Source organism: Alphaproteobacteria bacterium, from assembly GCA_019635875.1.
Taxonomy (GTDB): domain Bacteria; phylum Pseudomonadota; class Alphaproteobacteria; order Reyranellales; family Reyranellaceae; genus JAFAZJ01.
On the sequence record JAHBYP010000001.1, the window covers coordinates 1000887 to 1113060 of the forward strand.

General features: G+C 68.8%; 108 protein-coding genes and 1 other RNA gene (2 of these 109 only partly in view). 72 read left to right on the forward strand and 37 right to left on the reverse strand.

Features of this window, described 5'->3' with window-relative positions:
- Positions 1 to 231 carry the 5' portion of a nucleotidyltransferase domain-containing protein gene (locus KF889_05035; protein ID MBX3498788.1) on the reverse strand. The gene continues 84 nt to the left of window position 1, outside the view, so the window shows 231 of its 315 coding nt (coding positions 1–231); its start codon is at positions 229 to 231; the stop codon falls past the left edge of the window.
- A gap of 96 nt (positions 232 to 327) precedes the next feature.
- Positions 328 to 1842 (reverse strand): UbiD family decarboxylase, encoded by a 1515-nt coding sequence (locus KF889_05040; GenBank protein ID MBX3498789.1) that lies wholly within the window; start codon positions 1840 to 1842, stop codon positions 328 to 330.
- A 145-nt stretch (positions 1843 to 1987) separates the two neighbouring features.
- Here KF889_05040 and KF889_05045 point away from each other — a divergent pair, with 145 nt between their 5' ends.
- The 4 genes from KF889_05045 to KF889_05060 all read left to right on the forward strand — a co-directional run bounded on the left by KF889_05045 (position 1988) and on the right by KF889_05060 (position 4314).
- Positions 1988 to 2299 (forward strand): ferritin, encoded by a 312-nt coding sequence (locus tag KF889_05045; GenBank protein ID MBX3498790.1) that lies wholly within the window; start codon positions 1988 to 1990, stop codon positions 2297 to 2299.
- Positions 2300 to 2343: 44 nt separating this feature from the next.
- On the forward strand, positions 2344 to 3084 hold the full coding sequence (locus tag KF889_05050) for a hypothetical protein (protein MBX3498791.1): 741 nt from the start codon (positions 2344 to 2346) through the stop codon (positions 3082 to 3084).
- A 103-nt stretch (positions 3085 to 3187) separates the two neighbouring features.
- Positions 3188 to 3592 carry a DUF4170 domain-containing protein gene (locus KF889_05055; protein MBX3498792.1) on the forward strand — a complete coding sequence of 135 codons (405 nt, stop codon included), beginning with the start codon at positions 3188 to 3190 and terminating at the stop codon, positions 3590 to 3592.
- Positions 3589 to 4314: a hypothetical protein gene (locus KF889_05060; GenBank protein ID MBX3498793.1), complete on the forward strand. Its 726-nt coding sequence runs from the start codon at positions 3589 to 3591 to the stop codon at positions 4312 to 4314. Before KF889_05055 ends, KF889_05060 begins: the two co-directional genes overlap by 4 nt.
- A 117-nt stretch (positions 4315 to 4431) precedes the next feature.
- Here the strand turns inward: KF889_05060 and KF889_05065 are convergent, their stop codons facing one another.
- Genes KF889_05065 through KF889_05075 form a run of 3 tightly spaced genes read right to left on the reverse strand, consistent with a single transcriptional unit; the run spans position 4432 to position 6077 of the window.
- Positions 4432 to 5175, reverse strand: coding sequence for a hypothetical protein (locus tag KF889_05065; protein MBX3498794.1), 744 nt, complete (start codon positions 5173 to 5175; stop codon positions 4432 to 4434).
- Positions 5175 to 5630 (reverse strand): Hsp70 family protein, encoded by a 456-nt coding sequence (locus tag KF889_05070; GenBank protein ID MBX3498795.1) that lies wholly within the window; start codon positions 5628 to 5630, stop codon positions 5175 to 5177. The genes KF889_05065 and KF889_05070 overlap by 1 nt, the downstream gene beginning before the upstream one ends.
- A gap of 9 nt (positions 5631 to 5639) precedes the next feature.
- Positions 5640 to 6077: a CreA family protein gene (locus KF889_05075; protein ID MBX3498796.1), complete on the reverse strand. Its 438-nt coding sequence runs from the start codon at positions 6075 to 6077 to the stop codon at positions 5640 to 5642.
- Between the two features lie 121 nt (positions 6078 to 6198).
- On the opposite strand from KF889_05075, the gene KF889_05080 reads away from it, so the two are divergent.
- On the forward strand, positions 6199 to 6624 hold the full coding sequence (locus tag KF889_05080; GenBank protein ID MBX3498797.1) for a hypothetical protein: 426 nt from the start codon (positions 6199 to 6201) through the stop codon (positions 6622 to 6624).
- A gap of 95 nt (positions 6625 to 6719) precedes the next feature.
- Here KF889_05080 and KF889_05085 read toward each other — a convergent pair whose 3' ends face one another.
- The 4 genes from KF889_05085 to ubiA all read right to left on the reverse strand — a co-directional run bounded on the left by KF889_05085 (position 6720) and on the right by ubiA (position 9774).
- Complete coding sequence (locus KF889_05085; protein ID MBX3498798.1) at positions 6720 to 7241, reverse strand: superoxide dismutase family protein; 522 nt, start codon at positions 7239 to 7241, stop codon at positions 6720 to 6722.
- Between the two features lie 107 nt (positions 7242 to 7348).
- Positions 7349 to 8089 (reverse strand): hypothetical protein, encoded by a 741-nt coding sequence (locus KF889_05090; GenBank protein MBX3498799.1) that lies wholly within the window; start codon positions 8087 to 8089, stop codon positions 7349 to 7351.
- Positions 8090 to 8185: 96 nt separating this feature from the next.
- Positions 8186 to 8851 (reverse strand): methyltransferase, encoded by a 666-nt coding sequence (locus KF889_05095; protein ID MBX3498800.1) that lies wholly within the window; start codon positions 8849 to 8851, stop codon positions 8186 to 8188.
- Positions 8851 to 9774 carry a 4-hydroxybenzoate octaprenyltransferase gene (ubiA, locus tag KF889_05100; GenBank protein ID MBX3498801.1) on the reverse strand — a complete coding sequence of 308 codons (924 nt, stop codon included), beginning with the start codon at positions 9772 to 9774 and terminating at the stop codon, positions 8851 to 8853. The genes KF889_05095 and ubiA overlap by 1 nt, the downstream gene beginning before the upstream one ends.
- A gap of 80 nt (positions 9775 to 9854) precedes the next feature.
- Here ubiA and KF889_05105 point away from each other — a divergent pair, with 80 nt between their 5' ends.
- From KF889_05105 to KF889_05125, 5 genes are all read left to right on the forward strand, one after another.
- A complete protein-coding gene (locus KF889_05105) occupies positions 9855 to 10658 on the forward strand; it encodes a 16S rRNA (uracil(1498)-N(3))-methyltransferase (GenBank protein MBX3498802.1) in 804 nt (267 codons plus the stop codon).
- A 98-nt stretch (positions 10659 to 10756) separates the two neighbouring features.
- Entirely contained in the window at positions 10757 to 12118 is a 1362-nt protein-coding gene (locus tag KF889_05110) for a glutamate--cysteine ligase (protein ID MBX3498803.1), read from the forward strand.
- Positions 12119 to 12143: 25 nt separating this feature from the next.
- Positions 12144 to 13118 carry an FkbM family methyltransferase gene (locus KF889_05115; protein ID MBX3498804.1) on the forward strand — a complete coding sequence of 325 codons (975 nt, stop codon included), beginning with the start codon at positions 12144 to 12146 and terminating at the stop codon, positions 13116 to 13118.
- 7 nt (positions 13119 to 13125) lie between these two features.
- Positions 13126 to 13809: a hypothetical protein gene (locus KF889_05120; protein MBX3498805.1), complete on the forward strand. Its 684-nt coding sequence runs from the start codon at positions 13126 to 13128 to the stop codon at positions 13807 to 13809.
- 20 nt (positions 13810 to 13829) lie between these two features.
- Positions 13830 to 14687: a hypothetical protein gene (locus KF889_05125; GenBank protein ID MBX3498806.1), complete on the forward strand. Its 858-nt coding sequence runs from the start codon at positions 13830 to 13832 to the stop codon at positions 14685 to 14687.
- 3 nt (positions 14688 to 14690) lie between these two features.
- Here the strand turns inward: KF889_05125 and tldD are convergent, their stop codons facing one another.
- Entirely contained in the window at positions 14691 to 16124 is a 1434-nt protein-coding gene (tldD, locus tag KF889_05130; GenBank protein MBX3498807.1) for a metalloprotease TldD, read from the reverse strand.
- Between the two features lie 226 nt (positions 16125 to 16350).
- Here tldD and coxB point away from each other — a divergent pair, with 226 nt between their 5' ends.
- The 8 genes from coxB to KF889_05170 all read left to right on the forward strand — a co-directional run bounded on the left by coxB (position 16351) and on the right by KF889_05170 (position 22798).
- The gene (gene coxB / locus KF889_05135; protein ID MBX3498808.1) at positions 16351 to 17241 is read left to right on the forward strand and encodes a cytochrome c oxidase subunit II; all 891 of its coding nucleotides are present in this window, start codon (positions 16351 to 16353) and stop codon (positions 17239 to 17241) included.
- A gap of 43 nt (positions 17242 to 17284) precedes the next feature.
- Entirely contained in the window at positions 17285 to 18934 is a 1650-nt protein-coding gene (gene ctaD, locus KF889_05140; protein MBX3498809.1) for a cytochrome c oxidase subunit I, read from the forward strand.
- A 47-nt stretch (positions 18935 to 18981) separates the two neighbouring features.
- Positions 18982 to 19905, forward strand: coding sequence for a heme o synthase (locus tag KF889_05145; GenBank protein ID MBX3498810.1), 924 nt, complete (start codon positions 18982 to 18984; stop codon positions 19903 to 19905).
- Between the two features lie 10 nt (positions 19906 to 19915).
- Positions 19916 to 20095 carry a hypothetical protein gene (locus KF889_05150; GenBank protein MBX3498811.1) on the forward strand — a complete coding sequence of 60 codons (180 nt, stop codon included), beginning with the start codon at positions 19916 to 19918 and terminating at the stop codon, positions 20093 to 20095.
- A 44-nt stretch (positions 20096 to 20139) separates the two neighbouring features.
- Positions 20140 to 20694, forward strand: coding sequence for a cytochrome c oxidase assembly protein (locus tag KF889_05155; protein MBX3498812.1), 555 nt, complete (start codon positions 20140 to 20142; stop codon positions 20692 to 20694).
- A 1-nt stretch (position 20695) separates the two neighbouring features.
- Positions 20696 to 21568, forward strand: a complete 873-nt coding sequence (locus KF889_05160; GenBank protein MBX3498813.1) for a cytochrome c oxidase subunit 3 — start codon at positions 20696 to 20698, stop codon at positions 21566 to 21568.
- Positions 21569 to 21665: 97 nt separating this feature from the next.
- A complete protein-coding gene (locus KF889_05165; GenBank protein MBX3498814.1) occupies positions 21666 to 22040 on the forward strand; it encodes a DUF983 domain-containing protein in 375 nt (124 codons plus the stop codon).
- A complete protein-coding gene (locus tag KF889_05170; protein MBX3498815.1) occupies positions 22037 to 22798 on the forward strand; it encodes an SURF1 family protein in 762 nt (253 codons plus the stop codon). The genes KF889_05165 and KF889_05170 overlap by 4 nt, the downstream gene beginning before the upstream one ends.
- 40 nt (positions 22799 to 22838) lie before the next feature.
- On the opposite strand, the gene KF889_05175 is transcribed toward KF889_05170, so the two are convergent.
- The 5 genes from KF889_05175 to KF889_05195 are packed head-to-tail and all read right to left on the reverse strand — an operon-like array spanning position 22839 to position 28217.
- Complete coding sequence (locus KF889_05175) at positions 22839 to 23801, reverse strand: ATP-binding cassette domain-containing protein (GenBank protein MBX3498816.1); 963 nt, start codon at positions 23799 to 23801, stop codon at positions 22839 to 22841.
- Positions 23798 to 24769: an ABC transporter ATP-binding protein gene (locus tag KF889_05180; protein MBX3498817.1), complete on the reverse strand. Its 972-nt coding sequence runs from the start codon at positions 24767 to 24769 to the stop codon at positions 23798 to 23800. Before KF889_05180 ends, KF889_05175 begins: the two co-directional genes overlap by 4 nt.
- 5 nt (positions 24770 to 24774) lie before the next feature.
- Positions 24775 to 25704, reverse strand: coding sequence for an ABC transporter permease (locus tag KF889_05185; GenBank protein MBX3498818.1), 930 nt, complete (start codon positions 25702 to 25704; stop codon positions 24775 to 24777).
- Positions 25697 to 26650: an ABC transporter permease gene (locus KF889_05190; GenBank protein MBX3498819.1), complete on the reverse strand. Its 954-nt coding sequence runs from the start codon at positions 26648 to 26650 to the stop codon at positions 25697 to 25699. The genes KF889_05185 and KF889_05190 overlap by 8 nt, the downstream gene beginning before the upstream one ends.
- Before the next feature lie 31 nt (positions 26651 to 26681).
- A complete protein-coding gene (locus tag KF889_05195) occupies positions 26682 to 28217 on the reverse strand; it encodes a hypothetical protein (GenBank protein ID MBX3498820.1) in 1536 nt (511 codons plus the stop codon).
- A 189-nt stretch (positions 28218 to 28406) separates the two neighbouring features.
- Between KF889_05195 and KF889_05200 the strand changes: the two genes are divergently transcribed.
- The 9 genes from KF889_05200 (at position 28407) to KF889_05240 (ending at position 38158) form a co-directional block, all read left to right on the forward strand.
- Positions 28407 to 29906: a carboxypeptidase M32 gene (locus tag KF889_05200; protein MBX3498821.1), complete on the forward strand. Its 1500-nt coding sequence runs from the start codon at positions 28407 to 28409 to the stop codon at positions 29904 to 29906.
- A gap of 37 nt (positions 29907 to 29943) precedes the next feature.
- Positions 29944 to 30288, forward strand: coding sequence for a hypothetical protein (locus tag KF889_05205; protein MBX3498822.1), 345 nt, complete (start codon positions 29944 to 29946; stop codon positions 30286 to 30288).
- A 107-nt stretch (positions 30289 to 30395) separates the two neighbouring features.
- Positions 30396 to 30653 carry a DUF1272 domain-containing protein gene (locus KF889_05210; protein MBX3498823.1) on the forward strand — a complete coding sequence of 86 codons (258 nt, stop codon included), beginning with the start codon at positions 30396 to 30398 and terminating at the stop codon, positions 30651 to 30653.
- A complete protein-coding gene (locus tag KF889_05215) occupies positions 30622 to 31260 on the forward strand; it encodes a class I SAM-dependent methyltransferase (protein MBX3498824.1) in 639 nt (212 codons plus the stop codon). The genes KF889_05210 and KF889_05215 overlap by 32 nt, the downstream gene beginning before the upstream one ends.
- A 53-nt stretch (positions 31261 to 31313) precedes the next feature.
- A complete protein-coding gene (locus tag KF889_05220; GenBank protein ID MBX3498825.1) occupies positions 31314 to 32726 on the forward strand; it encodes a threonine synthase in 1413 nt (470 codons plus the stop codon).
- Complete coding sequence (locus tag KF889_05225) at positions 32723 to 33985, forward strand: insulinase family protein (protein MBX3498826.1); 1263 nt, start codon at positions 32723 to 32725, stop codon at positions 33983 to 33985. The genes KF889_05220 and KF889_05225 overlap by 4 nt, the downstream gene beginning before the upstream one ends.
- Before the next feature lie 72 nt (positions 33986 to 34057).
- Positions 34058 to 34663, forward strand: a complete 606-nt coding sequence (locus tag KF889_05230) for a GNAT family N-acetyltransferase (protein MBX3498827.1) — start codon at positions 34058 to 34060, stop codon at positions 34661 to 34663.
- A 479-nt stretch (positions 34664 to 35142) separates the two neighbouring features.
- Entirely contained in the window at positions 35143 to 36906 is a 1764-nt protein-coding gene (locus tag KF889_05235; GenBank protein MBX3498828.1) for a twitch domain-containing radical SAM protein, read from the forward strand.
- Positions 36907 to 37033: 127 nt separating this feature from the next.
- A complete protein-coding gene (locus KF889_05240; protein MBX3498829.1) occupies positions 37034 to 38158 on the forward strand; it encodes a hypothetical protein in 1125 nt (374 codons plus the stop codon).
- Between the two features lie 14 nt (positions 38159 to 38172).
- On the opposite strand, the gene KF889_05245 is transcribed toward KF889_05240, so the two are convergent.
- The 5 genes from KF889_05245 to uvrB form a co-directional block, all read right to left on the reverse strand.
- Complete coding sequence (locus KF889_05245; GenBank protein ID MBX3498830.1) at positions 38173 to 39114, reverse strand: glycosyltransferase family 2 protein; 942 nt, start codon at positions 39112 to 39114, stop codon at positions 38173 to 38175.
- A gap of 114 nt (positions 39115 to 39228) precedes the next feature.
- Positions 39229 to 39510: a hypothetical protein gene (locus KF889_05250; GenBank protein ID MBX3498831.1), complete on the reverse strand. Its 282-nt coding sequence runs from the start codon at positions 39508 to 39510 to the stop codon at positions 39229 to 39231.
- Between the two features lie 194 nt (positions 39511 to 39704).
- Positions 39705 to 40904, reverse strand: coding sequence for an MFS transporter (locus KF889_05255; GenBank protein MBX3498832.1), 1200 nt, complete (start codon positions 40902 to 40904; stop codon positions 39705 to 39707).
- 387 nt (positions 40905 to 41291) lie between these two features.
- Positions 41292 to 42515 (reverse strand): MFS transporter, encoded by a 1224-nt coding sequence (locus KF889_05260; protein ID MBX3498833.1) that lies wholly within the window; start codon positions 42513 to 42515, stop codon positions 41292 to 41294.
- Complete coding sequence (gene uvrB, locus KF889_05265; GenBank protein MBX3498834.1) at positions 42515 to 44686, reverse strand: excinuclease ABC subunit UvrB; 2172 nt, start codon at positions 44684 to 44686, stop codon at positions 42515 to 42517. Before uvrB ends, KF889_05260 begins: the two co-directional genes overlap by 1 nt.
- Positions 44687 to 44813: 127 nt before the next feature.
- Between uvrB and KF889_05270 the strand changes: the two genes are divergently transcribed.
- From KF889_05270 to KF889_05305, 8 genes are all read left to right on the forward strand, one after another.
- The gene (locus KF889_05270) at positions 44814 to 45962 is read left to right on the forward strand and encodes a PspA/IM30 family protein (GenBank protein MBX3498835.1); all 1149 of its coding nucleotides are present in this window, start codon (positions 44814 to 44816) and stop codon (positions 45960 to 45962) included.
- Positions 45963 to 45980: 18 nt separating this feature from the next.
- Positions 45981 to 46676: a DUF1449 family protein gene (locus KF889_05275; GenBank protein ID MBX3498836.1), complete on the forward strand. Its 696-nt coding sequence runs from the start codon at positions 45981 to 45983 to the stop codon at positions 46674 to 46676.
- Positions 46677 to 46695: 19 nt separating this feature from the next.
- Positions 46696 to 48417 (forward strand): flotillin family protein, encoded by a 1722-nt coding sequence (locus KF889_05280; protein MBX3498837.1) that lies wholly within the window; start codon positions 46696 to 46698, stop codon positions 48415 to 48417.
- 95 nt (positions 48418 to 48512) lie between these two features.
- Positions 48513 to 48914, forward strand: coding sequence for an SRPBCC family protein (locus KF889_05285; GenBank protein ID MBX3498838.1), 402 nt, complete (start codon positions 48513 to 48515; stop codon positions 48912 to 48914).
- Positions 48911 to 49468 (forward strand): putative glycolipid-binding domain-containing protein, encoded by a 558-nt coding sequence (locus tag KF889_05290; protein ID MBX3498839.1) that lies wholly within the window; start codon positions 48911 to 48913, stop codon positions 49466 to 49468. Before KF889_05285 ends, KF889_05290 begins: the two co-directional genes overlap by 4 nt.
- Positions 49469 to 49599: 131 nt before the next feature.
- A complete protein-coding gene (locus tag KF889_05295; GenBank protein ID MBX3498840.1) occupies positions 49600 to 50331 on the forward strand; it encodes a sulfite exporter TauE/SafE family protein in 732 nt (243 codons plus the stop codon).
- Positions 50332 to 50463: 132 nt separating this feature from the next.
- Positions 50464 to 51204, forward strand: coding sequence for a glucose 1-dehydrogenase (locus KF889_05300; GenBank protein ID MBX3498841.1), 741 nt, complete (start codon positions 50464 to 50466; stop codon positions 51202 to 51204).
- Positions 51205 to 51230: 26 nt separating this feature from the next.
- Positions 51231 to 52067: an enoyl-CoA hydratase gene (locus KF889_05305; GenBank protein MBX3498842.1), complete on the forward strand. Its 837-nt coding sequence runs from the start codon at positions 51231 to 51233 to the stop codon at positions 52065 to 52067.
- 26 nt (positions 52068 to 52093) lie between these two features.
- Here KF889_05305 and KF889_05310 read toward each other — a convergent pair whose 3' ends face one another.
- Positions 52094 to 53260 (reverse strand): carboxylate-amine ligase, encoded by a 1167-nt coding sequence (locus KF889_05310; protein MBX3498843.1) that lies wholly within the window; start codon positions 53258 to 53260, stop codon positions 52094 to 52096.
- A 173-nt stretch (positions 53261 to 53433) separates the two neighbouring features.
- Here KF889_05310 and KF889_05315 point away from each other — a divergent pair, with 173 nt between their 5' ends.
- The 4 genes from KF889_05315 to rnpB all read left to right on the forward strand — a co-directional run bounded on the left by KF889_05315 (position 53434) and on the right by rnpB (position 56418).
- Positions 53434 to 54174, forward strand: coding sequence for a TerB family tellurite resistance protein (locus KF889_05315; protein MBX3498844.1), 741 nt, complete (start codon positions 53434 to 53436; stop codon positions 54172 to 54174).
- The gene (locus KF889_05320) at positions 54171 to 55244 is read left to right on the forward strand and encodes an acyltransferase (protein ID MBX3498845.1); all 1074 of its coding nucleotides are present in this window, start codon (positions 54171 to 54173) and stop codon (positions 55242 to 55244) included. The genes KF889_05315 and KF889_05320 overlap by 4 nt, the downstream gene beginning before the upstream one ends.
- A 9-nt stretch (positions 55245 to 55253) precedes the next feature.
- Entirely contained in the window at positions 55254 to 55997 is a 744-nt protein-coding gene (locus KF889_05325; protein ID MBX3498846.1) for an N-acetylmuramoyl-L-alanine amidase, read from the forward strand.
- Positions 55998 to 56007: 10 nt separating this feature from the next.
- An RNA gene (gene rnpB, locus KF889_05330) (RNase P RNA component class A) lies at positions 56008 to 56418 on the forward strand.
- Between the two features lie 10 nt (positions 56419 to 56428).
- On the opposite strand, the gene KF889_05335 is transcribed toward rnpB, so the two are convergent.
- The 3 genes from KF889_05335 to KF889_05345 are packed head-to-tail and all read right to left on the reverse strand — an operon-like array spanning position 56429 to position 58847.
- Entirely contained in the window at positions 56429 to 57631 is a 1203-nt protein-coding gene (locus tag KF889_05335; protein MBX3498847.1) for a hypothetical protein, read from the reverse strand.
- Positions 57632 to 57656: 25 nt separating this feature from the next.
- Complete coding sequence (locus KF889_05340; protein ID MBX3498848.1) at positions 57657 to 58610, reverse strand: VOC family protein; 954 nt, start codon at positions 58608 to 58610, stop codon at positions 57657 to 57659.
- Positions 58611 to 58625: 15 nt separating this feature from the next.
- Entirely contained in the window at positions 58626 to 58847 is a 222-nt protein-coding gene (locus KF889_05345) for a hypothetical protein (protein MBX3498849.1), read from the reverse strand.
- Here KF889_05345 and KF889_05350 point away from each other — a divergent pair.
- From KF889_05350 to KF889_05450, 21 genes are all read left to right on the forward strand, one after another.
- Positions 58840 to 59070: a hypothetical protein gene (locus KF889_05350; GenBank protein ID MBX3498850.1), complete on the forward strand. Its 231-nt coding sequence runs from the start codon at positions 58840 to 58842 to the stop codon at positions 59068 to 59070. The genes KF889_05345 and KF889_05350 overlap by 8 nt on opposite strands.
- A gap of 573 nt (positions 59071 to 59643) precedes the next feature.
- A complete protein-coding gene (locus tag KF889_05355; protein MBX3498851.1) occupies positions 59644 to 60147 on the forward strand; it encodes a hypothetical protein in 504 nt (167 codons plus the stop codon).
- Positions 60147 to 61100 (forward strand): 16S rRNA (cytosine(1402)-N(4))-methyltransferase RsmH, encoded by a 954-nt coding sequence (rsmH, locus tag KF889_05360; GenBank protein MBX3498852.1) that lies wholly within the window; start codon positions 60147 to 60149, stop codon positions 61098 to 61100. The genes KF889_05355 and rsmH overlap by 1 nt, the downstream gene beginning before the upstream one ends.
- On the forward strand, positions 61097 to 61621 hold the full coding sequence (locus KF889_05365) for a hypothetical protein (protein ID MBX3498853.1): 525 nt from the start codon (positions 61097 to 61099) through the stop codon (positions 61619 to 61621). Before rsmH ends, KF889_05365 begins: the two co-directional genes overlap by 4 nt.
- Positions 61618 to 63465: a penicillin-binding protein 2 gene (locus KF889_05370; protein ID MBX3498854.1), complete on the forward strand. Its 1848-nt coding sequence runs from the start codon at positions 61618 to 61620 to the stop codon at positions 63463 to 63465. Before KF889_05365 ends, KF889_05370 begins: the two co-directional genes overlap by 4 nt.
- Before the next feature lie 25 nt (positions 63466 to 63490).
- The gene (locus KF889_05375) at positions 63491 to 64948 is read left to right on the forward strand and encodes a UDP-N-acetylmuramoyl-L-alanyl-D-glutamate--2,6-diaminopimelate ligase (GenBank protein MBX3498855.1); all 1458 of its coding nucleotides are present in this window, start codon (positions 63491 to 63493) and stop codon (positions 64946 to 64948) included.
- A complete protein-coding gene (gene murF / locus KF889_05380; GenBank protein ID MBX3498856.1) occupies positions 64945 to 66381 on the forward strand; it encodes a UDP-N-acetylmuramoyl-tripeptide--D-alanyl-D-alanine ligase in 1437 nt (478 codons plus the stop codon). Before KF889_05375 ends, murF begins: the two co-directional genes overlap by 4 nt.
- Positions 66382 to 66387: 6 nt before the next feature.
- Positions 66388 to 67479: a phospho-N-acetylmuramoyl-pentapeptide-transferase gene (mraY, locus tag KF889_05385; protein MBX3498857.1), complete on the forward strand. Its 1092-nt coding sequence runs from the start codon at positions 66388 to 66390 to the stop codon at positions 67477 to 67479.
- A gap of 7 nt (positions 67480 to 67486) precedes the next feature.
- A complete protein-coding gene (locus KF889_05390; GenBank protein ID MBX3498858.1) occupies positions 67487 to 68875 on the forward strand; it encodes a UDP-N-acetylmuramoyl-L-alanine--D-glutamate ligase in 1389 nt (462 codons plus the stop codon).
- Positions 68872 to 69999, forward strand: coding sequence for a cell division protein FtsW (locus KF889_05395; protein MBX3498859.1), 1128 nt, complete (start codon positions 68872 to 68874; stop codon positions 69997 to 69999). The genes KF889_05390 and KF889_05395 overlap by 4 nt, the downstream gene beginning before the upstream one ends.
- A complete protein-coding gene (gene murG / locus KF889_05400) occupies positions 69996 to 71102 on the forward strand; it encodes an undecaprenyldiphospho-muramoylpentapeptide beta-N-acetylglucosaminyltransferase (protein MBX3498860.1) in 1107 nt (368 codons plus the stop codon). The genes KF889_05395 and murG overlap by 4 nt, the downstream gene beginning before the upstream one ends.
- A complete protein-coding gene (locus KF889_05405) occupies positions 71099 to 72559 on the forward strand; it encodes a UDP-N-acetylmuramate--L-alanine ligase (GenBank protein MBX3498861.1) in 1461 nt (486 codons plus the stop codon). Before murG ends, KF889_05405 begins: the two co-directional genes overlap by 4 nt.
- Positions 72556 to 73503: a UDP-N-acetylmuramate dehydrogenase gene (gene murB / locus KF889_05410; GenBank protein MBX3498862.1), complete on the forward strand. Its 948-nt coding sequence runs from the start codon at positions 72556 to 72558 to the stop codon at positions 73501 to 73503. Before KF889_05405 ends, murB begins: the two co-directional genes overlap by 4 nt.
- Positions 73500 to 74432, forward strand: coding sequence for a D-alanine--D-alanine ligase (locus tag KF889_05415; GenBank protein ID MBX3498863.1), 933 nt, complete (start codon positions 73500 to 73502; stop codon positions 74430 to 74432). Before murB ends, KF889_05415 begins: the two co-directional genes overlap by 4 nt.
- Positions 74420 to 75505 (forward strand): FtsQ-type POTRA domain-containing protein, encoded by a 1086-nt coding sequence (locus tag KF889_05420; protein ID MBX3498864.1) that lies wholly within the window; start codon positions 74420 to 74422, stop codon positions 75503 to 75505. Before KF889_05415 ends, KF889_05420 begins: the two co-directional genes overlap by 13 nt.
- A gap of 12 nt (positions 75506 to 75517) precedes the next feature.
- Positions 75518 to 76756: a cell division protein FtsA gene (gene ftsA, locus KF889_05425; protein ID MBX3498865.1), complete on the forward strand. Its 1239-nt coding sequence runs from the start codon at positions 75518 to 75520 to the stop codon at positions 76754 to 76756.
- Positions 76757 to 76892: 136 nt separating this feature from the next.
- Complete coding sequence (ftsZ, locus tag KF889_05430; protein ID MBX3498866.1) at positions 76893 to 78578, forward strand: cell division protein FtsZ; 1686 nt, start codon at positions 76893 to 76895, stop codon at positions 78576 to 78578.
- 170 nt (positions 78579 to 78748) lie between these two features.
- Entirely contained in the window at positions 78749 to 79579 is an 831-nt protein-coding gene (locus KF889_05435; GenBank protein ID MBX3498867.1) for an outer membrane protein assembly factor BamD, read from the forward strand.
- Positions 79579 to 81261, forward strand: coding sequence for a DNA repair protein RecN (gene recN / locus KF889_05440; GenBank protein MBX3498868.1), 1683 nt, complete (start codon positions 79579 to 79581; stop codon positions 81259 to 81261). The genes KF889_05435 and recN overlap by 1 nt, the downstream gene beginning before the upstream one ends.
- A 17-nt stretch (positions 81262 to 81278) precedes the next feature.
- Entirely contained in the window at positions 81279 to 83432 is a 2154-nt protein-coding gene (ligA, locus tag KF889_05445; protein ID MBX3498869.1) for an NAD-dependent DNA ligase LigA, read from the forward strand.
- 238 nt (positions 83433 to 83670) lie between these two features.
- Positions 83671 to 84498 carry a sterol desaturase family protein gene (locus KF889_05450; GenBank protein MBX3498870.1) on the forward strand — a complete coding sequence of 276 codons (828 nt, stop codon included), beginning with the start codon at positions 83671 to 83673 and terminating at the stop codon, positions 84496 to 84498.
- A gap of 55 nt (positions 84499 to 84553) precedes the next feature.
- Here the strand turns inward: KF889_05450 and KF889_05455 are convergent, their stop codons facing one another.
- A complete protein-coding gene (locus tag KF889_05455) occupies positions 84554 to 85528 on the reverse strand; it encodes a 2-hydroxyacid dehydrogenase (GenBank protein MBX3498871.1) in 975 nt (324 codons plus the stop codon).
- 124 nt (positions 85529 to 85652) lie between these two features.
- Positions 85653 to 87692, reverse strand: a complete 2040-nt coding sequence (locus KF889_05460) for an aminopeptidase P family protein (GenBank protein MBX3498872.1) — start codon at positions 87690 to 87692, stop codon at positions 85653 to 85655.
- A gap of 278 nt (positions 87693 to 87970) precedes the next feature.
- Between KF889_05460 and KF889_05465 the strand changes: the two genes are divergently transcribed.
- On the forward strand, positions 87971 to 88360 hold the full coding sequence (locus KF889_05465; protein ID MBX3498873.1) for a DUF1127 domain-containing protein: 390 nt from the start codon (positions 87971 to 87973) through the stop codon (positions 88358 to 88360).
- A gap of 97 nt (positions 88361 to 88457) precedes the next feature.
- Here the strand turns inward: KF889_05465 and KF889_05470 are convergent, their stop codons facing one another.
- The gene (locus tag KF889_05470; protein MBX3498874.1) at positions 88458 to 89366 is read right to left on the reverse strand and encodes a 50S ribosomal protein L11 methyltransferase; all 909 of its coding nucleotides are present in this window, start codon (positions 89364 to 89366) and stop codon (positions 88458 to 88460) included.
- A 213-nt stretch (positions 89367 to 89579) separates the two neighbouring features.
- Here KF889_05470 and KF889_05475 point away from each other — a divergent pair, with 213 nt between their 5' ends.
- On the forward strand, positions 89580 to 90059 hold the full coding sequence (locus KF889_05475) for a DUF1353 domain-containing protein (protein MBX3498875.1): 480 nt from the start codon (positions 89580 to 89582) through the stop codon (positions 90057 to 90059).
- A gap of 146 nt (positions 90060 to 90205) precedes the next feature.
- On the opposite strand, the gene KF889_05480 is transcribed toward KF889_05475, so the two are convergent.
- On the reverse strand, positions 90206 to 92620 hold the full coding sequence (locus tag KF889_05480) for a UvrD-helicase domain-containing protein (GenBank protein ID MBX3498876.1): 2415 nt from the start codon (positions 92618 to 92620) through the stop codon (positions 90206 to 90208).
- Between the two features lie 103 nt (positions 92621 to 92723).
- Here KF889_05480 and KF889_05485 point away from each other — a divergent pair, with 103 nt between their 5' ends.
- On the forward strand, positions 92724 to 93509 hold the full coding sequence (locus KF889_05485; protein MBX3498877.1) for a DUF1311 domain-containing protein: 786 nt from the start codon (positions 92724 to 92726) through the stop codon (positions 93507 to 93509).
- On the opposite strand, the gene KF889_05490 is transcribed toward KF889_05485, so the two are convergent.
- Together KF889_05490 and KF889_05495 are read right to left on the reverse strand one after the other, a co-directional pair.
- Complete coding sequence (locus tag KF889_05490; protein MBX3498878.1) at positions 93506 to 95089, reverse strand: GH3 auxin-responsive promoter family protein; 1584 nt, start codon at positions 95087 to 95089, stop codon at positions 93506 to 93508. The two genes, KF889_05485 and KF889_05490, sit on opposite strands and share 4 nt — an antisense overlap.
- Before the next feature lie 13 nt (positions 95090 to 95102).
- On the reverse strand, positions 95103 to 97385 hold the full coding sequence (locus tag KF889_05495; GenBank protein ID MBX3498879.1) for a penicillin acylase family protein: 2283 nt from the start codon (positions 97383 to 97385) through the stop codon (positions 95103 to 95105).
- Between the two features lie 170 nt (positions 97386 to 97555).
- Here KF889_05495 and KF889_05500 point away from each other — a divergent pair, with 170 nt between their 5' ends.
- The 5 genes from KF889_05500 (at position 97556) to KF889_05520 (ending at position 102640) form a co-directional block, all read left to right on the forward strand.
- Positions 97556 to 98593, forward strand: a complete 1038-nt coding sequence (locus tag KF889_05500; GenBank protein ID MBX3498880.1) for a serine protease — start codon at positions 97556 to 97558, stop codon at positions 98591 to 98593.
- A 21-nt stretch (positions 98594 to 98614) separates the two neighbouring features.
- On the forward strand, positions 98615 to 99652 hold the full coding sequence (locus KF889_05505) for a serine protease (protein ID MBX3498881.1): 1038 nt from the start codon (positions 98615 to 98617) through the stop codon (positions 99650 to 99652).
- Positions 99653 to 99700: 48 nt separating this feature from the next.
- Complete coding sequence (locus KF889_05510; GenBank protein ID MBX3498882.1) at positions 99701 to 100657, forward strand: MBL fold metallo-hydrolase; 957 nt, start codon at positions 99701 to 99703, stop codon at positions 100655 to 100657.
- Positions 100658 to 100778: 121 nt separating this feature from the next.
- On the forward strand, positions 100779 to 102443 hold the full coding sequence (locus KF889_05515) for an FAD-dependent oxidoreductase (GenBank protein MBX3498883.1): 1665 nt from the start codon (positions 100779 to 100781) through the stop codon (positions 102441 to 102443).
- On the forward strand, positions 102440 to 102640 hold the full coding sequence (locus tag KF889_05520) for a DUF2783 domain-containing protein (GenBank protein MBX3498884.1): 201 nt from the start codon (positions 102440 to 102442) through the stop codon (positions 102638 to 102640). Before KF889_05515 ends, KF889_05520 begins: the two co-directional genes overlap by 4 nt.
- Here the strand turns inward: KF889_05520 and KF889_05525 are convergent.
- Genes KF889_05525 through KF889_05545 form a run of 5 tightly spaced genes read right to left on the reverse strand, consistent with a single transcriptional unit; the run spans position 102630 to position 106592 of the window.
- Positions 102630 to 103421 carry an AAC(3) family N-acetyltransferase gene (locus KF889_05525; GenBank protein ID MBX3498885.1) on the reverse strand — a complete coding sequence of 264 codons (792 nt, stop codon included), beginning with the start codon at positions 103419 to 103421 and terminating at the stop codon, positions 102630 to 102632. The two genes, KF889_05520 and KF889_05525, sit on opposite strands and share 11 nt — an antisense overlap.
- On the reverse strand, positions 103421 to 103957 hold the full coding sequence (locus KF889_05530) for a thioesterase family protein (protein ID MBX3498886.1): 537 nt from the start codon (positions 103955 to 103957) through the stop codon (positions 103421 to 103423). Before KF889_05530 ends, KF889_05525 begins: the two co-directional genes overlap by 1 nt.
- Before the next feature lie 8 nt (positions 103958 to 103965).
- Complete coding sequence (locus tag KF889_05535) at positions 103966 to 104481, reverse strand: thioesterase family protein (protein MBX3498887.1); 516 nt, start codon at positions 104479 to 104481, stop codon at positions 103966 to 103968.
- Between the two features lie 34 nt (positions 104482 to 104515).
- On the reverse strand, positions 104516 to 105229 hold the full coding sequence (locus KF889_05540) for an alpha/beta hydrolase (GenBank protein ID MBX3498888.1): 714 nt from the start codon (positions 105227 to 105229) through the stop codon (positions 104516 to 104518).
- Between the two features lie 10 nt (positions 105230 to 105239).
- Positions 105240 to 106592 (reverse strand): MmgE/PrpD family protein, encoded by a 1353-nt coding sequence (locus KF889_05545; GenBank protein MBX3498889.1) that lies wholly within the window; start codon positions 106590 to 106592, stop codon positions 105240 to 105242.
- A gap of 136 nt (positions 106593 to 106728) precedes the next feature.
- Between KF889_05545 and KF889_05550 the strand changes: the two genes are divergently transcribed.
- The 4 genes from KF889_05550 (at position 106729) to KF889_05565 (ending at position 110879) form a co-directional block, all read left to right on the forward strand.
- Entirely contained in the window at positions 106729 to 107595 is an 867-nt protein-coding gene (locus tag KF889_05550) for a hypothetical protein (protein MBX3498890.1), read from the forward strand.
- A gap of 212 nt (positions 107596 to 107807) precedes the next feature.
- Complete coding sequence (locus tag KF889_05555) at positions 107808 to 108833, forward strand: NADP-dependent oxidoreductase (GenBank protein ID MBX3498891.1); 1026 nt, start codon at positions 107808 to 107810, stop codon at positions 108831 to 108833.
- 118 nt (positions 108834 to 108951) lie between these two features.
- Positions 108952 to 109776, forward strand: a complete 825-nt coding sequence (locus KF889_05560) for an NUDIX hydrolase (GenBank protein ID MBX3498892.1) — start codon at positions 108952 to 108954, stop codon at positions 109774 to 109776.
- 158 nt (positions 109777 to 109934) lie between these two features.
- Positions 109935 to 110879, forward strand: a complete 945-nt coding sequence (locus KF889_05565; protein ID MBX3498893.1) for an AEC family transporter — start codon at positions 109935 to 109937, stop codon at positions 110877 to 110879.
- 119 nt (positions 110880 to 110998) lie between these two features.
- On the opposite strand, the gene KF889_05570 is transcribed toward KF889_05565, so the two are convergent.
- Together KF889_05570 and KF889_05575 are read right to left on the reverse strand one after the other, a co-directional pair.
- Entirely contained in the window at positions 110999 to 111226 is a 228-nt protein-coding gene (locus KF889_05570; protein ID MBX3498894.1) for a hypothetical protein, read from the reverse strand.
- Positions 111227 to 111237: 11 nt separating this feature from the next.
- Positions 111238 to 112174, reverse strand: partial view of an aromatic ring-hydroxylating dioxygenase subunit alpha gene (locus KF889_05575; protein ID MBX3498895.1) — the 3' portion only. The gene runs 440 nt beyond the window's last position; the window shows 937 of its 1377 coding nt (coding positions 441–1377); its start codon lies off the right edge, out of view; it ends in the stop codon at positions 111238 to 111240.

Genomic DNA, 112174 nt, shown 5'->3' on the forward strand with positions numbered 1-112174 from the left:
AACCAGCAGGCCGACCTCGGCAGTCATGTCGAAGCTGATCAGGCCCAGCTTGCGCCAATCATTCGGCGTTGGCCTGTCGTGGACGAACACGGCGATGTCCCAGTCCGAGTCCGCACGCGCATCGCCCCGGGCGCGAGAGCCGAACAGCACGACGTGCGCGATCCGTCCCGGCAGTGCCGCTTCGGCGCGTCGCTTGAACTCGCGGACGATTGAAAGATCGGGGCTAAGCATAACTCAGTCTACCATAGTCCCTAGCATGCTGATCGGCGAGTTCGACGGCAGAGGCAGTTGCCCGATGCGCCCGTAGCCGAATCTCAAGTATTGAGCCTAGGGAGTTAGATTCAGCGTCTCCCAAAGATTGTCTATCCGTCTGATTGTGGACTCCTCCATCGCGATCTTGGTGCCCCATTCGCGGTTGGTCTCGCCCGGCCATTTGTTGGTGGCGTCGAGGCCGATCTTCGACCCGAGCCCCGACACCGGGCTGGCGAAATCGAGATAGTCGATCGGCGTACTCTCGACCGTGGTGATGTCGCGTGCCGGATCCATGCGGGTGCTGATCGCCCACATCACGTCCTTCCAGTCGCGCGCGTCGATGTCGTCGTCCACGACGATCACCCACTTGGTATACATGAACTGCCGGAGATAGCTCCAGGTGCCCATCATCACGCGCTTGGCGTGGCCGGCGTAGGCCTTCTTCATCGAGACGACGGCGATGCGATAGGAGCAGCCCTCGGGCGGCAGCCAGAAATCGACGATCTCCGGGAATTGCTGGCGCAGCAGCGGGATGAAGACCTCGTTGAGCGCCTCGCCCAGCACCGAGGGCTCGTCGGGCGGCCGGCCGGTGAAGGTCGAGAGATAGATCGGGTCGCGCCGCATGGTCATGGCGCTGATGGTGAAGACCGGGAACTGCTCGACGCTGTTGTAGTAGCCGGTGTGGTCGCCGTAGGGCCCCTCGTCGCGATAGTCGTCGAGGCTGACATGGCCCTCGATCACGATCTCCGCTTCCGACGGCACCTTCAGCGGCACGGTCTTGCAGTTGACCAGGTCGACCTTGCGCCCGCGCAGCAGGCCGGCGAACTGGTACTCCGACAGCGTGTCGGGCACCGGCGTCACGGCGGCGAGGATGGTGCCGGGGTCGGCGCCGATCACCACCGCCGCCGGCAGGGGCTCGCGCTTGCCCGCCTTCTGCCAGCGCTGATGGTGCTGCGCGCCGCCGCGATGCTTGAGCCAGCGCATCAGAGTCTGGTTACGGTTCAGCACTTGCATGCGATAGATGCCGAGGTTGAAGCTGTCCTGGCGGTCGCCCTTCGGGTTCGGGCCCTGCGTCACCACCAGCGGCCAGGTGATCAAGGGCGCCGGCTCGCCCGGCCAGCAGGTCTGCACCGGCAGGCGTGAGAGGTCGATGTCGTCGCCCTTGAGCACGATGTCCTGGCACGGCGCGCTGCCGCCCAGGATGCCTTCACCGATGGTGCGCGGCTTCATCGCCATCACGGTGCGCAGGAGCGGCAGCATGTCGAGCGCCTCGCGCCAGCCGCCCGGCGGCTCGGGCTGGCGCAGGAAGGCCAAGGTCTCGCCGACCTCGCGCAATTGGTGCGGCTCGCGATCCATGCCCCAGGCGACGCGCTCGACCGTGCCGAAGAGGTTGACGAGGACCGGCATGTCGTAGCGCGAGCCGTCGTCGCGCACGGCGTTCTCGAACAGCACCGCCGGGCCCTTGCGCGCCAGCAGGCGGCGATGGATCTCGGTCATCTCCAGCTTCGGCGACACCGGCGCCTTGACGCGCACCAGCCGGCCCTCGCGCTCGAGGCGGGCGATGAAGTCGCGAAGCGAGGCGTAGGGCATGGTCGGGTCCGGCCGCTGTGTCGGGCTCGTTATAGCCGAGTGGTTTGCCGAGGGCTCAGGGAACCTCACACCGCCCCGGCGGTTCTAACCCATCGGCGAGGCGGGTTCTCCGCCGTCGCCCCGACCCGGCCACGGACGGAATCCCATGTCGAGCGAGGACCTGCACGCGCCGCGCGAGCGGCTGAGCCCCAAGACCCTGGCGATGCACCAGGCGATCGTGTCGCTGATGGAGGAGCTCGAGGCCGCCGACTGGTATCGCCAACGCGCCGACGACTGCGACGATGCGGCGCTGAAGGCCATTCTGCTGCACAACATGCGCGAGGAGATCGAGCACGCGGCCATGGCGCTGGAGTGGCTGCGCCGCAACGACGCCGACTTCGACAGGCAGCTCAGGACCTACCTGTTTTCCGAGGGCGACATCACCCGGATCGAAGAGAAGGACGAGAAGAGGGGGTAATCACGGTGGTATAGTGCCCCGGCGCCACGTCACGGGGATTGTCTATGCCGGTCCTGCTCGGCCTCATGTACGCGCTGAACATCGCCTGCATCGTCCATTCGATCCGCTCCGGACGGGCCAACTACTGGATCTACATCCTCGTGCTGGTGCCGGGCGTCGGCTCGCTCTGCTACCTCTTCATGGAGCTCCTGCCCTCGGCCCGCGGCACGCGCACGGGACGGACGGTGGAAGTCGGCCTGCGCCGTGCCATGGATCCCGATCGGGCGCTGCGCGAGCGCCAACTCGAATGGGATCGCACCGGGACGGCCAAGGCCGGCATGGAGCTGGCCGAGGAACAGGCGGCGCGCGGCAACCACGCGGCGGCGCGTCTGCTCTACGCGCAGATCATGACCGGGATGTACGAGTTCGATCCGGCGATGCTGATCGGTCGCGCCCGGGCGGAGTTCGCGGCCGGCGACTTCGCCGCGGCGCGCCGCTCGCTCGAGCTGGTGCAGCAGCACAATCCCGGCCATGTATCGCGCACGGGCCATCTGCTGTACGCCCGCGCGCTCGAGGCGCTGGGCGAGATCGGCAAGGCGACCGAGGAATACGAGGCGCTGGTGCCGATCTACCCGGGCCCCGAGGCCAAGGCGCGTTTCGCGTTGATGCTGGAGGCCAACGGCCAGGCGAGCCGTGCGCGGACGCTGTTCGCCGAGCTGGTGCGCACGCAGGACCAGTGGCGGCAGAGCCTGCTGCCGGAGGACCGCGAGTGGTTCGACCTGGCGCGGCGCAAGGTGGGCCAGTAGCTGTCATCCCGAGCGCAGCGAGGAATCCATGGCCGGCCTGGATCACTCGCTGCGCTCGGGATGACAGCGAGGCTATGTTGCGGTTCCGGACTAGGACGAGGGCATGAAACGCTACTGGGTCGTCGGCGGCGAGTACGTCGATACGAGCTTCACCACGCTGGCGCCGGGCAAGCGCGAGGAGCGGCTCGGTCCCTTCGACAGCTACAACGAGGCGCTGAAGGCATGGTCGGGCCGCGCCTGGTCGACCGTCGACAGCGCCCAGACGCGCTACGTGCTGCTGACCGAGGATGTCGGCACCCAGGCCGAGACGCTCTACTGGGTGGTCGGCGGCGAGTTCGCCGACACGTCCTTCAGCAAGCCCGCGGCGGGCAAGCGGCTAGAGCGCATCGGCCCGTTCCGGACGCGGCAGGAGGCGCACAAGGTGTGGCAGGGCAAGGCCTGGTCGACCGTCGACGACGCGCTCTGCCAGTACCGCATCGAGATCGAGACGCACGTCGAGGACGATTGAAAGCCCCGGCCGAGTTCGAGGACCTGCTAACGCGCGAGGGACGGCGCGTGCTGGCCGGCACGCATGCGCTTGTCGGTGCGCTCGCCGATCCGCGAACGCGCTTCCTGTCGATCGACGGACTGATCGATCGCAGCAAGGCAGCGCGACTGCGCACGCTCCTGGACCGGACGCTGACGCCTGCGCTGCAGCGCATCGACCGGCCGATCCCGCCCGACACGATCTGGAGGATGCGCGAGGACTACGCCGAGATGCTGCCGAAGGCGACGCGCGCCTCGACCGTGTATTTCGATCGGGATGACGAGCCCGGCGTGCGCGTCGCGCGGCGCATCGGCCTGGACGCGCTGCTGCGCTCCGGCAGTTTCCGCGCCTTTGCCCAGGCTCTGGCCGGCCGCGCGCTGGCGACGAAATTCGGCCGGCAGGTGCTGTGCTACGGCCCCGGCGACTATGCCGGTCCGCACAACGATCATCACCCCGGCAACGCCCGGGCACGATCGGGCTACATCGACCTGCATCTGTCGCTGTCGAGTCCGGCGGTCGCGCATCAATGGCTGGTCCACGCCAGATCGGGGCATCTCAGCGAGATCGTGCCGGTGCACGGCGCGGCCACGCTGACGGCCTATCGCCTGCCGTTCTGGCACTACACCACGCCGCTGGTCGCGAAGCCGGGCCAGGGTGCGAAGGCGCGCCGCTGGGTGCTGCTCGGCACGTTCCTGTTCAGGTGATCCAGGGATGATCGCTTTAACCTGCAATCCCGAGCGCAGCGAGGGGTCCAGGGAAGCTGCCTGAATTCCTCGCTGCGCTCGGGATGACAGGGCGGTGCCGAATTCGGGCTCGTCGCTCTAGTCGTACTCGTTGATGATCGTCTGGAGCTGCTTCGTGTCGACCGAGCGGCGCGTGTCGAAGGTCTGGCCCTTGCTGTCCCTGCCGATCGCGATCAGCGCAATATCGGCCCGGCCCATGCTGTCGATATCGAGGATCGCCTGGCGCGCCGCCTCGATGATGCGCACCGTGGCGTCGTCAGTCTCGCAATCCCCTGGCGGCATGTCCTCGAACACCTGGTCCTCGAGCCATGCCGCCAGCGTGCGTACGCGCGGCGCGTCGCGGCGCCATTCGGTCATCTCGAGCACGTCGTAGTCGCTCAGATGAGCAACGGCACGCTCGAGCTGGGGAATATCGACCTCGCGCCGGAAGTCGCGCGAGCCGGCGGCGTCGACGACGAGTGCGGGCAGATCGACCACGCCACGCCCCTGCGCGAGAATCACCGGCATGACGGCGCGCGCGGCGTCGGCGATGCGTCGTGCCGGCCCGGGCGCTTCGACAGCGACGCCGATCTCCTCCGACGCCTCCGCTTCCAGCCAGTCGGCGAAGTGCTGGAGGGGTTCCTCCACGCCTTCCGCCTTGAGCATGTCGCCGGCGCTCAGATCGTAGGTCGTGTCGGGCTGCGCCGCCGCCGCCGTCCGCGCGGCGGACGACGACAGAGCCTGCCGCGGCGCGTCGATGACGATGCCGCGGCGCCGGTTCAGCAATGAGAACACCGCAACCGCCGACACGACCACGACGCCGGCGATGAGCCAGACCTCCATCATGCCCTCCAGTGGCGCGCGGCCTCGACGAGCGTGGCGCCGTCAACGGTGAGGTCGATATGCCGGGGCCCCTCACGGTCGGCGGCGATGTAGGGCAGGGTGATGCGGGCGCGACCCTGTTCCTGCAGCTCCGGCCAGGCCTTGCCGGCGGCCTCGGCGATGCGCGTGACGGCCATGCGGTCGGCGGCGAGATCGATGCCGGTGTCCTTCGTGGCGCGTCGGATCAGCCATTCCGCGAGCGCGCCAATCTGCGCGTTGCGCGTGGTGTCGGCGGCGTAGCGGCCGGCGCTCACGCCCTCAGGCGCCATGTCCCAGCGCTTCTCGCCGCCGGGCGGCGCAGGTGCCTTGGGCGGCGCCGCCGCCACAACCTCGTTCCTGGGCCGGCGCAGGGCACGCAAAGCCATGGCGGCGGCGACGACAACGACAGCGGCGAGGATGAGCCAGATCAGTCCCATCCGCCCAGTCTACAACGGGCGGTTCACCGGCACGACACTGATCGAGTTGCGCGGCTGGCCGTCGACCACCTTGTCGGTATAGGTCAGGTAGACCAGCACGTTGCGCTTGGCGTCGTAGAACCGCACGACCTGGGTGCGCTTGAAGATCAGCGAGGCGCTGGCGCTGAAGACCTCGCGGCCGTTCTTCAGCTTCTTGACCTTCTCGAGGTCGATGGCACCGACCTGACGGCAGGCGATCGAGGCTTCGCCGGGATCCTCGGCAAGGCCCAGCGCCCCCTTTATGCCGCCGAGCTCGGCGCGCGAGAGGTAGCAGGCGACGCCCGGCACCTCGGGATCGTCGAACACCTCGACCTTGATCCTGTCGTTGGGCCCGACCCATTTGAAGCGATAGCTGGCGGCGCCGATGTCCTCGGCGGCGACGTCCAGCGCGACCGACCCGAACGCCATTCCGGCGAGGGCGGCAGCGAGGCGGACGAGGCGGCGATTCATGACGGACTCCCTGTGGGCGCGCGGACTGGGCGCTGTCAGGATATGTGCGCGGTGCTCAGTGGCGGCAAGGGAGGCGCGCATGCGCGGGATGGTCGGGGCGATGCTGGCCGGCTGGCTCTGCCTGGTGGATGGCGCCGTGGCCCAGGAGCCGCGTTTCGACGTCGCCGCCGAGCAATGCCGGCCCTACCGCAAGGGAGTGATCGACCGGCAATGGCAGGTCAGCGCGCCGCGCTCGCAGCAGCGCATCGGCCAGACGATGACGCTGGGGCTGCGCGACAAGCACGGCGAGGCCGCGCAGCGGGTCGTCGTGCGTGCCCGTATCGTCGGCGCCGCCACCCGTCTCGACTCGAAGCCGGTCGCCGTCGTCGCCGACAATTTCGCCGACGTCGAGTTTCCGCGCGATTTCCCGCCGACACAGCCGCTGCCGCCGGGGGCCTACACGGTCTTGTGGCTGCTGGCCGAGACCGGCGGCTTCCTCGCCTGCGACGGCTTCGTCGTTCGGTAGAGGAAGATGCTTCCTCTGTCATCCCGAGCGCCGCGAGGGATGACAGCATTGATCCTTTCTGGGACCGCCGGCGGTCCCAGAAAGACGGCCGTGGCCTATTCGGTGATGATCCCGCAGACGATCCGGTCTCCGGCGTTGCCGGCGGGATCGCTCTTGTGGTCGTCGGGACCGGCGTGGATCACGATCGCCGAGCCGTCGGCGTCGAACACGGAGTTCGGCCGGCCTTTGACCAGCGAGATCGCCGTGTTCAGGACATCCACGGTCAGTTCACCATTGGCGGGAATGTGAAGGTTCGGCATGTCGCCGGCGTGGGCGCCGTCGGCGGCCGCGAGACCATGCTTCTTGCCGCCGGGATTGAAGTGGCCGCCCGCCGAGGTGAAGGGCGGTTCGCACTTGCCGACGGCATGGATGTGGAAGGCGCGTTCGCCCGGCGGCAGGCCCTTCACCGACAGCCTGATCAGCACGCCGTTGCCGGTCTGCGCGAGATTGACGGTGCCGACTTCCTTTCCGGCGGCATCCTTGAGCGTCGCCTTGGCGACCTGCGCCGCAGCGGGGAGCGCGAGACATGCCGGGGCGAGTAGCGCTGCGGTGGCGAGCGCCAAGCGAACAACTCTCATGGAATCTCCCTGCGCCAGTGTTGAAGCGGCAATCGCCGCCCACCATTGCCCGAGGCGCCGGCCGGATCAAGCCGCGCGACGTGGCGACGGCGCAATGACGCGCGCGCTCAAACGGGCTTAAGGCCTTCCTTGGGAACTTCGCCGCCGGCCTCTTTCACGGCGGCGCGGTAGTGCGCCTCGCTGTCGAAGGGCTCGTACTTCGGGTAGTCGCGCGGCGCGCGCTTCGCCGGCTCGCCGGTCGAGGGATCCAGGAACATCGGCTTGCCGTCGCGGCCGATCACCGGGATGACGCGGCCCCAGCGGCTGAAGACGCGGCGCATCGAGGCCGAGAAATCGACATAAGTGTCGAACTCGAGCTGGTCCTTGGCGAAGATCGCCTCGAAGGTCGCCATGAACTCGTCGACGAAGGGCTTCTCGACCAGGCCCATGTTCGAGATCATCCAGCAACGATCCTCGAACACCCAGTAGACGCTCAGCCCGATGAACTCCTTCTGCCGCGTGAAATAGGGGAAGAACGGGAAGGCGCGGCACGCCAACGTGCGGTTGTGGCGCTCGCAGAAGGCCGCGCCCTTGCACTCAACGGCGCAGGCGCCGTTGTGCAGGTCGGCGACGATCTGGCGCGTAGCGGCGTCGTAGGGCTTGAAGCGGTGCCACAGATCGGTGCGGGTCTTGAGGAAGGCGAACTCGCTCTTCTCGACCACTGGCACGGCCATCTGCGTCGAGCAGCAATAGGGCGAGCCGTTGTTGAGCGGCGAGCATTTCTTGCCGCAGTCGAATCGCGATACCGGCGCCTCGAAGCCCTCGTAGAGCTTGGCGAAATCCTCGGGCTTCAGCTTCGGTGACGGCATGCGGCTCTGGATGTGTTGGGCGGAACGCGGCTCGCTTGTAGCGCTTCCGATTGTTAAGAACCAGTTACGGATTTATTGCCCATGCGGTGCGAATGGTCATGGAAGCACGCGCCACACCATAGTTTCGCGCAGACCCCGGTTCTCGAGCTGCAGCGAGGTGGGGATATCATAGCGTGCCAGCTCCTCGAGCCGGTCGGCCGTGAAATAGTTTCGGCCAGGATCGCCCAACAGCACCAGCCGGCCCTTGGACGCGTGGCCGCGCAGCCAGTCCATGGCCCGCGCCGTCATCTCGCGCTCGTAGCAGACGTCGCCGGCAATCACGATCTCGGCCTCGGGCAACCCTGAAGGTCCCTGCAGCCAGTCGCTGTCGCTGGTCTCGATGCCGAGCGCGTTGGCTTCGGCGTTCAGCCGCATGGCGGCGATCGCCACTGGATCGATCTCGTTGGCGACGACGCGCGCCGCGCCGCAGCGTGCGGCGGCCAGGCTGGCCACGCCGCAGCCGGCGGCGAAATCGATCACGTGCCTGCCCTGCACCATCCCCGGATGGTCAAGCAGATAGCGTGCCATGGCCTGCCCGCCGGGCCAGCAGAACGCCCAGTAGGGCGGATCGACGTTCTGCTTCTCCAGCCAGTCCTCGGTGGCCTGCCAGATCGGCAGGTACTCCGCCGCCAGCCACAGCCTCAGCTCCGGCACCATCGCCGGCGTGCCGAGCGCGGTGTAGGTGCGGATGAAGGCGGCGGGATCCCCGGGCGCGCGCGCCATCAGAAGCGTGCCGCGAGAATGCCGATCAGCAGGATCCAGCCCAGCCAGCGATTGGACCGGAACTTGTGCAGGCAGTCGGCGGGATCGTGCGGCTTCACCGTGCCGACCTGCCAGGCGAGGTGCGCGGCCACGCCGGCCAGGCCAAGCCAGTACGGCCAGTCGATCCCGGCCAGCCAGCCGGCGATGCCGAAGCAGGTCACGGTGACGGCGGCGAACAGGGTCAGCCAGGCTTGCGGCGCATCCTGGAAGCGGCGCGCGGTGGAGCGCACGCCGACGATGGCGTCGTCGCGCTGGTCCTGCATGGCGTAGATCGTGTCGTAGACCAGCGTCCAGGCGATGCCGCCGGCATAGAGCGCCAGCGCCGCCGGCGAGACGCGCGCATTGGCCACCACGTCGCCCATCAGCGCGCCCCAGTTGAAGGCGAGACCCAGCACGACCTGCGGCCACGAGGTCACGCGCTTCATCAGCGGATAGATGGCGATGACCAGCAGCGAGGCAAGGCCGACGACGATGGCGTTGAGGTTGAACGAGGCGAGCACGGCGGCGCCGATGGCCGCCTGCAGCACCAGCCAGGCGAGCGCCTGCTTCGGCGTGGCCTCGCCGGCGGGCAGCGGCCTGTCGCGCGTGCGCTCGACCTGGGCGTCGATGTCGCGGTCGAGCAGGTCGTTCCAGGTGCAGCCGGCGCCGCGCATGGCGATGGCGCCGATCAGGAACAGCGCCATCCAGGTCGCCCAGGCGAGGATCTGCTCGCGCGTCTGCAGCGGCGCGAACAGGCTGATCGACCACCAGCAGGGTGCCAGCAGCAATCGCCAGCCGATCGGCCGGTCCCAGCGTGCCAGCCTGCCGTAGGGCCGTGCCCAGGCCGGCAGCAGGCGCAGGGTCCAGTGCTGTGGCCTGATGTCGGTGAAGCCGCCGGCGGTCATGTCGCCATCATGGTGAGCGGCAGTGCTATGCTCAATCGTTCAAACCCGGTGAAGCCCGTGATGCGTCGTTCGGTCCCGAGATGACTCCGCGCCTGTATGTCGAAGACGACCTCGCCCAGGGCGCGAATGTCGCGCTCGACGGCCCGCGCGCGCACTACCTGCGCGACGTGCTGCGGCTGGCCGTCGGATCCGACGTGGTGCTGTTCAACGGCCGCGACGGCGAGTGGCTGGCTGAAGTCACGGCGATGACCCGGCGATCGCTCGATCTCGGCATCGTGATGCAGACGGGCCGCCAGGTCGCCGGGCCGGATCTGTGGCTGTGCTTCGCGCCGGTGAAGAAGGCGCGCATCGACTTCATCGCCGAGAAGGCGACCGAGCTCGGCGTCTCGGCGCTGGTGCCGGTGGTCACGCGGCGCACCCATGTCGGGCGTGTCAACGTCGAGCGGCTGCGCGCCAACGCCGTCGAGGCGGCCGAGCAGACCGAGCGGCTGACCATACCCGAGGTGCGCGCGCCGGTGACGCTGGAGCGGCTGCTGCGGGGCTGGCCGGCTGGGCGGCGGCTGCTGGTCGCCGACGAGACCGGCGGCGGCCGGCCGATCCTCGATGCCTTGCGCGACGCGCAGCCGGGACCCTGGGCGGTGCTGATCGGCCCCGAAGGCGGCTTCACGCGCGAGGAACTCGATCGCGTCGCGGCCCTGCCCGGCGTGCTGCCGGTCGGGCTGGGCCCGCGCATCCTGCGCGCCGACACCGCCGCGCTCGCCGCGCTCGCCTGCCTGCAGGCGGCGATCGGCGACTGGCGCGACTCCACCCCCAGGCGTTACCCGGACTATGAGGCGAGCCTCGAACGAGGAAACCTTATGCGAGGCAGCGGCGAGCAAGGTTGAGCGCGGCCTCAGGGCTTGCTAGCTACGTCGTCGACCACGACAACACCAACACGTCGGCAGGCGCGACCAAACGCGACGCCGGCAGGGGGAAGCACCTTATGTCGGCACCGCCCAGTGGCGGAGGCGCGCCCATCACGGACCGCCGCCAGCTCGTCGAGTATTTCGAGTCCGGCTGCAAGCCCGCCGAGCGCTGGCGCGCCGGCACCGAGCACGAGAAATTCGGTTTCGTGCGCGCCACCCGCGCACCGCTGCGTTACGAAGGCGGCGTCAAGGCGATGCTCGACGGCCTGGCCGACCGCTTCGGCTGGGAGCGCGCGCTGGAGAACGGCAAGGTCATCGCGCTCACCCGCGGCGCCGCCAACATCACGCTCGAGCCGGGCGGCCAGCTCGAGCTGAGCGGCGCGCCGCTCGCCACCGTGCACGAATGCGCCGCCGAGACCGACAACCATCTCGACGAGGTCCGGGCGGTCGCCGGGCCGCTCGGCGCCGGCTTCACCGGGCAGGGCTTCACGCCGACCTGGCGGCGCGAGGATTTCGACTGGATGCCCAAGGGCCGCTACAAGATCATGCGGTCCTACATGCCCAGGAAGGGCACGATGGGCCTCGACATGATGCTGCGCACCTGCACGGTGCAGACCAATGTCGATTACGGCTCGGAAGCCGACATGGTGAAGAAGTTCCGCGTGTCGCTGGCGCTGCAGCCGCTGGCCACCGCGCTGTACGCCAACTCGCCCTTCGTCGAATCGCACGACACCGGCTTCCAGAGCCGGCGCAGCCACGTCTGGACCGACACCGATCCCGACCGCTGCGGCATGCTGCCCTTCGTCTTCGAGGACGGTTTCGGCTTCGAGCGCTACACCGACTACATCCTCGGCGTGCCGATGTATTTCGTCTATCGCGACGGCAGGTACATCGACGTCAGCGGCAAGTCGTTCCGCGATTTCATGGCCGGCCGCCTGCACAACGACGTCGGCGACATCGCCCGCGTCACCGACTGGAGCGATCATGTCACCACCGCCTTCCCCGAGGTCAGGCTGAAGCGCTACCTCGAGATGCGGGGCTGTGACTCAGGCCCGCGCGACATGATCGTGGCGCTGCCGGCGCTGTGGATGGGTCTGCTCTACGACGCCTCGGCGCTCGACGCGGCGTGGGACCTGGTGAAGGGCTGGACCGTCGTCGAGCAGCAGTCTTTGCGCGACCAGTCCCCGCGCGAAGGCCTGAAGACGGTCATGAGCGGCCACACGCTGCTGACGCTCGCGCGCGAGGTGCTGAAGATCGCTGAGTCCGGCCTGAAGGCGCGGGCGAGGCTCGATGCGCAGGGTCGCGACGAGACGATGTACCTCGATCCGCTCAGGCGCATCGCCGACAGCGGCATCACACTGGCCGACGAGAAGCGCACCCGTCTGTCCGAGTCGCTGAAGGGCGACTACGGCGCGCTGTACGAGGCCTATTCCTATTAGCATGCGGCCGCTGCTCGGCGCGGAGATGGCGGGACGAGCCGGCAGCCGCTACAGTCCGCCGACACGGGACAGCGACGGGCCGGGAATGGGTGTCGAGCAGGATGTCGGACTGACGCCGGAAGAAACCTCGTTTGGCGCGCACGCTTCCGCCGCGGCACCGCCATCCGGCGCGCTGCCCTACCGCTCCAGGCGCTGCCGGCACGGCACCTTCATCTACAACACGCGCGACCGCTTCATCGGCCGCAGCCTCGACCTTTACGGCGAGTACGCCGAGCTCGAGCTGCAGCTGCTGCTGCGCCTGATCAAGCCGGGCGACATCGTGGTCGACGCCGGCGCCAGTATCGGCGCGTTCAGCGTGCCGATGGCGCGGCGCGTCGGGCCGGACGGTTGGGTGCTGGCGGCCGAGCCGCAGCGCCTGGTGCACCAGATGCTGTGCGCCAACGTCGCCGTCAACGGCCTGGCCAACGTCGTGGCGCATTGGTGCGGGCTGGGCGCGGCACCGGGCGAGGCCGTCGTGCCGCCGCTCGACCACGGCCAGGAGCACAATTACGGCGGCATCGGCCTGCGCGCCGGCGGCGCCGGCGAGCGCGTGCCCGTGGTGAGTGTCGATTCGCTCGACCTGCCGGGCTGCGCGCTGATCAAGGTCGACGTCGAGGGCATGGAGCTCGACGTGCTGCGCGGCGCGGCCGATACCATTCGCCGTCGTCAGCCGCGGCTCTTCGTCGAGAACAACGGCACCGAGCGCTCGCCGCCGCTGATCGGCTGGCTGCTGGAGCAAGGCTACCGGCTCTATTGGCACGTGACGCCGCTGTTCAATCCGCGCAACTTCGCCAATGCCGCCGAGGATGCCTTTGCCAACCTGAACGCGACCAACATGCTCTGCCTGCCGCCGCGCGACACGTCCGAGGTGCGCGGCCTGCGCGCTGTCAGCGGCCCAGAGGACACCGCGCTCGAATCGCAGCGCCGCCGCCGCGAGGCGGCCGCGGCTGCGCGATCGTAGGCGTACGATGCGGCGCGCGACGTTCCTCTTCCTCGTCATGCTGCTGGCGGCGCCGGGTGCGCGCGCCCAGCTCGACCCGGTGCCGCCGCCGGAGCGTTGGCGCGATTACGACGGCGGCTCGGACAACTTCACCATCCGCGTGCCGGGCATCGTGCAGAAGCGGCCATGGAGCGACGGCGGTTTCCCTGCGGTGCACTACCTGACCGGCAGCGTCGAGGAGGCGTTCAGCGTAACCGTCGTGTTCTATCCTCCCTCGATCCGCGGCAGCGCCGGCGCGCCCCTGATCGCGCAGCGGTTCGCCACCCTGATGCTGGCGCGCACCAGCGCCGACAAGCCGACGCGCAATGAGCCCGATACCTGCGGTGGCGACGCGCCGGGTCACGTGGTCGAAGCGCCGCTGCCCGACGAGCTCGACTATTTCGCGCGCGTCTGCGTCACGGCCGAGACCGTCTACAAGATCGAGGCGGTGGTGAACCGCGAGAAGCTGCCGGCGGTGCTGCCGCACGTGCGCGCCTTCGTCGACTCGTTCCGCACCCGCGCACGCCTGGCGCCGGCCGCGGTCGTTCCGGCACCGCCATCGGCGCCGGCCGCGGCACCGGCGCTGGAACCGCCGAAGCCGGCCGAGCCGCCGCCACCACCGCCCGCGTTGGCGCCGAAGGTGACCGTGCCGATGCCGTCGCTGACCAAATAGCGCGAGACGAGGGAACGACCATGCTGGATCGCTGCGATCGGGTGCAGGTCGCGGTCGCCGACCGCAAGGCGGTGGCCGGGCGCTACCACCGGCTGCTGGGCGCCGAGATCACGCGCGAGGACCGCAGCGCCCATCTTGGCGCGCATCGGCTGGTGCTGGCGGTGGGCGAGAGCGAGATCGAGCTCTGCGAGCCCGACGGCGCCGGCCGCACGCATGATTTCCTGTCGAAGTGGGGCGAGTCGATCATGACCGCCGGCTATTCGACGGTGGACGTCGTCGCGCTGGCGCGCCGCCTCGACGGGCTGGGCGTGTCCCATACCTATGACGGTCCGCAGCTGCATCTTGGACCACCGCACACGCCGGGCTTCCCGATGGTGATCACGCCCAGCACCTATCGCGTGCGCGTCGGCCTGGCCTCGTTCCTCTACGAGACCACCAGCGTGCTGGTCACCGACTGGCGTCAGGCGGCGGCCGCCTTCACCAGCCTGTTCGACCTCGACCCGACGCGCTTCTCGAAGATCGGCTCAAAGCGCTTCGGCTACGAGGGCACGCTGACCCTGTTCGATCCGCCCAACCGGCTTGATCGCATCGAACTGTCGCAGGTCACCGGCCCCGACAGCGCCATGGCGCGCTTCACCAGGCGGCGCGGTGGCGACGGGCTCTACATGGCGTACATCGAGACGCACGACTGGCCGGGCATCCGCGCGCGGCTGCTGGAAAGCGGCGCGAAATGGACGTCGCGCGGCAAGGACGCCGTCAGCGAAGCCGATGGCGGCTGGATCCATCCCCGCGAGCTGGGCGGCCTGCTGCTGGGAGTCTCCCGCACCGGCCAGGCGTGGGAGTGGTCGGGCCGGAAGGACCTGGTCCCGCCGGCCTGAGGCTCAGGTGGCGGTGCCGCCCACGGTCAGGCCGTCGAGCCTGAGCGTCGGCTGGCCGACGCCCACCGGCACGCCCTGGCCGTCCTTGCCGCAGGTGCCGACGCCGAGATCCATCTCCAGGTCGTTGCCGACCATGCCGATCTTCAGGAGCGCCTCGCTGCCCGAGCCGATCAGGGTGGCGCCCTTGACGGGGGCGGCCACCTTGCCGTTCTCGATCAGGTAGGCCTCGGTGCAGCTGAAGACGAACTTGCCGTTGGTGATGTCGACCTGGCCGCCGCCGAAATTCACCGCGTACAGGCCGCGCTTCACCGACGCCATGATCTCCTGCGGATCCCTGTCGCCGGCCAGCATGATGGTGTTGGTCATGCGCGGCATCGGGCTGTGAGCATGGCTCTGGCGCCGTCCGTTTCCGGTGGGCGCCACGCCCATCAACCGCGCGTTCATCCGGTCCTGCATCAGGCCGACCAGCTTGCCGTCCTCGATCAGCACCGTGCGCTGGCTGGGCGTGCCCTCGTCGTCGACGGTGAGCGAGCCGCGCCGGTCGCGCATCGTGCCGTCGTCGACCACGGTGACGCCGGGCGAGGCAATGCGCTGGTTCATCAGATGGGTGAAGACCGAGGTCTTGCGGCGATGGAAGTCGCCCTCCAGGCCGTGCCCGATGGCTTCGTGCCAGAGGATGCCCGACCAGCCCGAACCCAGCACCACGGGCATCTCGCCGGCCGGCGCGTCGACCGACTGGAGGTTGACCAGCGCCTGGCGGATCGCCTCGTCGGTCTGCTTCTTCCAGTACTCGGGCTCGAACAGACCGCTGTAGCCGATGCGCCCGCCCGAGCCGGACGAGCCGCTTTCCATGCGGTCGCCCTTGCCGGCAACCACCGACACGTTGAGCCGCACCATCGGCCGCACGTCGGCGACCTTCCTGCCGTCGGCACGCACGATCTCGATCACCTGCCAGGAGGCGGCGATCGAGGCCGAGACCTGCTTCAGCAGAGGCTCCTTGCCGCGGGCATAGGCGTCGATCTCCTCCAAGAGCTTCACCTTGCGCTCGAAGGCGATGCCGTCGAGCGGGTTGGCGTCGGTGTAGAGGATCGAATTGGTGCCGCGCGGCCCCTCGGCTGCCGTGCCGCCCTTGCCGCTGGCCACGGCGCGCACGGTGGCGGCGGCGCGCTTGAGCGCCTGCTCGTCCAGGGACGAGGCATGGGCATAGCCCACCGTCTCGCCCTTCACGGCGCGCAGGCCGAAGCCCTGGGACACGTCGAACGAGGCGCTTTTCAGCTTGCCGTCGTCCCAGGCCAGCATCTCGCTCTGGGCATACTCAAGAAACAGCTCGCCATCGTCGGTCCCAGCCAGCGCCTCGCGCACGATGCGCTCGGTGCGGCCCTCGTCGAGGCCGGCGCGCTTGAAGAACAGGTCGTTGGCGGTGGCGAGATGGGACATGGGCACTCCGCAGGCTCAGGCCTGAACATAGGTGTTCGGCGGCGCCAAATCCATGCCGGCCCGACGGGCGCCAACCGGCTGACGCTGCGGGGCTTTTCGCCTGCCGGAGTGCGGCAGGCGGACGCATCGCGGCGGTGGGCGAATTGGAGTGACCGGGCTTTACGTCCTCTGCTAGATACCGCCATCATCCGCGTGGATATTGCGGCAAGCGGCAAGGAGTGGGGGCATGGGTTCGAACAGCGGCGCGTCGATCGTGAGCCGCCTGCGGACGCTGGCGGCGGCCGGCTCCGCTCTCGTCGTGTCCTCCGGCATGGCTGCCGCCCAGGATCAGGAATTCGTCGACCTGCCGCACTACGGCCAGATGAACCTCCATCATCCGGTCACCGAGATCATGGACAAGCTGGTCGACCTGCATAACCTGCTGCTGGTGATCATCTCGGTCATCACGGTCTTCGTGCTGGCCCTGCTGGTCTACGTGATGGTGCGCTTCCGCGCCTCGCGCAATCCGGTGCCCTCGCAGGTGACCCACAACACGCTGCTTGAGGTGGCGTGGACGGTGGTGCCGATCATCATCCTGATCATCATCGCGATTCCGTCCTTCAAGCTGCTCTACTTCATGGACCGCACGGAGGAGCCGGGCCTGACCGTCAAGATCACCGGCATGCAGTGGAACTGGAAGTACGAGTATCCCGACCACAAGATCGAGTTCGAGGCCTTCATGGTGAAGGACGCCGACTGGGCCAAGCTGTCGGACGCCGAGAAGGTCAGGCGGCCGCGTCTGCTGGCGGTCGACAACGAGATGGTCGTGCCGGTCAACACCAACGTGCGCTTCTACGTCACCTCGACCGACGTGATGCACTCGTGGGCGGTGCCGGCCTTCGGCGTCAAGCATGACGCCATAATCGGCCGCCTGAACCAGGGCTGGTTCAACGTGCGCAAGGAAGGCCTGTACTACGGCCAGTGCTCGCAGATCTGCGGCAAGGACCACGCCTTCATGCCGATCGCGGTGCGCGTCGTCTCGAAGGCCGAGTTCGACAAGTGGCTGGAGACCAAGAAGCAGGCCGCCATCCCGGCGCCGGGCGGTACCGCCCTCGCTGGCGCCGTGCCGGCGCGCTGACGCTGCCGGCCCACAACAGACGCGTAGACGGAAGGAAGTCGCCATGGCCACCCACGCCGCGCACGGCGCCCCACACGACGCCCATGGGCACCACGACCACACGCCCGGGTTCTTCACGCGCTGGTTCCTGTCGACCAACCACAAGGACATCGGCACGCTCTACCTGGTGTTCGCGGTCTTCGCCGGCCTGATCGGCGGCGCGCTGTCGGTCTACATGCGGCTGGAGCTGATGCAGCCCGGCGTCCAGTTCATGACCAATGCCGACGGCACGCCCAATGGCCAGATGTGGAACAACGTCGTCACGGCGCACGGCCTGATCATGGTGTTCTTCGTCGTCATGCCGGCGCTGATCGGCGGCTTCGGCAACTGGTTCGTGCCGATCATGATCGGCGCGCCCGACATGGCCTTCCCGCGCATGAACAACATCTCGTTCTGGCTGACGGTGGCCGGCTTCATCATGCTGGTCTGCTCGCTTGTCGTCGGCGCCAACCCTGGCGTCGGTACCGGCTGGACGATCTATCCGCCGCTCAGCTCCAAGATCGGCCATCCCGGCCCGTCGATGGACTTCGCGATCTTCTCGCTGCACCTCGCCGGTGCCGCATCGATCCTCGGCGCCGCCAACTTCATCACCACCATCTTCAACATGCGCGCGCCGGGCATGACGCTGCACCGCATGCCGCTGTTCGCCTGGGCGATCCTGGTCACGGCGTTCCTGCTGCTGCTGGCGCTGCCGGTTCTCGCCGGCGCCATCACCATGCTGCTGACCGACCGCAACTTCGGCACCAGCTTCTTCGATCCCGCCGGCGGCGGCGATCCGATGCTGTTCCTGCACCTCTTCTGGTTCTTCGGCCACCCCGAGGTGTACATCATGATCCTGCCGGCCTTCGGGATCGTGAGCCACATCATCTCGACATTCTCGCGCAAGCCGGTGTTCGGCTATCTCGGCATGGCCTACGCCATGGTCGCCATCGGCGTCGTCGGCTTCGTCGTGTGGGCGCACCACATGTACACGGTCGGCATGGACGTCGACACGCGTGCCTATTTCGTGGCCGCGACCATGGTCATTGCGGTGCCGACCGGCGTGAAGATCTTCTCGTGGATCGCCACCATGTGGGGCGGCTCGATCAAGTTCGAGATTCCCTTCCTGTGGGCGGTCGGCCTGATCTTCCTGTTCACCGTGGGCGGCGTCACCGGCGTCGTGCTGGCCAATGCCGGCGTCGACATCGCGCTGCACAACACCTATTACGTCATCGCCCACTTCCACTACGTGCTGTCGCTCGGAGCGGTGTTCGGCATCTTCGCCGGCTACTACTACTGGATCGGCAAGATGTGCGGGAAGCAGTACAACGAGTTCTGGGCGCAGGTGCATTTCTGGGGAACGTTCATCGGCGTGAACCTGACGTTCTTCCCGATGCACTTCTCGGGATTGGCCGGCATGCCGCGCCACTACATCGACTACCCCGATGCCTTCGAGCTGTGGAACTGGGTCTCCTCGATCGGCGCCTTCATCGGCTTCGGCGCGACGCTGATCTGGTTCGTCTCGGCGATCCACACGGTCTTCTTCAGCAAGAACAAGGTCGGCGCCAATTACTGGGGCGAGGGCGCCACGACCCTGGAGTGGACCGTCCCGTCACCGCCCGCCTTCCACACCTTCGACGAGTTGCCGAAGGTCGAACCCGCGGCGCATCACTGAGGCTATCCGGGGGCGCTGCGGCGCCCCCTGAACCGTAACGGCAAACGATGACCGATCTGTCCGCGACCACGCTGCACGACACCGGCGCCACCGCCGCGCGGTCCCCGTCGCGCGTGGCCGACTACGTCGCGCTGCTGAAGCCCAGGGTGATGTCGCTGGTGGTCTTCACCGGCATGGTCGGTCTGTGGCTGGCGCCGGGACACATCAACCCGGTGCTGGGTGCCGTGGCCATCCTGGCGATCGCGCTGGGCGCCGGCGCCTCGGGCGCGATCAACATGTGGTACGACCGCGACATCGATGCAGTCATGACCCGCACGCGCAACCGGCCGATCCCCGCCGGTGCCGTCGCGCCCGACGATGCCCTGGGCTTCGGCGTGCTGCTGTCGATCTTCTCCGTGGCGCTGATGACGGTGGCGACCAACGCCGTCGCCGGCGGAATGCTGGCGCTCACCATCCTGTTCTACGTGTTCGTCTACACGGTGTGGCTGAAGCGGCGCACGCCGCACAACATCGTCATCGGCGGCGCCGCCGGCGCCTTCCCGCCGATGATCGGCTGGGCGGCGGTCAGCGGCGACGTGTCGTGGGCCAGCGTCTCGCTGTTCCTGCTGATCTTCTTCTGGACCCCGCCGCATTTCTGGGCGCTGTCGCTGTACTGCGACGACGACTACCGCCGCGCCCGCGTGCCGATGCTGCCGGTGGTCGCCGGCGTGCGCCACACCAGGCTGCAGATGCTGGCCTATTGCCTGCTGCTCTTGCCGGTCGGCCTGCTGCCGACGCTGACCGGCGCGGTGAGCTGGGGCTACGGGGCCTACTCGCTGGTCGCCGGCGTCGTGTTCGTCGGCCACGCGCTGCGCGTGCTGCGCGCGCCCGAGGGCGACGTGAGCACGGCGCGCTCGATGTTCCGCTATTCGCTGGGCTATCTCTTCCTGCTGTTCGTGGCCATGGTCGCGGACCGGCTGGCCTTCGGTTGAGGGCGGGAGCATGGCGATGGCGGCCCCCGATCCGCGCAAACCCTATCTCAGCGAGCGCCACGTCCAGCAGCGCGGCAAGAACCGCGTCGTGCTCGGCGTGATCATCGGCATCTGCCTGCTGTTCTTCGTCATCACCATCATCAAGTTCGGCGGCGCCGGCGTGCTGCCGGGCAGCGGAGGCTTCAAGTGAGCGCCGCGAACGATCTCGCGCGGCGCAACCGGCGCGTCGGCCTGATGGTCGCGACGGGCGCCGCCGCCATGCTCGGCCTGGCCTTCGCCTCGGTGCCGCTCTACGAGCTGTTCTGCAGGGTCACCGGCTTCGGCGGCACCACCCAGGTGGCGACCTCGGCGCCCGATCGCGTGCTGGAGCGCACGATGCGCGTGCGCTTCGACGCCAGCATGGACGGCAACCTGCCGTGGAAGTTCGAGCCGCTGCAGCGCGAGGTCACGGTGCGGCTGGGCGAGGAGAAGCTGGTCTTCTACCGTGCCACCAACGTCTCGCAACGTCCGATCGTCGGCACCTCGACCTACAACGTGTTGCCCGATATCGCCGGCCAGTGGTTCAACAAGATCCAGTGCTTCTGCTTCACCGAGCAACTGCTGATGCCGGGTCAGAGCATAGAGATGCCGGTGGTGTTCTTCGTCGATCCCGACATGGCGAAGGAACGCCGCTACGACGGCGTCAGCACGATCACCTTGTCCTATACGTTCTTCGAGGCGCGCACCGACAAGGCGCGCGACATCCTGAGCCGGCTACCGGCCGCTGCTGATGTAAAAAGGGGTGGGTAAGATGGCCGCAGAAGCCCAGAAGCATCCGTATCACCTGGTCGATCCCAGCATCTGGCCGCTGGTCGGCACCGTGGGCGGCATCGCGCTGGCGTTCGGCGGCGTCATGTTCATGCATCCGGACATCTTCGGCCAGGGATCCGCCGCCAGCATCAAGGCGCTGGGTGCCTGGAAGATCGCGCCCGGGCTGGCGCTGATCTTCATCACCATGTGGTTCTGGTGGCGCGACGTGATCCGCGAATCGCGCGTCAACCACACGCCTGTTGTGCAACTCGGCCTGCGCTACGGCATGATCCTGTTCATCTGCTCGGAAGTGTTCTTCTTCCTCGCCTTCTTCTGGGCTTTCTTTGACGCCTCGCTGTTCCCCGGCGCCGAGAACATGCCGGGCCGCACCAAGGTCACCGGCGGTATCTGGCCGCCCCAGGGCGTGCTGCCGTTCGACCCGTTCGACCTGCCGCTGATCAACACGCTGATCCTGCTGCTTTCGGGCACCACGGTGACCTGGGCGCACCACGCGATCCTCGAGGGCGACCAGAAGAACGCGGTGCGCGGCCTGCTGCTGACCGTTGTGCTGGGCATTTTCTTCACCGCCGTGCAGGCCTACGAGTACGCCCACGCCGCCTTCGGCTTCCGCGACGGCATCTACTCCTCGACCTTCTACCTGGCGACCGGCTTCCACGGCTTCCATGTGCTGGTCGGCACGATCTTCCTGATCGTCTGCCTGTTCCGGGCGATGGCCAACCATTTCAAGCCCGAGCAGCATTTCGGCTTCGAGGCGGCTGCCTGGTACTGGCACTTCGTCGACGTGGTCTGGCTGTTCCTGTTCTTCGCCATCTACTGGTGGGGACTGGGCAAGGCGATCCCGGCGGCGCACTGACGCGCCGCGCTATCGGCAACGCGACGACGCCGGCCGCGAGGCCGGCGTCGTTTTCATTTCTGCCTTCTCCCTCGGGGGGAAGTGTAGGAGGAACCAGATGTCCGACGACTGGCCACCATTGTCGCCTCTCTCGACCGGCCTTGCCGGGCGCTGCCCGCGCTGCGGCAAGGGCGGCCTGTTCGACGGCGTCCTGAAGATTCGCGATGCCTGTCCCGAATGCGGCCTCGACCTGCGCGGCCACGATGCCGGCGACGGCCCGGCGGTGTTCGTGATCCTCGGCCTGGGCGCGGTGATGATGGGCCTGGTGCTGTGGGTCGAGTTCCGCTTCGAGCCGCCGGTCTGGGTGCATCTCGTGCTGTGGACGCCGCTGGTGATCGCGCTGACCATCCTGCCGCTGCGGCTGATCAAGGGCGTCCTTGTGGCGCAGCAGTACCACCACCGCTCGACGGCGGGCGAGGATGGCCCTACATGAGCCTCATGCGCGATTTCAAGCCGTCCCTTTGGCCCACGATCTTCAGCGTCCCGGCCTTCCTGATCATGCTCGGGCTCGGCGTCTGGCAGCTGCAGCGCATGGAGTGGAAGAACGACCTGATCGCGCGCCTGCAGAGCCGCATGACCATGGCGCCGCTCGATGTGGCCGGGGTCGGCGCCGATCCGAAGGCCGCCGAGTACCGCAAGGTCCGGCTCACCGGCACCTTCCTGCACGACAAGGAACTGCACCTGCTGGCGCGCAGCCTGAACCGCAACGTCGGCCTGCAGATCGTCACCCCGCTGCGCCTGGAGTCGGGCGAGGTCGTGCTGTTCAACCGCGGCTGGATACCGGAGCGCCTGAAGGATCCGGCGCAGCGCGCGGCCGGTCAGGTGCCCGGCGTGGTCACCGTCGAGGGTGTCGTGCGCCTGAGCGAAGCCGGCCTGCAGAGCTGGTTCGTCCCCGAGAACAAGCCCGAGCGCAATGTCTGGCTGACCATGGATGTCGCCACGATGCGGCGAGCCGCGGGTCTCGCCGAGGCGCCGTCCGTGAAGGCCGATGCCTGGTTCGTCGCCGCCGATGCCGCGGCCAACCCCGGCGGCTTCCCGATCGGCGGCCAGACGCGGGTCAACCTGCCTAACGACCACCTGCAGTACTCGATCACCTGGTTCCTGCTGGCGCTGACCCTGGTCGGCGTCTACATCGCCTACCATTGGCGCCGCGGCCGACCCACGCCGCCGCCGGTGCCGGAACGTGGGTGAGAATCGCTGCCTCGTGGCGGCAGCGCGATCGTGTCGCCGCTCAGGCGGTCAGCGGGAAGTGGCACGCCACCTGGTGGCCTGGCGCGATCTCGGTCGGCTCCGGCACCTCGGCGGCGCAGCGGGCCTCGGCCCGCGGACAGCGTGTGCGAAAGCGGCAGCCGCTCGGCGGGGCCATCGGTGAGGGCAGGTCGGAGGCGGTGAGCCTGACCTGCTTGACCGGCTGCGTCGGATCCGGCACCGGAATCGCGCTCAGCAGCGCAGCCGTGTAGGGGTGCGCCGGAGCCCGGTACAGCGCCTCGGACGGCGCCAGCTCGCAGATCCGGCCGAGATACATCACCGCGACCCGGTCGGAGACGTTCTTCACCACAGCCAGATCGTGCGAGATGAACAGCATGGTGAGCCCCATGCGCGCCTTCATCTCGCGCAGGAGGTTGAGGATCTGCGCCTGCACCGAGACATCGAGCGCCGATACCGGCTCGTCGCAGATCAGCAGCGACGGTTCCAGGATCAGCGCCCGGGCGATCGAGATGCGCTGGCATTGCCCGCCGGAGAACTCGTGCGGCCGGCGATCGAGCGCCAGCGCCGGCTCCAGGCCGACCGCCTCGAGCATCGCCGCGACCCGCGGGCCGATCTCCGGTTTTGGCAGCAGGCGGTTCACGCGCAGCGGCGCGGCGACGATGTCGGCGACATCGTGGCGCGGATTGAGCGAGGCGATCGGGTCCTGGAAGATCATCTGCAGCTTGGGCCGCAGGCGGCGCAGCGCCGCTCCCGATTGCCGCGCAAGGTCGGTGCCCTCGAACCACACCTCGCCGCCGGTCGGCGGCGGCAGCTGCATCAGGGCGCGCGCCGCCGACGACTTGCCGCAGCCGGACTCGCCGACCAGTCCCAGCGTCTCGCCGCGAAGGATGTCGAAGCTGATGCCGGAGACGGCATGCACGGTGCGTCCGTCCGGCACGCCGAACTCGACGGTGAGCTCGCGTACGCTGAGCAGCGGCGCGGTCACGACGCAGCCCCGAGCGGGTGCCAGCAGGCGAAGGCATGCCCATCGCCGGTCAGCGCCGGCGCCCGCTGGCGGCAATCGTCGGCGGCGTAGCGGCAGCGCGGAGCGAAACGGCAGCCGGGCGGCGGGTCGATCAGCTCCGGCGGCCGCCCGGCGATGGTCTCGAGCGGCGTGTGCGGCGGATCGGCGAGGCGCGGGATCGAGCGCAGCAGCGCCTCGGTGTAGGGCATGCGGGTGTCGGCGAACAGCGTCGTCGTCGCGGCGCGCTCGACGATGCGCCCGGCATACATCACCGCCACCTCGTCGGTATGGCCGGCGACGACGCCGAGATCGTGGGTGATCAGGATCATGGCCATGTGGCGCTCGCGCTGCTGGCGTGCAAGCAGGTCGAGGATCTCGGCCTGCACGGTCACGTCGAGCGCCGTGGTCGGCTCGTCGGCGATCAGCAGGGCGGGCTCGCAGCTGATGGCGATGGCGATGGCGACGCGCTGGCGCATGCCGCCCGAAAGCTGGTGCGGGTAGTGGTCGACGCGCCGGGCCGGCTCCGGGATGCCCACCGCGGTGCACAGCTCGACGGCGCGATCGCGCGCGGCGCGTCGGGTCAATCCCATGTGCCAGGTCAGCGACTCGACGATCTGCGCGCCGCAGGTCATCACCGGGTTCAGCGACGTCATCGGATCCTGGAAGATCATCGCCATGTGGCGGCCACGCACCTGGCGCAGCTGGCGCTCGGAGAGGCGGCGCAGGTCGCGGCCGTCGAACAGCACGCGGCTGTCGGGCGGCACCTGGGCGTTGGACGGCAGCAGGCTCATGATGGTGCGCGACAGCACCGACTTGCCGCAGCCGCTCTCGCCGACGATGCCCAGGGTCCGTCCGCGCTCGAGCGAGAAGGAGACGCCGTCGACCGCCCGCACCCGGCCGCGTGGCGTATGGAAGTGCGTGTGCAGGTCTTCGACCGCGAGCAGCGGCATGGAACTCACAGCCTGCTCTCGCGGGGATCGATCAGGCTGCGCAAGCGGTCGCCGATCAGGTTGAAGGACAGCACCGTGAGGCACATCGCGGCCGCCGGGATCATGGTGACGTGCGGCGCCTGGTCGAGCAGCTCGCGGCCTTCCTCGATCATCGTGCCCCAGCTCGGCGTCGGCGGCGGCACCGACAGGCCGAGGAAGCTCAGCGTGCCCTCGGCGACGATCAGGACGGCGACCAGAAGCATGGCGAAGACCAGCAGCGGCATCAGCACGTTGGGCACGATCTCGCGCACCAGGATATAGAGGTCGGAGGCGCCCATCGCCTTGGCCGCGAGCACGAACTCCCGGCCCGCCAGGCTGAGCGTATTGGCGCGCGCGACGCGGGCCGAGGCCGGCACGGACAGGAAGCCGAGCGCGAGGATCAGGTTCAAGAGCGACGGGCCGAGGTAGAAGGTGATCGCCAGCAGCAGCACCAGCGCCGGGAAGGCCAGGATGATGTCCATCGCGGCCACCACCGCGCCCTCGACCCGGCCACGATAGTAGCCGGCGAGCACGCCGAGCGCGCCGCCGACCAGCAGGCCGATCAGCGGCGACAGCAGGCCGATCAGCAGCGAGACGCGGGCGCCGTGCACCAGCCTCGAGAGAATGTCGCGGCCGAGATTGTCGGTGCCGAGCAGGTAGCGGAACTCGCTGAACTCGGTTTCGCCGGAGAGCTCGATCTCGCCGACCGTGCCGGGCATCGCCGCCCGGTTGATGAAGTCGATGGTCTCGGGTGCCGGCATCGGCCAGAAGTCCGCGGTCGCCGCGCCGAACGCGACCAGGCCGATCCAGAACACCGGCAACCAGAAGCGCAGTCCGAGGCCCCGGCGGCGTCGACGGCGCACGGCCAGCCCCTCGGCCTCGCCGCTGGCGATCCGGTCGATGGCCGCCTCAACCATCGCGCCCGCCCACCCGGATGCGCGGGTCGAGGAAGCTGTAGGTCAGGTCGACCAGGAAGTTGATCACCACGTAGGCGACGGCGATGAACAGGATGCAGCCCTGGACCACCACGTAGTCGCGGCTGAAGATCCCCGTCAGGAGCAGCCGGCCGATGCCGGGCAGGGCGAAGATCGACTCGATGATCAGCGTGCCGCCGATCAGCGCACCGATCTGCAGGCCGAGAATCGTGATCAGGCTGAACGACGACGGCCGCAGCGCATGGCGCAACAGGATGCGCCAGGCTGGCAGGCCCTTGGCCCGGGCCATGGCGATGAAATCCTCCTGCAGCGTCATGATCATGTCGTTGCGCAGCAGCCGCATCAGCGTCACCCATTCGATCAGCGCGATCGACAGCGCCGGCAGGGCGAAGGTGCGCAGATTGCCCCACAGGCTCTCGGACAGCGGCACGTAGCCGGTCGCCGGCAGCCAGCCGAGCCGCAGCGCGACGGTGAAGATCAGCACCAGCGCCATGACGAAGGGAGGGATCGAGATCATGGCGAAGCCGGCCAGGGTGACGGCGTTGTCGATCCAGCGGTTCTGCCGGTAGGCGCACAGCACGCCGAGCGGCACCGCCAGCGCCACGGCGATCACCTGCGCCAGCACCATCAGCTCGATGGTCACCGGCAGGCGACCGAGGATCGCCTCGCCGACCGGTTCCGAGGTACGCAGCGAGATGCCGAGGTCGCCCTGCGCCAGCGCCGCCAGCCAGTCGCCGTAGCGCACCAGGATCGGCCGATCGAGGCCGAGCTGCTGGCGCACCGCCTCGACCTCGGCCGGGCTCGCCGTGTCGCCGACGATCAGATAGGCGATGTCGCCCGGCAGCAGGGCCACGAGCAGGAAGGTCAATGTCGTCACCGCGGCGACGACAAAGACCAGCCTGAGCAGCTTGCGGCCCAGATAGCGCATGCGCGGGTGCGGCCTCGGCCTGCCGGGGCGGCTATTCGAACCAGGCGAACCGAACGTCCACGATGCCCTGGTACAGCGGCCTCAGTCCCTTGAGGTTCTTCTTGGCGATGGCGTTGTGGGTGCGCCCCGATGCCCACAGGATCGGCGCATCCTGGTTCATCTTGCGCACCACTGCGCACATCGTCGTCTTGCGCGCCTCCGGCGTCGCAGCGGTGCGCATGGCGAGCAGCAGCTTGTCCATCTCCTCGTTCTTGTAGTGCGCCAGGTTGTACGGGCTCTTCGAGTGGAGCAGCGCGAAGAGCTGCGGGCCGATGTCGCCGGCGTCGGCGATGCGCCAGCCGGCCATCTGATAGTCGTTCTTGAACACGGTGCCGACGAAGGCGAGCTGGTCCATCGGCTTCAGCTTGACGGTGATGCCGGCGCGCTTGGCCAGCTGCTGCCACAGCAGGCCGTACTCGCGACCGCGCTGCGTCGCGGTGTGCATCAGCTCGACCTCGATCGGCTTGCCGATCTCGCCGACCAGCTTCCTGGCGTCGGCGAACTTGCCATCGCCGAGATAGCCGGCATCGCACTTGCCTTCGTCGTTGAAGCCGGTCCGGGTGACCACCTGCGTGTTCTGCAGCTGCGATTCGACGTAGTACTTCTGGTCCCACACCATGCTGAGTGCGCGGCGCACGCGCACATCGTCGAGCGGCGGCTTGGAGTTGTTGAGGAAGAGGATGCCGCCGCCCTCGCCGTTGCGGCTGTACACCGTCAGCTTCGGATCGCTCCTCGCCTGGACGATGGAATGGCCACGGTCGGTCCAGGTGACGTCGATCTCGCCGGACTGCAGCGCGGCGAAGCGGGTCTGCTGGTCGGGCAACAGCTTGAAGACGATCTGGTCGAAGTGGACCTTGGCGTCCTTGTTCCAGTAGTTCGGGTTGCGCTCGACGACCACCTTGTCGCCGCCGCGCCACTCCTTGAAGCGGTACGGGCCGGTGCCGACCGGATGGCGATTCATGGTGTCGGCGGCGACCGCCTTGGCTGACGGGACGAAGCAGCACAGGGCGAAGGCCGACAGGCCGTCGCGCATCGGCAGCCAGCGGTGCCTCAGGTTGAGCCGCACGGTGTGGTCGTCGACCTTCACCGCCTCCTTGATCGGTGCAATGAACTGCAGGCCGACATACTTGCTGGCCGGATCGAGGATGCGGTTGTAGTGCGTGACCACGTCGTCGGCGGTGAAGTCGCTGCCGTCGTGGAACTTGACGCCCTTGCGCAACTTGAAGGTGTAGGAGAGGCCGTCTTCCGCCTCGGTCATCGACTCGGCCAGTTCGCCGACCAGCTTGCCGTCGGCGTCATAGGACATCAGCCGGTCGACCATGGTCAGCATGACGGAGGCCGGCGCCTCGCCGAGCACCCGGCCCTTGACCGCGTCGAAGCCGGTCGGCTCCTGCTCGATGCCGACCGTCAGGACCTTGTCGGCCGCCTGGGCCGCTCCGGCCGTCAGCGCCGCCGCACCGGCCAGCAAGGCGCCGATCGTCACCACGCGACCGACTCGCACCACTCGAATCCAAGTGTTCAACATCATGGTCGTCCTCCCTGGTGTCCGCGGTCATGGCCCTGACCGTCGGTCTTGATTGGCGTCGATCATACGGTGCTTGTAGGGTCGACGCAAAGCCGCCACGGGCACTGACACAAAGGTGATGGTCGTTCAGCGACCGCCCCTGGCCCCAGCATCCTGGCCGGCAGGCGTGGTAGCGACTGAACCGGAGTGCCCATGACACCGTCGAATTCCTACACCCAGCTCGAAGCGCGCTTCCGGCGCCTGTCGCTGATCGGCGGGGCGCAGGCGATCCTCGGCTGGGATCGCTCGGTGATGATGCCGACCGGCAGCGCTGAAGACCGCGCCGAGCAATCCGCCGCGCTGGGCGTGATCGCGCACGAGCTGATCTCGGCGCCCGAGGTCGGCGATCTGCTGGCCTCGGCCGAGCAGCGCACGGCCGATCTCGACGCCTGGCAGCTCGCCAACCTGCGCGAGATGCGCCGGCAATGGGTGCACGGCACGGCGCTGACCGCCGATCTCGTCGAGCGGCGCACGCGGGCGATCTCGCGCGCCGAGATGGCGTGGCGCGAGGCCAAGGCCCGGAACGACTACGCCGCGCTGCTGCCGCACCTGCAGGCCGTGCTCGACGTCACGCGCGAGGCGGGGCAGGCGAAGGCGGCCAGGCTCGGCTGCTCGCTCTACGAGGCGCTGCTCGACGAGTACGAGCCCGATGGCCGCACGGCGCGCATCGATGCGCTGTTCGCCGATCTCGAGGCCTTCCTGCCGCCGCTGCTCGGCGAGGTGCTGGAGCGCCAGGCCGCGCGGCCGGCGCCGCTGCCGCTCGAAGGCCCGTTCCCGATCGAGACGCAGCGCGCGCTCGGCCTGGAGATGATGAAGGCGGTGGGCTTCGACTTCGCCCGCGGCCGCCTCGACGTCTCGGCGCATCCCTTCACCGGCGGCACGCCCGACGACGTGCGCATCACCACGCGCTACGACGAGGCCGACTTCGCCCGTGCCCTGATGGGCGTGCTGCACGAGACCGGCCACGCGATGTACGAGGCCGGCCTGCCGGCGCACTGGCGGCACCAGCCGGTGGGCGCCTCGCGCGGCATGGCGATCCACGAATCGCAGTCGCTGCTGCTGGAGATGCAGGCCTGCCGCGGCCGCGCCTTCATCGACTTCGCCGCCCCGCGCATGGCCGCCGCCTTCGGCGGCAAAGGCGCGGCGTGGAGCGCCGACAACATCCATCGGCTCTACACCGTGGTGAAGCCCGGCTTCATCCGCGTGGACGCCGACGAGGTGACGTATCCGCTGCACGTGATCCTGCGCTACCGGCTCGAGCGCGCGATGATCGCCGGCGACCTCAAGCTCGCCGACCTGCCCGGCGCGTGGAACGAGGGCATGGAGAAATCGCTGGGCGTGCGGCCCCCCACCGACACCCTGGGCTGCCTGCAGGACATCCACTGGCCCGACGGCGGCTGGGGCTATTTTCCAACCTACACCATGGGCGCGCTGGCCGCGGCCCAGCTGTTCGCCGCCGCCCGGGCGGCCGATCCCGACATCGAGCCCGGCCTGGCGCGCGGCGACTTCGCGCCGCTCTACCGCTGGCTGCGCGAAACCGTGCACAGCCAGGGCTCGCTGCTGTCGACCGATGCACTGCTGGAACAGGCCACAGGCGCGCCGCTGGGCACGGCGGCGTTCAAGGCGCATCTGAAGACGCGGTATCTGCCTTAGCGGCGTTCACTTCTTTCCCTGAACGCTGCGGTCAGGTTTGGCTTTCAACGTCACCGGCGTGGTCGGCCCGCTCGGCCGCCGCACGACGTTCACCTACGCCAACGGCATCGACCTGCTCGCCGTCAGCCAGATCACCGAGGGCGGCTTCGCCACGGTGCTGGGTCAGTACACCTACAACTACCTGCACCGGCCGCTGACGTACACCGACGCGGCGGGCGGCCGATCCCGACATCGAGCCCGGCCTGGCGCGCGGCGACTTCGCGCCGCTCTATCGCTGGCTGTGCGACCGTGCACAACCAGAGCGCGCTGCTGTCGACCGACGCGCTGCTCGAGCAGGCGACCGGCAGCCCGCTGGGCACAGCGGCATTCAAGACGCATCTGAAGGCGCGGTACCTGCCTTAGTGGCCGAATCCGACACGCGTAGGGGTGGAAATCGCCAGCGCCGTCGGGCTGGGTTACGCTACCGGCATCGACAATCCGGAGACCGCCATGCTCGACCTGCGACCGAATTGCGAGTGCTGCGACAAGGACCTGCCCAACGGCGCGCCCGACGCGCTGATCTGCACCTTCGAGTGCACCTTCTGCGTGGCCTGCGCCGAGGCGCGGCTGGGCGGGCGCTGCCCGAATTGCGGCGGCGACCTGGTGAAGCGGCCGACGCGGCCGGCCGACAGGCTCGGCCGCTTTCCGGCCTCGACCCGGCGGGTGAGGAAGGACCATGCCGGCTGCCTCGACCGTGCCGCCGCCTGAGCGGCCGCGCCGCGTCAGTGGCACCGAAGGCTATGGCGAGACGGCCGCGACGCTCGTCGGGCCATATGAAACCATAGCATTCGAGGACGTGCATGCCGACGTGCTGCACCTGTTTCCGGCCGCGCCGCGCGCCGTGCTCGACATCGGCGCCGGCACCGGCCGGGACGCGGCGGCGCTGGCCAGGCGGGGCTACGACGTCACCGCCGTCGAGCCGACGCCGGAGCTGCGCGACCATGGCAAACCATTGCATGCCGACGTGCCGATCGCCTGGATCGACGACGCGCTACCCGACCTCGACGTCGTGCATGCGCTTCGCCGGCAGTTCGACCTCATCCTGCTGACGGCGGTCTGGATGCACCTCGACCCGGCGCAGCGCCGGCGCGCCATGCCCCGGGTGGCGAGCCTGCTGGCGCCCGGCGGCGTGATGCCGATGCGGCTGCGGCACGGGCCGGTGCCCGCCGGCCGGCGCATGTTCGACGTCTCGATCGAGGAGACCGCCGGGCTGGCCGGGGCCAGCGGGCTCAGCACCATCCATCGCGGCCGGCGCCCGGGCCTGCACGGCGTGCCCGGCGTGCACTGGAGCGTCGTGGTCTTCCGCCGGGATTGACCGCCTTGCCCGCTCCTGCCCCCGCCGTTATGGTCCGCGCCCTCATGTCCGATATCCGTTACATCAGCACGCGCGGCGGCTCGCAGAACATGGCCGAGCGGCTCACCTTCGAGGAGGTGATGCTCTCGGGCCTGGCGCGCGACGGCGGCCTCTATCTGCCCGAGAGCTGGCCGGCCTTCACCGCCGAGGATCTCGCGGCCTATCGCACCATGCCCTATGCCGACATGGCCGCGCGCATCGTCGCGCCCTTCGTCGGCACTGCCTTCTCGGCCGAGGAGCTGCTGCGCCTGTCGCGCGCCGCCTACGCCACCTTCGACCATCCCGAGGTGGTGCCGATCAAGCCGTTGGCGGTCGACAATCTGCACCTGATGGAGCTGTTCCACGGCCCGACGCTCGCCTTCAAGGACGTGGCGCTGCAGCTGCTCGGCCGCATGCTCGAGGAGATCCTGACCCGCTCGGGCAGGCGCGCGCGCATCGTCGGCGCGACCTCGGGCGACACCGGCTCGGCGGCGATCGAGGCGGTACGCGGCAGCCGGCGCGTCGACATCTTCATGCTGCATCCGCAGGGCCGCACCTCGGAGGTGCAGCGCCGGCAGATGACCACGGTGCTGTCGCCCAACGTGCACAACGTGGCGATCGACGGCACCTTCGACGACTGCCAGGATCTCGCCAAGGCCTGCTTCAACGATCTCGCCTTCCGCGACCATCACCGGCTCACGGCGGTGAACTCGATCAACTGGGCGCGGGTGATGGCGCAGATCGTCTACTACACCGCCGCCGCGGCGCGCCTGGGCTCGGCCGAGCGGCCGGTGTCGTTCTGCGTGCCGACGGGCAATTTCGGCAACATCTACGCCGCCTACGCCGCCAAGCAGATGGGTGCGCCGATCGGCCGGCTGATCATAGCAACCAATAGCAACGACATCCTGGCGCGCTTCATCGAGAGCGGCGCGCAGAGCATGGCCGCCGTCGAGGCGACGCTGTCGCCCAGCATGGACATTCAGGTGTCGAGCAATTTCGAGCGCCTGCTGTTCGACCTGTTCGACCGCGACGGCCGCGCGCTGGCCAAGGCGATGGCCGCGTTCCGCGCCACCGGCACGATGCGCGCCAGCGCCGCGCAGCTCCTGCGCGCGCGCGGCATCTTCGACGCCGGCCGCCTCGACGATGCCGGCACCTTGCGCGTCATCGCCGAGGCGCTGCGCGACACCGGCGAGCTGCTCGATCCGCACACCGCGATCGGCTACGCCGTGGCGCGCCAGAAGCGCGGCGATCCGTCCCTGCCGATGGTCGTGCTCGGCACCGCGCATCCCGCGAAGTTCCCCGACGCCGTCGAGAAAGCGGTGGGCAAGCGGCCGGAGCTGCCCGAGCGGCTGGCGGATCTCTACAAGCGTCCCGAACGTTGTACGGTGCTGGGCAACGACCTGCAGGCGCTGCAGCAGCTGATGGACACCACCCCGGTGCCGCGATGAGCGTCCGCCTCACCACGCTCGACAACGGATTGCGTGTCGTGACCGACACCATGGACTCGGTCGAGACCGTGGCGCTGGGCGTGTGGATCGCCGCCGGCGCGCGGCACGAGAGCGGGGAGCGCAACGGGCTGGCGCACATGCTCGAGCACATGGCGTTCAAGGGCACCAGGCGGCGCACCGCGCGCGGCATCGCCGAGGAGATCGAGACCGTCGGCGGCAGCCTCAACGCCTATACCGGCCGCGAGACCACGGCCTATCACGCCACCATCCTCAAGGAGGACGTGGCGCTGGCCGTCGACCTGATCGCCGACATTCTCCTCGATTCGACCTTCGTCGAGGAGGAGATGAGCCGCGAGCGCGGCGTGATCCTGCAGGAGATCGGCCAGGCGCACGACACGCCCGACGACATCATCTTCGATCGCTTCCAGGAGGTCGCGTTCCCCGGCCAGCCGCTCGGCCGGCCGGTGCTCGGAACCGAAAAGACGGTGACGGCGATCTCGCGCGAGGACCTCCTCGCCTGGCTCAGCACGCGCTATCACGGCGGGCGCATGGTGCTGTCGGCCGCCGGCGCGATCGAGCACGAGCGCTTCGTCGAGCTCGCGGCCAAGGCCTTCGCGCGCGTGCCGCGATCGGGCGGCGGCGTCCAGCCCGTGGCTGCGCAGTACATCGGCGGCGACCGCCGGGACGAAGACGAGCTGGAGCAGGTGCACCTGCTGATCGGCACCGAGGGCTTCTCGTATCACGACCCCGACCACCACGCGCTGGCGGTGTTCTCGACCCTGTTCGGCGGCGGCATGTCCTCGCGCCTGTTCCAGCGCATCCGCGAGGAGCGCGGGCTGGTCTACAGCATCTCGTCCTTCACCTCGTCCTATCGCGACGGCGGGCTGTTCGGCATCTACGCCGGCACCGGCGCGGAAAGCCTGGCCGAGCTGGTGCCGATGGTCTGCGCCGAGTTCACCACGATCGCCGATACGGTGCAGGACAGCGAGATCGCCCGTGCCCGCGCCCAGCTCAAGGCCGGCGTGCTGATGGCCCTGGAGTCGACCCATGCCCGCTGCGAGCAGGCGGCGCGGCATCTGTTGACCTATGACCGGGTGATTCCCGCGGCCGAGACCGTGGCGCGCATCGAGGCCGTCGACCGTGCCGCCGTGCAGCGGGTCGCCCGTCGGCTGCTGGCCGGCAAGCCCAGCGTCTGCGCTCTCGGGCCGGTCGGCGGGCTGGAGACCTACGACTCGATCACGGCTCGCCTGCGCGCGTAGCGGATCCGGGCCATGGGCAAAGATTGGAAATCGTGTAAAATATCCGATGGACCCTAGGGAGAGTCATCCGGGATGTTCCGCCTTTCCGACGTGCCACTCGCGCTGGCCTCGACGCCGCGCCTGCCGTCGGAGCGCGTCTTCCTGCGCATGCCTAACCTCGACGACTGGCGCGAATGGGCGGAGTTGCGCGCCGCCAGCCGCGCCTTCCTGACGCCGTGGGAACCTTCGTGGACGGAGGACGCGCTGACGCGCGATTCCTATCGCCGCCGCCTGCGCCACTACATGCAGGAATGGCGCGCGGGCGAGGGTTACACCTTCTTCATCTTCCTCAACGACACGCGCCGGCTGACCGGCGGCATCTCGGTGTCCAACGTGCGCCGCGGCGTCGCCCAGAGCGCAAGCATCGGCTACTGGATGGGCCAGCGCTATGCCGGCCATGGCTACATGACCGAGGGCCTGGCGGCGCTGCTGCCCTTCATGTTCGACGAGGTGCGCCTGCGCCGCCTCGAAGCCGCCTGCCTGCCGAGCAACGAGCCCAGCAAGTCGGTGCTGCGCAAGGTCGGCTTCCGCGAGGAAGGGCTGGCGCGTCAGTACCTTAAGATCAATGGCATATGGCACGACCACGTGCTGTTCGCGCTGCTCGCCGAGGATTGGCGCCGGCAGTTCGCCGAGCGCTGAGCGTCCCTGCTGGCCGACGCTTTCCTTGATGCCGTGCGCCCGCGCGACCACCGATGAGCGTGGTGGTGTGCGCCAATCGACGGCCGTTGCGCGCAGGTCTGACCTCGGTGGAAAATATCAGGTTATTTCAAGGGCATAGCGCGTGGGAGCCGCCTTCGGGGCCCCGCCAGGTTATCGCGGCCAGCACCGCCCAGACCACAGTGTCACACCCTCGGTGCCGACGGATGGCCTGGTGTCGATGCCGCTTGCGAAATCCCGGGTTCGCAGGCGGCGGAGGCCCTGCCCCTGGGCGATTCGCCATGTATTCCTGCATGAGAATGGAGTAAAATCCTGCAATTGAAGTTGGTCGCTCATTCGAGCCGCCAGAAGACATAAGACCAAAGAGCATATGAGGGACCGCTGCTTGGCGGACGTGCCGTGACCTGTGTGGCCGGAGGTGGCCTCCAGGCCGGCGACGAAGAGGGGAATGGGGGACACCGTTGAACTGGCCTGACCCGAAGACTTTCTGCGCCTTGCCTTTCGAGCATCTGTGCATTGGACCCGAGGGCACAGCGCGCGTCTGCTGCGTGGCGCACGACAATGTGAGCCAGCACGGCGCACCGATGTCTCTCAACGTCAACACGATGGACGAGATCTGGAACTCCGCCTACATGCGCAATATCCGGCGCGGCATGATGCGGGGTGAGCGGGTATCGGCGTGCGAGGTGTGCTACGAAAGCGAGGCCGCGAGCGGCCAAAGCTATCGTACGCATACCGGCCTCGAGCCCATCATGGGGCGCAAACGCACGGCGGCGTCGCTGAGCCACTACGGTGCGGACGCGAACTACCGCGTCGATCGCGCGCCCAGCTTCATCAAGCTCGAGATCAGCAATCTCTGCAATCTGAAGTGCCGCATGTGCTACGGCGCCGCCAGCTCGCAGATCGAGCGCGATCCGGTGCACAGCAGGTGGAGCGGCGGCGTCGATCCGCTGCATGCGATCTGGCGCGGAGCCAGTGCCCGGCTGGGGCCGGAGCCACGCATTGGCGTGCGGACGTCGGGCCTTCATCCGCACGAGTACTACGACGGGATCGTGCGGTCGTGGACCGACGGGCACGCGACCATGAACGTGCCGCTGCCGGCCGATATACGGCTGCACAGCCTGGAGATCGGGTTCCACCACGCGGGGAGAAGGGGGCAACACTACCGCATCGTCATCAACGGCCGCCCCATGGCGAGCGGCGCACTGAACGAGGGCGACGCGCCTGTCGTGATCGACCTGAACGGCTTCGAGGGCGGTCGCGAACTGATCGTCGAGTTCATAAGCAACCGCATCATCGAGAAGGCGGGCGAGGTCGAGCGCGGCGTTCCGCTGACACACGTGATGCTGAATCGTCACACGCACGAAGCCTCGGTAGCGCATCCGCAGTTGCTCTCGCCGCCGACGGACAGGGACGAACCTTGGTACATGAACGATGACAAGGTGTTCGGCGATGCGCTGAAATCGATTGACTCGCTGGAGCGGCTGTACATCACCGGTGGCGAGCCTCTGATCAACGATCGAGTGGCCGACATCCTGGGCTATCTCGTCGACACGGGCGCCGCCAGCCGCATCCACCTCGAGCTGTCGACCAACTGCACCAGCGTCAACCCGCGCTACATCGAGCGCATCAAGAAGTTCCGTCACGTCGAGATGCTGCTCAGCCTCGATGCGGTCGGAGACATCTACGAGTACATCCGCTATCCGGCGCGCTGGAGCACGGTCGAAGCCAATGTGCGGAAGCTGAAATACGAGCACGGCCTGCTGTGCAAGGTGCCGCCGGTCATCCAGGTCTACAACGTGCTCAACCTGGTCGAGATCTTCCGGTTCTGTGACTCGATGGACATGGATATCACCATGAACATCCTGCACATGCCCGACAGACTGGCGATCCACCACCTGCCGCCGCGGGTGCGCAAGGCCGCTGCGGCCAAGCTGCGTGCCTACCACGACAGCGACTGCCGCGATCTCACCAAGCCGCAGGTCATGTCGCTGGTTCGCTATCTCGACACGATGGACACGCCATTCAAGCCCGACGTGGTCCGCGAGCTGATGCTGTTCTCCAACGATCTCGACGCGACGCGCGGGCAGAGCTTCCGCAAAACCCACGCGGAGATGGTCCAGTTGCTGGCCGAAGATGGCTTCGAGTGGACCGACGAGACGCGATTCGTGAGCGGCGAGACCAAGATGCGGCCCGCGAGCGAGCGCGACTACGCCTGGCTTTGAACAGCGGCCTGCAGCGCCTCAACATGCCGGCAGATGCTGATCGGTCGGACAATTCATATTGGGACTGGTCATGCGCATCCTAGTTTCTCTGGATCACGGCGCGCCCGCCGAGCTCATTCGGGACGCCTTGGCCGTCGGTGCCGCCCTGGAGGCGAAGGGGCACAAGACGATCTACGTCGTCGGCGAGCCGGTCGCCTTCGTCGATCAGGCGGGGAGTCGGACGCCGAGCGAGCTGCATCAGGCGCCCGTGCTGTCCGCGATGCCGCAGCTTGTCATGAAGCGGCCGCCGGTGGACGGATTTGCCGACCAGATGGCCGTGGCGGGCTACGACAACAGGCAGTCGCTGCTGACTTTGGCGTCGATCTGGAACCGGCAGCTCGAGGCGCTGAAGCCGGATATGATCGTGGGATTTCGAACGCCCGTCCTGTGGCTGATCGGCCAGTACCATGCGCCGACGGTCGCCATCGGCAACGGCTTCGCCATGCCGCCGATTCTCGGCACCTCGTTTCCGCGACTGTCGGTCAATTCGACCCCGCTGGCTGAGGAGAGCATCATGCTGGCCAACGCCAATGCGGTGCTGGCGCGCTTCGGCAAGCCGGCGCTGGCGTCGCTGTCGGAGGTCCTCCAGGGCTGCACGTCGATCCTCTACGGGCCGCCGCCTCTCGATCCGTATCTGCAGCTGCGTCGGACCCTGACGATCGGCCTGCTAGGCGAGAATCCGCAGCCGTCAAATCCGCCGACGAGGCCGCGCCTTGCGGTGTTCCTCGACGTCCGGTGTCCGGGCGTCGAGACGATTGTGCTGGCGGTCAGCGGATTGGGCACGATCCCGGTCGATATCCATATCAGCGGCGTGACGACCGGCATGCGACGCTTCCTCGAGCAGCAACCGCACATCAAGGTCTGGAACGATCACGCCGCCCTCCTGGCGCAGGTCGAAACAGCCAGCGCGCTTGTCCATCACGGCGTGCACGATGTGGCGCAGCGCTGCCTGACGAAGGGCCGCCCGCAGCTCATGATCCCCTGGACGCGCGAGCAGGAGATGCTGACCTACATGGTCGGCTGGATGTCCTTCTCCTGGACGAAGCCGTCGACGACCGAGGTCGCCGAGATGTCCACGACGTTGCGCGACCTGCTGCGCGACAACTCGCTGGTGGTCGCCGCCCAGCATCATGCGCGGCAGTTCGCCGACACCAACCTGCCGAACGCCTTGCCGGCGATCGTCGGCCAGCTGGAAAAGCTGGTGAAGGCCTGACGGCAAGGCGTCGGTCAGTCCGCGCGGTACAGTCGCTTGTTGGCGAGAACCCACTTCAGCCGCTGGACCCGCTCCTTCATCGAGTGTTCCGGGCACCGCAGGCTGGCCCAGACGACATCCCACAGCGAGACGCGCCCCAGCCAATAGAGATTGGTGACTCGCCACTCGTTGCGGTCGAGCTCTACGTTGAACTTGCCGCCGTCGCGCTCGATCACCTGTCGCAGGCAGAACATGCGCCACTCGATGCGGCGGACATCGGCCTCGCGGGTCTCCTTCGACCGGTACGACCGGTCATCTCGGCCCGACGCGTAGAGATTGGAGCCGTGCAGCAGCCGGTTGGTGAGCGTATCCGGCACCGACGCGATCTCGCCCGTCAGGGCGCAGAAATCGGTGAGCAGCGTGTCGGCGCCCTCGCGCAATGCGTAGGTCGGGATTGGCAGGGCGCGCTTGATGTGCTGGGTCCGCACCGTCAGCACCGACGTGATCGGGCTCCACCACGAGCCGCCGGAGCGGATGTACTTCCTGCGATAATTGCCGTCGGTCAGCGCATGCGGCTGCGGCGCTCCCAGCTTGTCGCCGTTGGGACCGACGTTCTGGAAGCGGTGGTAGAGCATGACCGCCTCAGGACGCTGGCCCGCGACCTCGACCATGCGCTCGACCTTCTTCGGCAGCCATGTGTCGTCGGCGTCCAGCATCATGACAAGCTCGCCTGAAGCGAGCGGAATTCCGATGTTGAAGGCGTGCCCCTGTCCGCCATTCTCCGTGCGGATCCAGCGGACCTTGTCCTTGTATCCCGTCAGTACATCGGCCGTGTGATCCGTCGAGCCGTCGTCGATGACGATGATCTCGATGTTCGGATAGGACTGATCCAGGACGCTGTTGATCGCGAAAGGAAGGTATCGGCCATAATTGTAGGAATTGATCAGGGCCGTAACGAGCGGGCGGGCGCTGGGCATGGAAGGCAAAGGCCGGGCAGAACAATATTGAACGCAGGTTACTCCAGACGGCCTTCGGGCGAAAGCAGCGATCGCCCCGGATCGAGCCTCGGTTTGAGCCCGTTCCGGTGGCCGCTAGGAGCCGGAGGCCGCATCGCGCGCGCTCTTCAGGAGTGCCGCGACCTCGACCACATGCCAGTCGGCGCGCCATGCGTTGATCTGACCGGATTGGTCGCGCCCCATCAGATCGGCGAGCAGGCGCACCAGGACGCGCATCTGCGGATCAGGGATGCTCTCCAGGGCTTCGCTTGCCGCGGCCTGAGCTTCCCTGAGCGCTTTCTCGGCCGCTTCCTTGGACCGACGGGTCAGCTCACGGCGATGCTCCTCGAGCCAATCCTGTTCCTCGGCGATCGCCATCATCTCCTCCACCCGTGCACGTGCAACGACATCGGCCTGCATCCCCAGCTTACGCGATGTGGAGCACGGACGCGCGGGCCGGACTTCGATGGGGCGCATCGGTCGCGTTGGCGCGGTCTTCCATCGACCGCAGCCTTCGGTGACCGCGGCGGCCATCCGCGGTCAGTCGCCTGCGCGGGATTCGTGGGCCAGTATCAGCCGTCAGGACTCGTCGTTTCCGCTTCTTCCGGGTCAGGACCGGCGCGCAGCACCTGGATCATCAGGATGATGGCGGCGAAGGTGCCGGCAGCCAGCAGGCCGAAACCCCAGGCATAGGATCCGGTCACGACGAGCGCGATGCTGAACAGCGCCGGGCTGACCAGCGGGCCGGCGAAGGTGAAGACCACGGTGCCGCCGGTGATCTCGCCGGCGCGCCCCGGCGGCGCCAGTCGCGCGATCTCCGCGACGTAGACGCCGGTCCAGCTGATGGCCGTCAGTCCGAGGAAGACCACCAGCGCATAGTAGGTGACCAGTGGCCAGCTCGGCTGCGCCAGCGCCAGCGCGACGAGGCCGATGGTCATCGACACGGCAAAGCCCAGCAGCACGTGACGCGGCTTGCGCGTGACCTCGGCGATGATGCCCCAGGCGATGCGGCCGATGATGCCCGACAGGGCCAGCATCGAGGCAAGCGCCCCCGCCTTGACCAGCGACATATGCAGGTGATTGACGCCGTAGATCACGATGAACGCCGATAGCGCGCCCTGTGTCGCCGAGAAGAAGGTCGAGGCCATTGCCAGGCGGCGCAGCTGCGGACGGCGCCAGACTTCACGCACCGGCCTGAGGAAGTCGCGCAACCGGGGTGTCGGCATGTGGGCGTTGAGCTTGCCCTCGATGTCGTAGACTTGCCGCATCGGCTGCAGCGCGAATGCCAGCACTACGCAGGCCATCGACACCACGAAGGCGGCGATCTGCCAGCCCCACAGACGCTCGACCCACGGGATGGTCGCACCCGCCAGCACGCCGCCCAACGGAATGCCGGTCTGCTTGATCGAGAACACGACATTTGCCAGGCGCGGCGGCGTGACGCGCGCCAGCACCTGCGAGCTGGCCGGGGTCGGCGGGCCGTAGCCGCAGCCGATCAGCACGCCGACGAAGATGATGGTCCAGTAGCTGCCAACTCCGAACAGCAGCGCGCCGATGGCGCAGCAGAGCAGTGCCCGCTGGCTCACCGTGATCGCGCCAAAATGCGTCGCCATCGAACCGCCGACCAGGGCGGAGATCATGGCGAACAGGTAGACCAGCGAGGTGAGGAAGCCGATGTACTCGTCACCGATGCCGTAGCTGGCGCTGGCGGCCGGCGCCAGGACCGGGATCGCCTGCCAGGCGAAAGCGGTCAGCGTCTGCGCCGCCAGCATCGCACTGGCGACCGCAACGAAGGCCCGTTCTCCGGATTGGGGTGTCGGATTCGCGTCGGAGGCGACCATAGACAACGTCAGGTAGAGCCTTGTTGTGGACTTCGTTCTATACCAAACGACCCATGGCCGAGCGCGTGAAAAGCGCGTTAGGGGGTGCACGCACCATAACACAGTTCGCGGCGCGCGTGAATTGTTTCGTCAATCATTAATTGCCGTCGCCGCGCCTGCCACTTGTCTTCTCGACAGTACAAGTGGGCCGCCCTTGGCCGCTAAGTTCAGGCCCTGCGCTGTCATATTCCGCGCGGATCGCCGGCAGTTGTCTACTGATGCGTTCAGGCGGGCGCCACTGTGCCCAATACGCGTTGGTGGGAAATACTACCAGTGGTATCAGGGGTCGTCGCACCGGATTCGTCGAAGGATCGCGAGTGCACACAACCCGGCGCATGCCGCCATCAGCGCGTAGCCCAGCGGATAGGACTGGGTGAAGTAGAGCAACTGGCGAAACAGCATCGGCCACAGCACCGGCCCGAGGAAGACGAAGAATGACGTGGCACCGACGAACTCGCCGGCTCGACCCGGCGGCGCGCGGCGCGCGCACTCCGAGATGTAGACACCGTTCCAGCCGACCGCCGTGCCGCCCAGTACGACGGCGATGCCGTAGACCAGCCAGCGTGGCCAGTCCGGTTGGGCCAGCGCGAGCGCCACGCCGAAGGTCGCCATGATCGCGCCCAGCGCCGCGAGCACCGCAAGCGGTCGGCGCAGCGCGTCGGCCAGCGCTCCCCAGCCGATTCGACCGACGATGCCGGCGAGGCTGGCAGCCGAAAGCAGGGCGCCGGCGGCGACATAGTCGAGCCGCAGATGGTCCATGCCGTAGTTGACGATGAAGTTTGTCACCGTCGCCTGCGTCGCGGAGTAGGCCATGCCGACCAGGCACAGCAGGCGCAGCGGCGGATCGCGCCAGCACATCGCCAACGGCTCGATGATGGTGGCAATGCTCGGGAAGATGCGACCAGCCACAGCGCGCTCATCGTCGTAAAGCCGGCGCAGTGGATGAATGGCGATCGCCATCGCCGCGGCGAGCAGCGCGATCGTCAACGCCGCATGGCGCCAGCCGGCGGCTTCGACGATCGAGGGCAATGCCGCGCCGGACAGTGCGAAGCCAAGCGGCACGCCACTCTGCTTGATCGAGAAGGTGACGTTCGACAGGCGCGCGGGCGTCACGCGCGCGAGGATCTGCGAGCTGGCCACCGTCACGGGTCCGCCTCCCAGACCGATCAGCATCGCCGCGGCGATGGCGGCCGCGATGTGACCCACGCTCAGCAGCGCGACGCCGGCGGCGGAGACGAGCAGGGCGATCTGGGTGAATCGGATCGGCCCCAGCCGCCGGGTTATCGCGCCGGCGGAGATCACGGCGACGATCGACACCGCGTAGACGACGGCGACGAAGTAGGCGACGTCGTCCTTGGTCGCGCCCATGACCGGCGCCGCGGCCGGCGCCAGCACGGCACCTGTGTTGAACGCCATGGTCGACAGCGCCTGCACCGCCGCCAGCGACAGCAGCGCGGTGAGGTACAGCGAGCGCGACGTTCCGGCTGGCGCCGGCTGGTTCATCAGCGCCGGCCGCCGCTCTTTCGTGCTGGTCTGCCGCGCGAGCCCGAGCCGGTGCGCGCGCCGCGGAACACACGGGTGTCGCGCGGCCCGGCGAAAGGCTGCGGCGCCGAATCGGCCAGCGCACGACCGCCCTTGCCGGGCTCCAGCGGCAGGCCGAGCTCGTTGGCCTCGAGCCGGCGGATCTCGTCGCGCAGCCTCGCGGCCTCCTCGAACTCCAGATTCGAGGCGGCGTCGCGCATGCGCTTCTCGAGCTCGCCGAGATGGGCCTTCAGGTTGTGGCCGACGAGATGCACGTCGCCCGACACGCCGGTGTCGACCGTGTAGTGGTCGCGCTCCGAGATCGACTGCAGCACCTCGGAGATGTTCTTGCGGATCGAGGCCGGCGTGATGCCATGCGCCTCGTTGTATTCCTGCTGCTTCTTGCGCCGCCGCTCGGTCTCCGACATCGCGTATTTCAGCGCGTCAGTCATCCGGTCGGCGTAGAGGATCACGCGGCCGTCGACGTTGCGCGCGGCGCGGCCGATGGTCTGCACCAGCGACGTCGGCGAGCGCAGGAAGCCCTCCTTGTCGGCGTCGAGGATCGCCACCAGCGCGCATTCCGGGATGTCGAGGCCCTCGCGCAGGAGGTTGATGCCGACCAGCACGTCGAAGGCGCCCAGCCGCAGGTCGCGGATGATCTCGATGCGCTCCAGCGTGTCGATGTCGGAGTGCAGGTAGCGGCAGCGTATGCCGGCCTCGTGCATGTACTCCACGAGGTCCTCGGCCATGCGCTTGGTCAGCACGGTGACCAGCACGCGCTCGCCCTTCGCCGCGCAGGCCTTGCACTCGGCGATCAGGTCGTCGACCTGCTTCTCGACCGGCCGCACGATGCAGACCGGATCGATCAGGCCGGTGGGCCGGATCACCTGCTCGACGAAGACGCCGCCGGTGCGCTCCATCTCCCACGGGCCGGGCGTCGCGCTGACGAACAGCGATTCCGGCCGCATCGCATCCCATTCCTCGAACTTCAGCGGCCGGTTGTCGATGCATGACGGCAATCTGAAGCCGAACTCCGCGAGGATGCTCTTGCGGTTGAAGTCGCCGCGGAACATGCCGCCGATCTGCGGCACGGTGACGTGGCTTTCGTCGACGATCAGCAGCGAGCCCTCGGGGAAATATTCGAAGAGCGTCGGCGGCGGCTCGCCCGGCTTGCGGCCGGTGAGGTAGCGCGAGTAGTTCTCGATGCCGGCGCACGAGCCCGTGGTCGCCAGCATCTCCAGATCGAAGTTGGTGCGCTGGCCCAGTCGTTCGGCCTCGAGCAGGCGGCCGGCGCGGTTGAACTCCTCGAGCCGCTTGTGCAGGTCTTCCTTGATCTGGCGGATGGCGCCTTCCATCGTCGGCTTGGGCGTCACGTAGTGGCTGTTGGCGTAGATCACCACGTCCTGCAGCGACGCGGTCTTCTCGCCGGTCAGCGGATCGAACTCGACGATGCTCTCGATCTCGTCGCCGAACAGCGAGAAGCGCCAGGCCTTGTCCTCGTAGTGGGCCGGGAACAGCTCGACCGAATCGCCGCGGGCGCGGAAGGTGCCGCGCGCGAAGGCGTTGTCGTTGCGCTTGTACTGGATCTCGACGAAGCGGCGCAGCAGCTGGGTACGATCGATCTTCTCGCCGGCGTGCAGGCGGAAGGTCATCGCTTGGTAATTCTCGAGCGGGCCGATGCCGTAGATGCACGAGACCGAGGCGACGATCACGACGTCGTTGCGCTCCATCAGCGCGCGCGTCGCGGAGTGGCGCATGCGGTCGATCTGCTCATTGATCGACGAATCCTTCTCGATGTAGGTGTCCGAGCGCGGCACGTACGCCTCGGGCTGGTAGTAGTCGTAGTAGGAGACGAAGTACTCGACCGCGTTGTCGGGGAAGAAGCCCTTCATCTCGCCGTAGAGCTGCGCTGCCAGCGTCTTGTTCGGCGCCAGCACCAGGGTCGGCCGGTTCACCGCCTGGATCACGTTGGCCATGGTGAACGTCTTGCCCGAGCCGGTGACGCCCAGCAGCACCTGGTCGTGCTCGCGCTGGCGCACGCCCTCGATCAGCTGGCGGATCGCCTCGGGCTGGTCGCCAGCGGGCTGGTAGTCGGAGACCACGCGCAAGGGCTTGCCGTCGGCCAGGGCCGGACGTCGCTGCAGCCAGGGCATGGCGAGGGGAACAACGCGGGTGTCGGGCATGCGGCGAATATAGGGGTGGTCGCGGCGGTGGGGGAGGCCGGGTTGTCCCCATCAATTTTCCTTGAAAGGATAAAAGTACTCCTTTATAGTATTGCCCATGGCGAGGAGTCGCAAAACCTCTGGCGCCGGGTTTGCCCGGCTGCGGCTGGATCCCGCTCCGGAAGCTGCCGAGGCGCTGGCGCGGCTGGTCGAGACCTACGATGTATTGGCCAGTTGGCTGGACGCCACGATTCCCGCAGGTCATCCGGCGGACCAGGTCGCCCTGCATCGTGCCTTTTACGAGCCGGCGCGGCGCCAATGCGGACTGCCGGCGCAGCTCACGACGCTCGCGCTGCGCGACTGGGCGATGCGCCGGCGCGGAGACGACGTCGATGGCGTGCCACTCGACGAGCGGCTGTACAGCATCAGGGGAATCTCCACCGTTTCGCTGGCCACGGTCGACGGGCGGGTCAGCGTGCCGTTCGCGGTCGCGGGTTATGGCCAGCGTTGGGGCGGCAGCGCGCCGGCGCGCCTGAGGTGGTCTGCGGGTCAATGGGAACTGCATATCGAAGCGGGGGCACAGGTCACCCGCCTTTTCCAGGAGGGTACGATGGCGACGGAAACAGTCCTGACGCGGATCGGCCGGGTGATCGCCGGCATGACGCACGCCGCGGTCGACGCGGCGGAGAACGCCGGCTCGGAGGCGGTGCTGGCCCAAGCGCTACGCGAGATCGATGCCGCGGCCGACGAGGTGCGCGGCGAGCTCGGCAAGGCGATGGCCGAGCGCACGCGACTGGAGCTGCGGCGCAAGGAGCTCGACCGCGAGCGCGACGACCTCGACGCCAAGACCAAGGTGGCGGTCGAGAAGGGTCGCGACGACCTCGCCGAGGCGGGTATCGCGCGTCAGCTCGACATCGAGGCGCAGATCGGCGTGCTCGACCGCATGCTGAAGGATTCGCAGGACAGCATCGACCAGCTCGGCCAGACCCTGGGCGCCGTGCGCGCCAGTCGGCGCGAGGCGGAGAGCCGCCTGGCCGACCTGCGGCGCACGGCGAGCACCAATCCCTCGGGCGCCGCGGTGGGCGCGGCGCGCGTTGATCGCGCGCTGGACAAGGTCGAACGCGCCCAGTCGGCGGTCGAACGCCTGACCGGCGTTCCCGCCGGCGACGCGCCGGCCGACGGCAAGGCGATCGACGAGCTCAACGATCTCGCCCGCAAGCATGCGGTCGCCGAGCGACTCGCGCGCTTGAAAGCTGGCCGCAACTAGGGCCAACTGAGTGAGCCGATGCTCGACTTTCTTGCCCTTCCCCAGGTAGCACCGTTCTCGATCGCCGCCCTCGTGCTGATCGGGCTGACGATGTTCGAGATCCTGACCCTGCTGGTCGGCAAGCCGATCTCCGCCGTGCTCGACCACGCGATCCCGCTGGACAGCACGGCGGGCGACGGCTTCGGCGGCAAGGAGGCGCTCGAGGGCAAGACCGGGCTGTTCGGCTCCGCCTTCGACTGGCTCAATCTCGGCCGGGTGCCGATCTTCATCCTGCTGATCGTGATGCTCGCCGCGTTCTCGATCAGCGGCCTGGCGCTGCAGATCGGCATGGCGCGGATCTTCGCGCCGCTGCCGACGATCGTCGCCGTTCTCGCGGTGCTGGTTCCGACAGCGTACTTCACGCGCTGGCTGACACGCGCCATCTCCAGGATCGTGCCGCGCGACGAGACCTATGCCCAGGCAAGCGCCGACTTCGTCGGACTGGTGGGTGTCGTGACGCTCGGGCCGGTGCGCGCCGGCGTCGTGGCGCGCGCCAAGATCCTCGATCGTCACGGCAACGCGCACTTCCCCCGCATCGAGCCGGCCGATCCGGTCGCCGTGATCGCGGAGGGCACGACGGTCCTGGTCATCGACAGCCGCAAGGGCGTGCTCGCGGTCGCACCCGCCGATCCCGCTCTGATCGCCGATCCGCCGGCCGGACCAACCGGCTCCTAATCGCCGCCTGGAGACCGCCATGTTCAGCCAGCTCTACGATCTCGCCGTCCCGGCCATCATTGTCATCGTGGCGCTGCTGGCGCTGGGTCTCGTCGTCGCGCGGCTCTATACCCGCGCCGAGAAGGACCGGGCCTATGTGCGCACCGGCCTGGGCGGCCAGAAGGTCGTGCTCGACGGCGGCTCGGTCGTGCTGCCGGTGTTCCAGAGCATCGCCTGGGTGAACCTGCAGACCCTGCGGCTCGAGGTCCGGCGCGACAACGCCGATGCGATGATCACGCGCGACCGCATGCGCGCCGATATCGGCGTCGAGTTCTACGTGCGCGTCAAGCCGGATGGGCCGTCGATCGCACTAGCGGCGCAGACCCTGGGCAATCGCACCAACGATGCCGAGCAGCTGCGCGCACTGGTCGAGGCGAAGTTCGTCGACGCACTGCGCAGCGTCGCCGCGACCATGGCGCTGGCCGAGCTGCAGGAGCAGCGCGCGATCTTCGTTCAGTCCGTGCAGACCGCGGTGGCGCGCGACCTCGAGCTCAACGGCCTCGAGCTGGAAAGCGCCTCGCTCACCAAGCTCGACCAGACGGACACCAAGTTCTTCAACCCCAACAACGCCTTCGACGCCGAGGGCCTGACGGCGCTGACCAAGATCACCGAAACGCGCCGGCAGGAGCGCAACCTGACGGTGCGCAATACCGAGGTGGCGATCGCCCAGACCGACCTCGAGGCACGCCAGCGTACGCTGGACATCGAGCGGCAGAAGAAGGAAGCCGAGCTCACCCAGGAGCGCGACATCGTCAACAAGACGGCGGAGACGCGTGCGGCGGCGGCGCAGAAGGAAGCCGAGGCGCGCCAGGCCGAGGAGCAGGCGCGCATCGCCGCCGACCAGGTGATCGCCCAACGCAGCGCGACGGCCAAGCAGGCGCAGGAGACGGCGCGCATCGAGGCCGAGCTCGCCATCCGCCAGCGGCAGATCGAGAGCGAGCGCGCCGCCGAGACGCTGGCGATCGGCAAGAAGCGCGACATCGAGATCGCCGATCAGGATCGCGCTATCGCCGTCGCGGACAAGAGCCGCGCCGAGAGCGAGGCACGGGCGAAGGCCGAGGAAGCGCGCGCGCTGGCGACGGCGGCGACCGAGGGCGTCGAGACGGCGCGGCAGATCGCCATCGCCGAGCGCACGCGGCAGGCCGCCGTCATCGACGCGCGCCAGGACGCCGAGCGGGACGCCGCCAAGGTGACCATCGCTGCACAGGCCGAGCGCGAGGCGGCTGAGAACAAGGCAGCGGCGATCCGCACCGAGGCGCAGGCCGACGCCGACGCGGCCAAGATCCGCGCCGAGGCGCAGGCCAAGACCTACGAGGTCGAGGCCGACGGCCAACGCAAGATCAACGAGGCGCGCAACGCCATGTCGGCGGCGATCATCGAGCTGGAGATCACCAAGGAACGTCTGCGCGTGATCCCGCTGGCGCTGGCCGAGGCGGTGAAACCGCTGGAAAAGATCGGCGACGTGAAGATCATCGACATGGGCGGCGGCCTGCCCGGCCGCAACGGCGCTGCGCACGACGGCGGGGCGGCCGGCGCCACGCCCAGCGACTCGCTGCTCAACGCCCTGCTGGCCTACCGCGCGCAGTCGCCGGTGATCGACAAGCTGCTTGTCGAGGCCGGATTCGACACCTCGGGCAATCCCGTGCGCGCGCTGGTCGACGGGGTCGGCGGCACGCCCGCCAAGCCCCGTTCGGAGTCGTGATCGGCGGCCGGCGATGATGTCCGATTTCCGCCAGAAAAGCTGATTGGAGACTGCCACATCGGGGCCATCGCTTCCGCCTTTCACGGAGACAACCGATGGCCACGATCCGCAACAACATCACGATCGACCGCCCTGCCGATGCCGTGTGGGACGCCCTGCGCGACTTCCAGGCCGTGCATCGCCGCGTCGCGCCGGGCTTTCTCAGCGATTCGCAGCCGGACGGCGAGGACGTGCGCGTCGTTCACTTCGCCAACGGCACGACGGCGCGCGAGACGCTGGTGTCGGCCGACGACGAGCGCCGCCGGCTGGTCTATGCCATCATCGGCGGCCGTGCCGCGCATTACAACGCGTCGGTCCAGGTCATCGCCGAGGACGCCGGACGCTGCCGCGTCGAATGGATCATCGACCTGATGCCCGACGCGATCGCCGAATACGTCCGCGGCCAGACGAAGCTGGCGGTCGGCGACATGCAACGCACCATGGGAGGCGTCTCATGACGGCGATCATCACCGCCCGCTGGCGCGACTGGAGCGGCGAGAGCCTGCAGCATCTGGTGCTGAGCGAAGGGCCGGATGCGATCGTCGCCGAGGCAGTCGTCGTCGGCGCGGAGGAGGGCGCGCGCTTCGGCGCCCGCTTCCGCATCACCTGCGATGTCGACTGGCGCACGCGCAGGGTCGAGGTCGACATGGCGGGCACGGCCCGCCGTCTCGATCTGCACGGCGATGGCGCCGGCCACTGGCGGGACGGCGGCGGAAGGTCCCTGCCCGAGCTCGATGGAGCCATCGACGTCGATCTGCCGCTGACACCGTTTACCAACACGTTGCCGATCCGTCGTCTGAACCTCGGCGCGGGCCAGTCCGCCGATCTGCGCATGGTCTACATCGTGCTGCCGGGCTTCACGGTCACGGTCGATCCGCAGCGCTACATCTGCCTTGAGCCGCTCCGACGCTACCGTTACGAATCGCTCGACAGCGACTTCGTGCGCGAGATCGAGGTCGATTCCGATGGGCTGGTGATGGTCTATCCCGACCTGTACCGCCGGATCAGCTGATGGCCGTCGGGCTGCCACGAATCCCGTCATGGTGGTGACCGCGGGGCCAGAAACCGGCATGGGCTCCAGCGCCACACGCCCCGAGCAAGGGCCAATCGGGAGCGGGTCGGCTCGGCTATAAGACAGCCGCGATGCCCGAGCTTCTCGTCCTCCCCGCCATGATCTGCGCCGCCACCGCCGTTCTCGCCGGCGTGGTGCGCGGCTTTGCGGGATTCGGCGCGGCGATGATCCTCACGCCGGTGTTCTCCGCGTTCTACGGTCCGACGGTGGGCGTGCCGGTGTGCCTGCTGGTCGAGTTCTGCATCTCGTTTCCGTTGCTGCGGCAGGCCTGGCCTCTGGTCGACTGGCGGCAGATCGCGACACTGCTGGTCGCTGCCGCCCTCGGTGTGCCGCTCGGCGTGTGGCTGCTGGCCTGGGCCGATCCCACGGTGATGCGCTGGGCGATTTCCGGCATCGTGCTGGGTGCCGTGCTGCTGCTGGCGAGCGGCTGGCGCTATACCGGCGAGCCCTTGCTCGCCGGCACTTTGGCCGCGGGCGCCGCCAGCGGATTCCTCAACGGTCTGGCGGGCATGGCAGGGCCTCCGGTCGCCTTCTACTACCTCGCGGGCGCCAGCGCGGCGGCGACCATCCGCGCCAGCTTCATCGTCTATTTTGCCGCCGTCGATCTTGTGGCGCTGCTCGGGCTCGCCGCGCGCGGACTGATGACCCTGCAGGCATTGCTGCTCGCGGCGATCTTCGTGCTGCCGTACATCGGCGGTGGCCTGGTCGGAGAGAGGCTGTTCAGCTTGGCCAGCGAGACGTTCTTCCGCCGGCTTGCGCTGGCGATCCTCACAGTGGTCGCCGTGGCGGCCCCTTTCCTTTGACGCAACTCGGGCGCCGTCGCCGTGATCGCCACGCTGCCATGACCTCGGCGGGCGGCCCCGCAGTGGCGCCGGGCGCGAAAACCGTGTGATGCTCACCGTGACGACGGCCAACGTCGCGGCGGAGGAAACATCATGCGGTTGAAGGACAAGGTGGCGATCGTCACCGGCGGCGCCGGCGGCATGGGCGCCTGCACAGCGAAGCTGTTCGCGAAGGAAGGCGCCCGGGTCGCCATCGCCGACGTAATTGACGCCGACGGACAGGCGGTGGTGCGCGAGATCGGCAACACCGCGTTCTACCAGCATCTCGACGTGACGAAGGAAGCGGACTGGCAGGCGCTGACCGCCGCAACGGTCAAGGCCTTCGGCAAGCTCGACATCTTGGTCAATAATGCCGGCATCAGCGGCAGCGACCCCGATCTGTTCGACACCGACATCTGGGACCGGCTGATGGACATCAACGCCAAGGGCGTTTTCCTTGGCATGAAGATGGCCGTCCCGGAGATGCGCAAGAATGGCGGCGGCTCGATCGTCAACATCTCCTCGATCTCGGGCTTCGTCGGCCAGCGCGTGGTGCACATGGGCTACAACGCGTCGAAGGGCGCGGTGCGGCTGATGACCAAGGCGGTGGCGGTGCAGTTCGCGCGCGAGAACATTCGCGTGAATTCGGTGCATCCCGGCGTCATGCCACCGATGCGCACCTCCAAGCTCACCGGCGATCCCGAGGTGCGCAAGAAGCTGATCAGCGCCATCCCGATGGGCCGCGCCGGACGCATCGAGGAGGTCGCCAACGCCTCGCTGTTCCTCGCCTCCGACGAAGCCTCCTACATCACTGGCACGGAGCTGGTGGTCGACGGCGGCTACCTGGCGCAGTAAAGACGGACGCAGGGAGGGAGGAGACGATGGCTGCTTACAGGACGCTGACCTGGGAGCGCTTCGACAACGTGCTGCGCATCACCACCAACCGCCCGCACGTGCTCAATGCGCAAAGCCGGGTGATGCTGCACGAGCTCGACGCCGCCTTCAAACGCGCCGCCGACGACAAGGGCGTGCGGGTGATCATCGTCGCCGGCGCCGGCAAGCACTTCTCTGCCGGCCACGACCTCGGCAGTCCGGAGGAGATTGAGGACGCGAAGCAACACCCGGTCGATCCCGGCTTCGCCGGCGAGTACCAGCGCCTCTCCGAGCTCTTCCTCGACATCACGTTGCGCTGGCGCGACGTGCCCAAGCCTACCATCGCGCAGGTCCAGGGCTACTGCATCATGGGCGGGCTGATGCTCGCCTCGTCCTGCGATCTGATCGTCGCCAGCGAGGACGCGCTGTTCGCCGACCGCGCCATCAGATGGGGCGGCGCGCATGTGCAGTATTTCTCGATGCCGTGGGATCTCGGGCCGCGCAAGGCCAAGGAATACATCTTCACCGGCGAGTTCTTCACCGCGGCCGACGCCGAGCGCATGGGCCTGGTCAACCGCGTGGTCGGGCGCGAGGTGCTGGAGAGCGAGACCATGGCGCTGGCGCGGAGCATCGCCGTGCACGATCCTTTCTCGCTGCGCATGGCCAAGCGATCGGTCAACGACACGCTTGACGCCCAGGGCCAGCGCCAGGCGATCGAGATCGCCTTCAAGAACTACATGATGACGATCCCCGGGCGCATCGAGCGCGGCACCTACGGCGCCGCCGCGCGCGAGAAGAATCCCAAGGACCGTTTCGCCATTCTCAACAAGAAGGCGGCGGACTGACCGGGGCCGCCGTCGTCTGCAGCCGATCAGGCCGGCACCGCTTCGGCGTCGTGGTGCAAGGCGGCCCGCTCGGGGGTATCGATCGTCGCCGCCACGAGCCAGCGCACGACTGCGCGCAGCGATTCGGCGCGCGGCGCGTCGTGCCGCGCGCCCTGGTAGATGTCGAGCTGCCGATCGGCGCTGGTGCCGCGCGAGAGGATGCCCAGTGTCGAGCGCACCGAGGCGGCGCAGTCCAGAATCTCGGCCTCGGGCATCACCTCCTCGACCAGCCGCGCGATCACGGTGCGCGCGTCGATCGGTTCGAGCGTGAACGGATCGATCATCTCGCAGTCCAGGCCGTAGCGCTGGGCGCGCCACTTGTTCTCCTCGATCAGCGCGTAGCGGGTGGCGTCGACCGCCACCGGCGGGCCCGGCCGTTCGACAATCCGCTTGGCCAGCGCGCGGTAGAGCGAGGCGATGGCCACGCCGTCGCCGACGGAGGTGCAGCAATCGGCGATGCGCAGCTCCAGCGTCGGGTGCTTCAGCGACGGCCGCGCCCCCCACCAGGTGAAGCTCGAATCGGGAATGACGCCGGCACCCACCAAGGCAGCGATGTAGGTGTCGTAGTGCGCCTGGCTGGCGAAGGCCGGCGGCAGGCCGGTGCGCGGCAACTCGTCGTAGGCGGCTAGGCGATAGCCCTTCAGCCCGGAACGCTGGCGGTTCCAGAACGGCGAAGACGTGCTGAGCGCCAGAAGCTGCGGCAGGTAGGGGATCAGTCGCGTCATGACATCGACGCGTCGGTCGGCGTTGGGCAGCTGCACATGCACATGCATGCCGCACAGCATGTTGCGCTGGGCCAGCATGCCGAGGTCGCGACCCAGCGCCGCGTAGCGCCGCTTGTCCGTCGGCACCTGCTCGCGCCACTCGCCCAGCGGGTTGGTGCCGGCCGCCAGGATCGACAGGCCGAAGCGGCGGCCGGCCGCGTCGATCGCCGCGCGGGAGGCGCTGAGGTGGGCCAGCGCCTCGTCCGGCGTGCGGCACACCGGCGTCATCACCTCGATCTGCGACTGCAGGAGCTCGACTGTGACGCGCTCGCCCAGCGCGGCGCGGCAGGCGGCAAAGAACGGCCGGGGCATGCGGCGCACCGGCGCCAGACTGTCGCGGCGGATCAGGAAGTATTCTTCCTCGATGCCGAAGGTGTAGGCCTCGGTCATGGTCCGCTCCGTCGACGATGGGCACGTCACTGAAGAGGCATGGAGTCGGGTCGGTCTCCGGCCGGCGGGGTTCAACGCGCGGACGCTCGCCGCGTTGCCGCCGAGCGGGACTGTGGCTCGAATGTGACGGCATCAGGTTGTGTGTCGGCCGCACTCCGGTTAGAGGTGCGCCGATGAGCATCTGGGGCAAGATTCTCGGCGGCACCGCCGGCATCGTGATTGGGGGACCGATCGGCACGCTTCTCGGGGCCGGCGGACGGAGTCTCGACTCTGCCGACGCTGAGACAGAGGGGCCGCCCGAGGCGACGCAGCAGATCGCCTTCACCATCGGTGTGATTGCGCTGGGCGCCAAGCTGGCGCGGGTCGACGGCCAGGTGACGCGGCGCGAGATCGACGCCTTCCGCTCGTTCTTCCACGTGCCGCCGGAGGAGGTCGAGAACGTCGGCCGCTTCTTCGACGTCGCCCAGCGCGACACGTACGGCTTCGAGACCTATGCGCGCCAGGTCGCCGGCCTGTTTCCCGACGATCCCCACGTGCTGGAGCAGGTTCTTGTCGGACTGTGCCTGATCGCCGGCGCCGATGGTTCGGCCTCGCCGCCCGAGGTCGAGTATCTGCGCGTCGTTGCGGCGATCTTCGGCATGGGGGAGGTGCGCCTGCGCCGCGCCTTCGCCGCCGCCGGCGTCGAGCTGCGCGACGATCCCTGGGCGATTCTCGGCGTCATGCCCGACGCCGACGCGGAGGAGCTCAAGCGCGCCCATCGCCAGCTGGCGCTCGAGTACCATCCCGACCGCCTGATGGCGCGCGGCCTGCCGGCGGAGGCGATCCAGCTCGCCAATCGCAAGTTCGCTGCGATCAACGCCGCCTACGACAGAGCTCGCGCTGCGCTGCCAGGCGGATCCACCGACACGCAATGACCTATCTGCCGGCGCTCGACGGGCTGCGGGCGCTGGCGGCGCTGTGGGTCGTGGCCTTCCACGCCACCGCCTTCACGGGCGTCGCGCCGCCGGTGATCCGTCACGGCTATCTCGGCGTCGACCTGTTCTTCGTCCTTTCCGGCTTCGTGCTGGCGCATGTCTATGCCCCGGTCTTCGCCCGCGACGGCATGCCCTTCTATGCGCGCTATCTGTACCGGCGCGTGGCGCGGCTTTGGCCGGTCTGGCTGGCCGTGCTGGCGCTGTTCGCGCTCAAGGCCGAGATCGGAAGCTGGAGCGGACTGGGCGGCGGCGGCCTGCGCCTTGCCGACGATCCGGGTCTGTGGTCGCTCTACGCGCTGCTGATGCAGAGCTGGGGCTGGGCCGATCCCGAGCGCATCAATCCGCCGGGCTGGAGCCTCAGCTACGAGTGGGCGGCCTCGCTGCTGCTGCCGCTGGCGCTCGCTGCCGCGGTGCGGCTGCGTTCGCCGCTCATCTGCCTGGCGTTGGTGCTGCTGAGCGTGGCGGCACACACGCTATACACGCACCTCAACGGCCTGCCGTCGCTGCATACCGCGGCGGCCCATGGCGGCGCGCGCGTCGCGGCGGAGTTCCTCGCCGGGGTCCTCATGTGGCGCTGCTGGCATCAGACCGACTGCGCGCCGGCGTCCGCGGGGCTGCTCGCCGGCCTGTGCGCGTTGCTGGCGATCGCGGCGATGGCTGCCTTCGGCCCGGCTCTGTGGCTCGATCATCTCCTGATCGTGCTGGCCGCCGGTGTGATCGGCGGCGTGGCCGCGGGCCGGGGCAGGCTGGCCGTCCTGCTGTCAAGTCGGGCGCTACGGATGGTCGGTGCGGCGTCCTATGCGCTCTACGTTGTGCACTGGCTGGTCTTCGAAAGCCTGTGGTGGGCCTTCGACCGGCTCGGGCTGGTCGTCGGAACGGCAGCGGGCTGGCTGTTCTTCGGCGCTATGATCACGCTGTCGCTGGTCGCCGCCTTCGCCCTGCATATCGTGATCGAGCGGCCCGCGCGCAGCACGCTGCGCCGTCTCGCCGAGGCCGAGCCGGCGCGCTAGGCTCGTGCGATGATCGAAGCACCCTCGAACAACCATGGACCGCGTGAGGCGCCGGTCGCGCATCTCGTGCTGCATCACACCGCGCAGCCGCTCGACGTGTCGCTGGACCTGCTGCGCTTCGGCCGTGTCAGCGCCCACTACGTCGTCGACGTCAACGGCGACATCTATCGGCTCGTCGCCGAGGAGCGCGTCGCCTGGCACGCCGGCCTTTCTTGGTGGGGTGATGCGCGGGCACTGAACGAGACCTCGATCGGCATCGAGATCGTCAACATGGACGGCAACGTCCACGACTATCCCGCGGGGCAACGCGACGCGGTGATCGGCCTCTGTCGCGGCATCCTCGAGCGCCATCCCGGCATCGCCGCGCGCAACGTGGTCGGCCATTCCGACATCGCGCCCGGGCGCAAGGACGACCCGGGCGGCCGGTTCTTCTGGCGCGCGCTGTCGGAGGCGGGCATTGGCCTCTGGCCAACGCCGTCGCCGGCCGCGGGCATGGTTGACGAGGCTGGCCTGCTCGCCGTCCTGCGGCGCATCGGCTATCCGCCACCGCATCGCTATGGCACGCGCGACGGTCGCTTCGCCTATGTCGACGGCGACGACGACGCTGGCTTCAGTGAAATTGTCGATGTCAGCCCCGCCGACATCCTCGTCGCCTTCCAGCGGCGCTTCAGGCCGGCGCGGATCGATGGCCGCGCCGACGCCGAGTGCCTGGCGCTGGCGCGCGCGCTTGACGCGGCGCAGGCGCGGGCCTAGCTGGAGGCTGTCAGACGGCTGGACGGCCGCGGCGCGGCCCCGCGAGGGATACCGCGTCGAGGAAAGTCCGGGCTCCACGGAAACACGGTGCCGGCTAACGGCCGGCGGGGGCGACCCCAGGGAAAGTGCCACAGAGAGCAGACCGCCGAACGGGCCTCGGCCCGTGGCAAGGGTGAAAGGGTGCGGTAAGGGCGCACCGCGCGACCGGCAACGGAAGCGGCACGGCAAACCCCACCGGGAGCAAGACCAAATAGGGATGGCACAGGCCGGGCAACCGGCCGCAACGCGTTTCCGCGTCGCCGTCCGGGTCGGTCGCGCGAGGCGTCCGGTGACGGGCGCCCCAGAGGAATGGTCGTCGAACGCCCCAAGGCTTTGGCCGGCGGGGCGGGAACAGAACCCGGCTTACAGGCCGTCTGACGCCTTGCCCGAGCCTATTTGCTGACGCGCACCTTGGGGTGGCTCGTCTTCGCCGCCGCCACGGCGCCGTCGCTGACTTGCGATTTCGAAGCCGTGATCGAGGTCACGGTCTTGATCTCCAGCAGGGCCTTGAAGCCGGCATCGCCGACGCTTGTCGAGGCGACGCCCACCGAGCGCAGCGCGCCGAATTTCGACAGGGTGGTCATGCCGGCATCGGTGACCTTGGTGCCGTCGAGCTTGATCCACGACAGCTTGGGCAGGGCGGCGAGCGGCGGCAGTCCGGCGTCGGTGATCGCCGTGTTGTCGAGCCACAGGGTCTGCAGCTCCCTGTTGGCGGCCAGTGCCTTGAGCCCGGCGTCGGTGATCGGCGTGTCGTTGAGGTAGATCGTCTCAAGCTTCGCCAAGCTGCCGATCGCCGGCATCGACTTGTCGCTGATCTTGGTCTTCCACACGAACAGGCGGCGCAGGTTCTTCATCTTGCCGAGATGCTGGCCGCCGGCGTCGTCGAGCTTGCTGGCCATGAAGGTGACGTCCTCGAGCACCGGCGCCTTGGCCAGTTCCTCGATCTCCTCGTTGATCTCGGCGAACTGGATCACCAGGTGGCGCAGCGCCGGCATGGCGGCGATCGCCGCCATGCCTTTGCGCGTCACGCCCTTCATCGAGTTGAACCACAGGCTGCGCAGCGCCGGCAGGCCCCTGATCGCCTCGAGCCCGGCGTCGCCGATCTCGGTGCTGCTGACGTCGAGGTTCTGCAGCTTCTTGAGCTTGGCGACATGCGCCATGCCCGCCGCCGTGACCTTGGTGTTGAACATCTTGAGGTCGGTAAGCTCGTCCAGAGTGCCGATCTGGGCGAGTGCCGTGTCGGTTATCGCCGAGAAGTGCACGCTCAGGCGCCGCAGCTTCGGTACCGTCTTGACCAGAACGGCGACCGCCGCATCCGTACCCGCCCTGTTGCCGAGGCCCACGTCGGCGAGCTTTGGAAATGCCTTGAGCTTGGCGAGGTCGGCGGGAACCAGAGTCTTGTCGCGTGCCAATCCGTTGAAGTCGACCGATGTCGCGATCTGCACCAGTTCCGGCGTTGCGTCCTTGGAGTTCAGCTTGATGCCTAGCCCCCTGAGCCAGTCGGCCGCTTCCTGCGGGCTCTGCGCGGTGGCGGGCCCGCAAAGGGCCGCTACCGCGATCACGGCCAGCGCAATCAGGCGCATCGTACGGGTCATCGCTATTCTCCCCCTCGCGCAGCCGCTACGGCTGGATGTTCGTCAGGAACCTCTCCGGCGGATTCTCGCCCCACTGCGAAACAAAGCCTTGCTCAACGCTTAGTAGATTACCGCCATTGGCGACATTGAGCCGATCGGTGTCGGCCCAGCGCTCATGCATTCGGCCCCAGGGATCGCTCCAGTAGTCGTAGACCTGGCTGCCCAGCGTGTGGCGGCCGATGCCCCACATGTGCTCGTACTTGCCCAGGCCCTTGAGATACGCGTGGTCCTGCATCACCGCGTCGATGTCAGGCACCTCGAAGGAGAGGTGGTTCAGCCCCGTCTTCTCGTGGCGGATGCAGAAGAAGACGTGGTGGTCGACATGCTCCGCGCCACGGTCGAGACGGTTGAACGAGCCGATGACGTTGTCGGGCGCGCCGGCATAGACGTCGTCGGAGCGGACGAAACCCAGCGTGTCACGGAACCACTTCACGGTCTCCTCGACCCTGGGTGTGCCCATCACGCCATGGCCGATGCGCTTGATCATGGTGGGCGATTTCGACAGCCTCATCAGCCGACCTTTGCGGCGCAGCGGCTCGTCGCCGCTGTTGGACGGATCGCGCGGCACGGCGATCGGCGGGAGCTCGGCGACGCCGTGCACGACCTCGATCTGGTAGCCGTTGGGCTCGCGCAGCCGCACACGCCTGCCACCGCCAGGCTCGTCGATGGTCTCGACGCCGGAGGCGCCGGGCAGGGCGGCGAGCCTGGCGAGATCGTCCTCGCTGCGCGCGTGATAGGCGAAGCCGACGAATCTCGGGTCACCCTTCTCGGTGACGTGTATGTGGTGCGGCGCGTCGGAGCCGCGCATGTACAGCGCGGTATCGGTCCGTGCCGACCGTACCATGCCAAAATGCGTGAGGAACTCCTCCATCGCATCGAGGTCGGGCGCGCGCAGGCGGCCCCAGGCGAGGTCGATCACCTTTACGATCGGTGCGGTCATGGCGCTCTCCCGCGCTCATTCGCCATTATGCGGCGACGCTGCGGATTTTCGTTCAATGATTATGTCGGCGGCAAGCGTGATATCATGCGCCGGTGCTTCAAGAACGTAGCGGATAACCGCCGTCGGGCGGTTGGCGGCGGCCATATTGTCGCCACGCACGCGTTCCAGCGTGCTGAAGTTCGGGTGGTCGGCGCGCGGCCATCCCAAAGGCAAAGGTGGAGATGAGACGATGACCAAATTTCCTGTCGGCCTCAGGGTCGTGCCGGCTGTCGTCGCGGTGTCGCTGCTGCTCTCGGCGTGCGGCAACACTTGGGGACAGCGCGCCGTGACGGGCGGCGGCATCGGCGCCGCCGCCGGCGCGGTGGTGGGCGCCGCGACCGGCGGACTCTCTGTCGTCGGCGGTGCACTCATCGGCGGCGCCGTCGGCGCCGGCATCGGCGCAGCGACCACGCCCCGCTGATTCGACGCGGGGCAGCGCGCCGCCTTGAGTACCACGCGCGCCTCCGCTCGCATCGAATGACGAGGGATGCCCCGGTGGCGTTGCCTGGGAAGAAAACGACGAACTCGCCAGTCCTGAGGGTCGACGGGGCGCTCGGCATTCTCGCCACCAATAGTACCGGCCTGAGTGCGCAGGATGACACTTCGGCAACGCGGCTTGCGGCCGAAGGTCATCCTCGTCTCGCCACCCACTGACATCCTCGGTCGTGGCATAGCCACTCGACGCATCGAACGAACCGTGATTCAATTCAGGGGGCGCATTGCGTCCATGCTCAATGTGTATTTCAGTTGGCGCCATCTGCAGCAGATAGAGGGCCATAGCATGCCAGCGCGCTATTAGCGGGAGGGCCATTCACTCCAGGGTTGAGGCTAACCCATTCTCCAGACGGCCATTTTTGCCTGTCCTAAGGTTTGACGTCCGTAGCTTCCCGTGATATCCCATGATATCCCGTAAGCCGCTGAAGTCGGCAGGGGATGCCACCGGTTCCGCGTGGGGCGGAGGGGGCTCAAAGACCGGGCGCATGGGGGATGGGACATGTTCCTATCCACATACCTGATGAAGGTGGACGGCAAGGGGCGCGTATCCGTCCCGGCCGCTTGGCGCGCCCACCTCAGCAACGATGGGCTCGACGGTTTCATCGCCTTCCCGTCCCTGACCCACCCGGCGGTCGACGCGCGCGGCAAGGGCGGCTTCGGCCAGCTGATGGCCAAACTGCGTAGCGACAGCGAGGCGCGGGCCGGCACGCTGGAGACAGAGCTGTTCGTCGAGGGCGACAACGACGCAGCCTATCTCTCGAGCGTGGCGATCGATGTGACGTTCGATAGCGAAGGCCGCCTGTCGCTGCCGGCGACGCTGTGGTCGGCGCTGGGAGTCAACGGCGGCGGCGAGAAGCCCGGCCAGCTCGCCTTTGTCGGCCGCAACTCGTATTTCCAGGTATGGGCCGCCGCAGCCTGGGCCGCACAGTCCGAGCACGAGCGCGAGCGCTTCATGGCCCGCATCGCCGGCCGCCGCGTCGTGCCGCTTCCCGGGGGTGGGTGATGAGCGCGACCCATGTCCCCGTCCTGGTCGAGGAGGTCGTCGCGGCCTTGCTGCCGCGCGATGACGCGCTCTTCGTCGACGGCACCTTCGGCGCAGGTGGGTATACCCGCGCATTGCTGGGCGCCGCCGCCTGCCGCGTGTACGGCATCGATCGCGACCCCACCGCGATCGATGCCGGCCGGGTTCTCGTCGCGGAGTACCCCGGCCGCCTGCGGCTGATCGAGGGCCGCTTCGGCGATCTCGACACCCTGCTTGCAGCCAACGACGTCGCGCCCGGGACAATCGATGGCGTGGCGCTCGATCTCGGCGTGTCGTCGATGCAGATCGACAGTGCCGAGCGCGGCTTCTCGTTCCGCTTCGACGGACCGCTCGACATGCGCATGTCGGCCAGCGGCGCGTCGGCCGCCGACGTGGTCAACAACGCCGACGAACGCGAGCTCGCCGACCTCATCTACCGCTACGGCGAGGAGCGCCAGTCACGCCGCGTCGCGCGCGCCATCGTCAGCGCGCGCAAGGCCGACCGCATCGAGCGCACCGGCCAGCTCGCCGACATCGTGCGTCGCGCGCTGGGTCCGGCGGCATCGCGCGCGGCCATCGATCCGGCAACGCGCACCTTCCAGGCGCTGCGCATCCACGTGAACGACGAGTTGGGCGAGCTCGAGCGCGGTCTGGCCGCCGCCGAGCGCGTGCTGGCGCCGGGCGGCCGTCTCGCGGTCGTCTCGTTCCATTCGCTGGAGGACCGCATGGTGAAGGGCTTCCTGCGCGGTCGTGCCGAGGAAGGGCCGCGTCCGTCGCGCCATCTGCCTGATCCGCGCCGTGCCGATCCGCGGCGACCCGGCTGGCGGCTCGTCACCCGCCGGCCGATCGAGCCCGGCGACGCGGAGGTCGCACGCAATCCACGCGCCCGCTCGGCCAAGTTGCGCGTCGGCGAGAGAGTTGGAGCGGCGGCATGATCAACCGCGGCATCCTCTTCTGGATTGTGGCAGCGATCCTCACCGGTATCGGCCTGTTCGTCGTGAAGTATCACGAGCGGCGGCTGGAGGAGCGCCTCGAGGCGCTCAACCGGGAGATCGTCGAGAACCAGCGCGTGACCAATATCCTGCGCGTGGAGTGGGCGCATCTCGGCGCGGTCAATCGCATCGAGGCGCTCAACGCCAGGTACATTCGTCTGCAACCCATCACGATGCGCCAGATCGGCAGCATCGGCCAGATTCCGCCGCGGCGCGCGGGCGGGGCGATCGCCACAGACACCGGAAAATCCGGGTCGGACGCCCCCTCAAAGGCCGACGCCCCCTCAGCGTCGGCGATCCCTCGCCCCGCCGCGGCGCGAAAGGAGGCTGGCGTGAAAACGCCAGCCTCCGCTCCTTTGCCGGCCAAGCCATTGGTCGACGAGCCGGTGACATCGGGCATCGACGACGATGACGCGCCCCCCCCACCACCTGCGGCGCGGCCGGCCGCCGGAGGACGTCAGTGATTGCGCGGCTCTGGCGCCGCCGTCCGGCCGACGACGTCGAGACGCCCCCGGCCGAAGACCAGCTGTCCGTCCCCCGCCGCCCGGCCGCCGCGCCGCGCGATGCGCTTGAGGTCGCCCGCTCGCGCCTGTCGGTCGCTGGTGCGCTGTTCGCCGTGCTGTTCGCCGCCATCGCGCTGCGGATGGCGCATGTCTCGTTGCTCCGCGAGGCCGGCGAGGGCGGTGGCCCGGGCACGGCGGTCGCCGGTAACACGGTGCGGGCCGAGCGCGCCGAGATTGTCGATCGCAACGGCGTGGTGCTGGCGACCTCGTTGCCGGTCGCCTCGCTGTTCGTCAACCCGCGCCAGGTGATCGACGTCGAGGAAGCCTCACGCAAGATCGCCGGCGTGCTGCCGGAGTTCAAGCCGGACGACATCCGCGAGAAGCTCGAATCCGGCAAGAGCTGGGTCTGGGTCAAGCGCGCGCTCAGCCCGCGCGAGCAGGACGCGGTCAACCGGCTGGGCCTGCCCGGATTCGAGTTCCAGAACCAGGAGCGGCGAATCTTCCCGCAGGGCGCGGTGGCGCCGCATATCCTGGGATACACCGACATCGACAACACCGGCGTCGCCGGCATCGAGAAGACCTTCGACCAGCGCCTGCGCCTGGGCGAGAAACTGACCCTGTCGATCGACATGCGCCTGCAGCGCTTCGTCGAGCAGGAGCTGGCGCGGGCGATGCAGAGGTTCTCGGCGATCGGTGCCACCGCGGCCGTCATGGACGTCAATACCGGCGAGATCCTGGCGCTGGCCTCGTTGCCGGCCTACGACCCCAACCACCACCGTACGATCTCGTCCGAGGCGCTGTTCAACCGCTCGACCCTGGGCGTCTACGAGCAAGGCTCGACATTCAAGATCTTCAACACCGCAATGGTGCTCGACAGCGGCCGCTTCACGCCGGCCTCGGCCTTCGACGCGCGCGAGCCGATCAAGATCGACCGCTTCACCATCAACGACTATCATGGCCAGCGCCGCGTGATGAGCGTGTCGGACGTCTTCAAGTATTCGTCCAACATCGGCTCGGCGAAGATGGCGCTGGAGGTTGGCGTCGAGGGCCAGCGCGCCTTCTTCGACAAGATCGGCTTCCTCAAGGCGGTGCCAATCGAGTTGCCCGAGATCGGCCGGCCGCTCTATCCAAGGAACTGGCGCAAGATCAACCTGCTGACCATCGCCTTCGGGCACGGCATGTCGGTGACGCCCTTGCACGTCGTGTCGGGAACGGCTGCAATGATCAATGGCGGCATCTACTACCCGCCGACCCTGCTGAAGCGCGACGAGCCGCGCGCGGCGGAGGCCGGCGTCCGGGTCATCAAGCCAGGGACCTCGCAGCACATGCGGGACCTGCTGCGGCTGGTGGTGTCTGATGGCACCGGCAAGTCGGCCGACGTGCCCGGCTACGAGGTCGGCGGCAAGACCGGCACGGCCGAAAAGCCCGGCAAGTCCGGCTATCGCGAGAAGGCACTGATCAGCTCCTTCGTCGGCGCATTTCCGATGCGCTCGCCACGATACGTCGTGATGGTGTCGATCGACGAACCCAAGGGCACCAAGGAGACTGGTGGTTACGCCACGGGAGGTTGGGTGGCTGCGCCGTCGGTAAAGGCCATTATCGAGCGCATCACCGTACTGTATGGCATCCCGCCGGTCGATCCGGCCGCGGCCGCCAGGGCCATGGCCGCAGCCGACGCCGTAGCGGCGCGCGAGGCCGCGACGACGACTTTGCCGCCGGCGACGGGCAAGCCCGTTGCGGCGAGGACCGCCGGCACGACCATCGACCAGATTCTCGGCGCCGCGCCGAAGCCGGGAGGCCGCTGACGTGCGATTGAGCGCGCTCCTGCCGATCGGCCTCGACCGCGACTCGGATCGCGAGATCGCCGGCGTCACGGCGGACTCGCGCGCGGTCAAGCCGGGCTATCTCTTCGCCGCGCTACCAGGTAGCAAGGTCGACGGCGCGCGCTTTGCCGCGCAGGCCGTGCGCTCGGGTGCAGTCGCCATCCTCGCCGCCCGCGACGCTATGCTCGAAGGCGTGCCCGACGGCATCGTCGTGCTGCGTCAAGATGAGCCGCGCCGCACCCTGGCGCGAATCGCCGTCGTATTCGCTGGACCGCAGCCCTCGACGGTCGTCGCCGTCACCGGCACCAACGGCAAGACTTCCACCGCCGATTTCGCGCGCCAGATCTGGACGTCGCTGGGTCAACCGGCCGCCAGCGTCGGCACGCTGGGCATCGTTTCGCCGGCGCTCAACCGGCCGCCGGGCCTGACCACACCCGATCCGGTGGCGCTGCACGCCGATCTCGCGCGCCTCAAGCGCGCCGGCGTCGAACGTGTCGCGATGGAGGCGTCGAGCCACGGCCTCGACCAGTTTCGTCTCGACGGCGTAAGCCTGCGCGCGGCGGCGTTCACCAACCTCACGCACGAGCATCTCGACTACCATGCGACGATGGACGCGTACTTCGCCGCCAAGACGCGCCTGTTCACCGACCTGCTGGCGCGCGACGGCACCGCGGTGATCAACGCCGACTCCGATCGCGCCGCTGCGTTGTCCGGGATCTGCGGGCGGCGCGGCGTGCGGGTCTGGACCTATGGCCTGCAGGGCCGCGAGCTGAAGCTCGAGCAGGCGCGGCCGTCGGCACGGGGTCAATCGCTGACGCTCTCGCTCTTCGGCCGGTCTCACACGATCGAGCTGCCGCTGATCGGTGATTTCATGGCGGCCAATGCGCTTGCCGCGTTGGGGCTGGTGGTTGCCGCGGGCGAAGATGCCGATCGAGCCGTGGCGACGTTGACCGGCCTGCGTGGTGCGCCGGGACGGCTGGAGCTGGTCGGCCGCGCGCGCTCGGGCGCAGCGGTCTATGTCGATTACGCGCACAAGCCCGACGCTCTGGAGATCGTGCTGCGCACCATGCGGCCGTTCACGCGCGGCCGGCTGATCGTGGTGTTCGGCTGCGGCGGCGATCGCGATCGCGCCAAACGGCCGATCATGGGCGGCATCGCTGCGCGGCTCGCCGACGACGTCTTCGTCACTGACGACAATCCGCGTGGCGAGGTGCCGGCCGACATTCGCCGCGAGATCATGCGAGGCGTGCCGGCGGGCGCAGGTCACGTGCGTGAGGTGTCGGACGGCCGTCGGGCGGCGATCACCGCCGCGCTCGACGCTGCGCGCAGTGCCGACGACCTCGTCGTCGTCGCCGGCAAGGGTCACGAGCGCGGCCAGACCATCGGCGACGTCACGCATCCCTTCGACGACGCCGAGGTGGTGCGCGAGCTCTTGGGCGGGCGCGCCGAAGGAGCCGCGGCATGAGCGTCGGTTTCGTCAAGCTGCCGCTTTGGTCCGTCGCCGACGCGCAATCGGCCACCGGCGGTGTCGCGCTGGGGCCGGCGTGGCTCGCCAGCGGCATCGCCATCGATACACGCATGCTGGAGCGCGGCGATCTTTTTGTCGCCCTGCGCGGCGAGCGTGACGGGCACGCCTTCGTCCCGGCTGCGTTCGAGCGCGGCGCCGCCGCGGCGCTGGTCGACGACCCGAGGATGACTGTCGAAGGCGCCGGCGGGCCGCTGCTGCGCGTCGCGGACTCGCTGAAGGGCCTGGCGGCGATGGGATTCGCGGCGCGCGCACGCTCGTCGGCCAGGGCGATTGCGATCACCGGCAGCGTCGGCAAGACCAGCACCAAGGATGCGCTGCGCCATGTTCTGTCGCGTCAAGGCGCGACGCACGCGGCGGCGGCGAGCTTCAACAACCACATCGGCGTGCCGCTGACGCTGGCCCGCCTGCCGGTCGACGCGCGCTTCGGCATCTTCGAGGTCGGCACCAACCATCCCGGTGAGATCGAGCCGCTGGCGCGCCTGGTGCACGCCGATGTCGCCGTCATCACCACGGTCCAGCCAGTACATATCGAGCATTTCGGCACGATCGACGCCATTGTGCGCGAGAAGGGTCAGATTTTCGCCGGCGCGAATGGTGGCACGGCCATCCTGGAGCGGGACTCCCCGCATTTTGACGCACTGGCGACCATCGCGCGCGGCCATGGCATCAGGCGGATCATCAGCTTCGGCGAGGATGCCGCAGCCGATGTGCGCCTGACCGCCTGTGGAACAGATGCGAACGGCAGCGACGTTGCGGCGCTGGTACTGGGCGGCGAACTTCGCTATCGCGTCGGCGCGCCGGGCCTGCACTGGGCGCGCAACAGCCTCGCCGTGCTGGCCGCGGTCGAGGCGCTGGGCGCCGACGTGCCGGCCGCGGCGGCGGCGCTCTCCGGCGTCTCGCCGCCGGCCGGGCGCGGCGCGCGCCGGCGGGTTGCGCTGGGCGGCGGCGATATCGAGCTGATCGACGAGAGCTACAACGCCAGCCCGATCGCGGTGCGCGCCATGCTGACGAACCTCGCGATGGCGACGCCCGGCCCCGGTGGCCGCCGCGTTCTGGTGCTGGGCGACATGCTGGAACTCGGCGCCGCTGCCGAGGCAGCGCATGTCGGGCTGGCGCCCGACATCGGGGCGGCCGGCGTGTCGCAGGTGTACACCTGCGGGCCGAACATGGAGAAGCTGCGGGCGGCACTGCCGGCTCCGCTGCGCGCGGTCCATGCGGCCGATTCGGCGCGGTTGGCGCAGCGCGTGGTCGAAGGGCTGCGCGCCGGCGACGTTGTGGCGGTCAAGGGCTCGCTGGGCTCGAAGATGAAGGTGGTCGTCGACGCCATCCTGGCGATGGGCGCGGTGACGGGCGGATCGGGAAAGGGCTGAACGGACGTGCTGTTTCATCTCCTGGCGCCGCTGGCGGACCAGTTCACGCCGATGAATCTCTTCCGGTACATCACGTTCCGTACCGGTGGCGCCTTCATGACCGCGCTGTTGCTGTCTTTCCTGATCGGCGGCCGGCTGATCGCCTGGCTGCGCAGCCGCCAGGGCAAGGGCCAGCCGATCCGCGAGGACGGGCCGGAAGGCCATCTGCTGACCAAGAAGGGCACGCCCACCATGGGCGGCTTCCTCATCCTGATCTCGCTCACCATCGCCACCCTGCTGTGGGCCGACCTGCGCAACCGCTATGTCTGGATCGTGCTGCTGATCACGCTGGGCTTCGGCGCGATCGGCTTCCTCGACGATTTTCTCAAGGTCACCAAGCGCAACACGACGGGCCTGCCCGGCTGGTTGAAGCTGGCGGTTTCGGTCCTCTTCGCCGTGCTGGCGGTGGCCTTCATCGCCCAGGTGTCGCCGCAGCCGCTGCGCTATCAGCTGGCGCTGCCGTTCCTCAAGAACGTGCTGGTGCCGCTGGGCATCGTCGGCTTCTTCGTCTTCGCCGTGCTGGTGATCGTCGGTGCCTCCAACGCGGTGAACCTCACCGACGGCCTCGACGGCCTGGCGATCGTGCCTGTCATCATTGCCACCGGCGTATTCGGCATCATCAGCTACTTCGTCGGCCATTCGGTCTACACCAATTACCTGCAACTGCATGGCATCCCCGGCTCCGGCGAGCTGGCGGTGATCTGCGCCGCGCTGATCGGCGGCGGGCTGGGCTTCCTGTGGTTCAACGCGCCGCCGGCCATGGTCTTCATGGGTGACACCGGCTCGCTTGCCATGGGCGGGGCGTTGGGCGCCATCGCCGTGATCATCAAGCACGAGATCGTGCTGGGAATCGTCGGCGGCCTGTTCGTGCTCGAGACCGTGTCGGTGATCGTCCAGGTGCTGTCGTTCAAGCTCACCGGCAAGCGCGTCTTCCGCATGGCGCCGTTGCACCATCACTTCGAGAAGAAAGGCTGGGCCGAGCCGACCATCGTCATCCGCTTCTGGATCATCGCGACCATCCTGGCGATGGCCGGGCTGGCCACGCTGAAGCTGAGGTGATCCGCCGATGATCGACCTCTCCGCCCTTCGCGGATCGCGCTTCGTGGTGCTCGGGCTCGCCCGCAGCGGCCTTGCGGCATCACGCGCGTTGAAGGCGGCGGGGATCGAGTTCACGGCGTGGGACGACAACCCGGCCAGGCGCGAGGCGCTGGCGGCGCAGGGCGTGCGCGTCGCCGACCCCGTCGGCATGGACTGGTCCGGCATCACCGGCCTAGTGCTGAGCCCGGGCATCCCGCATTCCTACCCGGCGCCGCATCCGGCGGCCGCCGCGGCCAGGGCCGCGGGCGTGCCGTTGATCGGCGACATCGAGCTGCTGGCGTTGAGCGGCTCGAAGGCGCGCTTCGTCGGCATCACCGGCACCAACGGCAAGTCGACGACGACGGCCCTGGTTGGCCACATCCTGCGCATGGCGGGCATCGACTGCGAGATCGGTGGCAATCTCGGCCCGGCAGCGCTTGATTTCCGGCCGTTGGGCGCCGGCGGCGTCTACGTGCTGGAAATGTCCTCTTTTCAGCTTGAGCTGGTGCCCAGCCTGCGCTTCGACGTTGCCATCTGGCTGAACATCACGCCCGACCACATCGATCGCCATGGCGACCTTCAGGGCTACATTGCCGCCAAGCGCCACATATTCGACAATCAGCGGCCGACCGATGTGGCGGTGGTCGGCGTCGACGACGATGCGTCGAGGTTCGAGGCTATCCGGCTCGCTGGCCTGCGCCGGACCATCGGCATCGCGGTGAAGGGCGATGCGCCAGCGGGTGTGACGGTCGTCGACGGCATTCTGCGCGATGCCGGTGACGGCGCCTCGACCGACCTGCGGGGCATCAGGACCCTGCCCGGCGCGCATAATTGGCAGAACGCCGCCGCCGCCTGGGCGGCCTGCCGGGCGCTGGGCCTGTCGGCGCCGGTGGTGGAGCGGGGACTGCGCACCTACCCTGGCCTCGCGCATCGCCAGGAGCGTGTCGCCGTCGTGGGCGATGTTGTCTACATCAACGACAGCAAAGCGACCAACGCCGATGCAACCGAGAAGGCGCTCGCCGCCTACGAAACGATCTACTGGATCGTCGGCGGCACGGCCAAGGCCGAGGGAATCGCGCCGCTGGCGCCGTGGTTCTCGCGCGTGGTGCACGCCTTCCTTGTCGGCGCCTCGAGCGGGCCGTTCGCCGCCACGCTCGAGGGCCGCGTTCCCTTTACCTGCTCGGGCGACCTGCGCACCGCCCTCGACCAGGCGCACGCCATGGCGCAGCGCGAGCATCGCCCCGGCGCCGTGGTGCTGCTGTCGCCGGCCTGCGCGTCCTACGACCAGTGGCCGAATTTCGAGGCACGCGGCGATGCCTTCCGAACCATGGCGCGCGCTCTGCCGGGCGCCGTTGTCGAGACGGGGGCGGCCGCATGATCACGGTCTCGCGCAACGATACCTCCGTCGTCGGCCGCTGGTGGTGGACGGTCGATCGCTGGACCCTGGGCGCGATCCTGGTGATCATGGCGCTGGGCATCATGATGACCATGGCGGCGTCGCCGCCAGCCGCCGAGCGCATTCCGGTCGAGTCGTTCCATTTCGTGCGCCGCCAGCTGATGTTCCTGCCGCTGGCGCTGGGCGTGCTGCTGGTCGCCTCGATGGCCTCGCCGCGCATGGTCAGGCGCCTGGCGCTGCTGGTCTTCGTCGCCAGCCTGATCGGGCTGATCGGCACCTTCGCCATCGGCACGGAGATCAAGGGCGCCCGCCGCTGGCTTTCCCTGCCCGGCTTCGGCACCATGCAGCCGTCGGAGTTCGTCAAGCCGAGCCTCGCGGTGATCTCGGCCTGGCTCTTCGCGCAGAAGAAGCTCAACCCGTCCTTTCCCGGCTATCTGCTGTCGACGGTGCTGTTCCTGTTCGTCATCGGTCTGCTGATCGGCCAGCCCGACCTCGGGATGACGATCGTCGTGGCCGCGGTCTGGTCTGCTCAGTTCTTCCTCGCCGGACTGCCGATCTGGGTGGTCGGCTTCGGCGTCATTGGCGCAATGGGCTCGATGATGGCCGCCTATCTGTCCTTCCCGCACGTGCAGAGCCGCATCGATCGGTTCATCTATCCAGACTCCGGCGACAACTACCAGGTCAACATGTCGCTCGAGGCCTTCGGCAGCGGCGGATTGTTCGGCCGAGGGCCGGGCGAGGGCACGGTGAAGGCCCTGCTGCCCGACGCCCATACCGACTTCGTCATGGCCGTGGCGGGCGAGGAGTTCGGCCTGATCACCTGCCTGTTCATCGTAGCCCTGTTCGTCTTCGTGGTGCTGCGTTCGCTGTCGCGCTCGATGCGCGAGACCAGCCTGTTCATCATGCTGGCGGCAAGCGGGCTGGCCATCCAGTTCGGGCTGCAGGCGGCGATCAATTTCGCCTCCACCGTCCAGCTCATGCCGGCCAAGGGCATGACCCTGCCGTTCATCTCCTACGGCGGCTCGTCGGCGATCTCCGTGGCTCTCGCGGTCGGCATGCTGCTGGCGCTCACGCGCGAGCGCGCCGGCCTGGGAGAGGCAGCATGAGCGGCCAACCTGTCATTCTCGCCACCGGCGGCACGGGCGGCCATGTCTTTCCGGCGGAGGCGCTGGCCGGCGAACTCGCCGCGCGCGGCGTCAGCCTGGCGCTGATCACCGACGATCGCGGCAAGCGCTGGCAGGGCGAGCTGGCGCGCCACCCGGTGCATCACGTGCACGGCGGCAGCCCAGCTGCCGGCGGCGTCGCGCGCCGCATCGCCAGTACGCTAGGCTTGGCGATGGGCACGGCCGAGGCCTTCGGCGTGATCGGCCGCGTGAAGCCCGCCGTCGTGGTCGGATTCGGCGGCTACGCCTCGGTGCCGACACTGCTGGCCGCGCGCTTCCGCGGCGTGCCGCGCGTGGTGCACGAGCAGAATGCCGTGCTCGGCCGTGCCAACCGCGTCGTCTCCGCCGGCGCGCGCGCCATCGCTACCTCGTTCCGCAAGGTGCGCCACATCGCCAATGGCGATCCGCGCATCCACCTCGTTGGCAATCCCGTGCGCGATGCGGTGCGGACTCTGCGCGACGTGCCCTACGAGCCGCCCGGCGCCGATGGTCCGATTCGCATGGTGGTGATCGGCGGCAGCCAGGGCGCGGCCTCCTTCAGCACGGTGATCCCCGAGGCGATCGCCTCCTTGCCCGAGGACCTCCGGCAGCGTCTGCGCCTGGCGCAGCAATGCCGACCCGAGGATCTCGAGCGGGTGCAATCCTTCTACGCGGCGCGCGGCATCGATGCCGAATGCGCGCCCTTCTTCCGAGACTTCCCGGCGCGCCTCGCCGGGGCCCACCTCGTTGTCGCGAGGGCGGGGGCGTCGACGGTGGCCGAACTCACGACTTCGGGTCGGCCATCGGTCCTCATCCCCTTCCCCCACGCAACTGAGGACCATCAACGCGCGAACGCCCTGGCGGTCGACGAGGTGGGCGCTTCCATCCTGCTGCCGCACGAGGCCTTCACGGCGGAAGCCCTGCGTCAGCATCTTGTGACATTGTTCACAGATCCGCGGCGCCTCGCGGGAATGGCCTGGGCCGCGCGCGAAGCTGGCCACCCGGACGCGGCGTCGCGCTTGGCCGACATAGTCGTCGGCGTGATGAGCGGGAGTGCGTCCCAGTGAGAGCCTTGCCTCTTAACATCGGCCTCATCCATTTTGTCGGCATCGGCGGAATCGGCATGTCGGGCATCGCCGAGGTGCTGCACAATCTCGGCTACAAGGTCCAGGGCAGCGACCTCGCCGACAACGCCAACTGCAGGCGGCTCGCCTCGCTGGGCATGAAGATCATGATCGGCCACCGCGCCGAGAACGTCGGCGCCGCGCAGGTGGTCGTGGTGTCCTCGGCGGTCAAGCCCGACAATCCCGAGGTGCTGGCCGCCCGCGCGCGTTTCACCCCCGTCGTGCGCCGCGCCGAGATGCTAGGCGAGCTCATGCGCCTGAAATGGTCGGTGGCGGTCGGCGGCACGCACGGCAAGACGACGACGACCTCGATGATCGCCGCCCTGCTCGACGCGGCGCACCTCGATCCGACGGTGATCAACGGCGGCATCATCAACGCATACGGCACCAACGCGCGTCTTGGCCAGGGCGACTGGATGGTCGTGGAATCCGACGAGTCCGACGGCTCGTTCCTGCGCCTGCCCGCGACCATCGCGGTCGTCACCAACATCGACCCGGAGCATCTCGACCACTACGGTGACTTCGACGCCCTGCGCGCCGCCTTCGTGCGCTTCGTCGAGAACATCCCGTTCTACGGCTTCACCGCGCTGTGCAGCGATCATCCCGAGGTGCAGGCGATCATCCCGCGCGTCGCCGACCGCAAGATCGTCACCTACGGCCTGGGCGCCAGCGCCGATGTGCGCGCGCTCAATCTGAGGCTTGACCGCAACGGTGCCGATTTCGACGTGATGATCGAGAATCGTGCGACCAATGAGTCGACGACGATGAGCGGCCTGCGCCTGCCGATGTTCGGCCAGCACAACGTGCAGAACGCGCTTGCCGCCATCGCCGTGGCACACGAGATGGGCATTGACGACGAGACCATCCGGCGTGGGCTCGCCGGCTTCAGCGGCGTGCGCCGCCGCTTCACCCGCACCGGCGAGGCACATGGCATCACGGTGATCGACGACTACGGCCATCACCCGGTCGAGATCGCCGCCGTGCTGCGCGCCGCACGCCAGGCCTATGGCGGCTCGGGCGCGGTGATCGCCGTGGTCCAGCCGCATCGCTACACGCGCCTGCGCGATCTGCGCGACGAGTTCGCGCGCTGCTTCGGCGACGCCGACGCCGTTGTGGTCACCGACGTCTACGCGGCTGGCGAAGCACCGATCGCCGGTGTCGATCGTGACATGTTGGTCGAGCGCATCGGCCGGGCAGGCCACCAACGGGTCTTCGCGCTCGACGGTCCCGGGCAATTGCCCTCGCTGATCTGGAGCATCGCGCGTCCCGGCGACGTGGTGGTCTGCCTCGGCGCCGGCAATATCACCGCCTGGGCGCACGCGCTGCCCGGCCAGTTGCAGCAGATCGCGACGCAGCAGGCGCCGCGTGCGGTCGCCAACGATTCCGGGTCGGTCGCATGATGGCCGGCACGCGTTCCGCTCCACACCTGATCGACCGCCTGCCCAAGGTGCGGGGACGGCTGACGGCTGATGCGCCGCTCGCCGCGGTCACCTGGTTTCGGGTCGGTGGCATGGCCGACGTGCTGTTCCGGCCAGCCGACGTCGAGGATCTTGCGGCCTTCCTCGCCGCCCTGCCGCGCGACATCCCAGTGACCGTGCTCGGGGTCGCCTCCAACCTGCTGGTGCGCGACGGCGGCGTGCGCGGCGTGGTGATCCGGCTGCTGCGCGGCTTCGTCGAGGTGCGGGTCGAGGGCACGGCGCTGATCGCCGGCGCCGGTGCGCTCGATCTCAACGTCGCCCTGACGGCGCGCGATCACGGCATCGCTGGGCTGGAGTTCCTCAGCGGCGTGCCGGGCACCATCGGCGGCGCGCTGCGCATGAATGCCGGCGCCTACGGCGGCGAGATCAAGGACGTCGTAGAGGCGGCCGAGCTGGTCGATCGCGACGGCGCGCGGCGTACGGTCTCGGCTGCCGAGCTCGGTTTCACCTATCGTCACACGATGGCACCCGACGACGCGATCTTTGTCAGTGCGACATTGCGCGGACGCACGGGCGATCAGGGCGCGATTGGCGCGCGTATCGTCGAGATCAACCAGGCGCGAGAGGCAAGCCAGCCGCGCAGCCGCACCGGCGGCTCGACCTTCGTCAACCCGCCTGGCGACAGGGCGTGGGAACTGATTGACCGCGCCGGCTGCCGAGGCCTGAGGATCGGCGGCGCGCAGGTCTCCGAGCAGCACTGCAACTTCCTGATCAACACCGGCGACGCGACCGCGCACGACATCGAAACCCTGGGCGAGGAGGTGCGGCGTCGCGTCTTCGAGCGCTGCGGCGTGGCGCTGCACTGGGAGATCAAGCGCATCGGCGAGTTCGACACGATGCCGGTGGTGCCGGGAGCGCCGGCATGAGTAAGCGCGTCGCGGTCCTCAAGGGCGGCTGGTCGCCCGAGCGCGAGGTCTCGCTGGTCACCGGCCGCGAATGCGCCGCCGGGCTGCGCAGCGCCGGCTACGACGTGACCGAGATCGACGTCACGCGCGACCTGCCGATGCTGATCGAGGCGCTGCGCCCGGCCGAGGGTGGCGGCCCGGAGGTTGTATTCAACGCGCTGCACGGCAAGTGGGGCGAGGATGGATGCATACAGGGCGTGCTCGCCATTCTGGGTGTGCCATACACCCACTCCGCCGTGCTGCCCTCGGCCGTGGCGATGGACAAGCCGCTGTCGCGCCACATCTTCAGGTCGCTCGGCATGCGCTGCGCCGACGGAATGGTGATCGAGCGCCGCGCGCTGCTGACGGGCGATCCGATGGCCAGGCCCTATGTCGTGAAACCGATCGACCAGGGCTCGAGCATCGGGGTGCATATCGTGCGCCACGGCGACAATCTCGCGGTCGTCGAGTCGGCCGAGGCCAGGTTCGGCGAACGCGTGCTGATCGAGCGTTACGTGCCCGGCCGCGAGCTCACGGTGGCGGTGCTGGGTGATCGCGCGCTGGCCGTGACCGAGCTGCGCCCGACCGTGGCGTTCTACGACTACGAGGCAAAGTATACCGACGGCGTCACCCAGCATCTCGTGCCGGCACCGATTCCCGATGCCGTACGCGATCTGGCGATGGACTGGGCGCTGTCGGCACATCGCGCACTGGGTTGCGCGGGCCTGACGCGCTCGGATTTCCGCTGGGACGACAGCCAGCCCGGCACCGACGGGCTGGTGATTCTCGAGCTCAACACCCAGCCCGGCATGACGCCGCTGTCGCTGGCGCCGGAACAGGCGAAGTGGGTCGGCATCGAGTTCCCGCAACTCGTGGCCTGGATGGTGGAGAACGCGCGATGCCCGCCGTAACCACCACGCCCTTCGGCAAGGACATCGATGTCCGCCCGCGTCGCGGCGCCGCGCGGCGACCGGGTGCGCCGCGTCCCGGAACGGCACGTCCTTCGCACGGCCGCAAGAACGCACGCCGGCGTCTTCCCCTGCGGATCTCGTGGCGCAGCGCACTCATCCTCGGCGTCGTCGTCATGACCCTGGGAGGCGGTGCGATCGCCGGCTACGCGCTGTGGAAGAGCGGCGCCGTCGACGACGGCAAGGCGTGGGTCGAGCGGATCGCCAATCGCGTGACCGGCTTCGCCCCGTTTCCTCTCGAGGATGTCACCGTCGAGGGCCGCAAGCACGTCACCAAGGACGCGGTCTTGAAGGCGCTCAACGCCGCCCGCGGCGATTCGCTGCTGACCGTCGACCTGCACGGCGCGCGCGAACGGCTGGAGCGCATCGAGTGGGTCGAGTACGCGGCCGTCGAGCGGCGCTGGCCCGACACCATTCATGTCGCGCTGCGCGAGCGCCAGGCGGTGGCGCTGTGGCAGTCGACAAGCGTCGGCACCGACGGCCGGAGCGTCACCGAGTACATCCTGATCGACCGCTTTGGCCGCAGGGTGCGCACCGTCGATCCGGCGGAAAGCTCGGTGCGGCTGTTGCTTGCGGGCGAGGGTGCGCCCGAGCAGGTGGCCGGGCTGTTCCTGCTGCTGCAGGACGCCAGGCCGATCGCCGACAGGTTGCGCGCCGCGGTCTTCGTCGGCCAGCGCCGCTGGAACCTGATCCTCGACGGCGATCTGCAGATCCGCCTGCCGGAAGAAGGTGCGGGCGAGGCCCTCAAGCGCGTCCTCGAGCTGGACCGCAGCGACCAATTGTTGGCGCGCGACCTCTCGGTGATCGACCTTCGGCTGCCCGATCGCATCACCCTGCGCCGTGCCGGTGCGCCCGATCCCCTGCTGTCGGTCGGACCGCGCCGCGAATCCCCACCGCCATCACCGCCGGCGGCGACCGGCGGTCCGGCGAGATCTCCCGTCGCCAGGCCCCCGGCGACGCCACCCGCCCCCAACGGCAAGCCGCGCGGCGTCAAGCCCGCCGGCCAGAAGACTTGAAGGGTAAGTACAGTGATCAAGGCGAGGAACGGTATCGTCGCGGCGCTCGACATCGGCACCAGCAAGGTCGTCTGCTTCGTGGCGCGGATTGACGGCTCCGGCCTGCGCGTCATCGGTATCGGCCAGCACCACTCGACCGGCCTGCGCTCCGGCAACATCGTCGACATGGAGGCGGCCACGCGGGCGATCTCCTCGGCGGTCAGCGCGGCGGAGGAGATGTGCGGCGAGACCGTGCGCGAGGTGCTGGTGGGCGTCGGCGGCGGCCAGCCGGCCTCGCACAACCAGCAGCTCGACGTGCAGGTCGGCAATCACGAGATCGGCGAGCGCGACGTGCGTCGCCTGCTGTCGCAGGTGCATTTGCCGGCGGAGACCGCCGACCGCGACCTGATCCACACCCTGCCGATCGGCTACACCGTCGACGGCTCGGCGGTGGTCGAGCCGCGCGGCATGTATGGCGAGCGGCTGGGCGGACAGGTCCATCTGGTGACGGCGGCCACCGGCGCGATGCGCAACCTCGCGATATGCATCAAGCGCGCCCATCTCGACATCGCCGACCGGGTCGTCTCGGCCTATGCCTCGGGACTTGCCTCTCTGGTGTCCGACGAACGCAATCTCGGCGCCACGCTGATCGACATGGGCGGCGGCACGACCTCGATCGCCGTTTTCTATGACGGGCACCTGGTGCACGTCGATTCGATCCCGATCGGCGGCATGCACGTGACCAGCGACATCGCCCGCGGCCTGTCGACGCCGATCGCCGATGCCGAGCGCATGAAGACCCTGATCGGCCGCGCCCGCGCCAAGCCCAACGACGAGTACGACATCATCGACGTGCCACTGATCGGCGAGCAGGAGCGCACGACGCCGAACCACGTGCCGCGCAGCATCCTGGTCGGCATCATCCGCCCGCGCATCGAGGAGACCTTCGAGCTGGTGCGCAGCCGGCTGGAGGCCAGCGGCGTCGATCGCCTGGCCGGTGGCCGCGCCGTCCTCGTCGGCGGCGCCAGCCAGCTCGACGGGCTGGCCGACGTCGCCGCCGACATCCTCAAGAAGAAGGTGCGCATCGGCGGTCCGATTCGCGTCGCCGGCTTGGCGGAATCGACCGGCGGCCCGGCCTATGCCGCCTGCGCCGGCCTGCTGGTCCACGCCGCCCAGCAGGCCATCAGCCAGCCGCAGCAGGCGGCCCAGACGACGGAGCCCCCGGTCGGGCGCTTGGGGCGAATTGGCAGTTGGATACGTGAGAACTTTTAGTCTAGAATCTCAGATGGGACTGGCACTCCCCACTTGACCGGCAAAAGAATCGCCGGCGCCGTCGACGGTCACACAAACAAGCACCGCGACGTCATCCAACGAAGATCACCCCTCGTCTACGTGTGGAGACAATGCCATGACGATTAGCTTGTCGCTCCCACAGCAGGAGTCCGACCTTAAGCCGCGTATCACCGTGATCGGTGTGGGCGGCGCCGGCGGCAATGCTGTGAACAACATGATCAGCTCGGCTCTTGAAGGCGTGGAGTTCGTGGTCGCCAACACGGACGCCCAAGCCCTCGGGCAGTCGCTGGCCGATCGCCGAATCCAGCTCGGTATCAGCATCACCCAGGGTCTCGGCGCCGGCGCGCGCCCGGCCGTGGGTAAGCAGGCGGCGGAAGAGGCGCTGCCCGAGATCATGCAGGCCCTCGAAGGGTCCAACATGGTCTTCGTCACCGCCGGCATGGGCGGCGGCACGGGCACCGGCGCCGCACCGGTGATCGCCCAGGCCGCGCGCGACCAGGGCATCCTGACCGTGGGCGTGGTGACCAAGCCCTTCCACTTCGAAGGGCGCCGGCGCATGACGATGGCCGACGACGGCATCTCCGAGCTGGAGAAGTACGTCGACACGCTGATCATCATTCCCAATCAGAACCTGTTCAAGATCGCCAACGAGAAGACGACCTTCGCCGACGCGTTCAAGATGGCGGACGACGTCCTCTACTCGGGCGTGCGCGGCGTCACCGACCTGATGGTGATGCCCGGCCTGATCAACCTCGACTTCGCCGACATCCGCACCGTGATGGGCGAGATGGGCAAGGCGATGATGGGCACGGGCGAGGCCGAGGGCCCGGATCGCGCCAAGGCGGCGGCCGAAGCGGCGATCTCCAACCCATTGCTGGAAGATGCCTCGATGAAGGGCGCCAAGGGCGTCCTGATCAACATCACCGGCGGTCTCGACATGACCCTGCTCGAGGTCGACGAGGCGGCCAACCGCATCCGCGAGGAAGTCGACCCCGACGCCGACATCATCTTCGGCTCGACCTTCGATGCCGCCATGCAGGGCCGTATGCGGGTTTCGGTTGTCGCCACCGGCATTTCCGCGGCGGTCATGACGCAGCCGCAGCCGACCATCATCAGCATGGACAATCGTTCCATGCAGACCGGTCAGCCGCATCTGCAGCGCGTCATCACGCCGCAACGCCCGCCCTCGGCCTATGCGACGATTCCGCAGGCGCCGCCGACCGTGGCGCCCGCTCCCGTGCCGCCGGCACCGCCGGTCATGACACCGCCCTCGCCGCCGGTGGCCGAAGCCGCCGCGCCGGAGATGGTCGAGATGGCGGCCCCGCAGCCGGTCGTGGAACTTGAGCCGGTCACGGAAATGAAGGTGGCCGAGCCGGTTCCGGAAATGGCCGCGCCGACGCCGGCACCCGTGGAGCTGCCCCTGACGGCGCCCGTCGTCGAGCCGACGATCGCCGCTGCGCCTCGCATCGAGCCTGTCGCGCGGCCCGCGCCGGTGGCCAAGCCGATTCCGATGGCGGTCAGGACGCCAGATCCCAATCGCGCGCCCACCGTGGCGACCAAGGGGCCGAGCCTTTTCCAGAAGATGACCGGCCTGATCGGCGGCGGCAGCCGGCCGGCGGTGGGACCGGAGCCGGCCGGGGAACCACAGCGGATCATCGAGCCGGCGCCGCCACAGCGCCCGGCGGCGACGATTACGGCGATTCAGCCGCCCCTCAGCGGGCTGGACGCCAATCGGGCCAAGGCGGCGCGCGACGAAGACGATCTGCAGATTCCCGCGTTCCTGCGCCGCCAGGCGAATTGACGGTGCGACCGGGCGTCCCGCGCCCGGTCGAGATCCGTATCTCCACACGATGACTTCCGGGGGCCCTCGCGCCCCCGTTTTCTTTGCCGTCCTGTGCTATAAGCCGGGCTGCCGGCGGTCCCCCGCGGCGGTGCGACGGAAGATCCATGACAGACAGGACGAGGCTGGCGATGCGACGGTACGCAGGGGCGGCGGCGAGGGCGCTGGCATTGGCGACGACACTGGCGCTCGGCGCCTGCGGCCTGTTCGGCGGCAGCGACGACGACAGGAACTATGCCGAGGCACCGGTCGAGCAGCTCTACAATCGCGCGCTCGATGCGCTGGGCGCCAGCGACTACAAGTCCGCCGCCAAAGGCTTCGAGGAGGTCGATCGCCAGCACCCTTATTCGGTCTGGGCGGTCAAGGCGCAGTTGATGACGGCCTTCGCCTATTACCAGTCCAACAAATACGACGACGCGATCATCGCGCTCGACCGCTTCATCCAACTGCACCCTGGCCACCGTGACGTGCCCTACGCCTACTATCTGAAGGCGCTCTGCTACTACGAGCAGATCTCCGATGTCGGCCGCGATCAGCGGATGACGGAGCAGGCACTGAACACGCTGGGCGAGGTGGTGAAGCGCTTTCCCGACACACCCTATGCCCGCGACGCGCGCCTGAAGATCGACCTCGCCGTCGACCATCTCGGCGGCAAGGAGATGGAGGTCGGCCGCTTCTACCAGACGCGCAAGCAATGGGTCGCGGCGATCAACCGCTACCGCCGAGTTATCGAGCAGTACCAGACCACGACGCACACGCCGGAGGCGCTGCACCGGCTGGTCGAGAGCTACCTCGCGCTCGGCGTTGTCAACGAGGCCAAGATGGCAGCCGCCGTGCTGGGGCACAATTTTCCAGGCAGCGACTGGTACGCCGACAGCTACTTCCTGCTCGAAGGCGTCGACCTGCGCCCGGAGAAGGACGACCGCTCCTGGCTCGGCCGCATCTGGAAATCGATCTTCTGATGCTGCGCTGTCTCTCGATCCGCGATTTCGTTCTGATCGAGAAGCTGGACCTCACCTTCCCGGCAGGCAAGGGCTCGCGCCTGGGCGCGCTCACCGGCGAGACCGGCGCAGGCAAGTCGATACTGCTCGACGCCTTCAGCCTGGCGTTGGGCGGCCGGGCGGGCCAGGGGATCGTCAGGACGGGTACGACGCAGGCCGTGGTCGTCGCCGAATTCACGCTGTCCGAGGACCACCCGGCGCACGCGATACTCGCCGAGCAGGGCGTAGCGGACGAGGGCGACACCTTGCTGCTGCGTCGCGTCGTCGGTGCCGATGGCCGCGGCCGCGCCTATGTCAACGACCAGCCCGCTTCGGTCGGCCTGTTGAAACGGCTGGGTGAAACCCTGGTAGAGATCCAGGGTCAGTTCGAGCAGCACGGCCTACTGGTGCCGGTGAACCATCGCGACACGCTCGACGCCTTCGGCGGCCTGGAAAGCGACGCGGCGCGCGTCGCGGCGGCTTGGTCGGCGTGGCGCGCCGCGGAGAGCGCGCGCCTCGAGGCGACGACGGCCTTCGAGCAGGCGCAACGCGACGAGGAGTACTTGCGTCACGCCGTGGCCGAACTCGACAGGCTCGACCCGAAAGTCGACGACGAGGAGGCCTTGGCGGCAAGGCGCCAATTGCTGCGCCATGGGGCGGCCATCGGCGAGGCGGTGGCCCAGGCGCTGGACGGGCTGGAGCGCGACAGGGGCGTGACCGGCAGGCTGGCCTCGGCGCATCGGCTGATCGAGCGTCAGGTCGGCAATGCCGCCGGCCGTCTCGACGCGGCGCTGGGCGCGCTCGATCGTGCAATGTCGGAGGCAGCCGAAGCGGTGGCGCAGCTAGAGCAGGCGCGCGAGAACCTGGGTGACGATCCCGGCGCGCTGGAGCGCGTCGAGGAGCGGCTGTTCGCGCTGCGCGCGGCGGCGCGCAAGCATGGCGTGCCGGTGGGCGAGCTCGCCGGCCTGCGCACCCGCATGGCCGATCAGCTCGCCGCGCTCGACGACGGCGAAGTCCGGCGGCGCCGGCTGGAGGCCGAAGCCGCCGCGGCGCGGGCGGCCTTCGTCGACGCGGCCGGGTCGCTGTCGGGCGCGCGCTCCAGGCAGGCAGCGCGGCTCGACAAGGCGGTGATCGGCGAGCTGGGGCCGCTGCGGCTGGAGCGAGCGAAGTTCGTCACTCGCATCGATCGACTGGCCGAGAAGGACTGGTCCGCGTCCGGCGTCGATCGCGTCGAGTTCCTGGTCTCGACCAATCCCGGCACGCCGCCGGGTTCGATCGGCAAGATCGCCTCGGGCGGCGAGCTGTCGCGCTTCATGCTGGCACTGAAGGTGGCGATGGCGCGCGTCGGCGATGTCGCGACCGTGGTGTTCGACGAGGTCGACAGCGGCATCGGCGGCGCCACGGCGGCGGCGGTGGGCGAACGCCTGCGCCGGCTGGCGCGCGACCTGCAGGTGCTGGTCGTGACACACTCGCCGCAAGTCGCCGCGCTGGCCGACCAGCACTGGCTCATCCGCAAGACGGCCAGCCGCACCAGGGCGGCGACCGAGGTCGTAGCGCTTGACGCCGCAGGTCGCCGCGAGGAGCTGGCGCGCATGCTGGCGGGCGCCGAGGTTACGGCCGAGGCGCGCGCCGCGGCCGACCGCCTGATGGCGGCACGGGCCTGAGCGCGAGGAGGAGCGTCATGTCGCGCGCGGCGAAGGTGGTCGAGCAGATCGCGGTGGACAAGCTCACCAGGCGGCAGGCCAACCAGGAGCTGGCGCGCCTCGCGCAGGAGATCGCGCACCACGACAAGCTCTACCACCAGCAGGACGCGCCGGAGATCAGCGACGCCCAGTATGACGCGCTGCGCCAGCGGCTGAAGGCGATCGAGGCGAAATTCCCCGAGCTGATGACGCTCGACAGCCCCTCGATGAAGGTGGCGCCGGCGCCGTCGGCTGGCTTCGCAAAGGTGCGCCACGCGCGCCCCATGCTGTCGCTCGACAACGCCTTTTCCGACGAGGAGATCACCGAGTTTGTCGAGCGCGTGCGCCGCTTCCTCGAGCGCGAGATCGCGCTGGATGCCGACACCGAGATCGCCTTGACCTGTGAGCCCAAGATCGACGGCCTGTCGCTGTCGATCCGCTACGAGAACGGCGAGCTGGTGCGGGCGGCGACGCGCGGTGACGGCGCCGAGGGCGAGGATGTCACCGCCAATGTGCGCACGCTGGCGGACGTGCCCAAGAGGCTGAAGGGCAAGGCACCCGAGGCGCTCGACGTGCGCGGCGAGGTCTACATGCGCCGTGCGGACTTCGTCGCGCTGAACGAGCGCCAGGCAGCGGCAGGCGAGAAGACCTTCGCCAATCCGCGCAACGGCGCCGCCGGCTCGCTGCGCCAGCTCGACGCCACGATCACGGCGGGCCGCCCATTGCGGTTCTTTGCCTACGCCTGGGGCGAGGCCGAGCCGCGTACCTGGAACACGCAGCACGATTTCCTCGACCGGCTGAGCCGGTGGGGTTTCGAGGTCAACCCGGAAACGAGGCTCTGCCGCACGATCGACGACGTGCTCGCGTTCTATCGCGACATCGGCGCGCGACGCTCGTCGCTGCCCTACGACATCGACGGCGTGGTCTACAAGGTCGACCGCGTCGACTGGCAGGCGATCCTGGGTTTCGTCAGCCGCTCGCCGCGCTGGGCGCTCGCGCACAAGTTTCCGGCCGAGAAGGCGCAGACGGTGCTCAACGCCATCGCCATCCAGGTCGGACGCACAGGCGCGCTGACACCAGTCGCCGAACTGGAGCCGATCAACGTCGGCGGGGTGCTGGTGGCGCGCGCCACCTTGCACAACGCCGACGAGATCGAGCGGCTGGACGTGCGCGTGGGCGACACGGTGACCATCCAGCGCGCGGGCGACGTGATTCCCCAGGTGCTGGGCGTGGTCATGGAGCGCAGGCCGCGCGGCGCCAAGCGCTTCGTCTTTCCCGAGACCTGCCCCTGCGAGCTCAGGACGCCCGTGGTGCGCGAGGAGGACGGCGTGGTGCGGCGCTGTTCCGGCGGCCTCGAGTGCCCCTTTCAGCAGGTCGAACGCCTGCGCCATTTCGTGTCGCGCCAGTCGTTCGACATCGAGGGGCTGGGTTGGGTGCATATCGAGAACTTCTGGCGCGATGGCCTGCTGAAGCAGCCGGTCGACCTCTTCCGCCTCACCCGCGACGACCTGCGCAGGCGCGAGGGCTGGGGCGACCAGTCCGCCGACAAGCTGATCGCCGCGATCGACGCGCGCCGGCGCATCGCACTGGACCGCTTCATCAACGCGCTGGGCATCCCCTCGATCGGCGAGGCCACCGCCAAGGCGCTGGCGCGCGAGTACGGCGAGGCGCAGGCCTGGTTCGACGCCATGCGCGAAGCGGGCAGGGAGCGTGCGGCGACGCCCGAGCCGACCAGGAAGGAGAAGGCCGCCGCCGAGGTGGGGGTCGAGTTCGGTCGGCTGTGCAACGTGCAGGACATCGGTGTCACCACGGCCGACAGGATCGTCGCGTTCTTCGCCGAGGGGCACAACGAGACCATCATCCGCGAGCTGCTGGGCGAGATCGCCGTCGAGCCCTTCCGCTCTGCCGCCGTCGCCAGCGACTCGCCGTTCTCCGGCAAGGTCATGGTCTTCACCGGCACGCTCTCGGCCATGAGCCGCGACGCTGCCGAGGCCCGGGCGGAGGCGCTGGGCGCCAAGGTCACCAGCTCGGTGTCCAAGAAGACCGACTTCGTCGTGGTCGGCGCCGACGCCGGGTCGAAGGCCAAGAAGGCGGCCGAGCTGGGCGTGCGCATCCTCAGCGAGGAGGAGTGGCTGGGGATGGGCGGCGGCTGATCTTCGTGATCGCCTGTATGCGTACAGTCAGCAGTGCAATATTCTCTATGAACATTTTCTGGCCACTCGGGCGATCCGGACGTGTCTGCCAAGCGGCACCTATGCGTTGATTTTCAGCGCTCTTTCGCGGTTGACCCATCGCCGCCTTATGCATAGTTTGATATCAACTTCGTCTTCCCGTGCATCGACCAGCATGCGCGGGCGTTCCTCCCCCGACGTGTTCCGAACCGCAGGCCCGATGCTCACGGATCTCCTCCCGCCTTGGCTGTCCGTCGCCGTGGTCGCCTGGACGCTGCACATGGTCGTCTACCATGGCATCGCGCTGGGTTTTGACTGGCTGGACGCCACGGCCCGCCTGCAGCACTTCCGGGTGCGCCGGCCGGAGCGTCGCGGCTATGCGGCGCTGCTGCCGCGCGTGCTGTTCAACCAGTGCATCATCCTGCTGCCCTGCATGCTGGCGCTGGAGTGGACCGGATTGGCCTTCGTCGGCGAGCCGCAGCTCGATGCCAGCTGGTTCATCGCCTCGCTGCTGCTGATGGCCGTCGGCCATGACGTCGTGCAGTACGTCGGCCATCGCCTGATGCACCGGCGTTCGCTGCTGCGCGTGCTGGGCCACCACGTCCATCACTCGACCGGCGCCAGCCGTGCCGTCAGCGCCTGCTACATGAGCGGGCCGGATTTCTTCCTCGAGATCGTGCTGCCCTACCTGCTGCCGCTGGTGCTGGTCGGCGGCGGCGGATCGGATCTGCTGTTCCACGTCGTTACCATGAGCCTGGGCGCGGTGGGCGGCCTGTACGAGCATTCCGGCTTCGATTTCGCCCGCGCGCTGCGCGGCGAGAAGTCGACGCCGCTGCGCACGACGATCTGCAACTTCATCGCCGACAAGACCAGCAGCCATGCCCACGCCGAGCACCACCGGCGCTCCACGGTGAGCTTCAGCGACGGCTTCGGCAGCCCGGGCATCTGCGACACGCTGTTCCGCACCCGCTGGGACCTGGCGGATGGCGCCACCGCGCCACCACAGGGCGCGCGACCTGCCCACAGCGAAGGCGGCGCCGCCGACTGACCAAACGTCGGCCGCATTTATCCGCTCCTCATTGCGTATGTGACGTATTGTTACGTCAGTCCATCGGCACCGGCGTCAGCACCGGCCGCCCGGCGAAATGGGCGTCGAAGTTCGCCAGCGCCGTCTCGCCCATCGCCCGGTTGGCCTGGCGCGTGCCGCCGCCGAGGTGCGGCGTCATCACGACGTTCTCCAGCGTCATCAGCTTGGGATGGACGACGGGCTCCTCCTCGAACACGTCCAGTGCCGCGCCGGCGATGACGCCGGCCTCGAGCGCGTCGGCCAGTGCCGCCTCGTCGACCGCCATGCCGCGCGAGATGTTCACCACGTGGCCCAGCGGCCCGAGCTTCTTCAGCAGCTCCATGTCGATGATGTGCCTGTTCGAGGCGTCCGAGCGCAGGGCGACGATCAGGAAGTCCGACCACTCGGCCAGCGCCATGGCGCTCGGCAGGTAGGCCCAAGGCGCGTCCGGCCTTCTCGTGCGGCTGTGGTAGCCGATCTCGGCCTCGAAGGCGGCGATGCGGGTGGCGATGCGCGCGCCGATCGCGCCCAGGCCGAGGATGCCGACCTTGGCGCCCTTCAGTCCGACGATCGGCGGCCACAGATGCGCGCCCCTGCGCTCCCAGCGCCCGGCGCGGATGTAGCGGTCGCCCTCCGCGATGCGCCGCGTCGAGGCCAGCAGCAGGCCGACCGCGATGTCGGCCACGGCGCTGGCGTTGGAGTCGGCGGCATTGGTGATGACGATGCCGCGCTCCCTGGCCGTCTTCAGGTCCATGCGCTCGAAGCCGGTGCCATAGCAGTGGATGATCTCGACGTTGGGCAGTGCGTCGAGCATTGGGCGGCCACCCTCGCCGATGCTGCCCACCGTGGCGATGGCGCGCACCCGCGCGCGAAAATCCTCAGGCACCATGTGCGGCGCGATCTCGCGGGTCGGGAACGGTCCGAACACGTCGAAGCGCTTCTTCAGCTCCTCGGTGAACCAGGGCGAGAAATGATAGAGCGCGAGCAGGCCGGGCTTCTCATCGGCGGACATCACAAACCCCCGTCATCCTGAGCGCAGCGAAGGATCTCGCGGTATCGCGGTCACGTCGACGCGCAGTGTCCGTTGGCACCACCGCCAGATCCTTCGCTGTCGCTCAGGACGACGGCAATCGTTGTCACAGCGGCTGCGTCGCGGCTTCGAGCCAGGCGCGTGCCTCGCCATCGAGCTGCGGTCCGACGACTTCGCGCACCCGGGCGTGATAGGCGTCGAGCCAGGCACGCTCCGGACCGCTCAGCAGCGCGACGTCGATGCAGGCGCGGTCGATCGGCGCCAGGGTGAGCGTCTCGAACTCGAGATAGGCGCGATCGGCGCCATCGATCTTCGCCTCGCGCACCGTCACGAGGTTCTCGATCCGGATGCCGTAGGCGTCGGCCTTGTAGAAGCCGGGCTCGTTGCTGACGATCATGCCCGGCCGCAGCGCCACTGCGTTGTGCGCCTTCGAGATGCGGTGCGGGCCCTCGTGCACCGAGAGATAGGCGCCGACGCCGTGGCCAGTGCCGTGATCGTAGTCGAGGCCGACCTGCCACAGATGGTAGCGCGCCAGCGCGTCGAGCTGCGAGCCGGTGGTGCCGACGGGGAAGCGCGCCATGGCCAGCGCGATATGGCCCTTCAGCACGCGCGTGAAGCGGTCCTTCATCTCGGCGCTGGGCTCGCCGATCGCCACGGTGCGGGTCACATCGGTGGTGCCGTCGCGGTACTGGCCGCCGGAGTCGACGAGATAGAGCTCGCCGCGCTGCAGCTTGCGCGCGCTGCGCGGGCTGGCGCGATAGTGCACGATGGCGCCGTTGGCGCCGGCGCCGGAGATCGTGTCGAAGCTCAGGTCGCGGATCGCGCCGGTGGCCTCGCGCAGCGCCTGCAGCTTGTCCGACGCAGCGATCTCGTCGGTGTCGCCCTTGGGCGCTTCGCCCGCCAGCCAGTGCAAGTAGCGGCTGATCGCGGCGCCGTCGCGGCGATGCGCGGCGCGCACGCCGGCGAGCTCGACCTCGTTCTTGCACGCCTTGGGCAGCGCCACCGGATCCATCTCGCGCACCAGCTTCGGCTCGCCGCCGGCACCCGATGCCAGGCGATCGAGCGCCCAGCGCGGCGCAGTCTGCGGATCGAGCCACACCGTGCGGCCCTCACGACCCAGCGCCTCCAGCGCGCCGGCCAGCGCGTCGGGTTGCTGCAGGGCGACGCCGTTGCCGAGATGCGCGCGTGTCACCGGCGGCAGCTTGCGCGCATCGATGAACAGGTCAACGCCGGCATCCCGGTGCAGGAGCGCGAAGGACAAAGGGAAGGGCGTGCGCGGCACGTCGCCGCCGCGCACGTTGAGCAGCCAGGCGATGGAGTCGGGCTGGCTCAGCAGCACGGCGTCGGCGCCTTTCTCGGCGACCGCCTGGGCGATGCGCGCGCGCTTCTGCCCGCTCGATTCGCCGGCGAGCTCGACCGGTTGCGGGATCACCGGCGACAGCGGCGGCGGCGGCCGCGATACCCAGACCGAGTCGATCGGATTGCCATCGACCGGCACCAGCGCCGCGCCGGCCCTGGCGCAGGCGCTCGTCAGGCGCTCGGCCTCCGACAGGCCGTGCAGCCAGGGATCGAAGCCAAAGCGCGCGCCCGACGCCAGGTTCTCCGCCACCCAGGCGTCGGGTGGCGTCGCGGGATAGTCGACCGGTGCGTAGAGCGAGACGTCGACCTGCTGGCGTACCTGCAGGGTATAGCGGCCGTCGATGAAGATCGCCGCCTTGTCGGCCAGGATCACGGCCCAGCCGGCCGAGCCGGTGAAGCCCGTGAGCCAGGCCAAGCGCTGCGCGGCGCGCGGCACGTACTCGCCCTGATGCTCGTCGGCGCGCGGCACGATGAAGCCATCCAGGCCGCGGCGCTTCAGTTCGGCGCGCAGCGCCGCCAGACGCTTCGCCGACTCCTCGGGCGACAGGCCGCCATCGCCGAGCCCGTCGTCCCGGCCGGCCATGCTCTCGCGCAGGGCGGTGAGCTCGGAGCGGATCCGCTCATCGGCATTGGGGCTCACCAGATCGACCCATTCGGCGCCGGCCAGCCCCTGCGGCGCGGCGGCGATGCCGGCCATCAGCTCGCCGAGCTCGTCGGGACCATAGGCGCGGCCGCTGGATCGCAACATGTCGGCGAGTCGGGCGAGACCGTCGTCGGGAGTCGACATTGGAACAAACCGTCACGTCAGAAGGGCGTCTTGAGCACACCGTACGAGGCTGCGCGGGCGGGCGCAATAAACGAACCCTATGTCTCGCTTGTCATGGTGCATTGCAGCAGTGAAGAATTGTTCAGGTCATGATTTTCTTGCATGACTGACTCTTTTCCTTAGCGCTTATCGCATGAAATCAACGGCTTATATTTACGTTCGTACCGCGCCGGAATAGTCGGCCTGGGCATGAAGGGGCGAGAATTGTCTCGATCCCGAGACCGAAAGCGAAGGGAACAATGTTCAGCCTGTCCAGCACACCCGCCTTCTCGAGCTTTGGCAGCGTGATCGCGCCGACGCCGGCGCGTGATGCGGGCAAAGTCCGCCTCGATCTGGTGGAACGGCGAGCCATCGAACACCGGGCGCGCGTCGAGCGCGCCGAGTACTTCGGCGAGCTGATCGGGGGTGGCCTCGCCCGCCTCTGGCGCAATATCCGTGCGGCCTTGCGCCGCCGGGCCGCCATCGCCGAGCTGAGCGCGCTCGATGACCGCATGCTGGCCGATATCGGCCTGTCGCGCGGCCAAATCCACGCTGCCGTAAACAGCGCCGCGGGCTTCGGCCCCGATCTGCCGGTCGGCCCGGGTGTGGCCGTCTCGCGCAACGACAACACGTTCAAGCGCGCCGCGTAGGCGCTCCACCGTCTCCCTGAGCGCGCGCACCTCCCCCATACCCCGCGCGCGCTTCCCTGAAAGGGCCGGCCCCCAAGCCGGCCCTTTTTTCATCGGCTCAGCGGCTGAGCACCAGAGTGCGCCAGTCGGCACCGCCGGCTTCGTGGTCGATGCCGCGCGCCAGGGCAAAGCCTTGGGCGCTATATGCGGCCAGCACCTCGTCCGCCTGCTCGACCAGCAGGCCCGACAGGATCAGCTTCGCACGCGCCGTCGCGGCCGCCGCGAAGGCGGGCGCCAGCCCGACCAGCGGGCCGGCGAGGATATTGGCGACGATCAGGTCGTAAGGCGCGCGGCTCGCCAGCGGCGGCGCCGAGAGTCCCTCCGAGAGGTGGAAGTCGCACAGATCGGCGACGCCGTTGAGTCGGGCATTTTCGCGCGCGACGGCGATCGACTCGGGGTCGTTGTCGCCGGCCAGGATCGGGCGCCGCCAGGCGCGCGCCATGGCAATGGCGAGAATGCCGCTGCCGGTGCCGACATCGACAGGATTGGCGATGCCGCTCGGGTCGAGCGCGCCGATTGCCTCGAGGCAGCCGCGCGTGGTGGCGTGCGTGCCGGTGCCGAAGGCCAGCCCGGCGTCGATGCGCAAGGGGATCGTTCCATCCGGTGCCGGGTCGGTGGCGTGCGAGGGATGCACCCAGAAGCGGCCGACTCGGAATGGCTGGAAGGAGCGCTGGTTCTCGGCCACCCAGTCCGTATCGGGCAGCATCTCGATGCTCCATCGGGGTGCCGCGAGTCCGGCCTGCGCCGCCGCCGCCGCGATCGCCTCGGCCAACAGGGTGCGCGCGGCGGTGTCCGGTCCCGAGGCATCGTCGGCCTCGCCGTAGATCTCGCTGCGCCAGGGCCCGTCGCGCGTGGTCTCGATCGTCGAGACCACGAAGCCATGCTCTACCAGCGCCTCCGACAGCGCGGCGTCGAACGCCATGGCGGCCGGGGCGGGGATGGTGGTGGCGATCTTCCAGGCGGGCATGGCGTGGCCCTAGCACGTCGGGCGGCGTGCCGCACAGACTCCGCGCGCTTGTTGCGCTATAGCGCTGGCCCTTCAGACGCCATGCGCCTCCTCGTCTCCGCCCTGCTTCTCGTTGCGCTCGCCGGCTGTGCCACGGTGCCCGCCGCGCAACTCGACTCGGACATCGCGCCGCCGCTCGTCACGGTGACGCCTTTCGCCGATTCCCGGCACTTCATGGTCGAGCGTGACGCGATCTTCCGCATCGCCGGCGGCGAGCAGCCGATCGTCGTGCCGGCGGGCTTCGTCACCGACTTCGCCTCGGTGCCGCGCGCCTTCTGGTCCGGCCTGTCGCCGCATGGCCAGTACAGCCGCGCAGCCGTGCTGCACGACTACCTCTACTGGACGCAGTCCTGCACCCGCGCCCAGGCCGACAGGCTCTTCCTGCTGATGATGAGGCAGAGCGGCGTCTCGCCCGCCAACCAGCTTGCGATTTACCGCGCCACGCGCGCCGCCGGCGAGGGCGGCTGGCAGCGCAACCTGGCCGACCGCGGCGCCGGCTTCGTGCGCGTCATCCCCGACGGCTATCGCGAGGTGCCGTCGACGGCGACCTGGCCGGCCTACCGGCGGCAATTGAGAGACGCCGGGCTGCGCCCGCCATCCGCCAAACCCGGCGCTTCATATTGCGCACCGGCGAACGACTCCGGCACGTCGTAGGTCCCCGCCGCTTGGGGTATAGTCAGCGCATCCGACGCCGATACCGTCAGCCGCCCATCGCAGGCCCTTCCAAGAAGCGATCGAAGCGCATGAACAGCCCGTTCCTGATCGACGTCGACCTCGACCCGCCGGCCGACGAGGGCTGATCACGTCGTCTGGACGAAGCTGTCGAGAACCTTCTTCGAGCCGGCCTTGTCGAACTCGATGTCGAGCTTGTTGCCGTCGATCGCGGTGATCAGGCCGTAACCGAACTTCTGGTGGAAGACGCGCTGGCCGACCGACAGCGAATCGGCCGGCCGGTCGCCCTGGGCGCGGCGGTCGTCGAAGGTGTCCTCGCGGCCGAAGCGGCCGCGCTGGAACTGGCCGCGGCCGCTGCCTGATCCGCGCGTGGCCCCACCGATCTGGCGCGCGCGGTTCCAGTCCGGGCCCCAGTCGACGCTGTCGACATCGACGTCGGTCATGCCGGAGCCGCCGCCGCGCAGCCCGCCGAAATGACCGGCCGAGGCGGTGCCGTAGAGACCGGCATCGCTCGACGCCTCGACATGATCAGGCGGCAGCTCCTGCACGAAGCGCGAGGGGATCGCCGACACCCACTGATTGAAGACGCGGCGGTTGGCGGCGAACGAGATGTAGACCCGCTTGCGCGCGCGGGTGATACCGACATAGGCCAGTCGACGCTCCTCCTCGAGGCCCGACAACCCGCTCTCGTCGAGCGCGCGCCTGTTGGGAAAGAGGTCCTCCTCCCAGCCCGGCAGGAAGACGGTGTCGAACTCCAGCCCCTTGGCGGCGTGCAGGGTCATGATGTTGACCATGTCGCCGCCGGCACGCTCGTTGCCCTCGGTGACCAGCGCCACATGCTCGAGGAAGCCCGACAGCGAGTCGAACTCCTGCATGGCGTTGACCAGCTCCTTGAGGTTCTCCAGCCGGCCCGGCGCCTCGGGCGAGCGGTCGCGCTGCAGCATCTCGGTGTAGCCGGACTCGTCGAGCACGGTCTCGGCGACCTCGACATGCGGAAAGCCCTCGAGCATCCCGCGCCAGCGCTCGAAGCTCTTGATCAGGTCGCCGAGAGTCTTGCGCTGCTTGGCCTTGAACTCATCGGTTTCCAGCGCGCGCCGCGCCGCCTCGAACAGGCTGACGCGCTGCGTCTTGCCGATGTCGCGCAGGGTCTTCAGGGCGGATTCACCCAGCCCGCGGCGTGGCACGTTGTAGATGCGCTCGAAGGCGAGATCGTCGTCGGGCTGCGCGATGATGCGCAGATAGGCCATCGCGTCGCGGATCTCCTGGCGCTCGTAGAAGCGCGGGCCGCCGATCACCTTGTAGGGCAGGCCGAGTGTGATGAAGCGCTCCTCGAACTCGCGCGTCTGGAAGCCGGCACGCACCAGGATGGCGATCTGCGACAGCGCGTGCTTCTCGCGCTGCAGCGCTTCGATCTCCTCGCCGACGGCGCGCGCCTCCTCGTCGCCGTCCCATACGCCGCGCAGGCGCACCTTGTCGCCCTCGGCCATGTCGGTCCACAGCGTCTTGCCCAGCCGCCCCTCGTTGTGGGCGATGACATGGCTGGCGGCGGCGAGGATATGCGGCGTGCTGCGGTAGTTGCGCTCCAGCCGGATGACGGTGGCGCCGGGGAAATCCTTCTCGAAGCGCAGGATGTTGCCGACCTCGGCGCCGCGCCAGCCGTAGATCGACTGGTCGTCGTCGCCGACGCAGCAGATGTTGCGGTGCTGATCGCTGCCGCCACCCTGCGCCAGCAGGCGCAGCCACAGATACTGCGCGACGTTGGTGTCCTGGTACTCGTCGACCATGATGTAGCGGAAGCGCCGGTGGTAGTCGGCGAGGATGTCGGGGTGCTGCTGGAACAGGCTCACGCAGTGCAGCACCAGGTCGCCGAAATCGGCGGCGTTCAGCTGCGCCAGGCGCTCCTGGTACTGCTTGTAGATGTCGACGGCGCGGCCGTTGGCGAACTCCGCCGAGTCGTCATGGTTGCCGACCTTGTCGGGGGTGAGCGCGCGGTCCTTCCAGCGCTGGATCACACCCGAGAGCACGCGGGCGGGAAACTTCTTGTCGTCGATGCCCTCGACCTCCATCAGCTGCTTGAGCAGCCGTACCTGATCGTCGGTATCGAGGATGGTGAAGTTGCTCTTCAGTCCGACCAGCTCGGCGTGCCGGCGCAGGATGCGCACGCCGATCGAGTGGAAGGTGCCCAGCCACAGCCCGTCGGCGGCGTGGCCGATCAGCTGGCCGACGCGGTCGAGCATCTCCCGCGCCGCCTTGTTGGTGAAGGTCACCGCCAGGATCTGGCTGGGAAAGGCCTTTCGCGCGAGCAGGATGTGGGCAATGCGGGTGATCAGCACGCGCGTCTTGCCGGTGCCGGCGCCGGCCAGCACCAGCAGCGGGCCCTCGGTGTGCTCCACCGCCTGGCGCTGTGTCTCGTTGAGCTTGCCGAGGTGGTCGACAGCCTCATGCGCCGGGGCCGCCGGCGCGGGGACGAAGCCGCGCCGGCGCGCGCCGGGCTGCGGGCCTGAGTCCTCGGGCTCGTCGGTCAATTCGAAGGGATCGGACATGGACCCCATATAGCATGTGGATGGCGCGGGCGACGGCGGCTTTACCGCGCGCCCTGCAGACGCCATGGTGAGGGGGACGAAATCCCCCTGAATGAGACCGAGAATGCGGCCAGTTCCTGTTGCGGCGCTCCTGTGCCTGATGGCCGGGGCTGCCTTGGCCCAGATGCCGGCACCCAAGCCGCCGGCGTCCAAGCCAGCGGCCGGTCCGAGCTACGATTGCGCCAAGGCCAGGAGCGGTCGCGAGAAGATCGTCTGTGCCCATGCCGACCTGGCGGCGCTGGATCGCACGTTGGCCGATACCTACGCCAGGGAGCGCCGGCGGCGCGATGCCGCCAGCCAGGCCGAGCTGCAGCGCGAGCAGCTGCGCTGGCTGGCCGGCATTCCCAACACGTGCGGCGTGCCCGACACCGCCGGGCCGGAGCGCTGGGCCGAGCCGCAGCGCAGGTGCCTGGCCGATCTCTACCGCGCACGCACGACGGCGCTGGCCGGCGCGGCGTCGTCCACACCGGCGTCGAGCGCGCCGCAATCGGTGACCGGCCGCTTCACGCTGGTGTTGCCGTCGGCCGATGCCGGCAGCGGTCGACTGACGGTGTCGCCGGCCGGAGGCGGAAAGTATCGCGTCCAGCTCGAGACCGTGATCGGACCTACGGCACACACCTGCGCCATCGACACCACGCAAGGCGTTCTCGACGGCGGGATGGTCCGCGTCAGCGCGCCGGCGGAGATCTACGACCGCGTCAGCGCGTCGATGAAGCCGGCACCGTGCAACTTCCGTATCATGAGCACAGTCGAAGGTGTGCGGGTCGATGTCGGCGAGTTCCAGGAGGCATGCCGATCCTTCTGCGGCGCCCGCGCGTTCTTCCACGGCGACTACAAGAGGGCGCGTTAGGGCGGTGCTTCCGCGCCGTTGCGCGCGGCGTCGAGCAGCGTGCGCATCAACCCGGTGTCGTGGATGACCCGGGGCACCTTGTTCTGGCCGCCGAGCCTGCCGCGCGCCTTCATCCATGCCGTGAAGCAGCCGGGCGGCGCGGCGACGATCTGCGGCGGTGCGATGCCGACTCCCGGCGCGCGGTGCGCGCGGTAGTCGTCGTTGCGCGCACACAGCTCGCGATCAAGGACGTGCGCCAGAGTGGCGGCTGTCGTCGGATCGACGAGGCGATTCGCCTCGACGACGTAGACATGCCCACCCGGCGCATCGGGCCAGCCCTCCGGTCGACGGACGCCAGTAAACTCGTGGCATGTGCCGTCGGCCGCGAAATGGGCCGCCGCCACGCTGTAGTCAACCACGTCGATCGCGGCCGCCGCTGCCGCTGCGCTGAGCGCAGCGTCGATCTCCTCGCCGATGAGGTGCTCGCCGAAATCCGACAGCATGTAGCTGGTGCGGCCGGTGATCAGCAGGCGCGGCGGATCGAGCGTGATGAAGCGCACCGTGTCGCCGACGATGTACGACCAAAGGCCGGCGCAGCTGCTCACCACCAGGGCGTAGTTCACGGCGATCTCGACCGTGCCGATGCGGTGGCGCGTCGGCCGGGGTGAATCGAGATCGCCGACCGGCACGAACTCGAAATAGAGGCCGTGATCGACGTTGAGGCGCAGCCCTTCACCAAAACCGCGATCGGCGGTGGCGAAAAAGCCCTCGCTGGCGGGATAGACCTCGCGCAGGTCGGGCGTCGCGGGCTCGAGCAGTTCCGCGAAACGCCGGCGATAGGGATCGAAACGCACGCCTCCGTGCAGCAACAGCGCGAGGTCTGGCAGTGGCGCCGACACCCGACCGAGCGTCGCGCGTTCGGCGCGCAGCCGCTCGAGCAGAAGCAGCAGCCAGCTTGGCGTGCCGGTCAAGGTCGTGATGCGTTGATCGATCGCCGCCTTGGCGATCAGCTCCAGCTTGGCTTCCCAATCCGCCAGCAGCGCCAGCGCCCGCGGCGGGAAGACGAGCGGCGCGGCATACCAGGGCAAGGTCGCGGTCGCGATGCCACTCAGGTCGCCGGCACGCACGCCAGGCGCCGGTGCTTCGAGCGCCGTGCTGCCCCCCAGCATCAGCGAACGGCCGGACACCGCGTTTGAGGCGGGACGGGCAGCGAAGTGGAAGGCAAGGGCATCGAGTCCGGCACGCCGGTTGGAAGCCAGCATGGCGCGGGTCACCGGAACGCGCTTGGCGGTGCCGCTGGTCGTGCCGGAGCTCAACGCGAAGAACGGGATGCGGCCGGGCCAGGCGAGGTCATCGAGCGTCGGCCAGGCCGGCGCGAACCAGTCACGCCAGAAATCCTCATAGCGACGCAGGGGAACCGCGGCCGCGAAGTCATCCGGACCACGCAGGCGGGCGAAGTCATGCGCGCGGCCGAAACGCGTGCCGGCGGCGATGCGCAGCAACCGATCCAGCGTACGCCGCTGCGCTGTCACGGCGCTGACGCGGCTCGACGCGCGCGCGCGCAGCGCCACCAGCGCGCGGATCACCGGGCTCAGCAGCATGGACCGCGGCTCATCACGAGCCCGACCGATTCGCCGCCCCCGGCTTGGGCTGCAGATCCATGACCCGCGGGAACTCGCGCGCGACGGCGTCCGGCCGCAACGGCACACGGATGTACTCGCGCCGCTGCCACAGCGGCAGCTGATCGGCGTAGGCCGTGCTGCCCAGCCAGCCATCCTGGCCGCCGAACAGCAGGAACCAGTTGGCGTCGGGATCGGCCATGTCGGAAATGTGGCGCGACTGCGAGCCGTAGCGCGCATCGTGGCGATCGTTCACGAGGTCGTGCGCGGTCTTCATGACGGTCTCGCGCGAGCCGCCCGCCGGCAGGTCGGCGACGACGAAGGCGCCACCGATGAGTGGCGCATTGACCAGCAGGTGGGCGGCTCGCAGGCGATGCATGTCCCCCCATGTGGCGAAGCGCGCCGCGTCGCGCGCCGCCGCCGACAGCGCCGCCGCCAGCACGGCGTGCCGCCGCGCCGTCGGCAGCGCTTCCAGGTCGGCGACGAAGAAGCGCGTTATGTGGGGCCATTGCAGGTACACGCCGGGCAGGTCGCGGTGGCTGGCGGCGCCATACACGGCAGGAAGCAGGTGGAAGAGCAGCGTTTCGAACGCCACCGGGCCCGGCGAATTCGCGCGATAGTCACCGTCCCAGTCGGCCAGCCGCCGCACGAAGTCGGGTGCGACGCCGTCGAGGCCCGCCGCCCCGATCGCACCGAGAATGCCCTTGCCGACCGCGAGCGCCTTCTCAGATCGCGTGTCGCCCTGCAGGGCCATCAGATCCTCCACGGAGATGCTGGGCCGATCGCGCAGCAGCGCCTGCAGCCGGCCCACACGCTCGTCGTCGCTGAAGAAGAAGCCGATCGGCGTCCTCGACACGGCCGGCCTGTTGTTGGCAGAGGCGACGAAGCCCTCTGCAGGGTTGAGCGTATGCGGCAGGTCGCCGGCCTCGACGAAGCCGCGCCAATGCGTCGCCGGATCGGCGGCGTCGAGCACCGGGTCGTCGTGGCGCAAGCTGTCGCGCGCCGGCAGTGTCGCGGCGAGAACCTGGCCGACATTGCCGCGCGAATCGGCGAACAGCATGTTCTGCGCCGACACGCCGAAGCCCGAGAAGGCGCGGCGGAACTCGTCCGGCGTACGGGCGCGCGAGGCGCGCAACAGGGCGGTGATCTCGTCGGTCGGCTCGTGACCGATCCAGCGCAGCGCGATCATCTCGCCTGGCCTGGCCTGGATCATCGGCGAGTCCGACACGATCGGGCCGAATGGGCTCATGCGGGTCGCGCGGACGCTGTCGAACCAGGCACGCACGCCGATGCGGACCTCCTTGCGCGTGATCGCATCCGGCGACAGCTTCGAGACGTCGTACAGGTCGCTGGAGGCGGCGCGCATGTTGGTCCCGCCCCACGCCATGTCGGGGCTCCGGCCCAGCGCCACGAAGGGCAGCCCGGGCACCATCAGCCCTACCATGTTGTAGCTCGGCGAGCGCATGCCGACGATCAGCCAGGCGTTGGGCAGAGAGAGGCCTAGATGCGGATCGCTGGCGATCAGCGCACCGCCGGTGGCGCTGTTGCGCGCCGAGACCGCGACCGAGTTGCTGCCCGAGCGGCTGCGACCGGCCAGGATGTCGCTGAGCACGGTTTCCTGCGGTGTCGCGGCGAAGCTGGTCGCCCCATCGGCGCCCGCTGCCAGCGTGCGCCGCCAGATCTCGGCGAAGCCAGGCTTGCCGCGCTCCTTCAGCATGGCGAAGTAAACCAGCCAGTTGACATCCGCGCCAGCCAGCCGACCGATCGTGAGGATGTCGCGCAGCGTCCAGGGCTCGGCGGCAATGCCCATCAACCCGAACTCCGGCGGCTTGTGGCGCCGGCGCGACTGGTAGTGATTCATGCCGTCGACGAAGGCCTGGGCGAAGTCCTGGGTGTCCGCGGGCATGCGCGCGATCACAGCGTCGACAGCGCGACCCAGTCCCAGAATGCGCAGCGAATGATCGATGTCGACGGTGAACGGTCCCGCCGATTCCGAAAGCCGGCCCTGCGATATGCGGCGCAGGACCTCGAGCTGACCCTCGCGCAGATGCAGATGGACCATGCCGAGCGCGAAGGCGAGATCGCGGTCGGTGGCCGCATCGATGAAGGGCACCTGATGCGCGTTCCAGCGGATGGTTACCGGCTCGGCCAGTGGCAGCTCTGTGGTGGGAAAGCCCGACAGTCGATCCTCGCTGGTGGTGCGCTGCGGCGAGAGCGCAGCGCACCCCGGAAGCACGAGCGCAAGCACGCCGAGCAGGACTTGCCGAGCCGCACGCATGTCGCCACCTCCTCGGAAGTTGCTTTCGCCCTCTTGGGCGCTGAGGTTAACATGGCTCATTTCCGGATTGGCGACAGGCTGATATGGGATCGGCCAGAGGCCGAGTTGCGGGGTTCCGGTACCCCGTCGACGTGGTACCCTCGACCACTGAAAGCGGAGGTCGGTTTGCCATGAGAGCGTCCCGACGGTTCTTGGCGCTGGCGGCGTTCCTTGCGGTCGTCGTCGGCCTGTCGCCGGCTGTGGCGCAGACGGCAGGCAAGCCGACGACGAGCGAGCCAGCGGCGCGCGCACTGAGCGATGCGGTGAAGGCGGTGCTGGCCTCGCTGGTGACCGTGAAGAGCACCGTGCCGCGCGAGGCGCGCAGCGCGCGCAATCTCGGCACAGAGCGCGAAGGTCACGGCGTCGTGATCGACGACGAGGGCCTGGTGCTGACCGTCGGCTACCTCGTGCTCGAGGCCAACAGCGTCGAGATCGTCCAGGACAGCGGCAGGCGCGCTTCGGCGATGGTCGTGTCCTACGACTACGATTCCGGCTTCGCGCTGGTGCGTACCGCCATCCCGTTGAAGCTCAAGCCGGTGGCCTTCGGCGATTCGGACGTGCTCAAGCAGCGAGACAGCATCGTGGTCGCCGGCGCTGGCGGCGAGGACAAGGCGCTGCGTGGCCTGGTCGCCGACCGCCGCCAGTTCGCCGGCTACTGGGAGTACCTGCTCGACAACGCGATCTTCACGGTGCCGCCGTACCACAACTGGGGCGGCGCGGCGCTGCTCAACGAGCAGGGGGCGCTGATGGGCATCGGCTCGCTGCAGGTGCCCGATGCCTATCGCGGTGGGCGCAGCTTCCCCGGCAACATGTTCATCCCGATCAATCGGCTGAAGCCGATCTTCGAGACCATGAAGGCGGGGCGCCGGCCGGAAGGTTCCAAGCCGTGGATCGGCATCACGACACACGAGGCGCGCGGCCGCCTGATCATCGCCAGTGTTCAGCCCGGCAGCCCGGCGGAGAGCGCCGGCCTGCGCCGCGGCGACGTCGTGCGCGCGGTCGGCGGCACCGAGGTCGATTCGCTGGCCGAGTTCTACAGCAATCTGTGGAAGGCGGGGCCGAGCGGCACCACCGTCACGCTGGGCATCGATCGCGGCGGCGAGCGCGTCGACGTGGCGGTGCGTTCCGGCGACCGTTACAAGTACCTGCGGCTCGACAGCAGCCTGTAGCGTCCGAACGAGGAGACCACCATGTCGCGTCAGACGTCCGGGCCGACGACGATCACCATGGCCAGCCTGATGCCGATCTTCCCCGACGCCTCCGACGAGGCCGAGGAGCAGAACGAGGAGCGTTCATCCGAGCGTCGGCGCGGCATTCCGGCGCCGCCGGGGCTGGTACGCGCCATGCGCTCGGTGGTCGGGCTGAAGTCCAGCGTGCCCAAGGATGCGCGCACCGCCGAGACGCTGGGCACCGAGCGCGGCGGCCACGGCATCGTCATCGACGACCAGGGCCTGGTGGTGACCGTCGGCTACCTGATCATGGAAGCCAGCAGCGTCGAGATCGTCGAGCCGGGCGGCCGCTCGGTGCCGGCGCGTGTCATCGCCTACGATTTCTCGACCGGCTTCGGCCTGGTGCGCGCCACGCTGCCGACGCGGGTCAAGCCGGTGAGCTTCGGCGATTCGCAATCGGTGAAGAACAAGGACACGGTGACCATCGCCGGCTTCGGCGGCGGCGCCGCGCAACGCGCCATCGTCACCGACCGTCGCGACTTCGCCGGTTACTGGGAGTACTTCATCGAGAACGCGATCTTCACCTCGCCGCCCTATGAGTCGTTCGGCGGTGCGGCGCTGTTCACCGACGATGGCGAACTCCTTGGCGTCGGCTCGCTGTTCATTGGCGATGCCTATCGTGGGCCCTCGGGCGTGCTGCCCGGCAACATGTTCATCCCGATCGACCGGCTGCCCGCCGTGCTCGACTTGGTGAAGGAAGGCAAGCGGCCAGGCCTCGGGCGGCCGTGGCTCGGCCTTTACGCCCAGCAGGTACCGGGCGGGTTGGTGATCGCCCATGTGTCGCCCGACGGGCCCGCGGCGCGCGCCGGGCTCAGGCGCGGCGACGCGATCAACAGCGTCGGCGACGTGCTGGTCGACGAAGTCTCGATGTTCTATCGCGCGGTGTGGAGCGCCGGCCCGGCCGGCACGCGCATCACGCTCAGCATCGAGCGCGAGGGCGACGAGTTCGATGTCACCATCCGCACCGTCGACCGCTATGATTTCCTCAAGCTCGACTAACTGGGAGCGCCGGCGTCCCGCCGGCTCTCCCCACAGAGGGGCAGCAGCATGAGCAGGGCTTTCGCCTCACAGGCGGATACCGAAGACAAGAAGATCACCTTCAGCCGCCTGTCGGAGCACGCCTACGCCTTCACGGCCGAGGGCGATCCCAACACCGGAATCGTCGTCGGCGACGACTGCGTGATGGTGATCGACGCGCAGGCGACGCCCGTGATGGCGCAGACGGTAATCGAGAAGATCCGCACCGTCACCGACAAGCCGATCCGTTACGTCGTGCTGACGCACTACCACGCGGTGCGGGTGCTGGGCGCCTCGGGCTACGCGCCGCAGCACATCATCTGCAGCGAGGCGACGCGCGACCTGATCGTCGAGCGCGGCGCGCAGGACATGAAGTCGGAGATCCAGCGCTTTCCGCGCCTGTTCCGCGCCGTCGAGTCGATACCCGGCCTGACCTGGCCCACCATTACATTCCACGACCGCATGAGCATCTGGCTGGGCAGGCTGGAGGTGCAGATCATCCACGCCGGACGCGGCCACACCAAGGGCGACACCATCGTCTGGCTGCCCGAGGAGAAGACGCTGTTCAGCGGCGATCTCGTCGAGTTCGCTGCCACACCCTACGCCGGCGACGCCTATTTCGAGGAGTGGCCGCACACCCTCCAGAAGCTGCGCGACCTGAAGGCGGCGGCGCTGGTGCCGGGTCGCGGCGACGCGCTGATGGGCGCCGAGCAGGTCGAGGCGGGGCTGAGCGGCACCCAGGGCTTCATCGCCGAGCTCTACACCGAAGTGAAGAAGCGCGCCGATGCCGGCGGCGACCTCAAGACGGCCTACGATTCGGCGATGGTGGCGATGCGGCCGCGCTACGGCAACTGGGTGATCTTCGACCACTGCATGCCGTTCGACGTGTCGCGCGCCTACGACGAGGCCAAGGGCATCGCCGATCCGCGCATCTGGACCGCCGAGCGCGACATCGAGATGTGGAAGGCGCTTGAGCAACAGCCGTAGCGCCACCGCTGTCGTCCTGAGCGCAGCGAAGGACCCCGCGGTATCGCGGCCGAATCCAGACAGGATTTCCCTTTGAACCACCGCTAGGTCCTTCGCTTCGCTCAGGACGACTCCGCAGAGAATGGCCTCCTACACCTATCCGAAGTACGTCTACGTCCCACCGCCCGAGCTGGTGCTGAAGCCTGGGGGGCCGCAGACCGTGCCGGTGCTGATCGTCGGTGCCGGGCCTGTGGGACTCACGCTCGCGCTCGATCTCGCGCTGAAGGGCATTCCCGTCACCGTGCTCGACGAGGACGATACGGTGAGCGTCGGCAGCCGCTCGATCTGCCAGGCCCAGCGCACGCTGGAGATCTGGCACCGGCTGGGAGTCGCCGACCGCATGGTGGCCAAGGGCGTGACTTGGGACGAGGGCGAGGTGCTGCTGGGCGACCGGCCGCTCTACCGCTTCAACCTGCAGCCCGAGCCCGGCCACCGTTTCCCGGCCTTCATCAACCTGCAGCAATACTACTGCGAGCAATACCTGGTAGAGCGCTGCCTGCAGGAGGACAAGGTCGACCTGCGCTTTCTCAGCAGGCTGGTCGGCGTACGGCCCGACAGGGAGCACGTCGAGGTCGACATCCAGACGCCGGACGGCACCTACCAGCTTCGAGGGCAGTGGCTGGTGGCCTGCGACGGCGTACGCAGCCCGGTGCGCACCATGCTCGGCCTGCCCTACGAAGGCGAGGTGTTCGACGATCAGTTCCTGATTGCCGACATCCGCATGACGGCCGACCTGCCGAAGATCCGCCGCTACTGGTTCTATCCGCCGTTCCATCCCACGGACTCGGTGCTGCTGCATCGCCAGGCAGACAACGTGCTGCGCGTCGACTTCCAGCTCGGCCGCGACGCCGACGCCGAGGAGGAGCGCAAGCCGGCCAATATTGACCGGCGCCTGCGCATGATGTTCGGACCGGACGCACGCTGGGAGCACGAGTGGAGCAGCGTCTACAAGTTCAGCTGCCGCGCCATGCCGCGCTTCGTGCATGGCCGCGTGATCTTCGCCGGCGACGCCGCGCATGTCGTGTCGCCGTTCGGCGCGCGCGGCGGCAATTCCGGCGTCGAGGACGCCGACAATCTCGGCTGGAAGCTGGCGCTGCTGCTCAACGGCCACGCCTCAGCCTCGCTGCTCGCCAGCTACGACAAGGAGCGGGGTGCGGCGGCTCGCGAGAACATCCGTCAGTCGACGCGCAGCACGGACTACATCACGCCGAAATTCCCGGCTGCGCGCCTGCTGCGCGACGCCTCGCTGTCGCTGGCGCGCGACTTCGCGTTCGCCCGCGCCATGGTCAACAGCGGGCGCCTGTCGCGACCGACGCCCTACGCCGACTCGCCGATCAGCACGCCCGATGACATCATCGCGACCTGGGACGTCGCGGCGCCGGCGCCCGGCATGCCGCTGCCCGACGCTCCGCTGGGCGAAGGCTGGCTGACCGAGCTTGTCGCCGGCCGCTTCGCCGTGCTCGTCTTCGCCGAGCGCGCCGCGTCGCTCGACGCGGCCGAGGCCCGCCGAGTCGCCGACATGGCCGACGAGATCCCCGGCTTCGTGCCGATCCTGGTCACGCGAGACCGCTTGGGTGCGCCGAATGGCTGGACCACGGCGATCGACAAGGCCGGCCTCGCCGCGCGGCGCTGCGATGCGCAGGACGGCACGACCTATCTCATCCGGCCGGACCAGTATGTCGCGGGACGGTGGCGCAAGCTGCACGACTCGACCATCTGGTCGGCGCTCAAGCGGGCGACGTCATGAGCACACTGAAGGACGAACTCAACCTCGCGCGGCCCGACGATATCTACAACCTGATCGTCGACGCGCACAAAGGCCTGACACCGGAGCAGAGCGAGAGACTCAACGCCGCGCTGGTGCTGCTTCTGGCCAACCATGTCGGCGACGAGGGTGTGATCCGCCAGGCGGTGGCGGCGGCGCGCAAGAGCCTCACCGCCTGAAGCGACTCATCCACTCCACGGCGTAGTCGACCAGCGCGCGCTGGCGCATCAGCCGTGCAGTGGCGGCGCCGACCCTGCCGACGCGGACGGCGCCGGCGTCGCGCTCGAGATTGTCGCCCAGCCGCGCGAAATCCGAATCGTCGAAGTCGAGGTCGTCGACCTCCAGCCAGTGCCGCGCGCCGTCGATCGTGACTGGGCTGGCAAAGGTCGCATGCCGCCGGGACGGCCAGTGCGCGCGGTACTCAGCGAGATGCAGCGAGGTGTTGCGCTCGTGGCTGACGCCCAGCAGCAGCACGTCGGCGTCCAGGTCGTACAGCCGCGCCAGCGGCGAGCGTTCACCCATGGCGCAGTTGAGCGAATGATCGTCCGTGATGAAGCCCGCGCGCGGGCCGCGTGCGGCGAAGGATTGGCGCGGATGGGCACTGCGGCGCACGCCGGGGTGCGTGCGGAAGCTCTCGGCGATCGCGCCCATGATGCGCGTGGGCGTGATGGCCGGGTCGTAGGCCGGCATCTCGGCGCGGATGCGGCCGTGCCACTCGACTGGCACCGGCGGGGCGACCCAGCCGGCGGGATCGGACAGGCCGCCGCTATGCGTCGGCATGACCAGCGTGCCCTCGGACCCCAGCGCCGTGGAGAGCGCGGCGATCACCGCTGGCGCGTCGCCGATCACCCAGCCGAGCGATGACAGGGAGGAATGCACGATCATGGTCGCGCCCGGCCGCACGCCCAGCGCGCGCAGGTCGGTGGTCAGCGAGGCGGTGCTGACCGGCGGGCCGCCCATCAGCGCCTGGGGATGCCGATCAGGCGGCCGGATTTCGCCGGCTTCGGCAGCTTGCCATGCGCCTCGGCCATGCGCGCGATGCGATCCTGCACGACCCGGCGGAAGGGCGCTGATCTCCGCGTCCCGGCGTCGATGTGCATGATCATCGATTCGCAGGTCGAGGCGAGGAAACCTTCCTCGGCGTGATACATCTGATGGAACAGATGCAGGCGCTTGGCGTCGTGGTCGAGGAGCTGGGTTGTAAAGCGCAGCGGCGCGCCGCCTCTCAGCTCGCGGTCGTAGGTGATGTGGGCCTCGAGCACGAAGGTCATGCCGAGCTTGTTGTCGATGTAGCGGCGGCCCATGCCGATCTGGGTGTGGAAGGCGCCGGAGGCGTAGTCGAAAGCCTCCATGTAGCGCGCCATGTTCATGTGGCCGTTCCAGTCGACCCACTCGTCCTTGACGACGGCGCGGTGGCGGTCGAGCGGCGCCACGAGGTCGAGCTCGGGCAGCTCGTAGGGCAGGGGTGCCTCGTCGGCGTGCAATGTGTCGGGCATGGGACTCTTTACGGCTTGCGGCGGATGCCGATGACGCGGCCGGCCTGTTTCGGACGCGGCAGCCTGGCGTGCGACTCGGCCATCAATTCCAGGCGACGCAGCGACTCGGCCGGCCACGGCGCGGTGCGGCGCGACTCGAAGTCGATGTTCATCAGCATCAGCTCGTTGGTCGAGGCGAGGAAGCCCTCGTCGGCGTGGTACATGGCGTGGATGAAGTGGCAGCGCTTGGCGTCGAGATCGAGGATCTGGGTGGTGATGCGCAGCGGATCGCCCTCCTTGACCTCGCGGTCGTAGGTGGCGTGCGCCTCGAGCACGAAGGTCATGCCGATCTTGCGCCTCGTGTATTCCCAGCCGACGCCGAACTGGTTGCAGAAGGTGTCGGTCGCCTTGTCGAAGGCGACGATGTAGTAGCCGACGTTCATGTGGCCGTTCCAGTCGATCCACTCCTTCAGGACGGTGGCGCGGTGGCGGTCGAAGGGCGCGGCGAGGTCCAGCGGCTCGATGTCGTAGGGCAGATCCGTCATGGCGCGGACCATAGCGAAGCGCCGGCGTTCCTGGCTACGGAATCTGAAGCAGTTCGTCCGCCACCAGATCGGGCGCGGAGATGATGCAGTTGTGGCCGGCCTCGATCGGCCGGAAGCGCACGCCCGGCGTGGCCTGGGCGCGCTCGTGGCTGCCGGCCGAGACCGGGTAGCGCGGCCTCGTGCAGGCGATATAGGTGATCGGCAGACCGTTGCCCGGCCCGTTGGCGATGCGTACCGGCTCGGTGTAGCAGCGCGCCGGATGCGGCGTCAGCCGCTCGTGCGTCCATTTTGCCAGCTCGGGATCGTCGATGATCAGGCTGGTGACCGGCGCGAAGGGCAGCACGTCGGTGCCGTTGACCTGGTAGATCAGGGTCCTGCGCCTGGCGCTGATGCGCTCGGGGATGCGGCCGAAGATCGACTGGCCGTCGCGCGCGATGCCGCCGTCGATGATCACCAGATGGGCCACGCGCGAGGGATCGCGATCGACCACGATCTGCGCGATCAGGCTGCCGAAGCTGTGGCCGACCAGCACGACGTCGCTGAGATCGTTGTCGCGCAGGCAGCAAAGCGCGTCCTCGGTGCAGGTCTCGTTGCCGATCTCGGGCGACAGCTCCGACGCGCGCTCGGCCACGCCGCGGAAGCTCGGCGTGTAGACGGTGTGGCCCGCCGCGCGCAGGCGCCTGGCAACGAACTCCCAGGTCCAGCCGCCCATCCAGGCGCCGGAGAGACAGACGAAGGTGCGGCTCACGACGCGCTGATCAGTTCTTCACCGTGAGCTTCATCACCTCGCCGACGTCCTCGACCGTGTCGAGGTCGCGGCAGAGCCGGGCCAGCTTCGCCGTGCGCTCCTCGCCGAGGATCGGGCCGACCAGCGCGCGGAACTTCGCTTCGAGCTTCGCCCACTGCGCGTCGAGGTCGGTCATCGGGATACCGACATCAGTGGTCTCGCTGAGCTCGCGGCCGTCGCTGAGCCTCACCACCACCTCGGCGGCGCTGTGGTGGTCGTGCCGGCGCGTCTCGACCACGACCTTGTCGCGCAGCGCCACCAGCTCGGGTTCGTGCGTCAGCGCATCGGTGTAGACGCCGTCGTTCGAGGTATCGCGCCCGGCCAGCGCCATCGCCGCGGTGAAGCGCAGCGAGAACTTCACCTCCAGCCCGCTCTTCGGCTCGGCGATGTTGCACACCTTGAGGTGGCCGGCATCGACCTTCAACGTGACCCGCTCGACCTCCTCGCCCGTCAGCTTGTGGCGCTCGCGCAGGGTCTTCAGCGCCTCGATGCTGGAATGCGTGAGGTAGCAGGCGGCGTGGTACTTGAAGACGGTGTCCGTCGTATGGAAGCCGCCCGGCGGATCGGCCAGCGCCGCTTCGGGCGCCGGCGTCGAGGAGGCGGTGGCCAGGAAGCCCTGTGGCACGTCGAGGACCGATGCGTTGGCGGTGAAGCCCTTCTGGGCCCAGCGCGCCGCCTGCAGCCCGTTCTGCGCCGCCTTGCCGGCATGCAGCGGCTTGGTCATCGTGCCGAACATGCTCTTCAGCCCGGCGGCCTGCGCGCCGGCGATGCCCATCGCCTGGCGCGTGCGCTCGATGTCCAGGCCCAGCAGGTTGGCGCAGGCCGCGGCGGCGCCGAAGGCGCCCAGGGTGCCGGTGTTGTGCCAGCCCTTCTCGTAGTGGCTCTTGCCCACCAGCTCGCCCAGCCGGCATTCCATCTCGATGCCGGCGACGATCGCGGTGATGAGGTCGCGGCCCGACATCCCGCGGCTCTCCGCCAGCGCCAGCGCCGCCGGCGCCACCGGCACGGTGGGATGGCCGCCCATGGTGAGGTTGACGTCGTCGTAGTCGAGCGCGTGGCTCATCGCGCCGTTGATCAGCGCGGCGTTCGCCAGGGAGGTGCGCGTGCCGCGGCCGATCACCGTCGCCTCGGCGCGCCCGCCGTCTTCTTCGGCGACCTCGCTCAGGATATTCGACAGGGGCTCGTCCATGCCCGAGAGCGTGACGCCCAGGAAATCGAGCAGGCACTGCTTGGCCACCGTGCGGGCTTGCGGCGTCAGGTGCTGGAAGCGCAGCGCCGCAGCCTTCTCGGCCAGCGCCGCCGTGACATTCGCCGCCTCGGTCATGGTCGTTCCCTCCCGATGATTGCGGCTCTCATCGTGTCGCAGCGGCAGGGCAGGGGCAACCGGCAGCGGCCCGTCCTTTGCGCAACCTTGCCATGAAGGTGGCGTTGCCGGTGACCAGATACCGGAGCGCCTTGTCATGGCCATCACCGACCGCGTGGACGTCGTCGTCGATACGGGAGCCGGCGCGTCCTCCGCCGTCTCCTGGGGCGCCATCCTGGCCGGCGGCCTGGCGTCCGCCGCCCTGACCCTGATCCTGCTCAGCCTCGGTACCGGGCTCGGCCTGTCGGTGATTTCGCCGTGGTCGGACTGGAACATCACGGCGGTGCGCGCGGCGACCGGCGCCGGCATCTTCGCCTGCGTCGTCGCCGTCATGGCCTCGGCGGTCGGCGGCTACCTCGCCGGCCGGCTGCGCACGCGCTGGAGCGGCCTGCACGGCAATGAGGTCTATTTCCGCGACACCGCGCATGGCCTGCTGGCCTGGGCCTTCGCCACCGTGGTCAGCGTCGGCATCACCGGTGCGGCGGCGACGCATCTCGCGGCGGGCACGGCTTCCGGCCTGGCGCCGGCGGCCACTTCCGCCGCGCGCGACGGCGGCATGGCGAGCGGCCCGCTCGACATCCATGTCGATCGGCTGCTGCGCCCGAGCTTCGCCGTGCCGGCCGATGCCGCGGCGCAGCCGGCGCCGCCGCCGGGCCGCGACGCCGCCGACCGGGCCGAGATCACCAGGCTGTTCGCGCGCGCCAACCGCGCCCGCGCCGATCTGGCGCCGACCGACCGCACCTATCTTGTCCAGCTCATCGCCGCGCGCACCGGCCTGCCGCCGGCCGAAGCCGAGCGTCGCGTCGGCGAGGTCACCGAGCAGATGAAGCAGGCGCTGAACGAGGCGCGCCGCGCCACCGCGCATTTCGCCCTGTGGCTGACCGCGGCGCTGCTGTTCGGCGCCTTTGCCGCCGCCTGGGCGGCCACCGAAGGCGGCGAATGGCGCGACGGTGTCCGCACCTGATCCCCTGAACGGAGAACTCCCATGGGCAAATACGTGCTGCTCTGGCTACTCGGCATCCCGATCCCGGTCCTGATCCTGCTGGCTCTGTTCTGGCGTTAGCTCCCCTCTTCCCACCGGGCGAAGGCAAGTCCCTCCGCAGCGCGGAATCCCGCCGTGGATATTCCGCGCGGTTCATCTGATAGGGTGGGGCAACGACCCCAACGGAGGCCACCATGGCCGAGATGAACCGCCGCGTGCTCCTGAAATCCCGGCCGCAGGGCGAGCCGGTGCCGGCCAATTTCGAGATCGCCGAGGCGCCGCTGCCCGAGCCCACCGAGGGACAGTACCTGTCGCGCACCATCTGGCTGTCGCTCGACCCCTACATGCGCGGGCGCATGTCGGAGGCCAAAGGCTACGCCGCCAACACCGGCCTGGGCGATCCCATGGTCGGCGGCACGGTCGGCCAGGTGATCAAGTCGCGCCACCCCAAGTTCAAGGAAGGCGATTTCGTCGCTGAGTACAGCGGCTGGCAGAGCCACGCCGTGTCCAACGGCGCCGGCGTCATGAAGCTCGACCCCAAGGCGGCGCCGCTCTCGGCCGCGCTGTCGGTGCTGGGCATGCCAGGCATGACGGCGTGGTGGGGGCTGATGCATATCGGCCAGCCCAAGCCGGGCGAGACCGTCGTGGTCTCGGCGGCCTCCGGCGCGGTCGGCTCGGTGGTCGGCCAGGTCGCCAAGATGAAGGGCTGCCGCGCCGTAGGCATCGCCGGCGGCAAGGACAAGTGCGACTACGTGGTGAAGGAGTTGGGCTTCGACGCCTGCGTCGACTACAAGGCCGAGGCCGGCAACCTGTTCAAGGCGATCCGCGAGGCGGCGCCCAAGGGCATCGACATCTATTTCGAGAATGTCGGCGGCGCGGTGCAGGCGGCAGTGATCCCGCAGCTCAACGACTTCGCGCGCGTGCCGCTGTGCGGCCTGATCTCGTCCTACAACGAGATGCAGATGAATCCCGGCCCCGACTGGCGGATGCTGCTGATCAAGCGGGCGCTGGTGAAGGGTTTCATCGTCAGCGACCACTTCAACCAGATGCCGGAGTTCTGGCAGGAAGTGCCGCCGGCGGTGAAGAGTGGCCGCATCAAGTATCGCGAGGACATCGTGAAGGGCCTCGACGCCGCACCCGACGCCTTCATCGGCCTGCTCAAGGGTCGCAATTTCGGCAAGCTGCTGGTGCAGGTGTCGGACGATCCGACGCGGAAATAGCTGCTGTCGCCGGCTCCTGTCATCCCGAGCGCGGCGAGGGATCCAGGGCCACCCTAGATCCCGCGCTGCGCTCGGGATGACAGGCGGTGGGGAACAACGTGCAGGACAAGTCAGAGTCATGAGCGAGAAGAAAGCACCGTCGACGCCGTTGCCCGCCACCACGGTGCTGCTGGTCCGACCGAAGAACCCCGACGACGCAGGCTCGCCCCTCGAGGTGTTCATGGTGGTGCGCCACCACAAGATCGATTCGTTCTCGGGCGCGCTGGTGTTCCCAGGCGGCAAGCTCGAGGACGCCGACGCCGATCCGCGCCTGCGCGCGCGCTGCGCCGGCGCCGATAGCATCCCCGACGGCGAGCTGGCCTTCCGCGTCGCCGGCATCCGCGAGGCCTTCGAGGAGTGCGGCATCCTGCTGGCGATGCAGCGCGGCAGCTCGGCGCTGATCGGCGCCGCCGAGCTGGCGCCGGTCGAGGCCCGCTGGCGCGACAAGCTGGCCAAGGACGAGGCCAGCATCGTCGACATGGTCGAGGCCGAGGATCTCGTGCTCGCGGTCGATTGCATGACGCCCTTCGCGCACTGGATCACGCCGGCGATGGTGCCCAAGCGCTTCGACACCTGGTTCTTCGTCGCCGCCGCGCCGGCCGACCAGGTGGCGCTGCACGACGGCTCGGAATCGGTCGACTCGGTGTGGATCGAGCCCAACCTCGCCGTCGCCGAAGCCGATGCCGGCCAGCGCACGATGGTATTTCCGACACGGCAGAACACGCTGATGCTGGGCGAGGCCAGGACCGTGGCCGAGGCGATCGCGCAGGCGAGCGCGCGGCGCATCGTCGACGTGCTGCCGTGGCTGAAGACGGAGGACGACGGCTCGGTGTGGCTCAACATCCCGCCCGACGCCGGCTACCCCATCCACCGCGTGCCGCGCGAGAAGATGGCGGGCGGTTAGTCTCGGTGTCGGCGGTTACTCTTACCTTTCCTCGGAGGGGGAAGGTGGCGCGAAGCGCCGGATGGCGGATGTCGAAGACGAACGCGGGGGTCCGGCTTCGACATCCCCCTTCCGCCCTTCGGGCACCTTCCCCCTCCGGGGGAAGGTAGTTCTCCGCCATGACCGTCGTCTTCGAGATCGTCCTGCCGGTCGCGCTGCTCGGGCTGGCGGGGTTCCTGGTCGCCCGCTCGGCGCTGGTCAGCGAGGAGGCGGTGCGCGGCCTCGCCAACGTCACCTTCTACATCCTGTTCGCGGCGCTGCTGTTCCGCTCGATGTCGAAGGTGCGCATCGAGGCGCTCGATCCCGCCATCCTGCTGGCCTTCTTCAGCGGCGTGGCGCTGGTCTTCGGCGCGCTCATGCTGATCGGCCGCTTCGTGCTCGGCATGCGCCTGGCCGACCAGGCGATCCTGGCACTCTCCGGCTCGTTCTCCAACGGCGTCGGACTCGGCATCCCGCTGGTGGCGCTGGCCTTCGGCGAGGCAGGGCTGGTGCCGCTGCTGATGATCATCAGCGTGCATTCGCTGGTCATGCTCACGCTGACCTGCTTCCTGATCGAGATCGACCGGCACGAGCGCGGCGGCATCGCGCGGCGCATGGGTGGCGCCATGCTCACCATGTTCAGGCACCCGGTGCTGCCCTCGATCTTCGCGGGCCTCGCCTGGGGCGAGCTGACGCGGCGCGTGCCGGGCATCGCGATGCCCGACGCGCTCGACAAAGCACTGGCGCTGGCGGCGCAGGCCGCCGCGCCGATGGGCCTGATCACGCTCGGCGCATCGCTCGCCCATGTCGGCTTGCGTGGCCACTGGCGCGAGGGCGTGCTGACCTCGACGGCCAAGCTTCTCGTGTTGCCGGTGGTGGTCTACCTGTTCGGCCGCTACGTCTTCCGGCTCGAGCCGCTGTGGCTCACCATCGCCGTGATCGACGCCTGCATGCCGGCCGGCGCCAACGTCTACATGATTGCCCAGCGCTACAACGTCGGCGTCGGCCGCGCCACCAATGCCGTGGTGCTGTCGACGGTGGCGAGCGTGCTGACCGTGAGCGTCGCGCTGGCGCTGTTGCGGTAGACCAGAGCGACGCGCACTAGATCAGATTCACCCCTGTCATCCCGAGCGCAGCGAGGGATCTAGGGAAGCCGCCTGGATCCCTCGCTGTGCTCGGGATGACAGGGAGCCGGACGGCGATCTTAGTCCAGGCTCGACGCTCCGGCTGGCGGGCGGCCCAGGGCGACGACATCCTGCGCGAAGACCATCTCTTCCTGCCCGACCAGCGTTGGGTCGCGCGGCGAGGAAAGATAGCGTGCGAACAGCCAGACCCCGTCGCCCGGATTGTCGACGATCTCGGCCTCGGCGCCATTGACGAGGACGACCGAGGTTCCCGGCGCGAGGTCGCGGATGTTCACCGGCGCGCTCATGCCACCGGCCTCTATTCCGCCGCCTTCTGCTCGCGCCTGCGCCAGGTCGCGAGTTGCGACCAGTCGTCAGCCTCCATGAATTCGGCCCAGCGGCGGTAGAAGTTGCGCATCGGCTGCTCGCTCGACTGCACCTCGGTGAGGTCGATCACCTCGCCCGGCACGCGCAGGCCCTGGTACTCGTAGTCGGTGACCGCGGTGCCGCTGCCCTGATCGTAGTTGTAGGGAAAGCGCCGCGCGATCGTGCCGCGACTCGCCGCATGCGCGTAGTTCCAGTTCTCCATGTCGTCCTGCTCGGTCATGCCGGCGGGACCGGAGTAGCGGATGTAGTAGTCGCGCAGGAACCGCTTGACCTCGCCGGGCGCGTCGCGATCGACGAAGAACCAGCGCCAGCATTCGGTTTCATGCGGACCGCGCGGGTGCCATGCCGCCATCGTCCGGGGCTGGCGCGACAGCAATGCGGTATTGGGAAAGATCTCGCCAGGCGCGCCGATCAGCCGCGCCTCCTCGCCGCGCAGCCGCCGCCGCTCCGCCTCGCAGTGGCGGAAATACTCGGCGACGATCGGCGCATTCTGGTAGGCGGGCGGCGGCGATCGATCCGCGGGCAGCAGGTAGTGGATGGTCTGGTGGCCGCGGTCGGGCATGCAGACATGCAGCCGGCGGCTTATCTCGCGCTCGCCCATGTCGCGGCGGCCAGCGCCCGACGGCCCGATTCCGGCGAGGTCGACCGAGCGGTGGCTGATATTGTGGTAGGTGTCGCCGCTGAAGTTCTCAGCCGGGAACTTCCAGTTGCACGGCACCCGCCATTTCTGGATGCCGCCCAGCACCTCGGCCTGGCCCTCGCGACCGTCCCAGCCGTCGAGCTGAAGATCGAGGTAGCGGGTGAAGTCGCCGAGATACTCCCTGAAGGGTGGAGCGGACGGATCCCAGGTCGCCCAGATCGAGCCCTTG

Excerpts from the sequence above, each read along its gene's own strand:
- murF (MBX3498856.1), top strand. The coding sequence starts at position 64,945 with ATGAGCGTCGGTTTCGTCAAGCTGCCGCTTTGGTCCGTCGCCGACGCG.
- recN (MBX3498868.1), top strand. The coding sequence starts at position 79,579 with ATGCTGCGCTGTCTCTCGATCCGCGATTTCGTTCTGATCGAGAAGCTG.
- KF889_05120 (MBX3498805.1), top strand. The coding sequence starts at position 13,126 with ATGCGGCGCGCGACGTTCCTCTTCCTCGTCATGCTGCTGGCGGCGCCG.
- KF889_05505 (MBX3498881.1), top strand. The coding sequence starts at position 98,615 with ATGTCGCGTCAGACGTCCGGGCCGACGACGATCACCATGGCCAGCCTG.
- KF889_05485 (MBX3498877.1), top strand. The coding sequence starts at position 92,724 with ATGCGGCCAGTTCCTGTTGCGGCGCTCCTGTGCCTGATGGCCGGGGCT.
- KF889_05190 (MBX3498819.1), bottom strand. The coding sequence starts at position 26,650 with ATGCGCTATCTGGGCCGCAAGCTGCTCAGGCTGGTCTTTGTCGTCGCC.
- KF889_05335 (MBX3498847.1), bottom strand. The coding sequence starts at position 57,631 with ATGACCCGTACGATGCGCCTGATTGCGCTGGCCGTGATCGCGGTAGCG.
- uvrB (MBX3498834.1), bottom strand. The coding sequence starts at position 44,686 with ATGCCCTGGCTGCAGCGACGTCCGGCCCTGGCCGACGGCAAGCCCTTG.
- KF889_05200 (MBX3498821.1), top strand. The coding sequence starts at position 28,407 with ATGACACCGTCGAATTCCTACACCCAGCTCGAAGCGCGCTTCCGGCGC.
- KF889_05125 (MBX3498806.1), top strand. The coding sequence starts at position 13,830 with ATGCTGGATCGCTGCGATCGGGTGCAGGTCGCGGTCGCCGACCGCAAG.
- KF889_05515 (MBX3498883.1), top strand. The coding sequence starts at position 100,779 with ATGGCCTCCTACACCTATCCGAAGTACGTCTACGTCCCACCGCCCGAG.
- KF889_05275 (MBX3498836.1), top strand. The coding sequence starts at position 45,981 with ATGCTCGACTTTCTTGCCCTTCCCCAGGTAGCACCGTTCTCGATCGCC.
- KF889_05500 (MBX3498880.1), top strand. The coding sequence starts at position 97,556 with ATGAGAGCGTCCCGACGGTTCTTGGCGCTGGCGGCGTTCCTTGCGGTC.
- KF889_05195 (MBX3498820.1), bottom strand. The coding sequence starts at position 28,217 with ATGATGTTGAACACTTGGATTCGAGTGGTGCGAGTCGGTCGCGTGGTG.
- KF889_05490 (MBX3498878.1), bottom strand. The coding sequence starts at position 95,089 with ATGCTGCTGAGCCCGGTGATCCGCGCGCTGGTGGCGCTGCGCGCGCGC.
- KF889_05145 (MBX3498810.1), top strand. The coding sequence starts at position 18,982 with ATGACCGATCTGTCCGCGACCACGCTGCACGACACCGGCGCCACCGCC.
- ubiA (MBX3498801.1), bottom strand. The coding sequence starts at position 9,774 with ATGACCGCCGGCGGCTTCACCGACATCAGGCCACAGCACTGGACCCTG.
- KF889_05365 (MBX3498853.1), top strand. The coding sequence starts at position 61,097 with ATGATCAACCGCGGCATCCTCTTCTGGATTGTGGCAGCGATCCTCACC.
- KF889_05105 (MBX3498802.1), top strand. The coding sequence starts at position 9,855 with ATGACTCCGCGCCTGTATGTCGAAGACGACCTCGCCCAGGGCGCGAAT.
- KF889_05470 (MBX3498874.1), bottom strand. The coding sequence starts at position 89,366 with ATGCCCGCCTGGAAGATCGCCACCACCATCCCCGCCCCGGCCGCCATG.
- KF889_05295 (MBX3498840.1), top strand. The coding sequence starts at position 49,600 with ATGCCCGAGCTTCTCGTCCTCCCCGCCATGATCTGCGCCGCCACCGCC.
- KF889_05435 (MBX3498867.1), top strand. The coding sequence starts at position 78,749 with ATGCGACGGTACGCAGGGGCGGCGGCGAGGGCGCTGGCATTGGCGACG.
- KF889_05165 (MBX3498814.1), top strand. The coding sequence starts at position 21,666 with ATGTCCGACGACTGGCCACCATTGTCGCCTCTCTCGACCGGCCTTGCC.
- KF889_05270 (MBX3498835.1), top strand. The coding sequence starts at position 44,814 with ATGGCGAGGAGTCGCAAAACCTCTGGCGCCGGGTTTGCCCGGCTGCGG.
- murG (MBX3498860.1), top strand. The coding sequence starts at position 69,996 with ATGAGCGGCCAACCTGTCATTCTCGCCACCGGCGGCACGGGCGGCCAT.
- KF889_05050 (MBX3498791.1), top strand. The coding sequence starts at position 2,344 with ATGCCGGTCCTGCTCGGCCTCATGTACGCGCTGAACATCGCCTGCATC.
- KF889_05355 (MBX3498851.1), top strand. The coding sequence starts at position 59,644 with ATGTTCCTATCCACATACCTGATGAAGGTGGACGGCAAGGGGCGCGTA.
- KF889_05495 (MBX3498879.1), bottom strand. The coding sequence starts at position 97,385 with ATGCGTGCGGCTCGGCAAGTCCTGCTCGGCGTGCTTGCGCTCGTGCTT.
- KF889_05045 (MBX3498790.1), top strand. The coding sequence starts at position 1,988 with ATGTCGAGCGAGGACCTGCACGCGCCGCGCGAGCGGCTGAGCCCCAAG.
- ftsZ (MBX3498866.1), top strand. The coding sequence starts at position 76,893 with ATGACGATTAGCTTGTCGCTCCCACAGCAGGAGTCCGACCTTAAGCCG.
- KF889_05460 (MBX3498872.1), bottom strand. The coding sequence starts at position 87,692 with ATGTCGACTCCCGACGACGGTCTCGCCCGACTCGCCGACATGTTGCGA.
- KF889_05290 (MBX3498839.1), top strand. The coding sequence starts at position 48,911 with ATGACGGCGATCATCACCGCCCGCTGGCGCGACTGGAGCGGCGAGAGC.
- rsmH (MBX3498852.1), top strand. The coding sequence starts at position 60,147 with ATGAGCGCGACCCATGTCCCCGTCCTGGTCGAGGAGGTCGTCGCGGCC.
- KF889_05260 (MBX3498833.1), bottom strand. The coding sequence starts at position 42,515 with ATGAACCAGCCGGCGCCAGCCGGAACGTCGCGCTCGCTGTACCTCACC.
- KF889_05395 (MBX3498859.1), top strand. The coding sequence starts at position 68,872 with ATGATCACGGTCTCGCGCAACGATACCTCCGTCGTCGGCCGCTGGTGG.
- KF889_05340 (MBX3498848.1), bottom strand. The coding sequence starts at position 58,610 with ATGACCGCACCGATCGTAAAGGTGATCGACCTCGCCTGGGGCCGCCTG.
- KF889_05550 (MBX3498890.1), top strand. The coding sequence starts at position 106,729 with ATGGCCATCACCGACCGCGTGGACGTCGTCGTCGATACGGGAGCCGGC.
- murB (MBX3498862.1), top strand. The coding sequence starts at position 72,556 with ATGATGGCCGGCACGCGTTCCGCTCCACACCTGATCGACCGCCTGCCC.
- KF889_05180 (MBX3498817.1), bottom strand. The coding sequence starts at position 24,769 with ATGCCGCTGCTCGCGGTCGAAGACCTGCACACGCACTTCCATACGCCA.
- KF889_05415 (MBX3498863.1), top strand. The coding sequence starts at position 73,500 with ATGAGTAAGCGCGTCGCGGTCCTCAAGGGCGGCTGGTCGCCCGAGCGC.
- KF889_05085 (MBX3498798.1), bottom strand. The coding sequence starts at position 7,241 with ATGAGAGTTGTTCGCTTGGCGCTCGCCACCGCAGCGCTACTCGCCCCG.
- KF889_05090 (MBX3498799.1), bottom strand. The coding sequence starts at position 8,089 with ATGCCGTCACCGAAGCTGAAGCCCGAGGATTTCGCCAAGCTCTACGAG.
- KF889_05225 (MBX3498826.1), top strand. The coding sequence starts at position 32,723 with ATGAGCGTCCGCCTCACCACGCTCGACAACGGATTGCGTGTCGTGACC.
- KF889_05075 (MBX3498796.1), bottom strand. The coding sequence starts at position 6,077 with ATGGCGTTCGGGTCGGTCGCGCTGGACGTCGCCGCCGAGGACATCGGC.
- KF889_05185 (MBX3498818.1), bottom strand. The coding sequence starts at position 25,704 with ATGGTTGAGGCGGCCATCGACCGGATCGCCAGCGGCGAGGCCGAGGGG.
- KF889_05350 (MBX3498850.1), top strand. The coding sequence starts at position 58,840 with ATGACCAAATTTCCTGTCGGCCTCAGGGTCGTGCCGGCTGTCGTCGCG.
- KF889_05080 (MBX3498797.1), top strand. The coding sequence starts at position 6,199 with ATGCGCGGGATGGTCGGGGCGATGCTGGCCGGCTGGCTCTGCCTGGTG.
- KF889_05280 (MBX3498837.1), top strand. The coding sequence starts at position 46,696 with ATGTTCAGCCAGCTCTACGATCTCGCCGTCCCGGCCATCATTGTCATC.
- KF889_05525 (MBX3498885.1), bottom strand. The coding sequence starts at position 103,421 with ATGGGCGGCCCGCCGGTCAGCACCGCCTCGCTGACCACCGACCTGCGC.
- KF889_05255 (MBX3498832.1), bottom strand. The coding sequence starts at position 40,904 with ATGCTGGCGGCGCAGACGCTGACCGCTTTCGCCTGGCAGGCGATCCCG.
- KF889_05565 (MBX3498893.1), top strand. The coding sequence starts at position 109,935 with ATGACCGTCGTCTTCGAGATCGTCCTGCCGGTCGCGCTGCTCGGGCTG.
- KF889_05065 (MBX3498794.1), bottom strand. The coding sequence starts at position 5,175 with ATGGAGGTCTGGCTCATCGCCGGCGTCGTGGTCGTGTCGGCGGTTGCG.
- KF889_05520 (MBX3498884.1), top strand. The coding sequence starts at position 102,440 with ATGAGCACACTGAAGGACGAACTCAACCTCGCGCGGCCCGACGATATC.
- KF889_05535 (MBX3498887.1), bottom strand. The coding sequence starts at position 104,481 with ATGACGGATCTGCCCTACGACATCGAGCCGCTGGACCTCGCCGCGCCC.
- KF889_05455 (MBX3498871.1), bottom strand. The coding sequence starts at position 85,528 with ATGTCCGCCGATGAGAAGCCCGGCCTGCTCGCGCTCTATCATTTCTCG.
- KF889_05250 (MBX3498831.1), bottom strand. The coding sequence starts at position 39,510 with ATGGCGATCGCCGAGGAACAGGATTGGCTCGAGGAGCATCGCCGTGAG.
- KF889_05325 (MBX3498846.1), top strand. The coding sequence starts at position 55,254 with ATGATCGAAGCACCCTCGAACAACCATGGACCGCGTGAGGCGCCGGTC.
- KF889_05210 (MBX3498823.1), top strand. The coding sequence starts at position 30,396 with ATGCTCGACCTGCGACCGAATTGCGAGTGCTGCGACAAGGACCTGCCC.
- KF889_05230 (MBX3498827.1), top strand. The coding sequence starts at position 34,058 with ATGTTCCGCCTTTCCGACGTGCCACTCGCGCTGGCCTCGACGCCGCGC.
- KF889_05560 (MBX3498892.1), top strand. The coding sequence starts at position 108,952 with ATGAGCGAGAAGAAAGCACCGTCGACGCCGTTGCCCGCCACCACGGTG.
- KF889_05245 (MBX3498830.1), bottom strand. The coding sequence starts at position 39,114 with ATGCCCAGCGCCCGCCCGCTCGTTACGGCCCTGATCAATTCCTACAAT.
- KF889_05055 (MBX3498792.1), top strand. The coding sequence starts at position 3,188 with ATGAAACGCTACTGGGTCGTCGGCGGCGAGTACGTCGATACGAGCTTC.
- KF889_05510 (MBX3498882.1), top strand. The coding sequence starts at position 99,701 with ATGAGCAGGGCTTTCGCCTCACAGGCGGATACCGAAGACAAGAAGATC.
- KF889_05320 (MBX3498845.1), top strand. The coding sequence starts at position 54,171 with ATGACCTATCTGCCGGCGCTCGACGGGCTGCGGGCGCTGGCGGCGCTG.
- KF889_05315 (MBX3498844.1), top strand. The coding sequence starts at position 53,434 with ATGAGCATCTGGGGCAAGATTCTCGGCGGCACCGCCGGCATCGTGATT.
- KF889_05555 (MBX3498891.1), top strand. The coding sequence starts at position 107,808 with ATGGCCGAGATGAACCGCCGCGTGCTCCTGAAATCCCGGCCGCAGGGC.
- KF889_05110 (MBX3498803.1), top strand. The coding sequence starts at position 10,757 with ATGTCGGCACCGCCCAGTGGCGGAGGCGCGCCCATCACGGACCGCCGC.
- KF889_05530 (MBX3498886.1), bottom strand. The coding sequence starts at position 103,957 with ATGCCCGACACATTGCACGCCGACGAGGCACCCCTGCCCTACGAGCTG.
- KF889_05305 (MBX3498842.1), top strand. The coding sequence starts at position 51,231 with ATGGCTGCTTACAGGACGCTGACCTGGGAGCGCTTCGACAACGTGCTG.
- KF889_05390 (MBX3498858.1), top strand. The coding sequence starts at position 67,487 with ATGATCGACCTCTCCGCCCTTCGCGGATCGCGCTTCGTGGTGCTCGGG.
- KF889_05475 (MBX3498875.1), top strand. The coding sequence starts at position 89,580 with ATGGTCGAGCGTGACGCGATCTTCCGCATCGCCGGCGGCGAGCAGCCG.
- KF889_05285 (MBX3498838.1), top strand. The coding sequence starts at position 48,513 with ATGGCCACGATCCGCAACAACATCACGATCGACCGCCCTGCCGATGCC.
- KF889_05095 (MBX3498800.1), bottom strand. The coding sequence starts at position 8,851 with ATGGCGCGCGCGCCCGGGGATCCCGCCGCCTTCATCCGCACCTACACC.
- KF889_05420 (MBX3498864.1), top strand. The coding sequence starts at position 74,420 with ATGCCCGCCGTAACCACCACGCCCTTCGGCAAGGACATCGATGTCCGC.
- KF889_05300 (MBX3498841.1), top strand. The coding sequence starts at position 50,464 with ATGCGGTTGAAGGACAAGGTGGCGATCGTCACCGGCGGCGCCGGCGGC.
- coxB (MBX3498808.1), top strand. The coding sequence starts at position 16,351 with ATGGGTTCGAACAGCGGCGCGTCGATCGTGAGCCGCCTGCGGACGCTG.
- KF889_05450 (MBX3498870.1), top strand. The coding sequence starts at position 83,671 with ATGCTCACGGATCTCCTCCCGCCTTGGCTGTCCGTCGCCGTGGTCGCC.
- KF889_05150 (MBX3498811.1), top strand. The coding sequence starts at position 19,916 with ATGGCGATGGCGGCCCCCGATCCGCGCAAACCCTATCTCAGCGAGCGC.
- KF889_05215 (MBX3498824.1), top strand. The coding sequence starts at position 30,622 with ATGCCGGCTGCCTCGACCGTGCCGCCGCCTGAGCGGCCGCGCCGCGTC.
- ctaD (MBX3498809.1), top strand. The coding sequence starts at position 17,285 with ATGGCCACCCACGCCGCGCACGGCGCCCCACACGACGCCCATGGGCAC.
- KF889_05160 (MBX3498813.1), top strand. The coding sequence starts at position 20,696 with ATGGCCGCAGAAGCCCAGAAGCATCCGTATCACCTGGTCGATCCCAGC.
- KF889_05115 (MBX3498804.1), top strand. The coding sequence starts at position 12,144 with ATGGCGGGACGAGCCGGCAGCCGCTACAGTCCGCCGACACGGGACAGC.
- KF889_05480 (MBX3498876.1), bottom strand. The coding sequence starts at position 92,620 with ATGTCCGATCCCTTCGAATTGACCGACGAGCCCGAGGACTCAGGCCCG.
- KF889_05545 (MBX3498889.1), bottom strand. The coding sequence starts at position 106,592 with ATGACCGAGGCGGCGAATGTCACGGCGGCGCTGGCCGAGAAGGCTGCG.
- ligA (MBX3498869.1), top strand. The coding sequence starts at position 81,279 with ATGTCGCGCGCGGCGAAGGTGGTCGAGCAGATCGCGGTGGACAAGCTC.
- KF889_05070 (MBX3498795.1), bottom strand. The coding sequence starts at position 5,630 with ATGGGACTGATCTGGCTCATCCTCGCCGCTGTCGTTGTCGTCGCCGCC.
- KF889_05310 (MBX3498843.1), bottom strand. The coding sequence starts at position 53,260 with ATGACCGAGGCCTACACCTTCGGCATCGAGGAAGAATACTTCCTGATC.
- KF889_05570 (MBX3498894.1), bottom strand. The coding sequence starts at position 111,226 with ATGAGCGCGCCGGTGAACATCCGCGACCTCGCGCCGGGAACCTCGGTC.
- KF889_05155 (MBX3498812.1), top strand. The coding sequence starts at position 20,140 with ATGGTCGCGACGGGCGCCGCCGCCATGCTCGGCCTGGCCTTCGCCTCG.
- tldD (MBX3498807.1), bottom strand. The coding sequence starts at position 16,124 with ATGTCCCATCTCGCCACCGCCAACGACCTGTTCTTCAAGCGCGCCGGC.
- KF889_05170 (MBX3498815.1), top strand. The coding sequence starts at position 22,037 with ATGAGCCTCATGCGCGATTTCAAGCCGTCCCTTTGGCCCACGATCTTC.
- KF889_05465 (MBX3498873.1), top strand. The coding sequence starts at position 87,971 with ATGTTCAGCCTGTCCAGCACACCCGCCTTCTCGAGCTTTGGCAGCGTG.
- KF889_05040 (MBX3498789.1), bottom strand. The coding sequence starts at position 1,842 with ATGCCCTACGCCTCGCTTCGCGACTTCATCGCCCGCCTCGAGCGCGAG.